Origin of the sequence: Herbaspirillum sp. 1130 (genome assembly GCF_017833835.1) — a bacterium.
In the GTDB taxonomy this organism is placed as follows: domain Bacteria; phylum Pseudomonadota; class Gammaproteobacteria; order Burkholderiales; family Burkholderiaceae_D; genus Herbaspirillum; species Herbaspirillum huttiense.
Window position 1 is genome coordinate 56,923 of the sequence record NZ_JAFICQ010000001.1, and the last position, 114,661, is coordinate 171,583.

The 114,661-nt window shown below is 61.7% G+C and carries 107 protein-coding genes, 9 tRNA genes and 1 riboswitch (2 of these 117 running past the window's edge); of the genes, 97 read left to right on the plus strand and 19 right to left on the minus strand.

Annotated elements, in window-relative coordinates; translation table 11 throughout:
• From JOD78_RS00270 to JOD78_RS00390, 25 genes are all read left to right on the plus strand, one after another.
• Positions 1–363: the 3' portion of a protein YgfX gene (locus JOD78_RS00270; RefSeq protein WP_134135360.1), read on the plus strand. The gene continues 135 nt to the left of window position 1, outside the view; 363 of the gene's 498 nt are visible here — the last part of the coding sequence; its start codon lies beyond the left edge, outside the window; the stop codon is at positions 361–363.
• 91 nt (positions 364–454) lie between these two features.
• Entirely contained in the window at positions 455–1,057 is a 603-nt protein-coding gene (gene rpoE, locus JOD78_RS00275; protein ID WP_006463502.1) for an RNA polymerase sigma factor RpoE, read from the plus strand.
• Between the two features lie 76 nt (positions 1,058–1,133).
• The gene (locus tag JOD78_RS00280; RefSeq protein WP_121039535.1) at positions 1,134–1,826 is read left to right on the plus strand and encodes a sigma-E factor negative regulatory protein; all 693 of its coding nucleotides are present in this window, start codon (positions 1,134–1,136) and stop codon (positions 1,824–1,826) included.
• 1 nt (position 1,827) lies between these two features.
• Positions 1,828–2,874: a MucB/RseB C-terminal domain-containing protein gene (locus tag JOD78_RS00285; protein ID WP_134135199.1), complete on the plus strand. Its 1,047-nt coding sequence runs from the start codon at positions 1,828–1,830 to the stop codon at positions 2,872–2,874.
• Between the two features lie 14 nt (positions 2,875–2,888).
• Positions 2,889–4,370 carry a DegQ family serine endoprotease gene (locus tag JOD78_RS00290; RefSeq protein ID WP_121039541.1) on the plus strand — a complete coding sequence of 494 codons (1,482 nt, stop codon included), beginning with the start codon at positions 2,889–2,891 and terminating at the stop codon, positions 4,368–4,370.
• A 121-nt stretch (positions 4,371–4,491) separates the two neighbouring features.
• Positions 4,492–4,785, plus strand: a complete 294-nt coding sequence (locus JOD78_RS00295) for a glutaredoxin family protein (protein ID WP_121039544.1) — start codon at positions 4,492–4,494, stop codon at positions 4,783–4,785.
• Positions 4,786–4,949: 164 nt separating this feature from the next.
• Positions 4,950–6,743 carry a translation elongation factor 4 gene (gene lepA / locus JOD78_RS00300; RefSeq protein ID WP_134135200.1) on the plus strand — a complete coding sequence of 598 codons (1,794 nt, stop codon included), beginning with the start codon at positions 4,950–4,952 and terminating at the stop codon, positions 6,741–6,743.
• Position 6,744: 1 nt separating this feature from the next.
• Entirely contained in the window at positions 6,745–7,659 is a 915-nt protein-coding gene (gene lepB / locus JOD78_RS00305) for a signal peptidase I (RefSeq protein WP_121039550.1), read from the plus strand.
• Positions 7,660–7,854: 195 nt separating this feature from the next.
• Positions 7,855–8,832 (plus strand): ribonuclease III, encoded by a 978-nt coding sequence (gene rnc, locus JOD78_RS00310; protein ID WP_121039553.1) that lies wholly within the window; start codon positions 7,855–7,857, stop codon positions 8,830–8,832.
• On the plus strand, positions 8,829–9,758 hold the full coding sequence (era, locus tag JOD78_RS00315) for a GTPase Era (protein WP_088753666.1): 930 nt from the start codon (positions 8,829–8,831) through the stop codon (positions 9,756–9,758). Before rnc ends, era begins: the two co-directional genes overlap by 4 nt.
• A 101-nt stretch (positions 9,759–9,859) precedes the next feature.
• Positions 9,860–10,711: a DNA repair protein RecO gene (gene recO / locus JOD78_RS00320; protein WP_134135201.1), complete on the plus strand. Its 852-nt coding sequence runs from the start codon at positions 9,860–9,862 to the stop codon at positions 10,709–10,711.
• Positions 10,712–10,873: 162 nt separating this feature from the next.
• Positions 10,874–11,647 carry a pyridoxine 5'-phosphate synthase gene (pdxJ, locus tag JOD78_RS00325; protein ID WP_121039559.1) on the plus strand — a complete coding sequence of 258 codons (774 nt, stop codon included), beginning with the start codon at positions 10,874–10,876 and terminating at the stop codon, positions 11,645–11,647.
• Positions 11,648–11,657: 10 nt separating this feature from the next.
• Positions 11,658–12,050, plus strand: a complete 393-nt coding sequence (gene acpS / locus JOD78_RS00330) for a holo-ACP synthase (RefSeq protein ID WP_088753669.1) — start codon at positions 11,658–11,660, stop codon at positions 12,048–12,050.
• The gene (gene nagZ / locus JOD78_RS00335; protein WP_204725368.1) at positions 12,047–13,075 is read left to right on the plus strand and encodes a beta-N-acetylhexosaminidase; all 1,029 of its coding nucleotides are present in this window, start codon (positions 12,047–12,049) and stop codon (positions 13,073–13,075) included. Before acpS ends, nagZ begins: the two co-directional genes overlap by 4 nt.
• A gap of 17 nt (positions 13,076–13,092) precedes the next feature.
• A complete protein-coding gene (gene uvrC / locus JOD78_RS00340; RefSeq protein ID WP_209569123.1) occupies positions 13,093–14,958 on the plus strand; it encodes an excinuclease ABC subunit UvrC in 1,866 nt (621 codons plus the stop codon).
• A 123-nt stretch (positions 14,959–15,081) separates the two neighbouring features.
• Positions 15,082–15,672, plus strand: a complete 591-nt coding sequence (gene pgsA / locus JOD78_RS00345; protein WP_039786370.1) for a CDP-diacylglycerol--glycerol-3-phosphate 3-phosphatidyltransferase — start codon at positions 15,082–15,084, stop codon at positions 15,670–15,672.
• Positions 15,673–15,738: 66 nt separating this feature from the next.
• Positions 15,739–15,814 (plus strand) — tRNA-Gly (locus JOD78_RS00350).
• Between the two features lie 152 nt (positions 15,815–15,966).
• Positions 15,967–16,040, plus strand: a tRNA-Cys gene (locus JOD78_RS00355).
• An 11-nt stretch (positions 16,041–16,051) separates the two neighbouring features.
• Positions 16,052–16,127 (plus strand) — tRNA-Gly (locus JOD78_RS00360).
• 53 nt (positions 16,128–16,180) lie between these two features.
• Positions 16,181–16,256 (plus strand) — tRNA-Gly (locus tag JOD78_RS00365).
• 53 nt (positions 16,257–16,309) lie between these two features.
• Positions 16,310–16,385: transfer RNA gene (locus JOD78_RS00370), tRNA-Gly, on the plus strand.
• A 327-nt stretch (positions 16,386–16,712) separates the two neighbouring features.
• Positions 16,713–17,687 (plus strand): chemotaxis protein, encoded by a 975-nt coding sequence (locus JOD78_RS00375; RefSeq protein WP_121039568.1) that lies wholly within the window; start codon positions 16,713–16,715, stop codon positions 17,685–17,687.
• Between the two features lie 151 nt (positions 17,688–17,838).
• Complete coding sequence (cobT, locus tag JOD78_RS00380) at positions 17,839–18,873, plus strand: nicotinate-nucleotide--dimethylbenzimidazole phosphoribosyltransferase (RefSeq protein WP_121039571.1); 1,035 nt, start codon at positions 17,839–17,841, stop codon at positions 18,871–18,873.
• The gene (locus JOD78_RS00385; RefSeq protein ID WP_121039574.1) at positions 18,866–19,696 is read left to right on the plus strand and encodes an adenosylcobinamide-GDP ribazoletransferase; all 831 of its coding nucleotides are present in this window, start codon (positions 18,866–18,868) and stop codon (positions 19,694–19,696) included. The genes cobT and JOD78_RS00385 overlap by 8 nt, the downstream gene beginning before the upstream one ends.
• Before the next feature lie 3 nt (positions 19,697–19,699).
• Positions 19,700–20,317: a histidine phosphatase family protein gene (locus JOD78_RS00390; RefSeq protein WP_134135206.1), complete on the plus strand. Its 618-nt coding sequence runs from the start codon at positions 19,700–19,702 to the stop codon at positions 20,315–20,317.
• Here the strand turns inward: JOD78_RS00390 and JOD78_RS00395 are convergent.
• Entirely contained in the window at positions 20,314–20,961 is a 648-nt protein-coding gene (locus JOD78_RS00395) for a response regulator transcription factor (RefSeq protein ID WP_034334115.1), read from the minus strand. The two genes, JOD78_RS00390 and JOD78_RS00395, sit on opposite strands and share 4 nt — an antisense overlap.
• Positions 20,954–22,345 (minus strand): cache domain-containing protein, encoded by a 1,392-nt coding sequence (locus JOD78_RS00400; protein ID WP_121039580.1) that lies wholly within the window; start codon positions 22,343–22,345, stop codon positions 20,954–20,956. The genes JOD78_RS00395 and JOD78_RS00400 overlap by 8 nt, the downstream gene beginning before the upstream one ends.
• Positions 22,346–22,623: 278 nt before the next feature.
• Here JOD78_RS00400 and JOD78_RS00405 point away from each other — a divergent pair, with 278 nt between their 5' ends.
• The 10 genes from JOD78_RS00405 (at position 22,624) to JOD78_RS00450 (ending at position 32,141) form a co-directional block, all read left to right on the plus strand.
• Positions 22,624–24,693 (plus strand): carbon starvation CstA family protein, encoded by a 2,070-nt coding sequence (locus JOD78_RS00405; RefSeq protein ID WP_209569122.1) that lies wholly within the window; start codon positions 22,624–22,626, stop codon positions 24,691–24,693.
• 25 nt (positions 24,694–24,718) lie between these two features.
• Complete coding sequence (locus tag JOD78_RS00410) at positions 24,719–24,934, plus strand: YbdD/YjiX family protein (protein WP_051057547.1); 216 nt, start codon at positions 24,719–24,721, stop codon at positions 24,932–24,934.
• 209 nt (positions 24,935–25,143) lie between these two features.
• Positions 25,144–25,527: a response regulator gene (locus JOD78_RS00415; protein WP_034334120.1), complete on the plus strand. Its 384-nt coding sequence runs from the start codon at positions 25,144–25,146 to the stop codon at positions 25,525–25,527.
• Positions 25,524–26,147 carry a chemotaxis protein CheC gene (locus JOD78_RS00420; protein WP_039786354.1) on the plus strand — a complete coding sequence of 208 codons (624 nt, stop codon included), beginning with the start codon at positions 25,524–25,526 and terminating at the stop codon, positions 26,145–26,147. The genes JOD78_RS00415 and JOD78_RS00420 overlap by 4 nt, the downstream gene beginning before the upstream one ends.
• Complete coding sequence (locus JOD78_RS00425) at positions 26,144–27,118, plus strand: GGDEF domain-containing protein (protein WP_209569120.1); 975 nt, start codon at positions 26,144–26,146, stop codon at positions 27,116–27,118. Before JOD78_RS00420 ends, JOD78_RS00425 begins: the two co-directional genes overlap by 4 nt.
• Positions 27,119–27,427: 309 nt before the next feature.
• Positions 27,428–27,853 carry a hypothetical protein gene (locus tag JOD78_RS00430; protein WP_134135213.1) on the plus strand — a complete coding sequence of 142 codons (426 nt, stop codon included), beginning with the start codon at positions 27,428–27,430 and terminating at the stop codon, positions 27,851–27,853.
• A gap of 145 nt (positions 27,854–27,998) precedes the next feature.
• On the plus strand, positions 27,999–28,877 hold the full coding sequence (gene htpX, locus JOD78_RS00435) for a protease HtpX (protein ID WP_204725375.1): 879 nt from the start codon (positions 27,999–28,001) through the stop codon (positions 28,875–28,877).
• A gap of 202 nt (positions 28,878–29,079) precedes the next feature.
• Positions 29,080–30,720, plus strand: coding sequence for a YbaL family putative K(+) efflux transporter (gene ybaL, locus JOD78_RS00440; protein WP_134135214.1), 1,641 nt, complete (start codon positions 29,080–29,082; stop codon positions 30,718–30,720).
• 100 nt (positions 30,721–30,820) lie between these two features.
• Positions 30,821–30,989, plus strand: a riboswitch (FMN riboswitch).
• Positions 30,990–31,074: 85 nt separating this feature from the next.
• A complete protein-coding gene (locus JOD78_RS00445; RefSeq protein WP_121039592.1) occupies positions 31,075–31,599 on the plus strand; it encodes a 6,7-dimethyl-8-ribityllumazine synthase in 525 nt (174 codons plus the stop codon).
• 224 nt (positions 31,600–31,823) lie between these two features.
• Complete coding sequence (locus JOD78_RS00450; RefSeq protein ID WP_134222112.1) at positions 31,824–32,141, plus strand: hypothetical protein; 318 nt, start codon at positions 31,824–31,826, stop codon at positions 32,139–32,141.
• Between the two features lie 111 nt (positions 32,142–32,252).
• On the opposite strand, the gene JOD78_RS00455 is transcribed toward JOD78_RS00450, so the two are convergent.
• Positions 32,253–32,813, minus strand: a complete 561-nt coding sequence (locus JOD78_RS00455) for a DUF2242 domain-containing protein (protein WP_121039598.1) — start codon at positions 32,811–32,813, stop codon at positions 32,253–32,255.
• Positions 32,814–33,141: 328 nt separating this feature from the next.
• Between JOD78_RS00455 and JOD78_RS00460 the strand changes: the two genes are divergently transcribed.
• Entirely contained in the window at positions 33,142–33,315 is a 174-nt protein-coding gene (locus JOD78_RS00460) for a hypothetical protein (protein ID WP_227022621.1), read from the plus strand.
• A gap of 105 nt (positions 33,316–33,420) precedes the next feature.
• Here JOD78_RS00460 and JOD78_RS00465 read toward each other — a convergent pair whose 3' ends face one another.
• The 3 genes from JOD78_RS00465 to JOD78_RS00475 form a co-directional block, all read right to left on the minus strand.
• The gene (locus JOD78_RS00465; protein ID WP_209569118.1) at positions 33,421–34,326 is read right to left on the minus strand and encodes a hypothetical protein; all 906 of its coding nucleotides are present in this window, start codon (positions 34,324–34,326) and stop codon (positions 33,421–33,423) included.
• A gap of 208 nt (positions 34,327–34,534) precedes the next feature.
• A tRNA-Leu gene (locus tag JOD78_RS00470) sits at positions 34,535–34,621 on the minus strand.
• Positions 34,622–34,750: 129 nt separating this feature from the next.
• A complete protein-coding gene (locus tag JOD78_RS00475) occupies positions 34,751–34,912 on the minus strand; it encodes a hypothetical protein (protein WP_209569116.1) in 162 nt (53 codons plus the stop codon).
• Between the two features lie 16 nt (positions 34,913–34,928).
• On the opposite strand from JOD78_RS00475, the gene JOD78_RS00480 reads away from it, so the two are divergent.
• The 16 genes from JOD78_RS00480 (at position 34,929) to JOD78_RS00555 (ending at position 50,091) form a co-directional block, all read left to right on the plus strand.
• Positions 34,929–35,795 (plus strand): alpha/beta hydrolase, encoded by an 867-nt coding sequence (locus JOD78_RS00480; protein ID WP_209569196.1) that lies wholly within the window; start codon positions 34,929–34,931, stop codon positions 35,793–35,795.
• Between the two features lie 73 nt (positions 35,796–35,868).
• The gene (locus JOD78_RS00485) at positions 35,869–36,219 is read left to right on the plus strand and encodes a RidA family protein (protein ID WP_008328017.1); all 351 of its coding nucleotides are present in this window, start codon (positions 35,869–35,871) and stop codon (positions 36,217–36,219) included.
• 3 nt (positions 36,220–36,222) lie between these two features.
• Positions 36,223–38,475 (plus strand): bifunctional (p)ppGpp synthetase/guanosine-3',5'-bis(diphosphate) 3'-pyrophosphohydrolase, encoded by a 2,253-nt coding sequence (locus tag JOD78_RS00490; protein ID WP_209569113.1) that lies wholly within the window; start codon positions 36,223–36,225, stop codon positions 38,473–38,475.
• Positions 38,476–38,613: 138 nt separating this feature from the next.
• Positions 38,614–38,690, plus strand: a tRNA-Val gene (locus tag JOD78_RS00495).
• 105 nt (positions 38,691–38,795) lie between these two features.
• Positions 38,796–38,872 (plus strand) — tRNA-Val (locus tag JOD78_RS00500).
• Positions 38,873–39,208: 336 nt separating this feature from the next.
• Positions 39,209–39,616: a response regulator gene (locus JOD78_RS00505; protein WP_204725377.1), complete on the plus strand. Its 408-nt coding sequence runs from the start codon at positions 39,209–39,211 to the stop codon at positions 39,614–39,616.
• A 478-nt stretch (positions 39,617–40,094) separates the two neighbouring features.
• Positions 40,095–42,002, plus strand: coding sequence for a threonine--tRNA ligase (gene thrS, locus JOD78_RS00510; protein ID WP_209569111.1), 1,908 nt, complete (start codon positions 40,095–40,097; stop codon positions 42,000–42,002).
• 73 nt (positions 42,003–42,075) lie between these two features.
• Entirely contained in the window at positions 42,076–42,597 is a 522-nt protein-coding gene (gene infC / locus JOD78_RS00515; protein WP_083859511.1) for a translation initiation factor IF-3, read from the plus strand.
• A 296-nt stretch (positions 42,598–42,893) separates the two neighbouring features.
• Positions 42,894–43,091, plus strand: a complete 198-nt coding sequence (gene rpmI, locus JOD78_RS00520) for a 50S ribosomal protein L35 (protein ID WP_006712688.1) — start codon at positions 42,894–42,896, stop codon at positions 43,089–43,091.
• Positions 43,092–43,116: 25 nt separating this feature from the next.
• The gene (rplT, locus tag JOD78_RS00525; protein WP_006712690.1) at positions 43,117–43,479 is read left to right on the plus strand and encodes a 50S ribosomal protein L20; all 363 of its coding nucleotides are present in this window, start codon (positions 43,117–43,119) and stop codon (positions 43,477–43,479) included.
• 209 nt (positions 43,480–43,688) lie between these two features.
• Positions 43,689–44,717 carry a phenylalanine--tRNA ligase subunit alpha gene (gene pheS / locus JOD78_RS00530; RefSeq protein ID WP_034331543.1) on the plus strand — a complete coding sequence of 343 codons (1,029 nt, stop codon included), beginning with the start codon at positions 43,689–43,691 and terminating at the stop codon, positions 44,715–44,717.
• 71 nt (positions 44,718–44,788) lie between these two features.
• Positions 44,789–47,215: a phenylalanine--tRNA ligase subunit beta gene (gene pheT, locus JOD78_RS00535; RefSeq protein ID WP_134135219.1), complete on the plus strand. Its 2,427-nt coding sequence runs from the start codon at positions 44,789–44,791 to the stop codon at positions 47,213–47,215.
• 64 nt (positions 47,216–47,279) lie between these two features.
• Positions 47,280–47,693 carry an integration host factor subunit alpha gene (locus tag JOD78_RS00540; RefSeq protein WP_051057415.1) on the plus strand — a complete coding sequence of 138 codons (414 nt, stop codon included), beginning with the start codon at positions 47,280–47,282 and terminating at the stop codon, positions 47,691–47,693.
• A gap of 3 nt (positions 47,694–47,696) precedes the next feature.
• Positions 47,697–48,098 carry a MerR family transcriptional regulator gene (locus tag JOD78_RS00545; protein WP_121039612.1) on the plus strand — a complete coding sequence of 134 codons (402 nt, stop codon included), beginning with the start codon at positions 47,697–47,699 and terminating at the stop codon, positions 48,096–48,098.
• A 159-nt stretch (positions 48,099–48,257) separates the two neighbouring features.
• Positions 48,258–48,782, plus strand: a complete 525-nt coding sequence (locus JOD78_RS00550) for a GNAT family N-acetyltransferase (protein WP_134135221.1) — start codon at positions 48,258–48,260, stop codon at positions 48,780–48,782.
• Between the two features lie 226 nt (positions 48,783–49,008).
• Complete coding sequence (locus JOD78_RS00555) at positions 49,009–50,091, plus strand: choice-of-anchor A family protein (protein ID WP_134135222.1); 1,083 nt, start codon at positions 49,009–49,011, stop codon at positions 50,089–50,091.
• A gap of 81 nt (positions 50,092–50,172) precedes the next feature.
• On the opposite strand, the gene JOD78_RS00560 is transcribed toward JOD78_RS00555, so the two are convergent.
• On the minus strand, positions 50,173–50,775 hold the full coding sequence (locus JOD78_RS00560) for a phosphatase PAP2 family protein (RefSeq protein WP_134135223.1): 603 nt from the start codon (positions 50,773–50,775) through the stop codon (positions 50,173–50,175).
• A 445-nt stretch (positions 50,776–51,220) separates the two neighbouring features.
• Here JOD78_RS00560 and epsL point away from each other — a divergent pair, with 445 nt between their 5' ends.
• The 8 genes from epsL (at position 51,221) to JOD78_RS00600 (ending at position 61,318) form a co-directional block, all read left to right on the plus strand.
• Positions 51,221–52,411, plus strand: a complete 1,191-nt coding sequence (gene epsL, locus JOD78_RS00565; protein ID WP_134135224.1) for an XrtB/PEP-CTERM-associated polysaccharide biosynthesis outer membrane protein EpsL — start codon at positions 51,221–51,223, stop codon at positions 52,409–52,411.
• Positions 52,412–52,421: 10 nt separating this feature from the next.
• Positions 52,422–53,831: an undecaprenyl-phosphate glucose phosphotransferase gene (locus tag JOD78_RS00570; RefSeq protein ID WP_051057491.1), complete on the plus strand. Its 1,410-nt coding sequence runs from the start codon at positions 52,422–52,424 to the stop codon at positions 53,829–53,831.
• Positions 53,832–53,921: 90 nt separating this feature from the next.
• On the plus strand, positions 53,922–54,890 hold the full coding sequence (locus JOD78_RS00575; RefSeq protein ID WP_134135226.1) for an EpsD family peptidyl-prolyl cis-trans isomerase: 969 nt from the start codon (positions 53,922–53,924) through the stop codon (positions 54,888–54,890).
• A gap of 77 nt (positions 54,891–54,967) precedes the next feature.
• Positions 54,968–55,753 (plus strand): polysaccharide export protein EpsE, encoded by a 786-nt coding sequence (epsE, locus tag JOD78_RS00580; RefSeq protein WP_039786590.1) that lies wholly within the window; start codon positions 54,968–54,970, stop codon positions 55,751–55,753.
• 72 nt (positions 55,754–55,825) lie between these two features.
• Positions 55,826–57,223 carry a chain length determinant protein EpsF gene (gene epsF, locus JOD78_RS00585; protein WP_121039630.1) on the plus strand — a complete coding sequence of 466 codons (1,398 nt, stop codon included), beginning with the start codon at positions 55,826–55,828 and terminating at the stop codon, positions 57,221–57,223.
• Positions 57,224–57,271: 48 nt separating this feature from the next.
• Positions 57,272–58,150, plus strand: coding sequence for a chain length determinant protein tyrosine kinase EpsG (gene epsG / locus JOD78_RS00590; RefSeq protein WP_051156604.1), 879 nt, complete (start codon positions 57,272–57,274; stop codon positions 58,148–58,150).
• A gap of 30 nt (positions 58,151–58,180) precedes the next feature.
• Positions 58,181–59,824: an exosortase B gene (gene xrtB, locus JOD78_RS00595; protein ID WP_121039632.1), complete on the plus strand. Its 1,644-nt coding sequence runs from the start codon at positions 58,181–58,183 to the stop codon at positions 59,822–59,824.
• 78 nt (positions 59,825–59,902) lie between these two features.
• Positions 59,903–61,318, plus strand: coding sequence for an O-antigen ligase family protein (locus JOD78_RS00600; RefSeq protein ID WP_134135227.1), 1,416 nt, complete (start codon positions 59,903–59,905; stop codon positions 61,316–61,318).
• Positions 61,319–61,376: 58 nt separating this feature from the next.
• Here JOD78_RS00600 and JOD78_RS00605 read toward each other — a convergent pair whose 3' ends face one another.
• Complete coding sequence (locus JOD78_RS00605) at positions 61,377–62,780, minus strand: Atrophin-1 multi-domain protein (protein ID WP_121039638.1); 1,404 nt, start codon at positions 62,778–62,780, stop codon at positions 61,377–61,379.
• 511 nt (positions 62,781–63,291) lie between these two features.
• Between JOD78_RS00605 and JOD78_RS00610 the strand changes: the two genes are divergently transcribed.
• The 5 genes from JOD78_RS00610 (at position 63,292) to JOD78_RS00630 (ending at position 70,395) form a co-directional block, all read left to right on the plus strand.
• Positions 63,292–64,482, plus strand: coding sequence for a glycosyltransferase family 2 protein (locus JOD78_RS00610; protein ID WP_121039641.1), 1,191 nt, complete (start codon positions 63,292–63,294; stop codon positions 64,480–64,482).
• A 10-nt stretch (positions 64,483–64,492) separates the two neighbouring features.
• Entirely contained in the window at positions 64,493–65,653 is a 1,161-nt protein-coding gene (locus JOD78_RS00615; protein ID WP_227022622.1) for a WecB/TagA/CpsF family glycosyltransferase, read from the plus strand.
• A 133-nt stretch (positions 65,654–65,786) separates the two neighbouring features.
• Positions 65,787–66,920, plus strand: a complete 1,134-nt coding sequence (locus JOD78_RS00620) for an NDP-sugar synthase (RefSeq protein WP_039788631.1) — start codon at positions 65,787–65,789, stop codon at positions 66,918–66,920.
• Positions 66,920–68,347, plus strand: coding sequence for a mannose-1-phosphate guanylyltransferase/mannose-6-phosphate isomerase (locus JOD78_RS00625; protein WP_121039644.1), 1,428 nt, complete (start codon positions 66,920–66,922; stop codon positions 68,345–68,347). Before JOD78_RS00620 ends, JOD78_RS00625 begins: the two co-directional genes overlap by 1 nt.
• A gap of 710 nt (positions 68,348–69,057) precedes the next feature.
• A complete protein-coding gene (locus JOD78_RS00630; RefSeq protein WP_134135228.1) occupies positions 69,058–70,395 on the plus strand; it encodes an oligosaccharide flippase family protein in 1,338 nt (445 codons plus the stop codon).
• Positions 70,396–70,515: 120 nt separating this feature from the next.
• On the opposite strand, the gene JOD78_RS00635 is transcribed toward JOD78_RS00630, so the two are convergent.
• The 3 genes from JOD78_RS00635 to JOD78_RS00645 are packed head-to-tail and all read right to left on the minus strand — an operon-like array spanning position 70,516 to position 73,843.
• On the minus strand, positions 70,516–71,445 hold the full coding sequence (locus JOD78_RS00635) for a beta-1,6-N-acetylglucosaminyltransferase (protein ID WP_158601240.1): 930 nt from the start codon (positions 71,443–71,445) through the stop codon (positions 70,516–70,518).
• Positions 71,442–72,392: a polysaccharide pyruvyl transferase family protein gene (locus JOD78_RS00640; protein ID WP_158601241.1), complete on the minus strand. Its 951-nt coding sequence runs from the start codon at positions 72,390–72,392 to the stop codon at positions 71,442–71,444. Before JOD78_RS00640 ends, JOD78_RS00635 begins: the two co-directional genes overlap by 4 nt.
• Before the next feature lie 44 nt (positions 72,393–72,436).
• Positions 72,437–73,843: an oligosaccharide flippase family protein gene (locus JOD78_RS00645; protein ID WP_134135231.1), complete on the minus strand. Its 1,407-nt coding sequence runs from the start codon at positions 73,841–73,843 to the stop codon at positions 72,437–72,439.
• Between the two features lie 301 nt (positions 73,844–74,144).
• On the opposite strand from JOD78_RS00645, the gene JOD78_RS00650 reads away from it, so the two are divergent.
• Both JOD78_RS00650 and galE read left to right on the plus strand, forming a co-directional pair.
• Positions 74,145–74,666, plus strand: coding sequence for a serine acetyltransferase (locus JOD78_RS00650; protein ID WP_121039659.1), 522 nt, complete (start codon positions 74,145–74,147; stop codon positions 74,664–74,666).
• Between the two features lie 92 nt (positions 74,667–74,758).
• Positions 74,759–75,784 carry a UDP-glucose 4-epimerase GalE gene (gene galE, locus JOD78_RS00655; RefSeq protein ID WP_134135232.1) on the plus strand — a complete coding sequence of 342 codons (1,026 nt, stop codon included), beginning with the start codon at positions 74,759–74,761 and terminating at the stop codon, positions 75,782–75,784.
• A gap of 120 nt (positions 75,785–75,904) precedes the next feature.
• Here galE and JOD78_RS00660 read toward each other — a convergent pair whose 3' ends face one another.
• Positions 75,905–76,462, minus strand: coding sequence for an FxDxF family PEP-CTERM protein (locus JOD78_RS00660; protein WP_121039665.1), 558 nt, complete (start codon positions 76,460–76,462; stop codon positions 75,905–75,907).
• Between the two features lie 1,189 nt (positions 76,463–77,651).
• On the opposite strand from JOD78_RS00660, the gene JOD78_RS00665 reads away from it, so the two are divergent.
• Positions 77,652–78,734: an acyltransferase gene (locus tag JOD78_RS00665; protein WP_134135234.1), complete on the plus strand. Its 1,083-nt coding sequence runs from the start codon at positions 77,652–77,654 to the stop codon at positions 78,732–78,734.
• Positions 78,735–78,763: 29 nt separating this feature from the next.
• On the opposite strand, the gene JOD78_RS00670 is transcribed toward JOD78_RS00665, so the two are convergent.
• Positions 78,764–79,921, minus strand: coding sequence for a glycerate kinase (locus JOD78_RS00670; protein ID WP_134135236.1), 1,158 nt, complete (start codon positions 79,919–79,921; stop codon positions 78,764–78,766).
• Positions 79,922–80,212: 291 nt separating this feature from the next.
• On the opposite strand from JOD78_RS00670, the gene JOD78_RS00675 reads away from it, so the two are divergent.
• The 4 genes from JOD78_RS00675 (at position 80,213) to JOD78_RS00690 (ending at position 83,186) form a co-directional block, all read left to right on the plus strand.
• Positions 80,213–80,467, plus strand: coding sequence for a hypothetical protein (locus tag JOD78_RS00675; protein ID WP_227022623.1), 255 nt, complete (start codon positions 80,213–80,215; stop codon positions 80,465–80,467).
• Between the two features lie 283 nt (positions 80,468–80,750).
• Positions 80,751–81,506 carry a hypothetical protein gene (locus tag JOD78_RS00680; RefSeq protein ID WP_227022624.1) on the plus strand — a complete coding sequence of 252 codons (756 nt, stop codon included), beginning with the start codon at positions 80,751–80,753 and terminating at the stop codon, positions 81,504–81,506.
• A 139-nt stretch (positions 81,507–81,645) separates the two neighbouring features.
• Positions 81,646–81,722, plus strand: a tRNA-Pro gene (locus JOD78_RS00685).
• Between the two features lie 306 nt (positions 81,723–82,028).
• Entirely contained in the window at positions 82,029–83,186 is a 1,158-nt protein-coding gene (locus JOD78_RS00690; protein ID WP_134135238.1) for an acyltransferase, read from the plus strand.
• Between the two features lie 33 nt (positions 83,187–83,219).
• Here JOD78_RS00690 and JOD78_RS00695 read toward each other — a convergent pair whose 3' ends face one another.
• Positions 83,220–84,170: a sialate O-acetylesterase gene (locus tag JOD78_RS00695; protein WP_209569109.1), complete on the minus strand. Its 951-nt coding sequence runs from the start codon at positions 84,168–84,170 to the stop codon at positions 83,220–83,222.
• 628 nt (positions 84,171–84,798) lie between these two features.
• On the opposite strand from JOD78_RS00695, the gene JOD78_RS00700 reads away from it, so the two are divergent.
• The 5 genes from JOD78_RS00700 (at position 84,799) to JOD78_RS00720 (ending at position 90,578) form a co-directional block, all read left to right on the plus strand.
• Positions 84,799–85,815, plus strand: coding sequence for an NAD-dependent epimerase/dehydratase family protein (locus JOD78_RS00700; RefSeq protein WP_166675542.1), 1,017 nt, complete (start codon positions 84,799–84,801; stop codon positions 85,813–85,815).
• A gap of 64 nt (positions 85,816–85,879) precedes the next feature.
• Positions 85,880–87,097 carry a glycosyltransferase gene (locus JOD78_RS00705; protein WP_121039686.1) on the plus strand — a complete coding sequence of 406 codons (1,218 nt, stop codon included), beginning with the start codon at positions 85,880–85,882 and terminating at the stop codon, positions 87,095–87,097.
• Positions 87,098–87,110: 13 nt separating this feature from the next.
• Positions 87,111–88,751: a GMC oxidoreductase gene (locus JOD78_RS00710; RefSeq protein WP_209569107.1), complete on the plus strand. Its 1,641-nt coding sequence runs from the start codon at positions 87,111–87,113 to the stop codon at positions 88,749–88,751.
• 170 nt (positions 88,752–88,921) lie between these two features.
• A complete protein-coding gene (locus JOD78_RS00715) occupies positions 88,922–90,217 on the plus strand; it encodes an acyltransferase (protein WP_209569105.1) in 1,296 nt (431 codons plus the stop codon).
• Between the two features lie 118 nt (positions 90,218–90,335).
• Entirely contained in the window at positions 90,336–90,578 is a 243-nt protein-coding gene (locus JOD78_RS00720; RefSeq protein ID WP_034330072.1) for a hypothetical protein, read from the plus strand.
• Positions 90,579–90,665: 87 nt separating this feature from the next.
• Here JOD78_RS00720 and dmeF read toward each other — a convergent pair whose 3' ends face one another.
• Both dmeF and JOD78_RS00730 read right to left on the minus strand, forming a co-directional pair.
• Positions 90,666–91,628: a CDF family Co(II)/Ni(II) efflux transporter DmeF gene (dmeF, locus tag JOD78_RS00725; protein WP_121039695.1), complete on the minus strand. Its 963-nt coding sequence runs from the start codon at positions 91,626–91,628 to the stop codon at positions 90,666–90,668.
• 16 nt (positions 91,629–91,644) lie between these two features.
• Positions 91,645–91,920, minus strand: a complete 276-nt coding sequence (locus JOD78_RS00730) for a metal/formaldehyde-sensitive transcriptional repressor (protein WP_034330055.1) — start codon at positions 91,918–91,920, stop codon at positions 91,645–91,647.
• 247 nt (positions 91,921–92,167) lie between these two features.
• Between JOD78_RS00730 and JOD78_RS00735 the strand changes: the two genes are divergently transcribed.
• The 12 genes from JOD78_RS00735 to JOD78_RS00790 all read left to right on the plus strand — a co-directional run bounded on the left by JOD78_RS00735 (position 92,168) and on the right by JOD78_RS00790 (position 106,163).
• Positions 92,168–93,838, plus strand: coding sequence for a methyl-accepting chemotaxis protein (locus JOD78_RS00735; protein ID WP_204725388.1), 1,671 nt, complete (start codon positions 92,168–92,170; stop codon positions 93,836–93,838).
• A 412-nt stretch (positions 93,839–94,250) separates the two neighbouring features.
• Positions 94,251–95,330: a glycosyltransferase family A protein gene (locus JOD78_RS00740; RefSeq protein WP_121039707.1), complete on the plus strand. Its 1,080-nt coding sequence runs from the start codon at positions 94,251–94,253 to the stop codon at positions 95,328–95,330.
• 262 nt (positions 95,331–95,592) lie between these two features.
• The gene (locus JOD78_RS00745) at positions 95,593–96,465 is read left to right on the plus strand and encodes a CheR family methyltransferase (RefSeq protein WP_034329518.1); all 873 of its coding nucleotides are present in this window, start codon (positions 95,593–95,595) and stop codon (positions 96,463–96,465) included.
• A complete protein-coding gene (gene cheD, locus JOD78_RS00750; RefSeq protein ID WP_039788508.1) occupies positions 96,462–97,067 on the plus strand; it encodes a chemoreceptor glutamine deamidase CheD in 606 nt (201 codons plus the stop codon). The genes JOD78_RS00745 and cheD overlap by 4 nt, the downstream gene beginning before the upstream one ends.
• 80 nt (positions 97,068–97,147) lie before the next feature.
• A complete protein-coding gene (locus JOD78_RS00755) occupies positions 97,148–98,224 on the plus strand; it encodes a chemotaxis response regulator protein-glutamate methylesterase (protein ID WP_121039710.1) in 1,077 nt (358 codons plus the stop codon).
• A 177-nt stretch (positions 98,225–98,401) separates the two neighbouring features.
• Complete coding sequence (cheY, locus tag JOD78_RS00760; protein ID WP_006712751.1) at positions 98,402–98,797, plus strand: chemotaxis response regulator CheY; 396 nt, start codon at positions 98,402–98,404, stop codon at positions 98,795–98,797.
• Positions 98,790–99,449 carry a protein phosphatase CheZ gene (cheZ, locus tag JOD78_RS00765; RefSeq protein ID WP_121039713.1) on the plus strand — a complete coding sequence of 220 codons (660 nt, stop codon included), beginning with the start codon at positions 98,790–98,792 and terminating at the stop codon, positions 99,447–99,449. Before cheY ends, cheZ begins: the two co-directional genes overlap by 8 nt.
• Positions 99,450–99,808: 359 nt before the next feature.
• Positions 99,809–100,984, plus strand: coding sequence for a flagellar biosynthesis protein FlhB (gene flhB / locus JOD78_RS00770; RefSeq protein WP_121039716.1), 1,176 nt, complete (start codon positions 99,809–99,811; stop codon positions 100,982–100,984).
• 2 nt (positions 100,985–100,986) lie between these two features.
• The gene (flhA, locus tag JOD78_RS00775) at positions 100,987–103,095 is read left to right on the plus strand and encodes a flagellar biosynthesis protein FlhA (RefSeq protein WP_039788504.1); all 2,109 of its coding nucleotides are present in this window, start codon (positions 100,987–100,989) and stop codon (positions 103,093–103,095) included.
• On the plus strand, positions 103,092–104,582 hold the full coding sequence (gene flhF / locus JOD78_RS00780) for a flagellar biosynthesis protein FlhF (protein WP_121039719.1): 1,491 nt from the start codon (positions 103,092–103,094) through the stop codon (positions 104,580–104,582). Before flhA ends, flhF begins: the two co-directional genes overlap by 4 nt.
• A gap of 34 nt (positions 104,583–104,616) precedes the next feature.
• A complete protein-coding gene (locus JOD78_RS00785) occupies positions 104,617–105,420 on the plus strand; it encodes an antiactivator of flagellar biosynthesis FleN protein (protein ID WP_039788501.1) in 804 nt (267 codons plus the stop codon).
• Between the two features lie 5 nt (positions 105,421–105,425).
• Entirely contained in the window at positions 105,426–106,163 is a 738-nt protein-coding gene (locus JOD78_RS00790) for an RNA polymerase sigma factor FliA (protein ID WP_121039722.1), read from the plus strand.
• 128 nt (positions 106,164–106,291) lie between these two features.
• Here JOD78_RS00790 and JOD78_RS00795 read toward each other — a convergent pair whose 3' ends face one another.
• The 3 genes from JOD78_RS00795 to flgA all read right to left on the minus strand — a co-directional run bounded on the left by JOD78_RS00795 (position 106,292) and on the right by flgA (position 108,047).
• Entirely contained in the window at positions 106,292–106,750 is a 459-nt protein-coding gene (locus tag JOD78_RS00795; RefSeq protein ID WP_134135250.1) for a flagellar protein FlgN, read from the minus strand.
• A 31-nt stretch (positions 106,751–106,781) separates the two neighbouring features.
• Positions 106,782–107,096, minus strand: coding sequence for a flagellar biosynthesis anti-sigma factor FlgM (gene flgM, locus JOD78_RS00800; RefSeq protein WP_039788497.1), 315 nt, complete (start codon positions 107,094–107,096; stop codon positions 106,782–106,784).
• Positions 107,097–107,309: 213 nt separating this feature from the next.
• Positions 107,310–108,047, minus strand: coding sequence for a flagellar basal body P-ring formation chaperone FlgA (gene flgA / locus JOD78_RS00805; RefSeq protein ID WP_245201941.1), 738 nt, complete (start codon positions 108,045–108,047; stop codon positions 107,310–107,312).
• Positions 108,048–108,275: 228 nt separating this feature from the next.
• Between flgA and flgB the strand changes: the two genes are divergently transcribed.
• The 8 genes from flgB to JOD78_RS00845 form a co-directional block, all read left to right on the plus strand.
• Positions 108,276–108,704 carry a flagellar basal body rod protein FlgB gene (gene flgB, locus JOD78_RS00810; protein WP_034329662.1) on the plus strand — a complete coding sequence of 143 codons (429 nt, stop codon included), beginning with the start codon at positions 108,276–108,278 and terminating at the stop codon, positions 108,702–108,704.
• A 5-nt stretch (positions 108,705–108,709) separates the two neighbouring features.
• Positions 108,710–109,114: a flagellar basal body rod protein FlgC gene (gene flgC, locus JOD78_RS00815; RefSeq protein WP_034329665.1), complete on the plus strand. Its 405-nt coding sequence runs from the start codon at positions 108,710–108,712 to the stop codon at positions 109,112–109,114.
• Positions 109,115–109,128: 14 nt separating this feature from the next.
• Positions 109,129–109,854 carry a flagellar hook assembly protein FlgD gene (locus JOD78_RS00820; protein WP_034329667.1) on the plus strand — a complete coding sequence of 242 codons (726 nt, stop codon included), beginning with the start codon at positions 109,129–109,131 and terminating at the stop codon, positions 109,852–109,854.
• Between the two features lie 39 nt (positions 109,855–109,893).
• Complete coding sequence (gene flgE / locus JOD78_RS00825) at positions 109,894–111,174, plus strand: flagellar hook protein FlgE (RefSeq protein ID WP_121039728.1); 1,281 nt, start codon at positions 109,894–109,896, stop codon at positions 111,172–111,174.
• A 110-nt stretch (positions 111,175–111,284) separates the two neighbouring features.
• Positions 111,285–112,022 (plus strand): flagellar basal-body rod protein FlgF, encoded by a 738-nt coding sequence (flgF, locus tag JOD78_RS00830; RefSeq protein ID WP_034331591.1) that lies wholly within the window; start codon positions 111,285–111,287, stop codon positions 112,020–112,022.
• Between the two features lie 65 nt (positions 112,023–112,087).
• Positions 112,088–112,870 (plus strand): flagellar basal-body rod protein FlgG, encoded by a 783-nt coding sequence (flgG, locus tag JOD78_RS00835; RefSeq protein ID WP_034331590.1) that lies wholly within the window; start codon positions 112,088–112,090, stop codon positions 112,868–112,870.
• 60 nt (positions 112,871–112,930) lie between these two features.
• On the plus strand, positions 112,931–113,590 hold the full coding sequence (locus tag JOD78_RS00840; protein ID WP_134135366.1) for a flagellar basal body L-ring protein FlgH: 660 nt from the start codon (positions 112,931–112,933) through the stop codon (positions 113,588–113,590).
• A gap of 38 nt (positions 113,591–113,628) precedes the next feature.
• Positions 113,629–114,661: the 5' portion of a flagellar basal body P-ring protein FlgI gene (locus JOD78_RS00845; protein WP_134135252.1), read on the plus strand. 98 nt of this gene lie beyond the right edge of the window; the window shows 1,033 of its 1,131 coding nt (coding positions 1–1,033); its start codon is at positions 113,629–113,631; its stop codon lies off the right edge, out of view.

A 114,661-nucleotide genomic window follows, 5' to 3' on the forward strand; every position in this document is an offset into this window, starting at 1 on the left:
CGCATCGCGCTGGCCATGGCCTGCGTCCTCGCTGCCACACTGGCCCTGGTGCTGGTGTTGCGTGATCGCAAAGTCATTTGGTTGCACATTTCCGGCACCGGGCAGATCCGCGTGGTGGAACACTTGCTGCCCTCGGCGCGCGCCAAGCCCCAGGTGATGAAGGCCGGACTGGCCCAGCTGCTGGCCGGCAGCACCATCTGGCCGGGCATGCTGTTCCTGCGCCTGCGGCTGGAAAACGGCAAGATACGTACCATCCCCATCCTCACGGATTCCGTCTCTGAAGATACATTCCGTGCACTTTCCGTGGCGTGCCGCTGGCTGATCAGTCACAATACGGCCAAGGCAAGACTGCTGGAAAAATGAGGCCGTCGGGCTTGAAAATTGCCGAGCTGGAAGCATCTGCCAAAGGCAATGACGATAAAACAACACGGCCATAAAAAACAAGGAATCCGGTTTGACGACAGAACGCGAAATAGACCAACAGCTTGTTGAGCGCGTCCAGCGTGGCGACAAGAAGGCGTTCGAGCTATTGGTAGTCAAGTATCAACGCAAGCTGATGCGCCTGGTGTCACGCCTGGTGCGTGACCAGGCCGAAGCCGAAGACGTGGTGCAGGAAGCCTTCATCAAGGCTTATCGCGCGCTGCCGCAATTCCGCGGCGATTCGGCCTTCTATACCTGGCTTTACCGCATCGGCATCAACACTGCCAAGAACTATTTGGTCACCATGGGGCGCAGGGCGCCAACTTCGACAGAAGCAGATGCAGAAGAAGCTGAAACTTTTGACGATGCAGACCATCTGAGGGACATCAACACTCCAGAGTCGATGTTGGCCACCAAGCAGATTGCTCAGACGGTCAACGTGGCGATGGAGGCATTGCCGGAAGAATTACGTACTGCCATCACGTTGCGCGAGATCGAGGGGTTGAGCTACGACGAGATTGCAGATGCGATGAATTGTCCGATCGGCACCGTGCGCAGCCGCATTTTCCGCGCCCGGGAAGCTATTGCCGAGAAGCTGCGTCCATTGCTGGATACGGCAGCGGACAAGCGCTGGTAATGAGGCCACAAGCCTGTTGTCAAAAAGAAAATAATAAAGCGGGTATGGAACTAAGATATTTGCCGGGTGACTGCACATGGATACCAAAGTAACGACCAAAGAACAGATCTCAGCCCTCGCCGATGGTGAGCTGAGCACTGAAGAAATGACCCTTGCCTTCGCGGCCCTGCGTTCTTCCAAGGACGCCCAGGACGCATGGGAGGATTACCATCGCATCGGCGAGGTGCTGCGTTCGGAGGAGATGGATGTCTCCCTGAGTGCCGGCTTCTCGGCCAAGATGAGCGCGCTGCTCGATGCCGAACCGACCATCGTTGCCCCGCAGGCCGCAGTGGCCGAGCCGGTCAAGGCAGCCGCGGCTGCTCCGGTGGTGCAAGCTGTGGCGGCTGCCAATGGCGACCATCGCGCGAGCCGTCCAGGCCGCCTGGTGCGTTTCCTGATGCCTAGCGCCGCAGCGGCTGCTGCTGCCGTGGCCGCCGTGTTCGTGGCCATGCCGCAGCAAGCGGTGGTGACGGCGGACGCCAAAGTGGCTGCACCGGTGGCCCAGGTGGCGTCGGCTCCGGTCAATGTGCCTTCGGCCATTGCTACCGTGGCTGACACCAACGGCAATCCGCAGAACGTGAATCAACTGAGCTCGCTGGCCCAGCAGGGTGAAGTCAAGCGCGATCCGCGCATCGACGACTACCTGTTCGCTCACCAGCGCTTCTCGCCTTCCTACAGTTCGGCGCAATACGCCCGTTCCGCAGCCTTCTCCTCGGACGCAGACAAGTAAGATGCATCTGACGGGGCGTCTGTACGGCGTACTGTGCTTGCTGGCCACGTTGTTAGGGTTCTCCTTGACGCCATCCGCTCAAGCGGCGGATGGCGTTTCTACAACTGCGGCCAGTGAAGCCACCACTTCTTCCGCATTGCTGGCGCAATTGCAAAAAATGCAATCTGCTGCTCAGCGTCTCAATTACTCAGGCAGTTTCGTCTACCAGCAGGCGGCGCAGATGCGCAGCTCGCGGGTCACCCATGTGGTAGCCGGCAAGAGCGAGCTGGAAAAGCTGGAGCTGCTCGATGGCAAGCCGCGCGAATTCGTGCGCGACAACGAGGATGTGGCCAGCTATGACCCCGACCAGCGCATCGTGCGCCGGGAAAAACGGGTCACGCGCGACACCTTCCCGGCCATCGTCGATGCACGCCCGGAGGATCTGGCGCGCTTCTACCGGCTGCAGTCCGATGGCGATGAACGTGTGGCCGGCCGCAGCTGCCAGGCCATCGTGCTGGCACCGCGCGACAAGCTGCGCTACGGCTACCGTTTCTGCGCCGACCAGGCCACCGGCCTGCTCTTGCGCGCGCAGACGCTGGATGGCCGCGGCGAGGTGATCGAACAGATCGCCTTTACCCAGATCGACATCGGGGGGATTGATCGTGCCCGGGTCAACCCCACTTACAAGGACACGCGCGGCTGGCGCATCGAGAAGGCGGCCTTGGTGCCGGCCGACCTGTCGGCCTGGCAAATCACGCCGCCACCGGGTTTCCGGAAGATCCAGCAGGTGCGGCGCGTGATTTCCGATAGTGGTGAAGCGGGCGCGGCACCGGCACAGAACCGTCCGGCTGAGCGCGAAGTCTCGCAGATCGTGTTTTCTGACGGGCTGGCGGCCATTTCGGTCTTCATCGAGCCGGGCAGCCAGGGCCGGGAAGAGGGTACGATACAACAGGGTGCCATGAACATCCTGGGCCGACGCCAGGGCGATTACTGGCTGACCGTCGTTGGAGAAGTGCCCGCCGCTGCAATCCGTCAGGTGGCCAATTCCATTGAACTGAAATCCAAATAAAAGAGACCGTTGCAATGACTCCCATGAAGAACACCCTTGCCGGCGCCTTGCTGGCCGCTTCCGTCTTCGCTGCAGCACCGGCCGTGCAGGCCGCGCCTCCCGTGGCTTCGCCCGCGGTGGCGGCCCTGCCTGACTTCGCTGACATCGTCGAGCGCACCGGTCCGGCGGTGGTGAATATTCGTACTACCGAGCGCGTACGCCAGAATGCCCAGGGGCAGGGTGGCGGCATGGATGATCCGGAAATGCAGGAATTCTTCCGCCGCTTCTTCGGTATTCCCATCCCGCGTCAGCAGCAGCCGGGTACCCCGCGCGGCAATGGCAAGCAGGGTGGCCAGGGCCAGCAGGAAGAAGTGCCGCGTGGCGTGGGCTCGGGCTTCATCATCTCGGCCGATGGTTTCATCATGACCAATGCGCACGTGGTGGATGGGGCCAGCGAGGTCTACGTGACCCTGACCGACAAACGTGAATTCAAGGCCAGGATCGTGGGTTCGGATACCCGCACCGACGTGGCCGTGCTCAAGATCGATGGCAGCAACCTGCCGCGCCTGAACATGGGCGACTCCGACAAGATCCGTGTCGGTGAGTGGGTGCTGGCCATCGGCTCGCCCTTCGGCCTGGAAAATACAGTGACCGCCGGCATCGTCTCGGCCAAGGCGCGCGACACCGGTGACTACCTGCCTCTGATCCAGACCGACGTGGCGGTCAACCCGGGCAACTCGGGTGGTCCGCTGATCAACCTCAAGGGTGAAGTGGTCGGCATCAACTCGCAGATCTACAGCCGCTCCGGCGGCTTCATGGGGATCTCCTTTGCGGTACCCATCGATGAGGCGCTGCGGGTAGCCGACCAGCTCAAGGCCAGCGGACGCGTCACGCGCGGCCGTATCGGCGTGCAGATCGGCGAAGTCACCAAGGATGTGGCCGAATCGCTGGGCCTGGCCCGCGCGCAAGGCGCGCTGGTGCAACGCGTGGAAGCCGGTGGCCCGGCTGACAAGGCGGGCCTGGAGGCAGGCGACATCATCCTGAAATACAACGGTGCAGCCATCGAGCGCCCCAGCGACCTGCCGCGCATGGTCGGTGCCACCAGGCCGGGTGCCAAGGCCACCGTCAATATCTGGCGCAAGGGCAGCGCCCGCGACGTCAGCGTGACCGTGGTCGAGCTGGAAGCCGACAAGCCCAAGCAGGCCGAGGAAAAGAAGGCCAAGCCCGACAACACCCCCAACTCCCTGGGACTGGTGGTGAGCGACCTGAGTGATGCGCAGAAGAAGGAGCTGAAGGTCGACAACGGCGTGCTGGTGGAAAACGTCAGCGGTGCCGCTGCCGCCGCTGGCATCCGTCCGGGCGATGTCATCCAGCGCCTCAACGAGGTCGATGTCAACGACAGCAAGCAGTTCGGCCAGCTGGTGGCCAAGCTCGATGCCAAGAAGCGGGCAGCGGTGCTGGTGCGCCGTGGCGACTCTTCGCAGTTCGTGCCGCTGCGTCCGAACGGCGGCAACTGAGGCCGGGCCATTTTTCCGTAAAATTGCCTGATACTTCAACATGAAGGCTGCGGCTCTCTGGGGCCGCAGCCTTTTTCCTTGGTTCGCGTCGGGCTGAGGGAAGAAACTTTCATATGAGCCTATGACCACCCCTTCTTCGCCCTCAGCCGCAGGGCAAGCCTTGCACTTCATCATCTATTCGCGCAGCTACTGCCACCTGTGCGAAGACCTGCGTGACGCCTTGCGCCAAGCACTGGGCGAGATCCCGGCCGACATCGAGATGGTCGATGTGGACGCCGATGAGGCGCTGGTGGCGCGTTACGACGAGCTGGTGCCGGTGTTGATGGGGCAGGGGCGCGATGGCCAATGGCAGGAGTTGTGTCATTACCATCTGGATAAGGCGCGCCTGCAGACGTTTGTTGTTGAAATGAAATAAGTTGTGTTGTCGCAGCCAGGTCCGGCTGCGCGGCCTGGCACCGGAAAGTCGGGCTTGTCCCTGTGAATTCCGGTAAAATGCCGGGTCGAATAAGCTGTTGCAAAGGCGCTCGGCTGGGCAAAGCCCGCTACAGAGCGCCTTTTTTCATCGTTTCCAGTCTGTTAATGAACAATATCCGTAATTTCTCGATCATCGCCCACATCGATCACGGCAAGTCCACGCTCGCCGACCGCATCATCCAGTTGTGCGGGGGCTTGTCCAACCGCGAGATGGAAGCCCAGGTGCTGGATTCGATGGATATCGAGCGCGAGCGCGGCATCACCATCAAGGCCCAGACCGCAGCCCTGGCCTACAAGGCCAAGGATGGCCAGATCTACAACCTCAACCTGATCGACACCCCGGGTCACGTCGACTTCAGCTATGAAGTCTCGCGCTCGCTGTCGGCCTGCGAAGGCGCGCTGCTGGTGGTCGACGCCTCCCAAGGCGTGGAAGCGCAGACGGTGGCCAACTGCTACACCGCCCTGGACCTGGGCGTGGAAGTGGTGCCGGTCTTGAACAAGATCGACCTGCCCTCCGCTGATCCTGACAACGCCAAGAGCGAGATCGAAGACGTGATCGGCATCGACGCCTCCGACGCCACTCCCTGCTCGGCCAAGACCGGCCTGGGCGTGGAAGACGTGCTCGAAGCCATCGTGGCCAAGGTGCCGGCCCCCAAGGGTGACCCGGATGCACCGCTGCAGGCGCTGATCATCGATTCCTGGTTCGACAACTACGTCGGCGTGGTCATGCTGGTGCGCATCGTCAATGGCACCTTGCGTCCCAAGGACAAGATCCTGCTGATGGCCACCGAGACCCAGTACCTGACCGAAAGCATTGGCGTGTTCACGCCCAAGTCGCAATCACGCGACTCCCTGACGGCAGGGCAGGTCGGTTTCGTCATCGCCGGCATCAAGGAACTGAAGTCCGCGCGCGTGGGCGACACCATCACCCTGGCCGGCAAGCCGGCCCCGGCGCCGCTGCCCGGCTTCAAGGAAGTGCAGCCGCAGGTGTTTGCGGGCCTGTTCCCGGTAGAAGCCAACCAGTACGACGCCCTGCGCGATTCGCTGGAAAAATTGAAGCTCAATGACGCCGCCCTGATGTATGAGCCGGAAGTCTCGCAGGCGCTGGGCTTCGGCTTCCGCTGCGGCTTCCTGGGCCTGCTGCACATGGAAATCGTGCAGGAACGGCTGGAGCGCGAGTTCGACATGGACCTCATCACCACCGCGCCGACGGTGGTGTACGAAGTGCAGCAGCGCGACGGCACCCTGCTGATGGTGGACAATCCGTCCAAGATGCCGGAAGTGTCCAAGATTGAGGAAATCCGCGAACCCATCGTCACCGTCAACCTGTACATGCCGCAGGAATACGTAGGCTCGGTCATCACCCTGTGCACGCAGAAGCGCGGCATCCAGATGAACATGAGCTATCACGGCAAGCAGGTGCAACTGACCTATGAAATGCCGATGGCCGAGATCGTGCTGGACTTCTTCGATCGCCTGAAGTCCACCTCGCGCGGCTATGCCTCCATGGACTACGAGTTCAAGGAATACCGTGCGGCAGACGTGGTCAAGGTCGACATGCTGATCAACAGCGAAAAGGTCGATGCGCTGGCCATCATCGTGCACCGTGCCGCAGCCCAGATCCGCGGTCGCCAGGTGGCGGCCAAGATGCGTGAGTTGATCCCGCGCCAGATGTTCGATGTGGCGATCCAGGCGGCCATTGGTGCGACCATCATCTCGCGCGAAAACGTCAAGGCCATGCGCAAGAACGTGCTGGCCAAGTGCTACGGCGGCGACATCTCCCGCAAGCGCAAGCTGCTTGAAAAGCAGAAGGCCGGCAAGAAGCGCATGAAGCAGGTGGGCTCGGTCGAAATTCCGCAGGAAGCATTCCTGGCAATCTTACAAGTGGACGATAAATAACATGCAGGCTTTGTTGGGCAACTTCGCACTCATTCTGTTCGTGCTGATGCTGGTGACCGGCGTGATCTGGTTTGCCGACACCTTCTTCCTCTCCAAGCAGCGCCGCGCTCGCGCCGACGCCGCCCTGGCCGAGTTCGACGCCGCTGTCGCGCGCGACCAGGCGCAAGGCGTCAAGCGTGACGGTACCGTCGCCACCGCCCGTGCCGACCTGCAGGCGCGCCACCTGAAGCAGCCGGCCTGGATCGAATATTCCGGCAGCTTCTTCCCGGTGATCGCGCTGGTGTTCTGCCTGCGCTCCTTCCTGTATGAACCGTTCAAGATCCCGTCCAGCTCGATGGTGCCGACGCTGCTGGTGGGCGACCTGATCCTGGTGAACAAATTCACCTACGGTATCCGCCTGCCCATCATCAACAAGAAGATCATCGAAGTGAACCAGCCGCAGCGCGGCGACGTCATGGTCTTCAAGTACCCGAAGGACATGTCGGTGGACTACATCAAGCGCGTGGTGGGCGTGCCTGGTGATAAAATAGTCTATAAAAACAAGCGCTTAACGGTTAATGGTGAACAAATTTCTTACAAAGCGCTGCCGGATTATCTGGATGACGAAAATCTGACGTACTATAAGCAATGGCAGGAAAACCTGACCGGCGTGGAGCACAAGATTCTCACTGATGAGCGTGCTCCCAACTTCGTGCCCAATCCCGATGCCTTCCCGCATCATGAGCTGTGCACCTACAACGCCGAAGGTTTCGCCTGCACGGTGCCGCCGGGTGAATATTTCATGATGGGCGACAACCGGGACAACAGCCTCGACAGTCGCTACTGGGGCTTCGTGCCGGACCAGAACATCGTCGGCAAGGCCTTCTTTGTCTGGATGAACCTGGGCGATATCAAGCGGATCGGCAGCTTCCACTAAGAGCGCGCCGCATCCTGGTCCAGCAGCTTGCGCAGTTTCTGCAGTTTCCAATTGGCAACTTTGCATTGTGGAGGCAGACCCGGAGCAGTTTTCAGCTTTGCTTTGAACCGATCCCGCTGACTGGTCAGGCTGGTAATCCCCGATCCACGCGCCACTGCGCGTATCGGGGCGGCAGACTGAATGACGGATGAAAAAATGGATCCTCAACTCTTGCAACAACGGCTAGGCCACCCATTCAAGGATGCTTCGCTCCTGCAGCAGGCCTTGACCCACCGTAGCCATAGCGCCTTGCATAACGAGCGGCTGGAATTCCTCGGCGATTCGGTGCTGAACTGCGTGGTGGCCTCGCTGCTCTTCGAACGCTACGACAAGATCGACGAAGGCGACCTCTCGCGCCTGCGCGCCAACCTGGTCAAGCAGCAATCCCTGTATGAAATCGCCCAGCGGCTGGAGCTCTCGCAGTTCCTGCGCCTGGGTGAAGGCGAACTCAAATCCGGCGGCTTCCGCCGTCCCTCGATCCTGGCCGATACGCTGGAGGCGCTCTTTGGCGCGATCTTCCTGGATTCCGGTTTCGAGGCAGCGCGTGCGGTGATTCGCTCGCTCTATGTCCCGGTACTGGAACACGTCGATCCCAAGACCCTGGGCAAGGATGCCAAGACCCTGCTGCAGGAGTTTTTGCAGGGCAAGAAGATCCCGCTGCCGCAGTACAACGTCATCGCCACCCATGGTGCGGCCCACAGTCAGGAATTCGAGATCGAATGCCTGGTGCCCAAGCTGGACATCCAGGTCTTCGGTACCGGCGGCAGCCGCCGCGCCGGCGAACAGGCCGCCGCCAAGCTGGCCCTGGAAGCGGTGCAACTGGCACTGGCCAAGACGCCGTCTGCCGGCCGCAAGCCGCGTGCTCGCACCACCCAGCTGAAACTGGCCGGCATTGCCACCATCCAGCCGGATGCCCCCGAACACGATGCGGGCAAGGGCAATCGTCCCGACGCCTCGACGGCCAATGGCAGCAAGCCTGCCAAGCCAGCCAAGGAGCAGAAGGAACCCAAGGAACAGAAGGGTGCGCCGGTTGCGGCGCGCAACGAAGGCAAGACCACCGGCGACCGCACTGAAACGGCCGCAGCAGAACCCATTTCGGCGGCTTCATCCGCCTCGCAATCCAGAACAGCATGACAGATTCCCCCATGGCCGATGACGCATCGGCGCAGACCCCCGAGAGCGATTACCGTTGCGGCTACATCGCCATCGTCGGTCGTCCCAACGTTGGCAAGTCGACCCTCATGAACGTGCTGGTCGGCGCCAAGGTCAGCATCACCTCGCGCAAGGCCCAGACCACGCGCCACCGCATCACCGGCATCCAGACCATCGAGAACACCCAGTATGTCTACGTCGACACGCCGGGCTTCCAGACGCGTCACAGCAATGCCCTGAACAAGACCCTGAACCGCACCGTCACCAATACCCTGACGGCGTCGGACGTGATCCTCTTCGTGATCGAAGCCGGTACCTTCGGCCCGGCCGACAAGCAGGTGCTCGATCTCCTGCCGGCCAACGTGCCCTGCATCCTGGTGCTGAACAAGGCCGATCGCAACAAGGACAAGACCACGCTCATGCCCTTCGCCCGCGAAGTGGCTTCGCACCATGATTTCGCCGCCGTGGTGCCGGTCTCGGCCAAGCAGCGCTTCCAGCTCGATCGCCTGCAGGAAGAAGTGCGCAAGCTGCTGCCGCAGAATCCGCCGATGTTCGACGAAGACGACATCACCGACCGCAGCGAGAAATTCCTGGCCTCCGAAATCGTGCGGGAGAAGGTGTTCCGCTTCGTCGGTGAAGAATTGCCCTACACCAGCACGGTCCTGATCGAGAAGTTCGAGCAGGAAGGCAACCTGCGCCGCATCTTCGCGGCCATCCTGGTCGAGCGCGACACCCACAAGGCCATGGTGATCGGCCAGAAGGGCGCCCGCCTGAAGGAAATTTCCACGCAGGCGCGCCTGGACATGGAGCGCCTCTTCGGTGGTCCGGTCTATCTGGAGATCTGGGTCAAGGTCAAATCGGGCTGGGCCGACAACGAAGCCGGCCTGCGCGCCTACGGCTACGAGTGAGCCCGCGTGCGGCCTTCTGCGGGCTGCGCGCAATCCCTGCATAATCATGGCATTACGCCGCGCCCCAACGACGTGGCTTCACGCATTCAGGACGGATATCCATGACCACCATGCTCAACGAACCCCAGCTCGACGGCCAGGTAGCTGATCAGGCCGCGCCGGTCGCGCCCCAGGCACCGGCCAAGGCCCCGGCGCGCAAGCCGGCTGCGCCCCGTGCGCGCAGCCGCACGGTGCCGGAGAAGGAGCACAAGGTCCTGGCGCAGCCGGGCTTCGTGCTGCACAGCTATCCCTACAAGGAAACCAGCCTGATCATCGACGTGTTCTCCCGGGATCACGGCCGTATCGCCTTGGTGGCCAAGGGGGCCAAGCGTCCGCATTCCAAACTGCGTGGAGCCTTGCAGACCTTCCAGCCGCTGTCGCTGTCGTGGAGCGGCAAGTCCGAAGTGCGCACGCTGACCGATGCCGAATGGGTAGGCGGTCTGCTGCCGCTGGAAAAATCAGCGCTGCTGTGCGGTTTCTACCTCAATGAATTGCTGGTCAAGCTGCTGGCGCGCGAAGATGCGCACCCGGCGCTGTTCGACCATTACGTGGCCACCCTCAACAAGCTGGCCCATGGCGAAAATGCTCCCATCGTGCTGCGCCAGTTCGAACGCATCCTGTTGAAGCAGACCGGCGTGGCCGGCAACTGGAGCCATTGCGTGACCAGCGGCAAGACCGTGCAGCCCGATGGCATCTACGTCGTCGATCCGGAGCAGGGCACGCGTCCTGAACGCATTTCCGATCGTGCCCCCAAGGTCTCCGGCAAGACGCTGCTGGACATGGAGCGCGAAGACTACAGCGACCCCACCACGCAATTGCAGAGCAAGTTCCTGATGCGCTACCTGCTGTCGCATCACCTGGGCGGTGCGCAGCTGAACACGCGCCAGATCCTGATCGACCTGATGCAGCTGTGATGCGCGGCGGCTCCTCTGCCGCGGGCCAGAACATGCTGCCAATTGATCCCGTCTGTTCCCGCGTGCGATCCCGAGCCGCTACAATCCGGAACTGGCTGCACGGTTCTTCACGTGCAGCCTTGAGCACATCCCGACATCATTCCAACGAAGCTTCCTGACACCATGAGTTTCCTGCAGCCTGCCGGCCCGGTCATCGACCTGGGCATCAACATCGATCACGTCGCCACCTTGCGCAATGCGCGCGGCACTCGTTACCCCGATCCCATCCGCGCCGCGCTGGAAGCCGAGGAAGCCGGTGCCGATGCGATCACCCTGCACCTGCGTGAAGACCGCCGCCACATCCGTGATGAGGACGTCAAGGCCATCCGCCCGCTGCTGCAGACGCGCATGAATCTGGAAGCCGCCGTCACCAAAGAAATGATCGATTTCGCCTGTGGCATCCAGCCGCAGGATGTCTGCCTGGTGCCGGAGAAGCGCACCGAAGTCACCACCGAAGGCGGCTTGGACGTGCGCGGCCATTTTGCCGACGTGCAGGCGGCGATCCGCCAGTTGCAGCAGGAGAGCATTCGCGTCTCTTTGTTCATTGATCCGGATGTGGAGCAGATCCAGGCCGCCGCAGAATCGGGCGCCCCTGTCATCGAACTTCATACAGGCCGTTATGCCGATGCCACCAGCGAGCGTGAACAGCAGGAAGAGCTGGAGCGCATCCGCATCGCCGTGCAGGCTGGCGTCAAGCTCGGCCTGAAGGTCAATGCCGGCCACGGGCTGCATTACACCAACGTCCAGGCCATCGCCGCCATTCCCGAGATCGCTGAGCTGAACATCGGCCACGCCGTTGTCGCGCATGCGGTCTTTGCCGGCTGGCGCAATGCGGTCTCCGAGATGAAGGCCATCATGGTCAAGGCCCGCCTGGACGTCCTGAAGGCCAAGGTTTGAGGCGCGCCGCATGATCTACGGCATCGGTACCGACATCCTCCAGATCTCGCGCCTGGAGGCGACCCTGGGACGTCACGGCGACCGCTTCGCCGCCAAGATCCTGGGCCCGCAGGAAATGGAAAAATATCTGCGCCGCAAAGCCAAGGTGGAAGCGCGCGGTGTGCGTTTCCTGGCCACCCGCTTCGCCGCCAAGGAAGCCTTTTCCAAGGCCATCGGCATGGGCATGCGCATGCCCATGACCTGGCGCGCCATGCAGGTATTGAACGCGCCCAGCGGCAAGCCGGTGGTGGTCTGCAGCGGCGCCTTGCAAGAATGGATGGAAGAGCAGGGGCTGAGCGCCCAGGTTTCCGTCACCGACGAAGTGGAATACGCCGTCGCCTTTGTCATCGTGGAGAAGTCATGAATCAAGCCGTCAAGCCGCTCGGTCCGGTGATGCTGGACGTGGTCGGCACCACGCTGGACGCCGCCGATATCGCGCGCCTCCAGCACCCGCTGACGGGCGGGGTCATCCTGTTTGCCCGCAACTATGAAAACCGTGCGCAGCTGGTTGCGCTGACCGATGCCATTCGCCAGGCGCGTCCCGGCATCCTGATCGCCGTGGACCACGAAGGCGGCCGCGTGCAGCGTTTCCGCACCGATGGTTTTACGCGTCTGCCGGCCATGGGCCAGCTCGGCCAGCTCTGGGATCGCGACGTGCTGCAAGCCACCAAGGTGGCCACGGCCACCGGCTTCGTGCTGGCCGCCGAACTGCGCGCCTGTGGCATCGACCTGTCGTTCACCCCGGTGCTCGATCTGGATTACGGCGTCTCCAGCGTCATCGGCGACCGTTCGTTTCATCGCGATCCGCGCGTGGTCACGCTCATGGCCAAGAGCCTCAATCACGGCCTGGCGCTGGCAGGCATGGCCAATTGCGGCAAGCATTTCCCCGGCCATGGTTTCGTCACGGCCGACTCTCACGTGGCCATTCCGGTCGATGAACGCGGCCTCGATGAGATCCTCGGCGACGATGCCACCCCTTATGATTGGCTGGGCATGAGCCTGGCCGCCGTGATGCCGGCGCACGTCATCTACCCCAAGGTGGATGCGCAACCGGCCGGTTTCTCCAAGGTCTGGCTGTCGATGCTGCGCGAGCGCTTCGGCTTCCAGGGGGTGATCTTCAGTGACGACCTCAGCATGCACGGTGCCAGTGTCGCCGGTGGTCCGCTGCAGGCGGCACAGGCGGCACTGGATGCAGGCTGCGATGTGGCGCTGATCTGCAATTCGCCGGACAAGGCCGATGCCATTCTCGCCGGTCTGCATGGTGGCACCGACGCTGCCTCTGCCGCGCGCCGCGCGACCTTGCTGCCCTGTGGCGAGGCGCTGGCCTGGGATGCGCTGCAAGCCGATCCGCGCTACCTGGCCGCCCGCGCGCTGGTGCAGTCGCTGTAAGTTCTTCGCTTTCGCTCATGTCCGAAATTCCTGCATCTCCGCTCCCCGACCCGCGTGAAGTCGTGCTGGAGACGGTTGCCCGGCTGCCGCACCTGCCGGGTGTCTATCGCTACTTCGACGCTGAAGACAACGTGCTCTACGTGGGCAAGGCGCGCGACCTCAAGAAGCGCGTCTCCAGCTATTTCCAGAAGACCCTGACCAGCCCGCGCATCGCCATGATGGTCGAGCGCATCGCGCGTCTGGAAACCACGGTCACCCGCAGCGAGGCCGAAGCGCTGCTGCTGGAAAACAATCTCATCAAGACGTTGCGTCCGCGCTTCAACATTCTCTTTCGCGACGACAAGTCCTATCCCTACCTGAAGATCACCGGCCACGCCTTCCCGCGCATGGCCTACTATCGCGGCGCGGTGGACAAACGCAGCCAGTATTTCGGCCCGTTCCCCAATGCCGGGGCCGTGAAGGAATCGATACAGATCCTGCAGAAGGTGTTCCTGCTGAGGACCTGCGAAGACACCGTCTTCACCAACCGCACGCGGCCCTGCCTGCTGCACCAGATCCACCGCTGCAGCGGTCCCTGCGTGAACCTGGTCAGTCGCGAGGATTACGCGCTCGACGTGGAGAATGCCTCCAAATTCCTGCGCGGCCGCCAGAGCGAAGTGATGGAAGCGCTGGAGCAGAAGATGCACGCCTTCGCCGCCGACCTGAAGTTCGAGCAGGCCGCTGCCGTGCGCGACCAGATCGGTTCACTCTCCAGCGTGCTGCACCAGCAGAGCATGGAGACGGTCAGCGATGCCGACATCGACATCATCGCCGTGACGGTGCAGGGCGGACGTGCCTGCGTGAATCTGGCGATGGTGCGCGGCGGCCGCCATCTCGGGGATCGCGCCTATTTCCCTACGCACGTGGATGATGCGATGGATACCGCCGAGGAGAGCATCGAGGTTGAAGTGCTCAAGGCCTTCCTGGCCCAGCACTACATCGACAAGTTCATTCCCGGCTCGCTCATCGTGGGTACCGAGTTCGATGATCCGGCGCTGATGATGGCCTTGATGGAGCAGTGCGGTCACCGCATCACGCTGACCTTCCAGCCGCAGGGCCAGCGCCGCCAGTGGCTTGAGATGGCCGCGAAGGGGGCCGAGATCGCACTGGCGCGCCTGCTGTCCGAGCAGGGCTCGCAACAGGCCCGCACGCGTGCACTGGCTGAAGTGCTGGAGCTGGAACGTGAAGATCTGGACGAACTGCGCGCCGAATGCTTCGACATCAGCCACACGCAAGGTGAAGCCACGCAAGCCTCGTGCGTCGTGTTCCATCACCATGCGATGCAGAACGGTGAATATCGCCGCTACAACATCAACGACATCACGCCCGGCGATGACTATGCCGCCATGCGCCAGGTACTTACGCGCCGCTACGAAAAGGTGGCCAATGGCGAAGGCGTGATGCCGGATATCGTCCTCATCGACGGCGGCAAAGGCCAGGTCGAGATGGCGCGTCAGGTGCTGACCGAACTGGGTCTGGACATCAGTCTCATCGTCGGCGTAGCCAAGGGGGAAGGGCGCAAGGTCGGCCTGGAAACCCTGGTCTTCGCCGATGGCCGCGCCCCCAAGGAACTGGGCAAGGAATCGGCTGCACTGATGCTGATCGCCCAGATCCGCGACGAAGCGCACCGCTTCGCCATCACCGGCATGCGCGCCAAGCGCGCCAAGGCACGCCAGACCTCGCGCCTGGAAGAGATCGAGGGCATCGGTGCCAAGCGCCGCCAGCGCCTGCTGGTGCGCTTCGGTGGCCTGCGCGGGGTGGTCGATGCCAGCGTGGATGACCTGGCTTCCGTCGAAGGCATCTCGCGCCAGCTGGCCGAAGAAATCTACCGCCAGTTGCACTGAGTTCGTTCACTCGGCTGACCCGTTGCTGCGCGCGCTGACGTAAAGGCGGGCGCAGCAGGGGACGACTCTGCTACTATTCGGTAAATTTTTTTTCGTGTACGCCGCTCCAACCCTCCAAGACGTATGCCTTTCAATATTCCGATTCTGCTGACCTGGTTGCGGGTGGCGCTCATTCCTCTGGTCGTCGGGGTCTACTACCTCCCTGAGATTGGCCTGAACCGCTACGAGCAAGGCATCGCCGCCACGGCCGTGTTCATCGTCGCGGCCGCCACCGACTGGTTCGATGGCTTCCTGGCGCGCCGCTGGAACCAGACCTCCGCCTTTGGTGCCTTCCTCGACCCGGTGGCCGACAAGCTCATGGTCACCGGTGCCTTGCTGGTGCTGGTGCATCTGGACCGCGTGCATCCGGTGATCGCCTTCATCATCATCGGCCGCGAGATCGCCATCTCGGCGCTGCGCGAATGGATGGCCCAGATCGGTGCCTCCAAGTCGGTGGCGGTCAGTTCGCTGGGCAAGATCAAGACCACCGCACAGATGATCGCCATCCCCATGCTGCTGTACTACGACAGCCTGTTCGGCTTCATCGATACGCGACTGTGGGGCAGCCTGCTGCTGCTGGTGGCAGCGGTGCTGACGGTATGGTCGATGCTGTACTACCTGCGCAGGGCGATGCCGATGATCAGGGAAGCCGATGCCGGGAACAGAAAAAAATAATTAAATAATTAAGATCGATAGTTGACAAATGCCAACGCTGCCTTATAATAGCGTTCTGTTTTCGATGCGGGAGTAGCTCAGTTGGTAGAGCGATACCTTGCCAAGGTATAGGTCGAGAGTTCGAGACTCTTCTCCCGCTCCAAGTTACTTGGAAAAAAGGAAGCCTGAACAAGCTTCCTTTTTTTATTGTGATAGGTGAGCGAGCATTGAAAGTTTGGCTGCGGCGCAAGTCGAAAAAAGTCAAAAAAGATGTTTGCAAACAACACGTGTTTTAGGTAGTATGCGTGTCCCCAAGGCGGGGTAGCAAAGTGGTTATGCAGCGGCCTGCAAAGCCGTCTACGCCGGTTCGATCCCGACCCCCGCCTCCAAAACGCTCCATGCGGGAGTAGCTCAGTTGGTAGAGCGATACCTTGCCAAGGTATAGGTCGAGAGTTCGAGACTCTTCTCCCGCTCCAGATTCAAGGCAGGCAGCTTCGGCTTCCTGTAGCAGTAAAGTGGTGGTTCCCATGCGGGAGTAGCTCAGTTGGTAGAGCGATACCTTGCCAAGGTATAGGTCGAGAGTTCGAGACTCTTCTCCCGCTCCAGTTTCAAACCAGGCAGCTTCGGCAGCCTGTGGCAGTAGATGTAAAAGTCCCATGCGGGAGTAGCTCAGTTGGTAGAGCGATACCTTGCCAAGGTATAGGTCGAGAGTTCGAGACTCTTCTCCCGCTCCAAATTGAAAGAGGAAGCCTTCGGGCTTCCTCTTTTCATTTCTGCGCCGCATTTCCTGCTTTTCTTGCAGGCACGTCGGCCATTCCTCCCGTCTGCTGCATATTGTTTACGCGCCTGTTTTTAGTCTCACCGTGCCGCCGTTTCGGCCCAGGCGGGACGGTGCGTCTCTCCTGGCGCGGCCAGCGTGGTATTTCGGTATACGCAGCATTGGCAAAAATCAAAAATGTCGGCTATAGGCGATTGCCTGATTGCCACGGCCATGTTTCCCCACTACATTGCTGAGTCAGGCTTTTCGCCTGTCACCATCATTTGCATCCGGGGGAGGGGGCATGGACAATTTTCAGAAAGAGATTGACGAAAGAACCAATCTCACCGCATCCAACAAGTTCGAGCTGCTGTTGTTCCGTCTGGGGGCGGATCCACATGGCGAGCGCTCCGAGCTGTTTGGCATCAACGTCTTCAAGATCCGCGAAATCGTGCCCATGCCGCCTGTGACCAAGGCGGCCGGTACGCAATCGCCGATGCTGGGCATGGTCAACATCCGCGGCCAGATCATTTCGGTGATCGACTTGCCGGCCGTGGTGGGCTGTGTGCCCAAGACCGGCCTCAACATCCTGCTGGTCACCGAATACGCGCGCAGCACGCAGGCCTTTGCGGTCGAGTCGGTGGACGAGATCGTGCGCCTGGAATGGAGCCAGGTCCTGTCGGCGGAAACCAGCAGTGGTGGCGCCTTCGTCACCAGCATCGCGCGCCTCGACCAGGACAAGGACACCAGCCGCCTGGCCCAGGTGCTGGACGTGGAGCAGATCCTGCACGAGATCATGCCCAGCGACCGCAACATGAAAATGGAAAACCTGGAAAAGAGCGCCGGCCATGGCATGCGCCCCGGTGCGGTGGCCATTGCCGCCGACGATTCCAAGGTGGCCCGTTCGCTCATCGAGCAGGGCTTGCGCGCCATGGAGATTCCCTTCGAGATGCATGTCACCGGCAAGGATGCCTGGGACAAGATCCAGAAACTGGCCAAGGAAGCACGCGCCGAGGGCAAGCCGATTTCCGACAAGATCTCCTTCGTGCTGACCGACCTCGAAATGCCGGAAATGGATGGTTTTACGCTCACCCGCAACATCAAGCGCGAGGATTTCCTGAAGAACATCCCGGTCATCATCCACTCCTCGCTGTCCGGCTCGGCCAACGAGGACCACGTCAAGAGCGTGGGCGGTGATGCCTACGTTGCCAAGTTCGAAGCCAATGAACTGGCCTCGACCATCTTCGGCGTGCTCGACCGCGCTGCAGCCAAGGCCTGAGGTATACACACGCTGCACTCATCATCAAGGGAGCCTCCGGGCTCCCTTTCTTTTTGTTCTCGCCGTTATCTGTCCTGCCGCAGCCAGCGGCGATCTCGTATACTGGCGCTCCCTTGATCCTGCCGCAGCCAGCGGCGCAGAGCCTTTTCTCATGCAGATTCCCGCCATTGCCTCCCCGTTCGATGCCAGCCTGGCCGCCCGGCTGGAAGCGCGCATCAATGACAAGACCAAGCCTCTCGGCAGCCTGGGTGCACTGGAACGCCTGGCGCGCCAGATCGGCCTGATCCAGGGCAGCGACCATCCGGTGCTGCGCCAGAGTGCCATCGTGGTCTGTGCCGGGGACCATGGCGTCACCGCAGAAGGCGTCTCGGCCTACCCGCAAAGCGTGACCTGGCAGATGGTGGAGAACTTCCTGGCCGGAGGTGCCGCGATCAACATCTTCGCGCGCCAGAATGAATGTGCGCTGTATATCGTCGATACCGGCGTCAATCACGATTTCGGCCCGCGCGATGGCCTGCTGGACCGCAAGATCGCCCCCGGTACCGCCAACTTCTGCCAAGGCCCGGCGATGACGGCGCAGCAATGCCAGGCTGCGCTGCAGGCCGGGTTCCAGTTCGCTGAATCGTTGCAGGCCGATGTACTGGGCTTTGGTGAAATGGGGATCGGCAATACCACTGCCGCCGCCGCATTGATGGCCGCCTTTACGGGCGTGCCGGTGCAAGAGTGCGTCGGGGCCGGCACCGGCCTCGATGCCCAAGGCGTCGCCCGCAAGGCCGATGCGGTGACGCGTGCGCTGCGCCTGCATGCGCAAGCGAGCGCACCGCTGGAGCGACTGGCGGCCCTGGGCGGCTTCGAGATCGCCTTCATGACGGGGGCCATGCTCGGTGCGGCACAGCGCCGCAAGGTAATACTGATCGATGGCTTCATCGTCACCTCGGCGCTGCTGGTGGCAGCCGCCTTGCAGCCGGCCGTGCTGGAGTACTGCGTGTTCTCGCATTGCTCGGATGAGGCCGGCCATCGCCGCATGCTGCAGTACTTGGGTGCCACGCCCCTGATGCAGCTGGACCTGCGCCTGGGCGAGGGCACCGGCGCCGCACTGGCCTTGCCGCTGCTGCGTGCGGCGGTCAATTTCCTGGAACGCATGGCGACCTTCTCCTCGGCCAGCGTCAGCGAAAAGCATGTCTGAAAAAGACTTCACATCACCGCCACCGCCCCGCAGCGACGGCCCGCTGTACCAGGTGCGCCTGTTCTTCACGGCGCTGCAATTCTTCACACGGCTTCCTATCCCGCGCTGGGTGGGCTTCCAGCCGCACTGGCTGCAACATGCCACGCGCTATTTCCCGCTGGTCGGCTGGATCGTGGCTTGGGCCTGCGCCCTGGTCTACCTGCTGGCCGTGCAGTTCTGGCCGCAGATGGTGGCGGTGCTGCTGTCCACTGTAGCCGGGATCTGGCTCACCGGCGCCTTCCACGAGGATGGTTTTGCCGACGTCTGCGATGGCCTCGGTGGTGCAGTCAGCCGTGAACGTGCGCTGGAGATCATGCGGGATTCGCGCCTGGGCAGTTATGGCGTGATCGGTATCGTCGCGCTGTTGCTGGCCAAACTGGCGGCCTTGCAGGCGTTGCTGCCGTTGCAGGTGCTGGCCGTGCTGGGGATGGCCCATCCGCTGTCGCGCTGGCTGGCCACTTGTCTCATCTGGCGCATGGAATACGTGCGCGAAGAGGGCAAGGTCAAGCCGCTGGCGCAGCAGATGGGGCAGGGCGAATTCCTGCTGGCGACCTTGTTTGCGGTGCTGCCGGTGATCGGGGTGATCGCGCTGGGCATGATGTCCTGGCAGCGCATTGCCGCCGGCGTGGTGCTGGCAGCCGTGGCGACGCTCTGGCTGGCCGCGCGTTTCCGGCGTCGCCTCGGCGGCTATACCGGGGATTGCCTGGGCGCGGTTCAACAGTTGAGCGAGACCGCCTTTTATCTCGGTGCGCTTGCCTCGCTGCCGTCCTGGTGGAATCCCTGAGCCATGCTGCTGAATCTGATTCGCCATCCCCAGCCGCTGGTGGACAAGAGCACCTGTTACGGACGCAGCGATATCGCGGTCGCGCCCGAGATGCTGGCGCAGAGTGTGGCGCAACTATTGCCCCAGTTGCAGGCGCTGCCACCTGAATGGCCGCTGGTAAGCAGTCCGCTGCAGCGCTGCGCGCAGCTGGCGCAGTCCCTTGCGCAGGCCATGCATCGACCCGCACCGGACGTGGATCCGCGGCTGCAGGAAATGGATTTCGGAAAGTGGGAGCTGCGCCCCTGGGATGACATTCCCTGGGCCGAAGTCGAGGCTTGGAATGCCGATCTTGCGCATTACGCACCCGGCGGCGGCGAGACATTGACCGAGGTGGCAAGCCGCATGTGGCAAGCCTTCAACGACCTGCTGGCCACGTCCGCCGAAGGCGCCATCGTGATTTGTCATGCCGGCACCATCCGCATGCTGCACGCCTGCGCCGCATGGCGTGCAGGGCAGGGGGAGACTGCCCGGCCCGATGCCGCAGCCCTCAGTGACATCGCCCTGCGTGCCGCAGCCCATCGCGCCGAGATCCCCCATGCCCGCCTGCTCGCACTGGACGTCTCCGTCAGTCCGAAGCGCTAGCCTGCCCCGCGCGACTCCACCGCAAATTTGATCAGTTCAGCCTGGCCATCGATATTGAGCTTGCGCTTGATGTTGAGCCGATGGGTTTCCACCGTGCGTACGCTCAGGTCCAGTTCGCGGGCAATCTGCTTGTTGGATTCGCCATTGGCGATGTGCTGCAGCACTTCGCGTTCACGCTGCGTGAGCAACTCGCGCACCGGCAGCGGCTGGGTCAGCTGGCGCGCCAGTGCGGCGCTGTAGTAGATCCCGCCCGAACGCACCGTTTCGATGGCATGCACGATGTCCTGGCTGGGTGCGTCCTTGAGCACATAGCCGCGCGCACCGGCCTGGATCGATTGCATCACGTATTCGGCCTTGTCATGCATGCTCAGGATCAGCACCGCAATCTCCGGATGCAGCGCATGAAAGCGCGCCGTCAGCTCGATGCCGTTGATGCCGCGCATGTTGATGTCCATCAGCGTGAGATCGATTGGATGGCGGGCAGCGGCGGCCAATGCTTCCTCCGCATTGCCGGCCTCGGCCACCACTTCCAGTCCGGGCACGGTTTCCAGTCGTGCGCGCAAGCCGTCGCGCACCAGCGGATGATCGTCGATGAGCATGATGCGCGTCGTGGCAGGGGCGATGGGCGGGGCGGTATCAGACATGGGGTGAAGGCAAAAGAGAAGAGCGGGGAATGATGGCGCTGATGCTGGTGCCGGCAGCCGATGAATCGATACCCAGTTCGCCACCTACGGCTTCCATGCGCTCGCGCATGTTGCGCAGGCCGATACCATGGCGCGAATGATCGTCGACTTGGCCGGGATCGAAGCCGCTGCCGTTGTCCTGCACCTGCAGCATCAGCAGGTTGTGGCCGTCATAGAGACGCATGCTGATCTGGCTGGCGTTGGCATGGCGCGCGATGTTGGTCAGCGCTTCTTGCGCCACGCGGAACAGCACGGTGTTGACCACGTCCGGGAGCGCAGCGCCGTCCTCACGCTGGCGCTCGTGCTCGAAGACGATCTGTGTCTGCGGGCTGCTTTCGCGCCACTCACCGCACAGGTGTTCCAGTGCCGCCGCCAGTCCGAGATCATCGAGGATGGCCGGCCGCAAATCATGCGAGATGCGGCGCACTTCGGCCAGCACGCCGTTGATCTGGGTGGCGGTCTTTTCAAAGCCGGCGCGGGCTGCCGCCGCCTGTTCGGGCGTACCGCGCAGGCGTTCCAGCGCGGCTTCGATCTGCAGTTTGATGGAGACCAGCCACTGGCTGATGCCGTCGTGCAGGTCGCGCGAGAGGCGCGCGCGTTCTTCTTCCTGCGAACGCACCACGCGCTGGGCCAGCTGGCGCAGCTTGGCATCGGCCACGCGATGCTCGCTCAGGTTCAGCAGCAGGCCGGCCAGTCCCACCGCCAGCGCGCTGGACAACGCGATGATTGCAATGAGCAGCATGGTCTGGTGCAGGTAGCCGGAATTCTGGTGATCGACCTGGGCCAGTGCCGCTTCCACATCATCCAGATAGATGCCGGTACCGATCACCCAGCCCCAGCGCGGCAGGGCGATCACGTAGCCCAATTTGGGTGCCACCGTCTTGCTGGAAGGCTTGCGCCACAGATAGCGTTCGAAACCACCACCCTGATGGGCGCGTTCGATCAGATGCCGGATGGTCGGGCTGCCGGAGTCATCGCGCCAGTCCCACATCTCGCGTCCCACCAGTTCCGGCTGGCGCGGATGCATGATGCTGCGGCCCTGGTCGTCGTAGACGAAGAAATAGCCATCATCCCCGAAGGCCAGGTCGGACAGGATGCGCCGGGCTTCTTCCTTGATGGCGTCATCGGTGCGTCCGGTGTCGTAGAGATGGGCCAGCGCATGCTGGGCCAGATCCACATAGTGGCGCAGCTCGGTATTCTTGCTGGCCAGGTAGGCGGCCTCGATGGTGGAACGCTGCTGGCGCGCCAGTTCCACCGCCTGGTAACGCACCACCAGCGCGATGGCCGCAAAGGCCAGGCACAGCGGGACGATGGCGAGGAAGATGATTTTCTGGCGCAGTTTCATGCCCGCGATTCTACCCAAAGCCTCTGGGTGCCCGCGTAAATCTTCATATCGTTTTCCCGCCGCTTATCACCCCGAAAGAAAATCCCTTCACCCTGCGTAATTCTACGTAGCGGCTCTGCGTAGTGCTGCGCTTGTGGGGCAGGAGGGGCATGCCGATACTGGCGGGCATCCTGCGCAGTGCGTCCGTTCAATCGGTTTCATTCACGTGGACCCGGACGGGGACGCACTGACGACAACAAGATTTCCCACAACAATTCATATCCGCAAGGAGGAGAACAATGAACCGCTTGGTTTCCAGACTGGGCTGGCTGGCTGTCGCCCTGGGCGGCGCCGGGGCCTGCGCCTACGTCGCATTGCAGCGCGGCGAATCGATCAATGCCGTCTGGCTGGTCGTGGCCTCGGTGTGCGTCTACCTGATCGCCTATCGCTTCTACAGCAAATTCATCGCCGAGCGCGTGCTGGGCCTGGATGGCGCACGCATGACGCCGGCCTACAAGTTCAACGATGGCCTGGACTACGTGCCCACCAACAAGTACGTGCTGTTCGGCCACCACTTCGCCGCCATCGCCGGCGCCGGTCCGCTGGTGGGCCCGGTGCTGGCCGCGCAGATGGGTTATCTGCCGGGCATGCTGTGGATCCTGGCCGGCGTGGTCTTTGCCGGTGCCGTGCAGGACTTCATGGTGCTGTTCATCTCCACCCGCCGCGACGGCCGCTCGCTGGGCGACCTGATCAAGTCCGAACTGGGCCAGGTGCCGGGCGTGATTGCGCTCTTCGGTGCCTTCATGATCATGGTCATCATCCTGGCGGTGCTGGCGCTGATCGTGGTCAAGGCCCTGGCCGAGTCGCCGTGGGGCACCTTCACCGTGGCCGCGACCATTCCCATTGCGCTCTTCATGGGCGTGTATTCACGCTACATCCGCCCGGGCCGCATCGGCGAAGTCTCGTGGATCGGCTTCGTGCTGCTGATGCTGGCCATCGTCGGTGGCCAGTATGTGCAGGAACATGCCGTGCTGGGGCAGATGTTCACCTTCAACGGCAAGCAGCTGACCTGGATGCTGATCGGCTACGGCTTTGTCGCCTCGGTGCTGCCCGTGTGGCTGCTGCTGGCGCCGCGCGATTACCTGTCCACCTTCCTGAAGATCGGCACCATCGTGGCGCTGGCGCTGGGCATCATCTTCATCGCCCCGCACCTGAAGATGCATGCGGTGACCCGCTTCATCGACGGCAGTGGTCCGGTGTGGTCGGGTTCGCTGTTCCCGTTCCTGTTCATCACCATCGCCTGCGGTGCGGTCTCGGGCTTCCATGCGCTGATTTCGTCTGGCACTACCCCCAAGCTGCTGGAAAACGAGAAGCACGCCCGCTTCATCGGCTATGGCGCGATGCTGATGGAATCCTTCGTGGCCATCATGGCGCTGATTGCGGCGTCCTGCATCGAGCCGGGCATCTACTTCGCCATGAACAGTCCCGCTGCGCTGATCGGCACCACGCCCGAGAACGTGGCCCAGGTGATCTCGCAATGGGGCTTCCACATCACCCCCGAGATGCTGACCCACACCGCCCAGGCCGTGGGTGAACATACCATCATCTCGCGCGCCGGCGGCGCGCCTACCCTGGCCGTGGGCATGGCCCAGATTCTCTCCGGCGTGACGGGAGAAGCGATGATGGCCTTCTGGTACCACTTCGCCATCCTGTTCGAAGCACTGTTCATCCTGACGGCCGTGGATGCCGGTACCCGTGCCGGCCGCTTCATGCTGCAGGACCTGCTGGGCGCGTTCATCCCGCCGATGAAGCGTACCGATTCCTGGGCGGCCAGCCTGATCGCCACCGGCCTGTGCGTGACCGGCTGGGGCTACTTCCTGTACCAGGGCGTGGTCGATCCGCTGGGTGGCATCAATACCCTGTGGCCGCTGTTCGGCATCTCCAACCAGATGCTGGCCGGTATCGCCCTGATCCTGGCGACCTGCGTGCTGTTCAAGATGAAGCGCGACCGCTTCGCCTGGGTCACCGTGGTGCCCACCACCTGGCTGCTGATCTGCACCCTGACCGCCGGCTGGCAGAAGGTGTTCGATGCCAATCCGCGCGTGGGCTTCCTGGCGCATGCGCAGAAGTACCAGGCAGCGCTGGATGAAGGCAAGCTGCTGGCCCCGGCCAAGTCCATCGAGCAGATGCGCCAGGTGATCTTCAACGACTACGTCGATGCCGGTCTGGCTGCAATGTTCATGCTGGTGGTGGTGAGCGTGCTGGTGTTCGGCATCCGTACCGTGCTCAAGGCACGTGCGGCGCACCAGCCCAGCGTCAAGGAATCGGCCTACGAAGCATTGCCCTCCAGTGCCGTAGCTCCGCAATGAAGCTTTTTGCAGCAAGGAGAACAGCATGAGCAAACCTGGCGCCCTGGCGCAACTGATGGCCTGGCGGCGCCAGGTCGGCCGCACGCTGAACCTGATGGTTGGCATGCCCGAATACGACACCTATGTGGCGCACATGAAAGCGGCTCACCCGGATCACTGCGTGATGACCTATGAAGAGTTCTTCCGCGAGCGGCAGGAAGCGCGCTATGGCGGCAAGGGGCGGGTGGGGCGGTGCTGTTGAAATACGCCGTTTTCCCGCTGGCCAGAACTGCCACCGAGGCCAATGAGAAAGAGATCTTCGGGTCTCTTTTTTTATGGCGTTTCCATGACGCAGGTTATTTCTTATCAGGAATTCCCTCATACGAAGGATGTTGCTTTTGACTTATCATTTTTGAACGCATGACAAGACGTCAGCATTCTTCAGTTTTTTGATGTTCAAGGTGATTCAAGATGGCAAGCAACGATAGCGGCAAGACCCTTCTCATTGTCGACGACAGCAAGGTCTCGCGCATGGTGATCAAGGCCAACGTGCTGGCCGTCCACCCGGACTGGCAAGTGATGGAAGCCGGCACCGGCGAAGAGGCCATTGCCCTGGTCGGGCAATCCGTGCCCGACTACTGCACGATGGACATCAACATGCCCGGCATGCTGGGCACCGATGCCGCCGCGCAGATTCTGCAGGCGCATCCGTCGGTACGCATCGCCATCTTCTCGGCCAACATCCAGGAAGCCGTGCAGACCCGCGCGCAGCAACTGGGGGCACTGTTCGTCGCCAAGCCGGTCACGGAAAAATCGATCGGGCAGGCCCTGCTGCATTTCCGGGGCCCGCTGTGAGCATCCTCAACGAGATCGAACGCGACGCCCTCACTGAAATCTTCAACGTGGGTGCCGGACGTGCAGCGCAGAGCCTGTCCGAGATCGTGGGCGACGAGGTAAGACTGTCGGTGCCCTCAGTGGAAGTGCTGCGTTCGGGTGCCATTGACGAACAGGTGCTGCCGCGCACGCGCGGGCGCTTTGCCACGGTGAGCCAGAATTTCGATGGCCCGTTCGATGCGGAAGCGGTGCTGCTGTTCACCGAGGATCGTGCGCTGTCCATCGTGCGTGACATGATGGGCTCGCAGATGAGCCTGGACGAGCTCGCCGAGTTCGAGCGCGAAGCCATGTGCGAATTGGGCAACATCATCCTCAATGCCTGCCTCTCGGCCATGGCCGACATGCTGGAAATCACCCTCAACAGTTCGCTCCCGCAGTATCTGGTGTCGTCGCCCGACGATATCTCGGCGCGGCTGGCGAGCGCGCAGGGCGATGAGAGCTATGTGCTGGTGCTGCACATCGACCTGGTGATCGAGAAGCATCAGACTGACGGCCATCTTATTTTCCTGCTCAGTTCCTCCTCGCTGCATGCGCTGGTGGAGCACGTGCAGCGTTACCTGGGCAAGATCGGTCTGGCATGAGCACTGCCGTGGTACCCCGCTTTCGCGCCGAGGACGTGCTGGACCAGCTGCATGGCGGGCTCATCCTGCTGGACGCCGGACTGCACATTCTGCTCTGGAATGCCTGGGTGGCGCGTTACAGCCGCGTGCCGACGGACCAGGCGCTGGGCGCACGCTTCGAACAAGTGTTTGACGAGCGCGTCTCGCCGGCGCTGCTGCGGGCCATCGACAACACCCTGGGCTACGGCTTGCCGGCCGTTCTCTCCAGCGCGCTGCACCGGGCCCCGTTGCCGCTTTATCCGGATCATGGGGCAGCCCCGGCGGCAGGCCCGCTGGCCGCACCGGCCCGCATGGTGCAGTCGGTGGTGCTCACGCCCCTCGACAGCCCCGAGGGCGAGCGCCTGTGCCTGATCCAGATCAGCGATGCCAGCAACTCGGTACGCCGCGAGAAGATGCTGCAGTCGCATTCCGATGTGCTCAAGCGCCAGGTCGGCACCGATGGCCTCACCGGCATTCACAATCGCCGGCATTTCGATGAACATTACGCCCAGACCTTGCACCGCGTGGGACAGTCGGGCGGGACGCTGTCGCTGTTCATGGTCGACGTCGATTTCTTCAAGCAGTACAACGACCACTATGGCCATGGACCTGGCGACCAGGTCCTCAAGCGTGTGGCAGCGGCCCTGCAGGGGCAGTTGCAGCGGCCCGGTGATCTGCTGGCGCGCTATGGCGGTGAAGAATTCATCCTGCTGATGGAAGGCCTGTCGCCTCGTCAGGCCGCCGAGGTCGCCGAAGCCCTGCGCGAGACCGTGTACGGCCTCGCCGAGCCCCATGCCAAGTCGCTGGTGGCACACCGCGTGACCATCAGTGTCGGGGTGTGCACACGTGCAGTGCCGGAGGGGATGGATGGACGTCTGCTCATGTCGGCGGCCGACGCCGCGCTGTACCGCGCCAAGCTGGGCGGGCGCAACAAGGTGGTGGCGACCGACTGATTCGGCGTGTGGGCATGCCTTGTGGAAATTTCTTCACTTTTGTGTAAAACAAGGGCAATTTATAGGAAACCCTTGCTGAGCAAGCATGTCAGAAATGGTCAGTGTGCTTATCAACAGGCTTGTTCACAGTTTTTGTGGATAACTTGCCGGAGGGCTTGGTTTTCCGGGGGGAACAAGCGGGCAGGGCGGGCTGGCAATTTTGCGTATAATGCGCATCCGTTCATGCTGACAATGGCCTGACAAAAGGCCGCAGCCTGATTTCCGTGGCACACACGGGTTTTCTCCACTTTTTCATTCATCAAGGGTTTGATGCGCCGACTGCTGCTCCTGCTGCTGACTCTGCTGATCCCGCTGCAATTGCTGGCAGCCACGGGAGAGGTACAGCTGCGTGAACAGTTGCGCGAGCAGTTGCAGGTCGCCGCGCCGATGCAGCTGCATGCGCATGCGCAGGACCCGGCGGCTGCGCATCATTGCGCGGCTTCTGCAGCTGTTTCTGCAGCCCTGCATCTGCCTGCCGACCTTCTCGCATCGGGCAGCCTGTCCGGCGATGACCAACCCGCTGGCATCGATGACGATGACCAGCCCAGCGCCCAGGGCGAGTTGGAAGATCCGGCCTTGCCGGCGGCCATCGCCACGCCCGGACTGCACTGGTTTCCGTTTCCCCACGCCTTTCCGGCAAGCCTGAGCTGGTCGTCCTACCTGCGCGACCAGCTGCGTCCTCCTCCGTTGGCATAAGCCCCGCCAAATGCGCACCTGCCGCGGGGCAGGGCGCAAGCGCGGTGGCCGCTTCGTGCGCCAGCGCGCTGCTCTGTACTGAACCCATCGTTTGACCCGCCGTGGCGCTGTGCGCACGGCACACTTTTGTCCATCAGGAAAAACCATGAAACGCATCGTTCTGTTCCTCGTCACCAACCTGGCCGTGATGCTGGTCTTGAGCTTCACCGCCAGCCTGCTCGGCGTGAACCGTTACCTCACTGCCAACGGCCTCAACTTCGGCATGCTGCTGGTGTTCTGCGGCCTGATGGGGTTTGGCGGCTCCTTCATTTCGCTGTTCATGTCCAAGGCCATCGCCAAGTGGTCCACGGGGGCGCGCGTGATCGAGCAGCCGCAGAATTCCACCGAACTGTGGCTGTTGCAAACCGTCCAGACCCTGGCCACCCGTGCCCAGCTGCCCATGCCGGAAGTGGCGGTCTATGACGGCCCGCCCAACGCCTTTGCCACCGGTGCCAGCAAGAGCAATTCGCTGGTGGCGGTCTCCACCGGCCTGCTGCAAGGCATGACCAAGGAAGAAGTGGAGGCCGTGCTGGCCCACGAAGTGGCCCACATCGCCAACGGCGACATGGTCACGCTGACCCTGATCCAGGGCGTGGTCAACACCTTCGTGATGTTCTTCGCGCGCATCGTCGGCTACTTCGTCGACTCTTTCCTGCGCAGGAACAACGAAGAAAACAGCGGTCCCGGCATCGGCTACATGGTGACCGTGTTCGTCTGTGAAATTGTCTTCGGCATCCTGGCCAGCATCATCGTCATGTACTTCTCGCGCCAGCGCGAATACCGCGCCGACGCCGGTGCCGCAGCCCTGATGGGTTCCAAGGTGCCGATGATGAATGCGCTGCGCCGCCTGGGCGGCTTGCAGTCCGACGGCCTGCCGCAGAATCTGCAGGCTTCCGGCATCTCCGGCCGTGAATCCTGGCTGGGCCTGTTCTCCAGCCACCCGCCGCTGGAGTCGCGCATCGCCGCCCTGCAGGCCGCACGCTGATGCCCGGGTGGCGGGCCGTACCGCGCCAAGTGCGGCCCGCCATCGACGGCGCCTGCGTGGCTGTCATGCCCGCGTATTCATGCGCGTGTTAGTCTTTGTGAAGGTTCGTGCCTGCGTTTGCGCGCAGGCATGCAGCCGGCCGACAGCCAGTGACACAGTCATCTCCAACAAATTCATCCACCTTAGAAAGGAACCCTGACTGATGCCCCATCACACTCCCCTGATCGCCACCATTGTCGGAGGCCTGGTCCTGGCCTTCATCTTCGGGACCCTGGCCCATCGCCTGAAAATGCCGCCGCTGATCGGCTACCTGGTGGCTGGTATCGCCATCGGCCCGTTCACGCCCGGCTTCGTCGGCGATGCCGACCTGGCCCAGGAACTGGCCGAGATCGGGGTGATCCTGCTGATGTTCGGTGTCGGTCTGCACTTCTCCCTGAAGGACCTGCTGTCGGTCAAGAACATCGCCATCCCCGGCGCCGTGGCCCAGATCGCCATTGCCACCTTGCTCGGCATGGGCCTGGGCTGGCTGCTGGGCTGGCCATTCGGCGAGGGCTTCCTGTTCGGCCTGGCGCTGTCGGTGGCCAGTACCGTGGTGCTGTTGAAGGCGCTGCAGGAACGCCGTCTGGTGGAAACCCAGCGCGGGCGCATCGCCGTGGGCTGGCTCATCGTCGAGGATATCGCCATGGTGCTGGCGCTGGTGCTCATTCCGGCGCTCTCCGGCATCCTGGGTGGCAAGGGCGAGGCGCTCTCCGGCAATGCCGTGCTGCTGACCCTGGGGCTGACGCTGGGCAAGGTGGTGGCCTTCGTGGCCGTGATGCTCATCGTCGGGCGCCGCGTCATTCCGTGGATCCTGGAGCGCATCGCCGATACCGGCTCGCGTGAACTGTTCCGCCTGGCCGTGCTGGCCATCGCGCTGGGCTTTGCGCTGGGGTCGGCTTATGTGTTCGGGGTGTCCTTCGCGCTGGGGGCCTTCTTCGCCGGCATGATCCTGTCCGAATCCGAACTGAGCCACCGTGCCGCCGAAGAATCGCTGCCGCTGCGCGATGCCTTCTCCGTGCTGTTCTTCGTCTCCGTGGGCATGCTGTTCGATCCGTCGATCCTGGTACGCGAACCGCTGCTGGTGGTGGCCACCGTGCTCATCATCGTGGTCGGCAAGTCGCTGGCCGCCTGGCTGATCGTGCGCGCATTCGGTCACCCGAATTCGACGGCGCTGACCATTTCCGCCAGCCTGGCGCAGATTGGTGAATTTTCTTTCATCCTCGCCACACTCGGCCTGTCGCTGGACCTGCTCTCGCCGATGGCGCGCGACCTGATCCTGGGCGGTGCCATCCTGTCGATCCTGATCAATCCCTTGCTGTTCTCGCTGCTCGATCGCTACGAAGCGCGTCACGCCGAACCTGCCGACGTGCAGGATGTACCGCCCACGGTCGACCTGCAGGATCACGTGGTGCTGGTCGGCTACGGCCGGGTCGGCCGGGGCATCGGCGAGCAGTTGCGTGCGCAGGGCAAGCCTTTCGTGGTGATCGAGGCGCAGCGCGAACATCTGGATGCATTGCGCCAGGATGGTGTGCCGGCGCTATACGGCAATGCCGCCCAGAGCGAGCTGCTCAAGGCCGCCGCTGTGGAGCGCGCACGTTGGCTGCTGGTGGCGATACCGGAAGTGTTCGAGGCCGGGCAGGTGATCGAAAATGCGCTGGAGCTCAATGCCGGCTTGAAGGTAGTGGCACGCGCCCATTCCGATGCCGAGATCGAGCACCTGGAAAAGCATGGTGCCCAGCGCGTCATCATGGGCGAGCGCGAGATTGCGCGCGGCATGCTGGAGTCGGTGGGGCAGGGTGCCTGACGCCGGCCGAGCGGATTTGCGCTGCGCGCCTGCAGCATTTTTGTTCACGTGCTAAAGTCGCGGCTGCTGTTGCGGCGGACTCTTTGTCCGCTGCGCGGCAACAAGTTCTCGGGGCGGGGTGAAACTCCCCACCGGCGGTAATCAGGCGGCACCTGGCGGTGTTGCGTGTAGCCCGCGAGCGCCCGGCCTGTCGCCACGACGAGCCGGGGTCAGCAGACCCGGTGTGATTCCGGGGCCGACGGTCATAGTCCGGATGAAAGAGAACGGGATGTCCGGTGTCGTGCCGCTTTTTTGCGGTGCGCGCGGCCGCGCATTCCCACGCCCTGTTTATTCATCGAACAGGAGTCCTGAACCATGTCGCAATCGCATCAATCGCATCTGTCTGCCGTCCCTTCCCACCACGGTCAACGTATCGCCTTCGTCCAGGCCAGCTGGCACAAGGACATCGTCGACCAGTGCCGCATCGCCTTCACCGAGGAAATGGCCAAGCTGGGCTGGCCCACCTCCAGCATCGATTTCTTCGAACTGCCCGGTGCCTTCGAAATCCCCCTGCACGCCAAGGTGCTGGCCAAGACCGGCAAGTATGCCGGCATCGTCGCCAGCGGCCTGGTGGTCGATGGCGGCATCTACCGTCATGACTTCGTGGCGCAATCGGTCATCTCGGCGCTGATGCAGGTGCAGCTGGAGACCGAAGTGCCGGTCTTCTCGGCCGTGCTGACCCCGCATCACTTCCACTCGCACAGCGAGCATCACGATTACTTCCACCAGCATTTCCTGGTCAAGGGACGTGAAGCCGCGCACGCTTGCGCCACCACGGTCGCCAAGCTGGCGGAAGTCCGCGCAGCCGATGCTGCGCAGCGCAGCCTGAACGCGGCCTGAGGCCCGGCCCCGGCCGTCTGCGCTTCTGATGCAGGCGGCTGAAGCAGCGATTTCGGGCGATCCGTCGGTAACGCCCGCCAGGCGCGGAAGTGGGCAAATTTTGCTTCACATTGTGATTAACATTTGTGAAGCATTTGCTTACAACCCTTACGGCTTTCGCCTAGAGTTGTCAGGATTCGGGGGATATAGTCACGCTACGTCATTCAGAACAACGAGGAGCTATCGTGAAAAAGTCGATTTCCCTGATTGCCGGCATGGCTGTCTTTGCCGCCGTCGCCGGTCTGTCCGCAGCACCGGCCATGGCCGGGCATGTCTCCATCGGCGTCAATATCGGCGTCCCGGCCTACGTGGCTCCGCAGCCTGTGTACGTGCAGCCGGCCCCGGTCTATGCCCCGCCGCCGCCGGTGTATGTGCGCCCGGCACCGGTCTATTACGCACCGGCCCCGGTGTATGTGGAGCGCGAGTATTACCATCGCGGCCATCATCGTCACTGGCACCGTCCGCCGCCGCCGCCTCCGGGCTACGGCTACTGGGGGCGTTGATCTCCAGGCAGCAGGCAAGAAAAATGGCGGCTTGAAGGCCGCCATTTTTTCGTTCCTACAACGCGTTCATTCAACGCTGTGCCATCGTGCATTGCTGAAATCAGGCATCCCTCATTTCTTCGCCGGTGCGGTGTCGTCATCGACATCCACCAGGAGATAGCGCTCGGCCGCGCCGAAAAAGCGATCGTAGAAGTCCGGCGAGCGGATGGTTTCGCTGGAGACGCGCACCATTGAATCATCGCTGGCGGCAAAGGGCATCGACACCGACCCCAACACGCTCACGCCCAGGCTGGCCGAGCTGTTGCTCTTCTTGATGCCGTAGCCATCCTGGGTGGCACTGGCGAACATGGTCGAGCTTTTGCCGTTGCCATTGGACGCGCAGACCACGTGGAAGGCGATTTCCATGTGTTTGTCGCTGGCGGGTTGGAAGCTCTTGTTGCCATCCAGGGTGTTGTCGGTGGACTTGCTGATGACGTAGCCCTGGCCCAGCAAGGCGCGGCGGGCGGCTTCGCAGACGGCTTTTTCACTGCCGGGGAAGCTGCGCGAGAAGGCGCTGGTATCGTTGAATTCCTCCTGATGATAGAAGGCGGTCTTGCCGGTGGTGCAGGCGGTCAGGCCCAGCGTGGCGGCAGTGATGACGAAAAACGGGACAGAAAAACGCGGGCGCGGCATGCAGCGGATCTCCAGCAACAGTGAGGGGTGGCGTGAATTGTAAAGGATTCAGCTGGTACAGAGTTTGGGCGGATGGTAAAGATCCGTAACAGATGAAGTATCACCTGATGAGAACAGTCCATGAAGACGCGCGCAGGGCGGCGCCATGAAGGTAAAATCACTTGTCGAATTGCCTGACTGAAAGTAATGTTAGGAAATTCTAGGGAGTGGTCTTCCATCGGGACGATCATGAATCTGCGCGGCAAGCCGTGCACATTCGCAAACGGCCTCGTCAAGGAACATGGATAAAAATCAAAAAGCGGAATTGGAGCGCATCCAGAAGGAGCTGGTGGACGCACACAATAAGGCTGCGTGGCAGATGGCCGCAACGATCATCAAGGCCTCACTGGTCAAGAACGGCATGGACCAGCCGCCCACCCCGGCCGAGCTGGCCGACCTCAATGCCACCATCACCAATCTGCGCAGCGTGGCGGAGGATGCGCTGGAGTTGCTCAAGCGTTGAGCGCCTTGCGCGCATGCGCCATGCCTGCGCCCTCAAAGGCAGGCCTCTCGCCTGCTTCATCGGGTCTGAACGCAGCGCTTCTGCTGCCGCGTTTCCTGTGTTTTCCTAACTTTTCTTGCCTTTTTCGGTGCGTCGCTTCAGGTAGAACAGGGCTGCTGTTGCGATGCTCAGTCCAAAGGCCCAATTGACCAATTGCGAGTGGGTCTGCGTCAGCCGGCCAGGGGAGCTCATGAAAACGGCAAACGCCGTGGGCACGAGCAGCCACGCGAAGCTGCTGCACAGGTTGAACAGCCGCTTGATGGCACCGCACGGTCCACCCAGTACCTCGGCCAGCAGCAGGATGGGCAGAGCGATGAACCCCAGCTTGTCACGCTGGTAGGTCGCCGGGTAGATGCGGGGCAGATCCAGTATCAGTGCGTTGAAGGTCCAGACCAGATAGATGGCAACCAGGACATAGAGGATGCTGCGACTCTTGCGTCGCAGACGCACGGTCCACGGTAGTGTCTCCGGTACCGGCAAGCCTTCGCGAAAATACTGATTGGATGGTGCGCGCGTCAACAGGTAGAGCCCGTAGACCCAGACGGCGATGTTCAGCAGATGTGCGCTACCCGCAATTCTCAAGGAAGGCGGGGTGGAAAACCAGATCGCCAGAGAGGGAATGACACGTAGGCAGAGCAAAGGGCGGGCCCATCGCTTCGCCTTGAGCAAGGCATACGCTTCCAAGGGAGAGATGAGCACGTAATACCAGCAACTCGCCCAAAACACCTTCAGATAAAAAAGGACCTCCGGCTGCGCCAAGGCGACCTGGTAACTTTTGCCGTAGACCACCAGCAAGCACGAGAGCGTGCCGGCACTTATCAGCATCGTGTAAGCGAAGATGGCGACCACGGCAGGGCGTTCCCTGATGGGCTGGTGCGCCGGAACCGGCGCTTGAGCACCATCGGGGTTCAGCAGGTTCTCATCGGGAACGGGCGTACTGACCGATCGGGTGGAATCTTGGGTGGTCATCATGGCTGGGCAGTCATATTGCGGAGAAACGTCATGCCATCGCGCGCATTTTCTTTTCGGCTGAGCGCGACAATGGAACATTACTGCCTATAGTACCGAAATTTCCGGAGGGAAACTGATTCATTTGTTAGCGCGTTGACGGAAAGGATTGCGCCGAATTCGATGGCGCCAATCGCCAGAGCTGGCTGTTTTGTGTTGCTGAGAACACTGGTGGTGGGGGTAGTCGGAATCGAACCGACACGGCCTTGCGGCCGAGGGATTTTAAGTCCCTTGTGTCTACCAATTTCACCATACCCCCGGTCTTGCAGTCGTCGCCATGCCGCACGCAGGTGGGCTGGCTGAACTGTCTTGGTCATCGCCTGTGCTGCCGCGATGCCGGCGAGGGCCGCCGGAAAAGGGACGCATTATAGCAGCGACTTGCGCCGCATCATTTGTTTTTTCCTGTGGAAATTTCTGAATTTTTCTTGCGACGGAGGCCGGCGCGTCCGTTGCCTCGTTTACCTTCGGCAGACAGCATTCCCTCCTGTTCCAGGGTGCCATTTCCGGCCGACAAGCTGTCTTGAAAGAGTAGAATGACGACTTCTTTCATCTGGAAGGCCCTCACCATGACTGAAGCGGTAGTCAAGACAGTGCAGTGCATTTCGCCCGCCGGCCTGCATACCATGGCCTACAAGGAGTGGGGCGATGCGCGCAATCCCAATGTGCTGGTGTGCGTGCACGGCGTCACCCGGGTCTCCGACGATTTCGACCGCATGGCCCGCGAGCTCTGCGATACCTATCGCGTGATCTGCCCGGATGTGGTCGGACGCGGCCGTTCCGGACGACTGGCCAATCCGCAGTTTTACACGGTCCCGCAATACGTGAGCGACATGGTGACCCTGCTGGCACGCGCCGATGCCGAGATCGTCGACTGGTTCGGTACCTCCATGGGTGGCCTGATCGGCATGGGGCTGGCCTCGCTGAAGGGCAATCCCATCCGCCGCCTGGTACTCAACGACATCGGCCCTTCGATCAACGGTGCCGCCCTGGCGCGCATCGGCGACTACATCGGCCAGGACGTGCGCTTCGATACCTTCGAGGAGGCCGCCCAGTTCATCCGTACCATTTCCGTCAGTTTCGGTCAGCACAGCGATGAAGAATGGCACAAGCTGGCCAAGGATGTGCTGCGCCAGAATGAAGAGGGCAAGTGGGTGCGCCATTACGACCTGGACCTGGCGGTCCCCTTCAAGCTGACCACGCCGGAAGCCGCCAGCGCGGCCGAACAGATGCTGTGGGCAGCTTATGACGCCATCCGCTGTCCGACCCTGGTGGTACGCGGCGCCCAGTCCGACCTGCTGCTGCCGGAAGTGGCACAGGAGATGACCCGTCGCGGCCCCAAGGCCAAACTGGTGGAACTGCCCGACGTGGGGCACGCTCCCACCTTCATGCATGCCCCGCAGATCGAGGTGGCGCGCCAGTTCCTGCTGGGCTGAGCGGCTCCCGATCCGATTACGTTTTTCATCACCGGCGCGCATTGCCGCCGGGTTTTACTAGGAAGGAAATTTCATGTCCGTACAACGTCTGCACGTCGGCAAGCGTCTCTCCGAAGTCGCCATTCACAACGGTACCGTCTACCTGGCCGGCCAGATCGCCGAAGACGCCACCCAGAACATCGAAGGCCAGACCCGCGAAGTGCTGGGTCACATCGACCGCCTGCTGGCTGAAGCCGGCAGCGACAAGACCAAGATCCTGTCGTGCCAGATTTTCCTCTCTGATGTGAAGGATTTTGCTGGCATGAACGCCGTCTGGGACGAGTGGGTCGCCCCCGGCAATGCGCCCCCGCGCGCCACCGTCGAAGCCAAGCTGGCCCGTCCCGAACTGCTGGTGGAAATCATCATCGTCGCTGCACAGAAGTAATTTATGGTTTCGGTTGCAAGTACCCAGGGCGAAGGCCTGGCGGCCATTACCGCCGGCCTCGGTCCTGACGATGTCGCACGGGTCGAGCAGGCGCTGGCCGAACTCGAGCCGCTGTATGCCGACAGGCAGATCCTGTCCGGGCAGAATGCACTGCAATTCGCGGTCTCGGTGGCCACCGTGCTGACGGCGCTCAATGTCGATGCCGCCACCCGCATCGCCGGGCTGGCCTTCGAGGCCCAGATGCTGCATCCCGAGCTGGAAGAAAAGCTGGAAGAACGCTTCGGCAAGGAAATCGCCGAGCTGGTGGGCAATGTGCGCCAGCTGATGCGCTTTCACAGCCTGAGCTTCCAGCCGCAGAACCAGGAAGTTTTGCGCGGCAAGAACGCTGCCCAGCAGGCCGCCGCCCAGGTGGAAACCCTGCGCAAGATGCTGCTGGCCATGGCCACCGACATGCGCGCGGTGCTGGTGCGCCTGGCCTCGCGCGTGGCCACGCTGCGCTACTTCGCCGAGACCAAGCAGGAGAACGAAGCCAGCGCCCAGTATGCGCGCCAGACCTTCGATCTCTACGCGCCGCTGGCCAACCGGCTGGGCATCTGGCAACTGAAGTGGGAACTGGAAGACCTGTCCTTCCGTTTCCTGGAGCCGGTGACCTACAAGCGCATCGCCAAGATGCTGGAAGAAAAGCGGCTGGAGCGCGAAGCCTTCGTGGCCAACGCGATCACGCGCCTGCGCACCGAGATGGCGGCGCAGGATATCCGCGCCGAGGTCAGCGGCCGGCCCAAGCACATCTACAGCATCTGGAACAAGATGCGTGGCAAGTCCATCGATTTCTCCGAGCTCTACGATGTGCGAGCCTTCCGCGTCATCGTTGATGATGTGAAGACTTGTTATTCAGTGCTGGGCATCGTGCACAACATCTGGACGCCGATTCCCGAAGAGTTCGACGACTACATCTCGCGTCCCAAACAGAACGGTTACCAGTCCCTGCACACGGTGGTCATGGCCGAAGATGGCCGGGCGCTGGAAGTGCAGATCCGTACGCACGAAATGCACCACTTCGCCGAATACGGCGTGGCGGCGCACTGGCGCTACAAGGAAAGCGGCGGCTCCAATTTCTCGGCGCAGAAATATGACGAGAAGATCGCCTGGCTGCGTCAGCTGCTGGCCTGGAAGAACGAAGTCACCGATGCCGTGGTGGACCAGGAAGAAGTACGCCGCGATTGGGTGCAGAAGCTCAAGTCGGCCACGCTGGACGAGCGCATTTATGTACTGACACCGCAGGCGCGCGTGATCGAATTGCCCAGCGGCGCCACGCCGATCGACTTTGCCTATCACCTGCACAGCGATGTCGGCCACCGCTGCCGCGGGGCGCGGGTGGATGGCGTGATGGTGCCGCTGAACACCACGCTCAAGAACGGCCAGACAGTCGAGATCATCACGGCCAAGAGCGGTCCCGGTGTGGGGCCGTCGCGCGACTGGCTCAGTGCCGATTACACCGCCAGTTCGCGTACGCGCTCCAAGATCCGCGCTTGGTTCAATGCCATTGAGCAGCAGGAGACGCTTTCCGTCGGGCGCGGCTTGCTGGAAAAGACCTTGCAGCGCGAAGGCAAGACCGCCGTCAACCTCGAAGAGCTGGCCCAGAAGCTGGGCTTCGCCAAGGTCGATGACCTGTGCCTGGCGCTGGCCAAGGAAGAATTCAGCCTGCGGCACGTGGAGCAGGCGCTGCATCAGGGCGAGGAAAAGAAGCCCGAGATCGATGACGAAGCCCTCATCACGCGCAAAAGCCGTGCATCGAGCATCGTGCAGGGAGCCAAGTCGGGCGTGCTGGTGGTCGGTACCGATGGCCTGCTGACCCAGCTGGCGCGCTGCTGCAAGCCGGCACCGCCGGATGTGATCGCCGGCTTTGTCACGCGCGGCAAGGGGGTGTCCATCCATCGGGTCAACTGCAAGAACTTCGCCGAGATGAGCTTGCATGCGCCGGAACGGGTGATCCAGACCACTTGGGGCGCACCGGCCCGCGATACCGTGTATCCGGTCGACATCTTCGTGCTGGCCAGCGATCGCCAGGGTTTGCTGCGCGATATCTCCGATATCTTCCTGCGCGACAAGATCAACGTGATCGGGGTGAGCACGCAAAGCGTGAAGGGGCATGCGCGCATGGCCTTTACCGCCGAGATCGGCTCGACCGAGCAACTGCAGAAAGCGCTTACGGTAATTCGCGAGGTCAAGGGCGTGATCGAGGCCAAGCGACAGTAATGCCCAGTTGTTTGGTGGTACAGGCGGGAGAGGGCGGGGAGGCTGGAGACTTGGCGAAATACGCTAACTATTTTTAATTTTTCATCATTTACCCCTTGGCAAATTTTGAAAAGCCTCCTATACTCTCGCTTCTTCGTTAGGCGCGTAGCTCAGCTGGTTAGAGCACTACCTTGACATGGTAGGGGTCGTTGGTTCGAGTCCAATCGTGCCTACCAATTCTTCTGGTTCCATTCGGAGCGGGTGAGTTGGGGCGAAGCAAACAAAAGGAGGCGCGTTCTCGGCTTCCTTTTTTGTTTTATCAAGTTCTTGCAGTCTTCGATAGGCGCGTAGCTCAGCTGGTTAGAGCACTACCTTGACATGGTAGGGGTCGTTGGTTCGAGTCCAATCGTGCCTACCAATTCGTTTGCTTCCTGATGGGGTAAAGGGGTTGGTTGAAGAAAACTGCAGAAATCAACAAAAGGAAGCGCATTGGCGGCTTCCTTTTTGTTTTTCTGCCTCCCTTTTATTTCACTTCATTCCGCCTTTCCTGTGTTCTGACTGCAGCTGACGCTGATCTCGCTCCGGCTGCGCGCCTGGCTTTGCGAAGGGTCAATCGCAGGTGTAAAAAAGCCCATCGCATGAAGGAATGTGCCAGATGTTTCGCGGAAGCATCTAAAAATGCTTTACACTTGCGTCGAATTTTTTCGGCAACAACATCTCCAATCCTCATTTTCACGGTTCAGCGAATTTTCCTATGGCAGCAGATGATCAGTATTTCCTCGTGGTTGATGACTTTTCGACGATGCGTCGCATTGTCAGCGGCCTGCTGAAGGAGCTCGAATACACCAAGATGGTGGAGGCCGATGATGGCTCTTCCGCACTGAAGATCCTGGAGGCGGGTGCCTTGCCGGTGACCTTCGTGCTGACCGACTGGAACATGCCGGGCATGGATGGCCTGACGCTGCTCAAGAAGATCCGCGCAACGCCTTCTCTGGCGCACTTGCCGGTGCTCATGATCACGGCCGAAGCCAAGAAGGAAAACATCGTCATGGCGGCGCAGTCCGGCGCGGATGGCTATATCGTCAAGCCCTTTACGGCGGCAACCTTGAAGGAAAAGATCGAAAAGATCCTGGCGCGGCGCGCTACGATGGTCGGCGCGTAATCGGCGGCTGAATCCGGATTTGGGTGCAGCTGGTCCGGGACGTAACAACGGCATCCTCGGATGCCGTTTTGCGTTTTGGGGTCAAGCTTCAGTTTCCGGTTGTCGAAAATGACGGAGTTTGCTTGTCATCGCTGTTTCCGGGAGGTCGCGGCGACCTGCAGGGCCGTGGTGACGGCGGTCCCCGGCGGTGCCATGCGGGAGTGGTGACGATGCCCGTGCAAAGTTTGCTATAATGCGCGGCCACGGTCTGATCTGCCCTTTTCGGCAGCGGCCTCCAGAATTCATCCCCTCATCTGTAAGAGCGAGAAAGGCAAACCGGTTATGACACCGCGAACTACCACCGAGGTTTTCACGCGACGCTAGTCGGGTTCTTTTTCGTCTTTTGAAAAAGCGCGGCTGGTCCGCGTTTTTTTTCGTCCTTCTTTTCGACATTACCCTCAACAGGCAAGGCAGCAAGGCTGCCGACATGGAGTGCACAATGGTTTCAGTTCGTCTTCCCGATGGTTCGCAACGCCAGTTCGACAACCCGGTCACTGTGGCGCAGGTCGCCGCCAACATCGGCACTGGCCTGGCCAAGGCGGCCCTGGCTGGCCGCGTCGATGGCAAGCTGGTCGATACGTCTTATCTGATCGACAAGGATGCCGACCTGGCCATCATCACCGACAAGGATCCGGACGGTCTGGAGGTGATTCGCCATTCCACCGCTCACTTGCTGGCTTATGCGGTCAAGGAGCTGTTCCCTGAGGCGCAAGTGACCATTGGTCCGGTCATCGACAACGGTTTCTATTACGACTTCTCGTACAAGCGTCCCTTCACGCCGGAAGATCTGCAAGCCATCGAAAAGAAAATGGCCGAGCTGGCCAAGAAGGATGAGCCGGTCACCCGCAAGGTGCTGCCGCGTGATGAGGCCGTGGCTTACTTCAAGTCCATCGGCGAAGCTTACAAGGCCGAGATCATTGCTTCGATTCCGCAGAATGAAGACGTGTCGCTGTACACCGAAGGCAGCTTCACCGACCTGTGCCGCGGCCCGCACGTGCCCTCCACCGGCAAGCTGAAGGTGTTCAAGCTGATGAAGCTGGCTGGTGCTTACTGGCGTGGCGATTCCAACAACGAGATGCTGCAGCGTGTCTACGGCACCGCCTGGGCCAAGAAGGAAGACCAGGAAGCCTACCTGCACATGCTGGAAGAGGCGGAAAAGCGCGACCACCGCAAGCTGGGCCGCGCGCTGGACCTGTTCCACTTCCAGGATGAGGCTCCGGGCCTGATTTTCTGGCATCCCAAGGGCTGGACCATCTGGCAGCAAGTGGAGCAGTACATGCGCCGCGTCTACCAGGACAACGGCTATCAGGAAGTGAAGGCGCCGCAGATCCTGGACCGCTCGCTGTGGGAAAAGACCGGCCACTGGGAGAACTATCGTGAAAACATGTTCACGACCGAGTCGGAAAACCGCGCCTATGCCCTGAAGCCCATGAACTGCCCGGGCCACATCCAGATTTTCAATTCGGGTCTGCACAGCTACCGCGACCTGCCGCTGCGCTACGGCGAATTCGGCCAGTGCCACCGCAACGAGCCTTCCGGCGCGCTGCACGGCATGATGCGCGTGCGCGGCTTTACCCAGGATGACGGTCACATCTTCTGTACCGAAGACCAGATCCAGGAAGAAGTGGCTGCCTTCAACCGCGTGGTGCGTGAAGTTTACGACTGCTTCGGTTTCAAGGAAGTGGCCGTGAAGCTGGCCCTGCGTCCGGAAAAGCGCATCGGCGCGGAAGAAGTCTGGGACAAGGCCGAGAACGCCCTGCGTGAAGCCATCCGCGCCTCCGGTTCGGAGTGGGAAGAGCTGCCGGGCGAAGGGGCTTTCTATGGTCCCAAGATCGAGTACCACCTGAAGGATTCGATCGGCCGTTCCTGGCAGTGCGGCACCATGCAGGTGGACTTCTCCATGCCGGCGCGCCTGGGGGCGGAATATGTCACCGAAGACAACAACCGCAAGGTGCCCGTGATGTTGCACCGGGCCATCGTTGGCTCGCTGGAGCGCTTCATCGCCATCCTGATCGAAAACCACGCCGGTGCCTTGCCCTTGTGGCTGGCGCCAACGCAGGTTGTCATCCTGAATATTTCCGATGCGCAGGCGGATTATGTGCAGAACGTTGCACAAACGCTGAAAAAACAAGGGTTTAGGGTCGAGACCGATTTGCGCAACGAGAAGATTACCTATAAAATACGGCAGCATTCCATTCAGAAGCCGCCCTATATCCTGGTTGTCGGCGATAAAGAACGGGATGCAAACACTGTGGCCGTGCGAGCGCGGGGCAATGTCGATCTGGGCGTGATGTCCATCGACACCTTGGTGGAGCGCCTCAAGGATGAGGTGGCCGCCAAAGCCTGAGACGGGGAAGCCTAGGGCTTCCTCCCAGCGCAAGAGCACGGCTTAATTCATTGGATTTTAAAAGGAAACTGCAATAGCTACTGACAAGTCGCATCGCCTCAACCGCGAGATCACTGCACCGGAAGTGCGCCTTTCGGGTGTCGACAACGAGCCTCTGGGCATCGTCAGCCTGGCCGAAGCCTTACGGCTTTCCGAAGAGGCTGAAGTCGATCTGGTCGAGATTGCGCCCACTGCGCAACCTCCGGTCTGCCGTCTGATGGACTACGGCAAGTTCAAGTACCAGGAGCAGAAGAAGGCACACGAGGCCAAGCTCAAGCAGAAGGTCATCCAGGTCAAGGAAGTCAAGTTCCGCCCGGGTACCGATGATGGCGATTACAACATCAAGCTGCGCAACCTGACCAAGTTCCTGGAAGAGGGTGACAAGACCAAGATCACGCTGCGTTTCCGCGGCCGTGAAATGGCTCACCAGGAAATCGGCATGCGCGTGCTGGAGCGTCTGAAGGCTGATCTGGAGCCGTATGGCCAGGTCGAGCAGTTTCCCAAGATGGAAGGCCGCCAGATGATCATGGTGCTGGCGCCCAAGAAAAAGAAATAAATCGTTTATAACGTTTATATATTTTTCGTTTTTCCAGGTTGTACGTCGCAGTTTCAGTCTAGCCGTATCAGGACGACATCCCTCCGGTGTCGTCCATGCCGCAGCAGCCAGGGCAATCCAGGCGGTGGCGGCAGTGTAGGGCCGACAAAGGATTTGCTGGGCGCAGGCAACTGCGTCAGGCAAAAGCAGCGGGTTCACCCGCTGTCAAATAAGTGAGAGCAGGCATCCAAGAGCAGCGAGCGTGCTGCCACCTGCAATCATCAAAAAATGGAGCTGTCCGAAAGGACAGAGTTGCTATGCCTAAGATGAAATCGAAGAGCAGCGCGAAGAAGCGTTTTCGCGTCCGCCCGGGCGGTACCGTCAAGCGCGGTCAAGCCTTCAAGCGTCACATCCTGACCAAGAAGACCACCAAGAACAAGCGTCAACTGCGCGGTACCGAGGGCGTCCATGAGACGAACCTGAATTCCGTTCGCGCGATGCTGCCGTTCGCTTAACCTCACCATACACTAAGGAGCTACTATGCCTAGAGTCAAACGTGGGGTAACAGCACGTGCCCGCCACAAGAAAGTCCTCGCACTCGCCAAGGGTTACCGCGGCCGTCGCAAAAACGTCTACCGTATCGCCAAGCAAGCAGTCATGCGCGCTGGTCAGTACGCGTACCGTGACCGTCGTAACAAGAAGCGCGTGTTCCGCGCACTGTGGATCGCCCGTATCAACGCCGCTGCGCGTTCGCACGGCGTGACCTACAGCGTGTTCATGAACGGCCTGAAGAAGGCTGCGATCGAACTGGATCGTAAGGTCCTGGCCGATATGGCTGTCACCGACAAGGCTGCTTTCGCTGCCATCGTCAACCAGGTGAAGGCCAACATCGCTGCCGCCTAAATCGACAGCGTGTTTGCGGTAGCCGGCCGCAACATCGGACGCAAGTCAGACGAGCAGCCGGCGCTGCAAAATCCTGCGGGGCAGAGGTGATACACCGATGCCCCGTATGTTTTTGATCCACGGTTTCGTGGATTTTTTTGATTCACCTTCCGTGAATCCCTTCTTTTCGACTTCGTCGTCGGATTTTCGATTGGAGCGAGACTTACCGCATGAATCCCCTAGACCAACTCCTGGGCCAACTGGTCACGCAGGCGCAGGCTGATTTCGCCGCCGCGCCCGACGCCGCCGCACTGGAAAACGCCAAGGCCAAGTACCTCGGCAAGACCGGCCAGATCACCGAGCAGATGAAGGGACTGGGCAAGCTGGCGCCGGAAGAGCGCAAGGTACAAGGGGCGATCATCAACGTCGCCAAGGAACAGATCGAAACCGCGCTGACCGCACGCCGCGATGCACTGGCCAATGCCCAGATGCAGGCGCGCCTGAATGCGGAAGCCATCGATGTCACCTTGCCGGGCCGTGGCCGTGGCGTGGGCGGCATCCACCCCGTGATGCGCTCCTGGCAGCGCGTCGAGGAAATCTTCCGCTCCATCGGTTTTGATGTCGCCGACGGTCCCGAGATCGAGACCGACTGGACCAATTTCACCGCATTGAACAGCCCCGAGAACCACCCGGCGCGCTCGATGCAGGACACCTTCTACATCGAAGGCAACGACACCCAGGGCAAGCCGCTGCTGCTGCGTACCCATACCAGCCCGATGCAGGTGCGCTACGCCCGCATGAACAAGCCGCCCATCAAGGTCATCGCACCGGGCCGCACCTATCGCGTCGACAGCGATGCCACCCACTCGCCGATGTTCCATCAGGTCGAAGGCCTGTGGATCGCCGAGGACATCAGCTTCGCCGACCTGAAGGGCGTGTACCTCAACTTCGTCAAGGCCTTCTTCGAGACCGACGACCTGCAGGTGCGCTTCCGTCCCTCGTATTTCCCCTTCACCGAGCCTTCGGCCGAGATCGACATCGCCTTCGGCAGCGGTCCCCTGAAGGGCCGCTGGCTGGAAGTCTCCGGCGCTGGCCAGGTGCACCCGACGGTGGTGCGCAACATGGGTCTGGATCCTGAACAGTACATCGGTTTCGCGTTCGGCTCGGGCCTGGAGCGCCTGACCATGCTGCGTTACGGGATCAACGACCTGCGCCTGTTCTACGAAGGCGACCTGCGCTTCCTGAAGCAATTCAATTAATTCGATCACGCAGGACGCCGCGCTGTCGCGGCGTGCCTCCGGCTCATAGCCGATAGCTGAAAGTCTGAATCATGCAATTCTCTGAAAACTGGCTGCGTACCATGGTCAATCCGACCATGACCTCGGATGAACTGTCGCACCTGCTGACCATGTCCGGTCTGGAAGTTGAGGAAGTCGAACCGGTTGCGCCTCCCTTCACCAATGTGGTCGTGGGCGAAGTGCTGGAAGTCTCCAAGCACCCGGATGCGGATCGCCTGAACGTGTGCCGCGTGAATGTTCATACCGGCACCATCCTCAACATCGTCTGTGGCGCGCCCAACGTGCGCGCCGGTCTGAAGGTGCCTTGTGCCATGGTCGGTGCCGTGTTGCCGCCGGGTGCCGATGGCAAGCCCTTCGAGATCAAGGTCGGCAAGCTGCGCGGCGTGGAGTCGCAAGGCATGCTGTGCTCGGCCCGCGAATTGAAGCTGTCGGAAGATCACGGCGGCCTGCTGGAGCTGCCCGACGATGCACCGGTCGGCCAGAATTTCCGCGACTACCTGCAACTGAACGATCTGAAGTTCACCATCAAGCTGACCCCCAACAAGGCGGATTGCCTGTCGGTGCTGGGTGTGGCACGTGAAGTTTCGGCCCTGACCGGTACGCCCCTGAAGGCCCCGGCCTATCAGGCCGCCGCCGTCAACCTGGACGAGAAGCTGCCGGTGCGCATTTCCGCGCCCGACCTGTGCGGCCGTTTTGCCGGCCGCGTGATCCGTGGCCTCAATGCCAAGGCCGCCACCCCGCAGTGGATGAAGCAGCGCCTGGAGCGCAGCGGCCAGCGGCCGATCTCGGCGCTGGTGGACATCTCCAATTACGTGATGCTGGAGCTGGGCCGTCCCTCGCACGTGTTCGACCTCGACAAGATCCATGGCGGCCTGGACGTGCGCTGGGGCCGCAAGGGCGAATCCCTGAAGCTCCTCAACGGCAATACCGTGGAAGTCGATGAGTGGGTCGGCGTGATCTCCGACGACAAGGAAATCGAATCCCTGGCCGGCATCATGGGGGGCGATGCCACTGCGGTTTCGCTGGACACCACCAGCATCTACCTGGAAGCCGCATTCTGGTTCCCGCAGGCGATCCAGGGCCGTGCGCGCCGCTACAACTTCTCGACCGATGCCGCGCATCGCTTCGAGCGTGGCGTGGACTTCGCCACCGTGGTCGATCACATCGAGCGCATCACGGCGCTGCTGCTGGAAATCTGCGGTACGCCCGATACCCGCGTAGGCCCGGTCGACGACCAGATCGTCAATCTGCCCAAGCGTGAACCGGTCGCGCTGCGCACCGCGCGTGCGGCCAAGGTGATCGGCGTGGAGATCACTGACGAGATGGTGTCGGATATCTTCAAGCGTCTGGGCCTGTCCTTCGACTACCAGCCTGGCCTGTTCTCGGTGACACCGCCGTCCTATCGCTTCGACATCGAGATCGAGGAAGACCTGATCGAGGAAGTCGCCCGCGTCTACGGTTTCGAGAACATCCCGGCGCTGCCGCCGGTGGCCGCCAATGCCATGCGCATCGCGCCCGAGAACACCCGTTCGCTGTTTGCCATCCGTCGCCTGCTGGCCGATCAGGACTATCAGGAAGTGGTCAACTTCAGCTTCGTGGAAAGCGCCTGGGAAGCCGACTTCGCCGGCAACACCGATCCCATCAAGCTGTTGAACCCGATCGCCAGCCAGATGAGCGTGATGCGTTCTTCGCTCATCGCCGGACTGGTGGCCAATGCACGCTACAACGTCAACCGCAAGGCAGCGCGTATCCGCGTCTTCGAAGCGGGTGCCGTGTTCCACAAGAACGCCGCCATCACCGATGGTCCGCTGGCTGTCGCCGGTTTCGAGCAACCCAAGCGCGTGGCCGCATTGGCCTATGGTCCGGTGGCCGAGGAGCAGTGGGGCCAGCCGACCCGCAACGTCGATTACTTCGACGTCAAGGCTGACCTGGAAGCGCTGTTCGCGCCGCGTGCACTGCGTTTCGTCAAGGCCGAACATCCGGCGCTGCATCCGGGGCGCACGGCGCATGTACTGCTGGGTGACAAGGTGGTCGGCGTGATCGGAGAATTGCATCCCAAGTGGCAGCAGAAGTACGACCTGCCGCTGGCCCCCGTGGTCTTCGAGGTGGATGCCGAGGCGCTGCAGGAGCGTGACCTGCCGTCCTACTCGGAAATTTCCAAGTTCCCGGCGGTCAGCCGCGACATCGCGCTGGTGGTCAAACACACGGTCGGCGCCCAGCAACTGCTGGACGTCTTTGCCGCTGAAAAGCAGGCCAATCCGGATTGCAGCATCTTGCAAGCCCTTGTTTTATTTGATGAATATCATGGCAAGGGTCTCGAAGCGGACGAAAAAAGCCTTGCGTTCCGCTGCACCTTGCAAGATACTCAAAACACCCTTCAGGATGACAAGGTTGACCTTGCGGTGAATGCACTGGTGGCCGCGGCGAGCGCCAAGCTCGGTGCCAGGTTGCGTGCCTGATGTGATGTCCGAGAGCGAAAATAATTACAGACCGGAATCGGTTGAGGCCCAGTCATTCATCGCCATGAACAACGTGAATTCGAACGAATTTCAATCCGTGCTGGACGCCGACCTGCATCGTGCCGTACTGGAATCCCAGGCACGTTCGCAGGCCGACAAGAACTTGCCGACGCTGACCAAGGCCGAGCTGGCCGAACTTTTGTTCGAGCAGGTCGGTCTGAACAAGCGCGAAGCCAAGGACATGGTGGAAACCTTCTTCGACGAGATCCGCAACGCTCTCGAACGTGGCGAGGCCGTCAAGCTGTCCGGCTTCGGTAATTTCCAGCTGCGCGACAAGCCGCAACGGCCTGGCCGCAATCCCAAGACTGGCGAGGAAATCCCCATCACTGCGCGCCGCGTCGTGACCTTCCACGCCAGCCAGAAATTGAAGGAAATGGTGGAACTCTCCAGCGGCGATGCCGTTGAAATGTCCGTCTAATCTATGAACGATCGTGTCAACAAACCGGCGGCCATCGTCTTGCCGCCCATCCCGGCCAAGCGTTATTTCACGATAGGCGAGGTCAGCGAACTGTGCGGTGTGAAGCCGCACGTGTTGCGCTACTGGGAACAGGAATTCACCCAGCTGAAACCGGTGAAGCGCCGCGGCAACCGGCGTTATTACCAGCACCACGAAGTGCTGTTGATCCGCCGCATCCGTGAACTGCTGTATGAACAAGGCTTCACCATCAGCGGTGCCCGCAACAAGCTCGATGGCACGCACGAGGCCGAGCAGCCGCAACAGCCGCAGCGTCCCGTCATCAGCCTGGACGAGGCGGCCATCGATGCCTTGCGGACGGAGTTGCAAGCCGTGCTGGAAACCCTGAAGCCCGGGGCTGCAGCCTGATTTACGTGCCAGGGTTGTTGCGCCGGAGATCTTGCCGACCAACATAAGCTTTGTCGCTTCCCGGTTTTTATTTTTACGCGCCACACGCTGGTCCTCATCGGCCACCGTGTGGCGTGTTCATTTCCGGGGTGCTCCCGGCCAACAGACGGAGATCTCACCATGAGTCCTTATCAATGGCGTCCGATGCGGGCGGCTGACTTGCCGCACGTGATGGCGATCGCTGACTTGGTTCACGCTGGCTATTTCGAAGCAGAAGAAGTCTTCGCAGAACGTCTGGCCTTGTTTGCGCCTGGCTGCCGGATCGCCGTGCGCAGCGGGCAAGCGGACGGCACCGAGGAGGTCATCGGTTACGCCTTCATGCATCCCGCTCGTCTCGGCGTGCCGCCATCCCTCAACAGCTTGCTGAACGGACTGGATACTGCGGCCGATTGCCTGCATCTGCATGATGTCGCGCTGCTGCCGGCGGCACGCGGCTCCGGGCTCGGGCGGGAGTTGGTGGACGATCTGTGCCGGGTGGCTGAGCAGGCGGGGCTGCCGATGGCGACCTTGGTGGCGGTGCATGCATCAAGTGCCTACTGGCGGGCCGCGGGATTTGCCGAGGATGGGCAGGCGCTGGCAGGGAAGGGCGGGAGTCTGGCCAGCTATGGCGAGGGCGCGCTCTACATGTCCAGGCGGTTACGCTAGTGCCGGTGCTTGCTTTGGCGGAAGATTGATTGTTGTCAATGTGGCAAAAAGTTAACACTCACGCGTTAACGAGTTTTTCACTTGATTGATCGACAACTGTTGTCTTAAAATTAATGAAAAATTTACAACAGTTTGCTTGGATTTGCGTCTTCCAAGCGCGATCAATTCACTTCCGCCACCTGGTCTGACAAGCGAAGGCGGCATCCGTTATAAGGGGTAACGTTCCATGTCGCGTCTTTCCAGGTCGGTGCTGGCCGGTGTTGCTGTCTTGCCTTTCCTTTCCCTCGGTGTGAGTGCCGCTGCGCAGGCCGCCGTAGTCCCGCTGACTGGCGCTGAAGCGCTGCAGCAGTTCAACCTGGTGGTGCTGGGTAATGCCACCTCCAATTCGCACGTCGATGGCCGGGCCTGGATTGGCGGTTCGGTGACGGGCGGTGACTACGTGCAGCACTCCGGCAGCACGCCCGCATCGAACTATGCCGGTCTGACCGTGATGGGGACGGCGAGCGGTCTGCATGTCAACGGACTGGGCTCCTATATTGGAGGCTCCTTCGTCGGCTCCACCGTCAACAGCGGTTCCAGCTATATCGCCGGTTCGGCGAGCGGCAGCAATCTGAATGGCCCTGCCTATGTGGCGGGCAGCACCAGCGGGGTCAACTTCAATGGCGGCCGCTCGTCGTCGCCGAGCACGCTGATGCAGACCAATGCCGATGCTGCCGGCTCGACCAATTTCAGCAACACGCTGACCAGCCTGTCCAATAGCCTCAAGACGGCCACTGCCAACAGCACGGTCTCCGTCGCGAACAACAAGGCCACCTTCAATGCCGTGGCCAACAACCAGGGTGTCGCGGTCTTCAATCTGGATAACACCACCAGCGCGTCGGTGTTCTCGGTAGGTGAATTTTCCTTCGCCGCCAATGGTGCCAGCACCATCATCATCAATTCCAGCGTGAGCTCGGCGGTCATCGGTGCCAACTTCCTGGGTGGACAAGCGCAGTCGTTGGGCAAGTCCATCGTCTGGAACTTCTACAATGCGACCAGCCTGATCATCAACAATCAGTTCGGCGGATCGATCCTGGCTACTCACGCCAGCCTGACCAACAACCAGAACATCGAAGGCGGGGTGTTCGTCAACAGCTTGACGCAGAATGCCGAGCTGCACCTGCAATCCTTCACCGGCAACCTGGCGGCAGTGGCCCCGGTCCCCGAGCCTGAGCAATATGTGATGATGCTGGGCGGCCTGGCCATCGTGATCGGTGTGGCGGCGCTGCGGCGTCGGCGCGTGGCGCTGCCCGGCCTGCGGCTCGCCTGATCGCGGCCCGGGGGGCGTATCAGCGGAAAGGCCGTTCAGTATGGACTGAGCGGCCTTTTTCTCGTAGAGCCGTTCAAAATGTCAGAGGGGGTCGTGGCGAACATAGACCTCGGTGCGGCCAGAGAGATTCTTGGCCAGTTCCTGCAGGAAACTTTGTGTCGGTGCCGGCTTGTCGAAGCCGGTCATCAGGAGGCCTGCAGCGAGGGCGAATGGAAGCAGAAAATGGCGCAAAGCCGGTGCCGGCTCGCGCAGCGACAGGCCAAAGGTCCAGGCCGCGCTGGCGCCGACCAGTAGTCCCAGCAGCACTTCCGATTCCGAATGCACCTTGATCATCAGCCGGGACAGCCCGACTGCCGTCACGAGGAGCGCGGTGATGGCCAGGATGGTGGTACGCCAAGCCGGCGTGCTGCGTCGGGTCAGCAACAGAGCGACGGACAGATAGAGTGCGCAGGAGGAAGCAGTATGACCGCTGAAACCGGTGAAATTGAGCAAAGGTGGCCGGATATCCCAGCCCATGAAGAGCAGCTTGCTGATCACCACGATCAACATCGCGCCACCAAATGCAATGAGCCAGGCCAGCATCGGCCGCCACAGTCGGTTGACGGCCAGCCAGAGTGCCAGGATGCATGCACCGGGAACGGTGATGGCGCTGTCGCCAAGAAAAGTGATGGTGTGCCAGTTCATGAAAAGGGGGATCAGCGGAGCGATTGCGTCAGCGATCTTACTCGCTTGCGCGGTGCGGAGAAAGCGCTAGGACTATTGTTCTCCTATAAACGTTCAGTTTTTGTTGCGGTGCGATATATATCGTTTACGAATTTTCATGAGTTTGTTGCCAATCTTTACATTTACCGTTTCTCCTACAAAGTCACGCTACCTTGTCTGATTGCCGCTTTTGGACGGGCGCGTATCCTTGTTGGTCTGCTTTCTGACCGGCAATGTTTTGCATAAATTTTTGCCTAAATTTCGAAAATGATGCATGATTACTTCTAATTTTTTTCGTGTTGCACTGCAGCAATACGGACTCCAAATATTGCCATTGTTTTAAAAGTAAAACTAGAAAAAGAAAGGGCTCTGATTCGTGAAGCCATGGCAGTTTCGCATTAGCAGCGGGCGCAGGACTCAAGTGCAGATGTGCGCTCTGCTGGTGTCCGTGACATGCCCGCTGGCGTACGCAGCCGACCCGGGCCAAGTGGTCGTGCCGTATGTGCAGTACAGCTACTTGCATGATGACAACGTGCTGCGCCTGAGCGGACCCGACGCCGCCGTGTCGGCGCTCGGTGCGCCAAAGTTGTCCGATTCGGTGCAGAGCCGGACTGCCGGCCTGAAGCTGGACCGTGAGCTGAGTCGCCAGCACGTGACGCTGGACGCCAGCGCGACAAAGAATACGTACGATTATTTCTCGCAGTTTGACAATGATGCGCGCGATCTGAAAACCAACTGGAGCTGGTTTTTGGGGGAACGCTTTTCGGGCGACATCGGCTATGTGTATTCCAAGTCGCTCACGCCCTTCCAGAACTTCCGGATATTGGGTCTGAACATTCGCACCATGCAGACCAAATATGCAACGCTGGCATGGCAATTGCACCCGGACTGGACAGTGCGCAGCCAGGTCTCGCATTTCGCGCTGGGCTACGACCTGAATACGCAGCAGGCCAACAACTTCAGTCAGAACCTGGCTGAACTGGGTCTGGATTACAACCCGCGCAGCGGCAGCGTGGTCGGCGTGCAGGTGCGCAAGACCGACGGGCGGTATCCGAATGACGTGCTGGTGGGTACCGAGTCCATCAACAACTCATTTACTCAGGAAGACTACAAGCTCAAGGTGATCTGGCTGTATAGCGCCAAGACCAAGCTGCAGTTCCTGGGCGGCCTGACCCAGCGGGATCGCAAGTCGCCCACGGGTGGCGGCGGTTACCGCGGTTTCAATGCGCGTCTGGTCGGCGACTGGGCCGTCACCGGCAAGACCGGTTTCGTGGCCAACCTGTGGCGTGAAATTGGCGGCGTCAACGACGTCGATGCGAATTTCGCACTGACCACCGGTGCCAGCCTCGGTGCGACCTATCTGCCGACGGCCAAACTGCGGGTGGAAGGTCTGGTGGATGTCGAACGGCGCAACTACAACGGTGCCTCCATCGTCACCGGCGTGACGCCATCGAGCCGCCGGGACAGCTACGAGAAGGCCAGTTTGAGCTTGACGTATGCGCCGACGACCTCCTTGTCGATCTTGTTGGCGGTCTATCGTGAGAACTTGCAATCGAACATCAGCAACTTTGGCTATGTGTCCAACGGCGTATCACTGACTTCGCGCTATGAATTCTGAGGCTCCAAAAATGAGTGACCTGCATGACGGTCTGCCGTTGGCCAATGTCAAGGCCAATACCATCACGATGGTATTCAAGCGCTTTGTCGAACCAGCCCTGATCGTGGCTTACCTGTGGGTGCTGGTGCGCCTGCACGGTCATGCATTCAACGGGGATTATTGGGTGCTGGCCATCATGGCGTTTTTCCTCTCCTCCTATTTCTTCACCGAATTCCACGAGCGGCGTCTGCGCCGCAACCCCAAGGGGCCGTCGATCATTTCGCCCGTCCTGGACTGGCTGGCGGTGGCAGCGGTGCTGGTCGTGGTGGCGTATATCTGTGAGTTCTATCAGCAGTTTTCGCTGCGCGCGATTTTCTTCTGGGTGGTCACCACGCCGGTGGGCCTGATCATCTCCCAGCAATTGCAGTCGCGCGTGATGCGCGACTTGCACAGCAAGGGAGAAGTGCGCAAGGCCATCATCATCGGTGTCAATCCGGCCGCGCTGAAGCTGGCTGATCGCGTCGAGAAATATCCTTCGCTGATGATCAAGCTGATGGGATTCTTCGACGACCGCGAGCTCAATCGCCAGCCGGCAGGTACCTTCACGCCGCTGCACGGCAAGATGTCGGACGTGGCTGCGTACGTGCGCGAGAACAACATCAACATGGTCTACATCAGCATGCCGATCTCGGCGCAGCCGCGCGTGCTGCAGATGATCGACGAGTTGCAGGACACCACGGCCTCGATCTACTTCATTCCCGACATCTACATCTTCAACCTGATCCAGGCGCGCTTCGATTATGTCGGCGGGATGGCGGTGATGGCCATCTGCGAGACGCCCTTTACCGGTACCAACAACATCGTCAAGCGCATCAGCGACCTGGTGCTGGCCTCAGGCATCCTGCTCATGCTGCTGCCGGTGATGATGGTCATTGCCCTGTGCGTCAAGCTGACCTCGCCTGGCCCCATCATCTTCAAGCAACGCCGCTACGGGCTGGATGGGGAAGAGATCGTGGTCTACAAATTCCGCTCCATGACGGTCATGGAGGACGGCGGCAAGGTCACCCAGGCCACCAAGGGCGACATGCGCCTGACCAAGATCGGCGGCTTCCTTCGCTCCAGTTCGCTGGATGAATTGCCGCAGTTCTTCAACGTGCTGCAGGGACGCATGAGCATCGTCGGTCCGCGCCCGCACGCAGTGGCCCACAACGAGTTGTACCGCAAGCAGATCAAGGGTTACATGCTGCGCCACAAGGTCAAGCCGGGCATCACCGGCTGGGCCCAGGTCAACGGCCTGCGCGGCGAGACCGAGACGCTGGACAAGATGAAAGCGCGTATTGAATTCGACCTGGAATACCTGCGCCGCTGGTCGCTGATGTTTGACCTGTGGATCATCTTCCAGACCGTGCGCATGGTGATCAAGCGCGATAACGCTTATTGATGGACAAGGCCTTCTCGCAGGGGAGGGGCAGCAAGCACCGGCCGCGGTGGCCGGCAACAAGTGACACAGAAAAGAAGAGAGCTTGGTCAAATGAAAATCGGGAAGGCAACAGTTTCATGGCAGCACAATGTCGCGGCGAAGGCGCTGGTCTCCGCGATGCTTCTGGTGGCATTGGCCGCCTGCGGCGAGAAGAAGGCCGCGTCAGGTTCCAGCCAGGTGGTGGCCATTGTGGACGGTCAGGAAATCACCATTCACCAGGTCAATAATGAGCTGGCCAAGACCGGCGGCACGCAGGTCACCAAGCAGCTGCTTGACGGACTGGTGGCGCGTCAGCTGATGATCAACGCCGCCAGGAAGGACAAGCTCGACAACGATCCGGCCGTTGTGGCCGACATGGAGCGGGCACGCAACCTGGTGCTGGCGCAGAGCTACGTGGCCGGCAAGCTGAAAGCCCCGGTTCGCCCGTCGGATCAGGAGATCGAGGATTTCTATCGCAAGAATCCCGATTGGTTTGCCCAGCGCAAACAATATGAATTTGCCCAGTTGATCATCGCGGGGACCAGCCTCACCCCCGAACTCAACGCCCTGATGGACCAGCCCGGCAAGCGCCTGGACGATGTGGTCGGCTGGCTGGATTCGCACCGGGTGCAGTATGCGCGCCAGCAGGTGGTCAAGACTTCGGCCGATCTGCCGCAGCAGATGAATGCCAGCCTCAAGACCATGGAGCGCGGCACCATGTTCGTGGTGATCGAAGGACCGACGGCCATCCTGACCTCCTTGCAGGACGTCAAGAATGTGCCCATGACGCTGGCGGTGGCCTCGCCCCAGATCGCCCAGTATCTGGTGACCCTGCAGCAGAATCAGGCATCCGAGCAGTTGGTGGAACGATTGAAGAAGGACGCCAAGATTGAGCTCACCGAGCAGGCCAAGTCGTTCAAGGATCTGAGCGCGGCGGCCCCGGCGGACAAGGATGGCGCAGCCGCGCAGGGTAGCCCTGGCAAGGATGCTGCTTCAGCGGACAGCGAGGCGATCAAGCGCGGCGTCGCCGGTTTCAAGTAAGCATGGATCAACAACGGGCGTGCAGCGCCTGAATCAAGAACCTCAAGAACCTGATGTATTGCGGAGTAATGACGATGATGAGAAAAATAGTATTCCTGCTGATCGGTCTGATGCTGTCCAGCGTGAGCCTGCTTGCGCAGGCCGACGATATCCTGCTCGGGCCGGGCGACGTGATTCGCGTCAAGGTCTATGGCAGCGATGACCTCAGCCTGGAGACCCGCATCAGCGAAGCCGGCGTGATCAGCTTCCCGCTGGTGGGCGAAGTGAAGATTGGTGGCCTGTCCACCGCCCAGGCCGAGACCAAGATCGCCGGTCTGCTCAAGAAGGGCGGCTATCTGGTCAACCCGCAGGTGAACATTCTGGTCACCGTTCCCCAGAGCCAGATGGTGTCTGTGCTGGGACAGGTGTCCAAGCCGGGACGCTACCCGCTGGATGGCAAGCGCAACGTGGCGGACGTCATCGCGCTGGCCGGTGGCGTGACGCCTGATGGCGGCGACGCCGTGACCATCGTACGCAAGAACGGCGGTGCGGTCAGCAAGCAGCTGGTGGACATCTACAGCATCACGCACAGCGGCGACACCTCGGAACTGCCGGAGGTGCAAGCCAATGACGTGATCTATGTGGAGCGTTCGCTGCGTTTCTACATTTACGGTGAAGTGCAGCGTCCGGGCATGTACAAGCTGGAACGCGGCACCACGCTGCTGCAGGCGCTCTCCGTGGGGGGCGGCCTGACCCAGCGCGGTACCGAACGCGGGCTGGTGGTCAAGCGCCAGGTGGATGGCAAGCTGGAGGAGCTGCACTTGAACAAGGACGACCCGCTGCAGGCCGACGACGTCGTCTATGTCAAGGAAAGCTGGTTCTGATCCGGCACCCGGCTGCAACGCACATGATTTCCCATTTTGCTATCGCAAACGCCAACCAGGAGGCGTGATCCCATGAATCTTTCTCAATTTGTTCTGATCCTGCAGGCCCACCTGCGGGTGATCCTGCTGATCCTGTCGATCACCGTTCTGGTGGCGCTCGGTATCAGCCTGACCCAGTCCAAGCAATACAAGGCGACCTCGTCGGTGGTACTGAACTACAAGGCCTCCGATCCGGTGACCGGCCTGGTGGTCGCGCCCCAGGCCTTGCCCGGCTTCATGCCGACCCAGGTAGCCATCATCAACAGCCCGTCGGTGGCACTGGCTGTCGTGGACAACCTGAAACTGGCGCAACAGCCTGCGGTCAAGGCTGCCTTCGACGCCCAGAATCATGGCGATATGGATATCCGCAACTGGCTGGCCGGCGTGCTGCTGGCAAAACTGGATGCGGTGGCCTCCAAGGAAAGCAGCGTGATCGACATCACCTTCCGCGCTGATGATCCGCAGTTTGCGGCACTGGTGGCCAATGCCTTCGCGGCCGCCTACCAGCAGGTCAGCATGCAGCTGAAACTGGACCCGACCCGCAAGGCGTCGTCCTACTTCAACGACCAGACCAAGCTGTTGCGCGATGCCTATGAGCAGGCGCAAGCCAAGCTGTCGAAGTACCAGGAAGAGCATGGCATCACCAATCTGGACACCCGTACCGATGTCGAAAACAACCGCCTCAACGACCTGTCGACCCAGCTGGTGATGGCCCAGTCGGCCCTGGCCGAGGCGCAGTCTCGCAGCCGCCAGGCCAAGGCCGGTGGCGCTGCCGAATCGCCGGACGTCAATGCCAGCGGCCTGATCCAGACCCTGAAGTCCAACCTGGCCATCTCGGAAGCCCGTTTCGAGCAAGCCTCCAAGCGTCTGGGCGTGAACCACCCGGACTATCTGGCGGCCAAGGCCGAGCGTGATGGATTGCGCGCGCAGCTGGCTAATGCGAGCGCCGCCATTTCCGCCTCGGTGGGCGGCAATGCCACCATCCTGGCCAAGCGCGAAGCCGAGATCCGCGCCGATTTCGAAGCGCAAAAACGCAAGGTGCTGGAGATGAACCGCACCCGTGACGAACTCGCCGTGCTCAGCCGTGAACTGGAAAGCGCCCAGCGCGCCTACGAGATGACCTCGCAGCGCTTCGCCCAGACCAGCCTGGAAGGCCAGTCCAACCAGTCGGATATCTCGTTGTTGTCGGCCGCCGTCCCGCCGGTCAATCCGTCGAGCCCGCGCATCCTCATCAACCTGATCCTGGCCGTGTTCGTCGGCGGCATCCTTGGCGTGATGACTGCGCTGGGCCTGGAGCTGACCAATCGCCGGGTACGTTCCGAGCAGGACCTGGTGGAAGAGCTGGGGCTGCCGGTGCTGGGTTCGATCACTCGCCCGGTGACAAGCTCGTCTCGCCGCCGCTTCGGATTTGGACGCGGCAAGCCTGCCTGATCCGGGCCCGTTTTCATCGCCAATAAAAACAGATACCGCGGGAATAACATGACTACAGCAACGTTGACATTCACTGAAGGCACCTCGCTGCCGAACCGCTCCATCGGCGCCATCCTGGTCGACAGCGGCAAGCTGACTCCCGAGAATGCGGAACGCATTCTGCGTCTGCAGCGCGAGCGCGGCATGCGCTTCGGTGACGCCGCCATCCAGCTCGGCTTGCTGACGCAGTCCGATATCGATCAGGCCTTGTCGCGCCAGTTCGACTATCCCTATCTTCTCAAAGGCGAAAGCAAGGTCAGCGAGAAGGTGGTGGCGGCCTACAATCCGTTCAGCAAACAGGTGGAAGCCCTGCGTGCCTTGCGCAGCCAGCTCATGGTCCGCTGGTTCGACATCGACGGCAAGCACAAGGCGCTGTCCATCGTCAGCCCGGCCAGCGGGGAAGGGCGCAGCTTCATCGCCTCCAATCTGGCCGTGGTGTTCTCGCAGCTGGGCGAGCGTACCTTGCTGATCGATGCCGACATGCGCCAGCCCTGCCAGCACGAGCTGTTTGGCCTGGATAACCGCAACGGCCTGTCGGGCGTGATCGCCGGCCGCTGCAGCGCGGCCGATGCGCTCCAGCGCGTGCCGGATCTGCTGGACCTGTCGGTCTTGCCCGCCGGTCCGACCCCACCGAATCCGCAGGAATTGCTGGGCCGTCCCAACTTCACGCAGTTGCTGGGCGACCTGGTACAGGACTTCGATGTGATTCTGGTCGATACCCCGTCTGGCGGCCAGTATGCCGACGGCAACATGATCTCGGCACGCACCGGTGCCAGCCTGGTGGTAGTGCGCACCAACATGACCCACATCTCGGCCGTCCGTACGCTCACCGACAACCTGACCAGCGCACACGTGGCCGTCGTCGGCAGCGTCGTCAACGAGTTCTGATCTCCCGACCCTCCTGACGAGAACTGCAAGATGACTGCCCAGACCCTGCGCCCCATGCGTCAACAGCCATTCTCCGGCCTGCCCTGGCTGGTGGTGGCGGCGGGCCTGGCGGCCATGTACGTCCCCAGTTTCATTGACCTGTTCCATGGCGTGTGGGGCACCGAGCGCAATGCGCACGGCCCGATCGTGCTGGCCGTCGCGTGTTGCTATCTGTTCGTGCGGGTGCGCCAGCTGCATCAGGACGGGCTCATCGAGCGCCGTCCGGCACCCATCGCCGGCATGGTGTTCCTGTTGCTGGGCTTGCTGTGTTTCGTGCTGGGCCGCTCGCAGACCGTGCTCTTCATGGAAGCGGGATCGCTGATCCCGATCCTGATCGGCATCGTGTTGCTGCAGTTCGGGATCCGTACCTGCCGCCGCCTGTGGTTTGCCTTTTTCTTCATGTTGTTCATGGTGCCGCTACCGGCCTCGGTCGTGGACCTGCTCACCCAGCCGCTCAAGATCGGCGTCTCCTACGCCTCCGAACTGATCCTGCGTCAGTTCGGTTATCCGATCGCGCGCAGCGGCGTGATTCTCTACATCGGCCCCTACCAGTTGCTGGTCGCCGATGCCTGCGCCGGGCTGAACTCGCTGTTCACCCTGGAAGCGCTCGGCTTGCTGTACATGAACCTGGTGCGTCACCAGTCGCTGTTCCGCAATCTGGTGCTGGCGGTCCTGATCGTTCCGATTTCCTTCACGGCCAATACGGTGCGCGTCATGGTGCTGGCCCTGATCACCTATTACCTTGGCGATGCCGCCGGCCAGGGCTTCCTGCACGGGTTCGCCGGGATGCTGCTGTTCTTCGTGGCACTGGGCCTGATCATCGCGCTGGATAGCCTCTTGCGCTGGATTGCCGTGCGCCATGCGGCCTGGCGCGGGCTGCCGGCGCCCGAGGCCGTGCCGCGCCAGCGCGCCGCTGCGGCCGCGCAGGACACCACGCAGTTTTCCATGAACCTGCGGCTCTCCATTGCCGTGGTGATCGCCATGGTGGTCTCGGTGGGCCTGGTGCAGTTGCTGGTGCCGCGTGAGGTCAACGTCGTCAAGAAGGGCAACTTTGCTACCGTCATTCCCACCCAGTTCGGGCAGTGGAAGGAAGTGCCGTCGCCGTTCCTGCAAGTCAACGTGGGTCTGGAGGATGGGACTGACCGCAGCACCGACCAGCCCTACGACGACGTGCTTGGACGCACCTACGTCAACAGCCAGGGACAGATGGTCATGCTGGCGCTGGCCTACGCCAAGGAGCAGACCCAGGACGTGAAGATCCACCTGCCCGAAGTCTGTTATGTGGCACAAGGATTCGTGTTGAGCGGCAAGGAGCGGGTCGCCATCCCGGTGCGGGCGGGCAGCCAGCCCGTCATGGGCTCGCGCTTCGTTGCATCCCGCCAGAACCGGGTCGAGGCGGTCACCTACTGGGTGCGCATCGGCGATGGATTCCCCAACGGTGGCCTGGCCGCACGACTGAAGATATTTGAAGACGGCATGGCCGGCCGGATCTCCGATGGCATCCTGGTGCGCGCCTCCACCCTGGTGCAAGAGGGAGCATCGCAGGCCGACGAGTTCGCCTTGCAACAGCGTTTCCTGGAAGACCTGCAGTCAGCCGTGGGTGCGGCCAACCCCGGCCTGCTGGTGCCGGCGTGAGCGCCTGGGTGATGACCGGCGTGGAATGTTCAGCAGTCGCGCAACGGGCAAGCTCGGCTTGCAGCGAAGGACAATGAAATGAGAAAAATCAATCTGGACTTGACCCAGCTGCTCATCCTGGCAGCCGGCGTCATGGTGGCCGTGCTGGTCGGCATGGTGCTGCCGGTGGCGGCAACCTTGCTGGGCGACAGCGTCGGACGTCTGGCGGCAGTGCCGGCGCTGTTCCTGCTGGGCGCCATCTTCGTCTTCAACAAGCGCTTGCTGCTGTTGCTGATCCTGCTGCTGCGCGCCTCCGGCGACGTCGTGCTGGAGTCCACGCGGGTAGGGGCCGGCGGCGGCGGTGCCGGCCTCGGCGGGGCCATCAATGCCCTGATCATTCTGATCGCGCTGCTCTTCTTCATCGAGCGGCCGCGCCTGCTGCCGCGCAAGGCGGCCGTGGCCTGGCTGATCTTCCTGGCATGGGAGGCGGTGTGCGTAGTGGTCTCGCCCAATGCTGCCGTTGGCCTGAAAACCGCGCTCTCGCTGTGCTCCTACTTTGCCGTGTTCGTCTGCGCGTTTTATATCGTGCGCACCGAGGATGACTTCCGCTTCATGGTGCGCCTGATGATCGGCTCGTCGGTCATTCCCGCCATCTACGGGCTGGTCAGCGTGGCGATGGCCGGTGGCGTGTCCGGCGGCTTCCGCCTGCAGAGTACTTTTACGCACCCGAACATCCTGGCCTTCTACCTGACCCTGATCATTTCTCTGGGTCTGTACGTCCTGAAAAGCCCGACCTTCAAGCTGAGCCAGCTGCAGCGCTTTGCCTTCACGGGCTATCTGGGCGTGCTGATGGTCTTGCTGCTGCTGACTCAGACGCGCAGTGCATGGGCGGCGGTTCTGGTGCTGTTCGTTCTGTACGGGCTGATGTTCGAACGGCGCTACCTGATCTACCTGCTGGTGCTGTGCTGCCTGTCCTTGCTGATCCCCAGCGTGCAACAGCGGATCATGGATCTGGACGGAGGCGGTACGGTGGTAGGCAACTACGCCAAGCTCAATTCGTTCGCCTGGCGCGTGCTGCTGTGGGAGAGCGCGCTGAACTGGATGTCGCCCAGCCGCTACCTGACGGGCTATGGCGTGGAAGCCTTCGGTTACTACTCGAACGTGTTCTTCCCGCTGTCAGGCAACTTCGAGTGGAAGGCACACAATGTGTTCGTCCAGCTGATTTTCGATATTGGCGTCATCGGGCTGGTCGCCTACTTGGTGCTGTTCTATCAGGCCTTCCGGGCGCTGCTGCGGCTCTATCCCAGGGATCGGCTGGGTGCGGGCATCCTGATTTGCGCACTGGTTCAATATCTGGTCGTGTCGGCCTCCGACAACATGCTCAGCTATCTGGCGTTCAACTGGTATTTCTGGATGGCGATGGGCATGGGCTGGTCGCTCTATCTGAATGGACGGCCGGCTGATAAGGAAAGGGCGGGTCAAGCGTCGCGCCTGCCCGCAGCCCCTGCTGCCTGAGGGGCCATGATGGGTGGGCTGCGCCGTGCAGGTGCAGCCCACCGCAGCGGCCTGGCCGTTATTCGGCCTTGATCAGCTCCGCTCCGACGGTCGAAGAAGCGCCGCCGCTCTGCGCGTAAATGATCAGTTGCGGGGTGTTGGCATTCCAGACGAAGGTCGTGCTCTGGCCATTGGCCAGGTAACCGGAGTCGGTGACCACCTTGCCGACCAGCTTGTCATAGATGGTCAAGCGCAGCTTGCCGCCACCTGTGGCACGCGCTGTCAGTTTGTACTTGGCACCCATGACCGGCTTGGCCCAATCGACCGGCTGCATGCCGCGATTGGAGTAATTGACGGCAATCGTGGAAGCACTGGCGCCGGAGATCACCACCGATTGCTGCCACGAGTCGAAGGTGGCCTGGCCGCTGCCGGCTTGCAGGGTCCAGGCACCGCGCATGGAGAGCAGGTTGAGATTCTGGTTGGGCGTGAAGGCCTTGCCGTTGCCATCGATCCAGCCGCTGGCCCCGGTCACGCGGCGCAGGGCGGCACGGATGGTTTGCAGTTCGTTGGAGACGGTGGCATTCCAGCCGCCCGGGGAAGGATTGGCGCTCGATCCGATCTCGGCAAAGATGGCGAAGGGCGTGCCGTCGTTGGCGTCGATGACGTAGGCACCGTAGCGCTTGAGCGTTTCAGCGATGCGGCGCACTTCTTCGTTGGTGATCTTGGATGTGTCAAAGGAAGGCGGCAGCATCATCAGCGCGCCTTCCGGGAATGGACCGCTGTTGACCTTCGCCGCATTGACGTCGGCCGAGGTGGCCGGGAAAACGTAGGTAGGCTTGGCGCTCAGGCCGTTGTAGGTCATCGTCATGGCCAGCGCGTGCGGATAGTACTCCGGCTTGGCGGCAGCTTCGTGGATGCGGATCAGCCCGGCCGAAGCAGGAACGCCCGCCGCACGCGCGCCCTGGTAGTAATGCGCAGGATCAGGCCAGCCGGTGCCGTTCATCTTGGTCCATGCGTAGAGTCGTGCAGTCCATTTGCCGTCCTGCTGTTTCAGGCCCCAGAAGGAATGGATGATGCCGGTGGACGGGTCCGCGATATCGGCGTGAGCATCGCCGCCCGGGCCCGGCTTGGTCGCGGCCGGCCAGTGGGGAATGGTGATGTCGCGGAAGACCTCTTCGTCAGCGATCTTGAGGCTGTTGCTGCCGGTTGGCCCGGTCACGGTGACCGCCGGATCATTCGGGCTGGCGAGGAACACGCCGGTCGAGTAATCGCCGTTGGTGATCAGCGGCGAATAGGTCGATGTAGGGATGACGTCGTTGGAAAAAGTGGGATTGACCGGCCGGCTGTTCCACAGTGAATCCGCAGCGAAGGGTTTGAGGTAGCTGCCCCATTCCTGAGCCCAGACCGGTGCACTGGCCAGGGCTGTGCATCCAAGCGCCAGACATAACTGGGCTTGGCGTAGCTTGCTGAATTTTCGTTGCATGAGCATTTCCTATGAAGTAGTGGTGGTGCCGCAGGGCAAGATGCTGCCTTGGGAATCAGTCTGACGCACAAAGCGCCCAACGGTTCGGTGCCCCTGAAAAGTATAGCGAGCCTGTCGCTGTTCATGGCGTAAAAAAAGCTGAAAGCTCAGGCCAGGTTGAATGCGAACTTTTCATTTGATGGGCTCTCGAAGCGCAGCAACAAAATGTGTGCAAGTGCAGCAAATTTGTGCGGAGGATGCCGCATAATGTGAAAGATAAGGTGAGCTTTCACTCTTGATGAGACCGGTTTGGTGCCATGTGGAAATGCACATTCTGACCAAGTCGTTGACTGCCGGTTGCGTGCCACTGGCCAAACTCATCAGGAGAGCGCGGCGCCAGGGCCAGTGGCTTCTGCTGCAGGTGAAAATGCGAGCCGGGTGGTTGCGGCGAAGCCTTCGGACAGCGCCCGGCGGCACGCTGGTGGCGCAGGGCGCATGAAGGATTTTGAATCGGAAGAGACGGAAAGAGACGATGTTGATAGGACTATTGCAAACGATACTGCTGCTGTTCCTGGTGCTGCTGGCCATTCCGGTGACGGTATTGCTGGTGCAGGTGCTGGCGGCGCGGTTCGCGCGCCCCCGGTCGACGGTGCTGAGTCCGCTGCGTCCGCGCATCGCGGTGCTGGTGCCGGCCCACAATGAGGCGGGCGGGATTGCCGAGGTCATCGCCGGCATCCGTGCCCAGCTGGTGCAAGGCGACCGTGTGCTGGTGGTGGCGGACAACTGCTCCGATGACACCGCTGCCATTGCCCGCGCGAGCGGTGCCGAGGTCACGGAACGCTTTCATGATGTCTTGCGCGGCAAGGGTTATGCGCTCGACCATGGCATCCGGCAGCTGTCGCAGGATCCGCCCGACGTGGTGATCATCGTGGATGCGGACTGCTTCCTGGGTCCCGATGCGCTGGACACGGTCAGCCGCGCCGCGGTGCAGTCGGGCCGTCCGGTGCAGGCCTTGTACCTGATGCATGTGCCGCAGGAATCCGGCCCGATGCGCAAGATCGCCGAGTTTGCGTGGGTGGTGAAGAATCATGTGCGGCCCCTGGGTTTCCAGCGCCTCGGCCAACCCTGCCAGCTGATGGGCACCGGGATGGCATTTGGCTGGCAGCAGATCGGACGGGTCGATCTGGCCACCGGTCACATCGTCGAAGACATGAAGCTGGGTGTCGACCTGGCCACCGTGGGACAGCCGCCGCTGTTCTGTCCGGACGCGCTGGTCTACAGCTACTTCCCGGTCAGCGAAAGCGGTGTCAGCACCCAGCGCACGCGCTGGGAGCACGGCCATCTGAGCGTGATCCAGACCTATGTGCCCAAGCTGCTGCGGCAGTCGCTGCGCCTGCGCAATGGTGCGCTGGCGGCGCTGGCGCTGGACCTGAGCGTACCGCCGCTGGCCTTGCTGGTCATGCTCACCGGCGTGGCGTGGCTGCTGGCCTTGCTGGCCGCGCTGGTCCTGGGCGGTACGGCGGCCCTTGGGCTGGCCAGCCTGATGCTGGCCGCGCTGGTGTCGTCGGTGCTGCTGGCCTGGTCCGGGTTTGCGCGCGATGTGATCAATCTGCGCCAGTTGCTCAGCGCCGTGGGCTATGTAGCACGCAAGGTGCCGTTGTATGTGAAGTTTCTTTTCAATCGTCAGGTAGAGTGGGTGAGGTCCAAACGTGACTCTGAATGAGCCTATTGCAGTGGCGTCCGCGCCAGTGGCTGCGCAGCCCGGTGCAGTGATCGATCCGGGGCCGGATTTCTCGCGCGAGGTGTATTGCATCCTCGGTTTGCCGTTCGACCTGGTCGATGTGCAGCAAGCCTGCGCGCGCATGCATCTGGCCAGCAAGGAACGCCGCCGCTGCTTCTTGTCCACGCCCAATCTGAACTTCGTGATCGCCTGCCTGCAAGACCTGCAGTTCCGCGAAACCGTCCTGCAGAGCAACCTGTCGGTGATCGACGGCATGCCCATCGTGTGGATCGCCCGCGCCCTGGGATTGCCCTTCACCGAACGCGTCTCCGGCTCGACCTTGTTCGACGCCCTGCGCAGCACGGCTGGCCGCAATGGCGTCGATCCCATGCGCATCTATTTCTTCGGCGGCTTGCCCGGCGTTGCCAAGCTGGCCTGCGAGAAGATCAACGCCGACCGCAGCGGCATGCAGGCGGTCGGCTATGAAACCCCCGGCTTCGGCACGGTCGAGGAAATGAGCAGCCCCGAGACCATCGCGGCGATCAACCAGAGCGGTGCCGATTTCCTCGTTGTGGCACTGGCCGCCCGCAAGGGCCAGCAATGGGTGCAACGCAATCGCGATGCCCTGCAGGTGCCGCTGATGGGCCACCTGGGGGCCGTGATCAATTTCGTGGCCGGAACCGTGTCGCGTGCTCCGGTCTGGGTCCAGAAGACCGGACTGGAATGGGCCTGGCGCATCAAGGAAGAGCCGGCGCTGTGGCGGCGCTACTGGAATGATGGCCGCACCCTGCTGAAGCTGCTGTGGAGCGTCGTGATCCCGGCCGCGCGGGCGGCGCGCCGTCCGGCGCCTGCCGTCGCGCAATTTGATGCGGCCGGCATGGAACTGAAGCTGGATCATGGCACCAGTGAATTGCTGCTGAGCGGTGCCATCGGCCAGCCCAACATCGGGCGCTGGCGCTCGCTGCTGGCCCAGGCTGCGCAAGGGCCGGGGCCGGTGGTGCTGGATTGCGCGCAACTGACCTGGATCGACAGCGCCGCCGTCGGTTCCCTGATCCTGCTGTATGCAGCCTGCATGGCTGCCAAGCGTCCCTGGGCGATCATCAACCCGTCGGCGTCGCTGCGGCGGCAGTTCGAGCTGATGTGCGCACAGTATTTGCTTGAGCCCTTGCGGTGACGCCGTCCCCGCTGTCCTTATTCCTGTCCTGGACAGAGGGACTGCGGCATGAGGGATCTTCGTGCCGCGACCTGTGCCGGGCAACCGTTTTTCGATTCAACTCCATAGAGCAAGAAAGGCAAACATGAAAGCGATGATTCTCGCAGCGGGCAAGGGGACCCGCGTTCGGCCGCTGACCTACGCGCTGCCCAAACCGATGATTCCCATTCTGGGCAAGCCCGTGATGGAGTATCTGATCGAGCACCTGGTGAAATTCGGCATCCAGGACATCATGGTCAACGTCAGCTACCTGCATGACCGCATCGAGAATTATTTTGGCGAAGGCCAGCGTTTCGGCGCGCGCATCGGCTATTCCTTCGAAGGCTATGTGGATGACGACGGCCAGGTCTTCCCGGATCCCATCGGTTCGGCAGGCGGCATGAAGAAGATTCAGGAGTTCGGCGGCTTCTTTGATGAAACCACGCTGGTCATCTGCGGCGATGCGCTGATCGATCTGGACATCCATTCGGCCCTGTTCGAGCACCGCCGCAAGGGCGCGCTGGTCAGCGTGATCACCAAGGAGGTGCCGATGGAGCAGGTCTCCAGCTACGGCATCGTGGTGACCGAGCCCGACGGCAAGGTGAAGTCCTTCCAGGAAAAGCCGAAGCAGGAAGAAGCCCTGTCCAATCTGGCCAGCACCGGTATCTACATCATGGAGCCGGAAGCCCTGGAGCTCATCCCCAAGGACAAGTTCTTCGACATCGGCTCCGACCTGTTCCCGCTGCTGGTGGAAAAGCAGTTGCCGTTCTATGCCCAGAAGCGCTTCTTCAACTGGATCGACATCGGCAACGTCACCGATTTCTGGTCGGTGCTGCAGAGCGTGCTGAAGGGGGAAGTGGCGCAGATGTACGTGCCCGGTACCCAGATCCAGGAAGGTGTGTGGGTCGGACTCAACACCCGCATCGAGTGGGAAGGCACCACCATCGAAGGGCCGGTCTACATCGGAGCCGGTTCTCATATCGCAGCCGGCTCGACCATCATCGGACCGGCCTGGATCGGCCATGGCAGCCATATCTGCAGCGGCGCGAAGGTCATTCGCAGCGTGCTGTTCGAGTATACTCGCGTAGCCAGTGGCACCACCTTTGAAGACAGCGTGGTCTATGGTGCCTACAGCGTCACCCATGATGGCGCAATGAAGCATACGTCCGATCAGCCGGACGAGCAGTGGAACGACGCGCGCGACCGCCGTCTCAAACCACGGACTGGCGTGGATAACAGGAGCACCTAATGTCAATCACCAAAATCTATCCCGTCATCTTGTCCGGCGGTTCGGGAACCCGCCTGTGGCCGCTCTCGCGTGCCGCCTATCCGAAGCAGTTCCTGCCGCTCGTGAGCGAACAGACCATGCTGCAGGAGACGGTCTCGCGTGTCGGTTCCTGGCCGGAAGTCCAGGCCCCGCTGATCGTCTGCGGCAATGAGCACCGTTTCATGATCGCCGAGCAGATGCGTGAAATCGGCGTGCGCCCGCTGGGCATCATGCTCGAGCCGCAGGGCCGCAATACCGCGCCGGCCGTCGCCGCCGCCGCCTTGCACCTGCAGCGCCTCGATCCGGAGGCGGTGATGCTGGTGCTGCCGGCCGACCACGTGATCAAGGACGTGCTGTCCTTCCATGAGGCAGTCCGCCGCGCCATGGCTTCGGTGCAGCAGGGTGCGCTGGCCACCTTCGGTATCGAGCCCACGCAGCCGGAAACCGGCTACGGATACATCCTGCGCGGTGGCGCCCACGGTGCCGATACCGGCAACTTCCTGGTGGATCGCTTCGTCGAGAAGCCGGATCTGGAGACTGCCACCGGTTTCCTGAAGCAGGGCGGCTATTACTGGAACAGCGGCATGTTCCTGTTCAAGGCGCGCGATTTCCTCGCCGAACTGGAATCCCATCGTCCGCTGATCGGTGCGGCCGTCAAGGAGGCGGTGAGCAAAGCCTACAACGACCTCGATTTCTGTCGCCTGGATGAGGCCGCCTTCGCCGCGTCCCCCTCCGAGTCGATCGACTACGCCGTGATGGAAAACACCTCGCGCGCGGTCGTGGTGCCCGCCAGCATAGGCTGGAGCGATGTCGGTTCCTGGAGTGCGCTGCACGAAGTGCTGCCGGCGGATGCCGAGGGCAACGTGGTGCGCGGAGACGTTCACCTCAACCAGGTCAAAAATACCCTGGTGCGCGCGGAAAGCCGCATGGTGGCGGTGCTCGGCGTGGAAGACCTGATCGTGGTGGAAACCGACGATGCCGTGCTGGTCGCCAATCGTGAGAAGGTGCAGGAAGTGAAGGCCTTCGTCGACAAGCTCAAGAATGCCAAGCGCACCGAGCACGTCCATCACAAGCGCGTCTTCCGTCCTTGGGGCAGCTACGAGAGCGTCGATTCCGGCGAGCGCTTCCAGGTCAAGCGCATCATCGTCAAACCGGGCGAGAAGCTGTCGCTGCAGATGCATTACCATCGCGCCGAACACTGGGTCGTGGTCAGCGGCTCGGCCCTCGTCACACGCGGCGAGGAAGTCACCCTGCTCAGCGAGAACGAGTCCATCTACCTGCCTATCGGCGTGACCCATCGCCTGGAAAATCCGGGCAAGCTGCCGCTGCACCTCATTGAGGTGCAATCGGGCAGTTACCTGGGCGAAGACGACATCGTCCGTTTCGACGACGTCTACAAGCGCGCCTGAGGTCGCCGGACCGTTACCAGGGCCTGTTCACCTTAAATCTCGCAGATTCAAGGTGAACAGGCCCTGATTCTTTTGCCTTGCAGCCGGCTTCTCCGGCAGTGGCATCAGGAAACTGCATCACGCCCGATGGCTGCCATCGGGCGTTTTCTTTTGTGCTCCCGCCAACTTTCTTCTGCTTGACGCCCCCACAGCCGCCAGATTGGTGGCGATCACCGCTTGCGCATATCCTTACATGTTGCACTGCAATATGTAAATGAGGGTTTGTCAGTCTTTTGTCAGCAAATACGTACTTGGAAAACGCGAGTTTTATTAATTTGCGCGTTACTGGCTGCGGCGTCAGTGGCACGTCAGTGCGCTGTCAGTGCTTTGTCAGGAAGGGTGTTTCAAGAGGTAACAGTGCGTATAAAAACCGATCCAAGTGATTTTTTATTTGTTTCTGGACCGTTTTTTATGCGAGCATAACAATGCGTCAAGTTTGTTTTTATGACCACGAATTCTTTACTGTGCGCCGCAGCATTATGGTAAATTCCTTACCGCTCTTTACAGATGAGCTGCCGCCGTTCACAGGACTCCTGGCGTCGATGTCCGTTGCGTGCCACGCGCTTCGTGGCTCTGCCGGCTTCGTTGCCGACCTTGCGCAGCAGCTGAAGGCTTCTGCTTGTTTCTGACGCCGCTGCACGCGGTCTTCGATCCCATCAAATCCATACCCGATGTCCTTCAAAGAGATAGTCAAGTCTTCCGGAAGAACCCTGCTGACCACGGTCGGCGTGACGGTGCTCGGTTTTGCCATTTCTGTGTTGACCACGCGCATGCTGGGTCCGGAGGGGCGCGGACTGCTGTCGGGCTCATTGCTCATCATCGGCCTGTCGACGGCGCTGGGGCGCTGGGATCTGGCGTACAGCTACATCTACTTCCGCGGTACCGGGCTGTACTTCCATCAGCGGCGCTTCGTGTATCTGTCGGCGCTGGTGATCGGCGTCGGGACACTGCTGCTGGCCGCAGTAGGTGTCCGAATCAACGACAACGCCATCTTGCACCAGCACATCGCGCTCATTACCGCCTTTGCAGTGGTCACGGGCCTGCAGAATTACCTGTTCAACCTGTCGCAGCTGGAAACCTCGCTGGCCTTCCTGAACCTGACGCGCATTTCCGGAGCGATCTTCAACCTGGCTGCGCTGGGTGTGCTGTATTGGCTGTGCCGACCAGTGCAATTCGAATACATCCTGATCGGGCAAATGGTGTGTGCGCTGGTGCTCATCGCCATGTGCCTGCAGTGGTGCCGCCTCTACCTGTTCAGCGCCCGCCCGGCACCGGCCGAGCTGGCCAGCCTGCCGCGGGCGCGCACCTCCGACATGGTTAAATACGCCTTGAACCAGCACGGCACCGGGCTGGTGGCGCTGGCCATGACCTATTTCGACAAGGTCTACCTGCTCAAGGTCGGTACCATCGAGGAGTTCGGCTACTACACGCTGGCCTTCACCACCTCGCGCCTGATCGGTGCGATCCACGAGGCGATGAATACGGCCCTCTATTCGCGCTATGCCGGCAAGGAGGAGGGGGAATTGAATTCCAGCATCAACACGGCTTTCCGCTTCACGCTCGTGCCCATGCTGGTGCTGGCAGGGATTGGCTCGGTGCTGGCCCCGTGGCTGATTCGCCTGGCTTACGGCCCCAAGTTCGACTCGGTGACGCCGAGCTTCATCATCCTGATGTTTGAATGCGTGCTGTCGGGAGCTGCCTGGACCCTGGCCCAGCGTTTCAATGCCGGCGGCAAGCCTGGCCTGATTTTGCGACGCCATGTGCTGTCGCTCATCCCGCTGGTCCTGATGCTGCCCTTCCTGCCGAAGGAGAACATCTCCGTCTATCTGGCCCTGCTGATGCTGCTGGGTGCGGTGCTGCGGATGATCATCACGCTGGCGATGTATCCCTACGTGCTCAAGCAACCGGTTCCGCGCCTGGTCCCGACCATGGCCGAGATTCGCAAGCTGGTCGGCATGATCAAGGCCCGATGGGAGCGTCGCCGCCTGGGCGGCAATGAGTCTGCCTGAGCCAGTTCCCGGGCGGGTTGCGTGCCTGTCCCGGGAGAGTCACTGCAACTGGCGGACATGAAAAAACAGCCCTCGGCGCAGTGGCGGAGGGCTGAGATCGGCTGTCTGGCTGTCTGGTGTTCAGTGAGGGGAGAGGGTAGTCTGCGCCTTGCGCTGGTTGTTCTCCAGCAGGGTTTCGACGACCTGCCATGGCTCTTCGTTGAACTTGCGTGCAAACAGCACTTCGCCACCCGGCAACGGACAGTTGTGCCGCTCCGAAGCCATCACGACGGGCTGCGCGAAATGCGCCAGGTAGGATTGCGTCAAGGTTTCCGGGCTATCCCGTTTCGGCTGCCAGTCGGTATAGGTGATGCTTGGCTGCAGATCCTTGCCATGCTCCGAATTGCCCAGGATGGTCTGGAAAAAGAATTCATCAGGGCAGTCGACATGCTTGCAGAACGACGCCAGCCGGGGGTGCCGCCGGTGGTAGTCCAGCATGTAGCGGCAAGCCTCGCCCGTCACTGCCCACCATTGGGAGCCGGCCATGGGCTGCAGTTCGCCCAGCGCCTTGCGGTAATCGCGCAGCGGCGCGTAGCGGATGATCAGGTCCTGCAACTTCCAGCGGTAACGCATGAGCGGTCTGGCCCGGCGCACCCAGTAATGGGCCAGCCGGCCAATGCGCTTGCCATATTCTTCATTGGGCATCGGGTAGGCTTCCATGAAGTTCGCATCCGCCTGGCGCTGGAAGAAATCTTCGATGTACGACCTTGGCTGGATCGGCAGGGTGCTGCCGCTGAGCAGAACTACGCGGCCGGTTTGCGGCTCGTGCTGCAGGGCCAGTTCCATCATGTTCAGGGTGGCCTGCACCAGCGAAAAATCACCCCATGCCCCGTTGATGCGCTTGTCGCAGAACAGGACCCGCGGCATCGCGCGCAGCCGTTCGAACTGCGTGATATCGGCCTTGCTGTCGATGTGCAGAACGAAAGTGGCACGCTCGCTGGAGAGTTCGGCAATCAGCCGTTCCAGTAGCCTGGGGTTGTTGTGCGCGAGGATGAGGTAGGCGATTTTCACGTGCTCTCCCGCACCAGCGTGGTCAGCGGGCTTTCGATGGTCCACTGGTTCATGTAGGTGGAGTTCTTGCCGTAGCTGTTGTCGATGACGACGTGTTTCTTGTCCATGAGGCAGGCCAGGATGTGGCCGTGCAACCGGTCGGTGACCACGCTTTCATGGTCGGCGAACACCTTGATTGCCTTCTTCACGTAGCGCCGCGAAACCGGAGCCCAGTACCACTTGGCCAGGGCGGTCAGGCCGGAATGCCAGCCGTGATGATTGAGTCGCCACTCGAGCTTCTCGAAGAGATTGATCAGCTTGCGATCTTCCCCGATGACTTCGATCCAATCGGTCGTGGTCCGGATCGACAGCTGGCGCAGGCTTTCAGGAGTGTTGGGCTTTTCCTTGTCCACACGTTGAATGCGCACGATGCCCTGGCCTTGCTTGTCCGGGGTGGCGACAGGGTAAAGCTGATGCGCCATGTCCGGAACGAGATAGACGTGGGGGGTGAACTCGTAGGCCATCTTCTGGGAAACCAGGTCACGCACGAAAAGATGCAGATCCGGGTGCCTGGAGAGATTGGCTGCCGATTGTGCCCGTGCCGCGTCGGACGAGAAGAACAGCGTCTGCGGCATCAGGATGATCTGGTTGCCGGGGAAGGCCATGATCACTTTTTCACGATCCTGGTGGATGTGGCCATAGAGGTCACCGAAGTTGCCACCCCCGTGGAATACGAGGACATCGCCAGGTTTGACCCACTCGTGCTTGAAGGAATGCGTGGTCGAGATGGTAGCGGGCTTCAGGTGATTGGTCTCGAAGAACCGCAGGGTCCCCAGCATGATGAGCAAGTCCCCGATGTTGTCGTGAATCGGGATGTCGATGTAATGGAATCGCTTCCCCTTGAGCATCCCGGCGATGATTGCGTGATGTGCCTTGAGGCCTTCCATGACTTCAGAATGCTTGTTCATTACTTGACTTTCTTGTGACGAGATCGAGAGGGGGAATGAGCGGTTCATGCGGATTCTCCTTTATGCATACGGCGTTGCCATTGTGCGCGTGCCATGGCGATGACCTTGCGGACTTCATCGGCCGAGGGGAACAGGCGTGGAATGGGTTCGCGCAGGACGTAGGGATAGATCACCAGGGTGATGGCCATGCGCAGCGACGCGCCCAGCAACATCAGCAACGCCAGGTAGACCGCGATGTTTTCGCTCGGCAGGAAGGGCAGCAGGGCGACTACCGGAACGATCGAGATGAGCTGGCGCACCAGCACCAGTCCGGGCCGGCCTGCCGCATTGAAGCGCTGGGCCAGCGTCCAGCCGGCACCCGAGATCACGCATTCGAACATCAGGATGATGAAGGTCGGCGTCACCGAGGCGAACTTGGGGCCATAGACCAGGTGGATCAGCCACGGTGCCAGTACCGCACCGAACGCGGCCAGCAGCAGCATGGGCAGCAGCGTGAAGCGGAAGGCCATGTTGATGCTGCGGCTGAGTTCTCCTTCTTCCTTGCCGGCATAGCGCGAATAAAGTGCGGTGTTCATGGCGTCGTAGAGCACCCCGATCAGACGCGAGGTGGTAAAGGCCAGCGAGTAGTAGCCGAACTCGACGATGGTCGCCACCTTGAGCAGATAGACCTTGTCGAAATTGGTCAGCGCCAGCCCGACCAGCACCGTGCCGTGCTGGTTGAAGGCGTACTTGAGCATCTGGCTGGTCTTTGCCTGCGGCGCGGCCGCTTGCTGCGGGTTCGGCGCAGCAGTGCTGAACACGTTGCTGCGTGCCCAGTTCAGGCACAGGCCGATCAGCAGCAGGGCGCATACCAGTTGCCCGATCAGGATCTGGACGAAATCGACCGGGCGCAGCAGCAGGTACAGCAAGCCCAGCGCCGTCACGTTGAGCAGCACACCGGCGATGCGGGTGACGTTGAGGAAACTCAGGCTCGGTTGCATCTGCGTCAGGTTGATCAGGTAATTTTGCAGCGCCGTGATGAGGGCGAAGCCGATGATCAGCGGCAGGTGCTCGCGCAGTTCGACGTTGTGGTTGAACATCAGTCCGACGAGGGCCAGCAGCGCGGCCAGCAGGCCGATGAACAGCGCCGACAGGAACACGAAACGTTTCTGGGCGAATTGTTGCCCGGCACCGCGATGGTAGATGTAGGTATAAGCCAGTCCGCAAGTGGCGATGGAGCTGGACAGGCTGATGATGAGCAGGGCACCGGAGAGCAGGCCGCGGCCTTCAGGGCCAAGGATGCGTGCCGTCAGTACGGAGATGATGAAGCCGATCGCGGTGACGCCGACCGTGGTGAGGAGTGTTTTGCCTGAGGATTTGACTATCTCTTTGAAGGACATCGGTCTGGACGAGTTGTAATGGTCTGGTCGCAAATACAAGAGCAGCGCGCACAGCACGCTGTTCTTGGACATTGCGTCGGGGGAGTTACCGGTGAAGAGGGTTCATGCCCTCCGTTATATTTTCACGTTGTCCGGATGAGCTTTCCGCCCGGAAACGCACGTGTGGCCTGTGTCCTGCCCCTAGCCAGCGCGTCGAATTTATCATATTGTTGCGGCGCACAGATAATATTGTGATGTGTAAATGGCGCTGATTTCAACCAGATTATTTTAAAAAATTGCTGCACTGAAAGAGAACTTTCTTTCATTTGAAGGCTCGGTGCAGCAGACAAAACAACATGCAGCTTTGCCAAGCGCTATATGAAAGGATTTTCCGATGAGCAAGGATCCTGACTGGGATGCCGACCTTCGTCGCTACAACATGCGCCGTCCTTTCCTGAAAGAGCAATCGATCTGGGCAATCTGGGTCTACCGCTGGGGCCGCCGCATCGAAGCCGCCCCGCCCGGGCTCAAGAGAAAGCTCAGCAATGTGTTCTACTGGGCGGCCTTCCGTTTCGTGGAAACCGCCTTTGGTATCAGCCTGCCCCGCACTGCCCGCATCGGACCAGGACTGCGCATCTGGCACTTTGGCAACATCTTCCTGCACGCCGACGTGGTGCTTGGCGCGGGCTGCACGTTGCGCCAGGGCGTGACCATCGGCAACCGCAGGGAAGATGGTCCGGTTCCGGTCATCGGCGACAACGTCGAGTTTGGTGCCTATGCGCAGGTCTTCGGCGGCGTTCACGTCGGCGATGGCAGCAAGATCGGTGCCATGTCGGTGGTGCTGCATGACGTGCCGGCCGGTGCCACCGTCGTGGGCGCGCCCGCGAAGGTCGTTGCGCGCGAGCCGGCGGCTTGACCTGCCGCTGCGTTTCAGGCATCGCTGCCGGGTGCGGATGTGCCCGGTCAGGGATGCTTCACAGACTTCTTCACTGAACTACAAGGAACAAGATGGCCAAGCAAACGATCCTGGTGACCGGCGGTGCCGGCTACATCGGCTCTCATACCTGCGTGGAGCTGCTGCATGCGGGCTACGACGTGGTGGTGCTGGACAACCTCTGCAACAGCCGCCGCAGCGTCATCGATCGGGTGGCGCAGATCTCGGGCAGGACGCCGGTATTCATCGAAGGCGATATCCGCGATGCGACCCTGCTGGACCAGGTCTTCAGCACGCATGCCATCGATGCGGTGATTCACTTCGCCGGTCTCAAGGCAGTCGGCGAATCGGTGCAGCAGCCGGTGCGCTACTACGACAACAACGTCAACGGCAGCAACCTGCTGTTTGCCGCGATGGCACGGCACGGCGTCAAGAAGCTGGTGTTCAGTTCGTCGGCCACGGTCTATGGTGATCCTGCCTCGGTGCCGATCACGGAAGATTTTCCCCTGTCGGCCACCAACCCCTATGGCCGCAGCAAGCTGATGGTGGAGCAGATTCTGGGCGATATTCATGTCTCGGACCCCGATTGGCACATTGCCTTGCTGCGTTATTTCAATCCGGTCGGCGCGCATGAGAGCGGGCTGATCGGCGAGGATCCGAGCGGCATTCCCAACAACCTGCTGCCTTTCATCGCGCAGGTGGCCGATGGCCGCCGCGCCAGCCTGGCTGTCTATGGCAGCGACTATCCCACGGTGGACGGCACCGGCGTGCGCGACTACATCCACGTCGTGGACCTGGCGCTGGGCCATCTCAAGACACTGGTCAAGCTGGGCGAGGGCCCGGGCGTGCGCATCTACAATCTCGGTACCGGACGCGGCAACAGCGTGCTGGAAATGCTGGCTGCCTTCGAGAAGGCCTGTGGCAAGAAACTGCCCCATCAGCTGACCGCACGCCGTCCCGGCGACATCGCCATGTGCTATGCGGCCACCGATCGCGCCGAGCGTGAGCTCGGGTGGCGTGCCGTGCGTGACGTGGATGCCATGTGTGCCGATACCTGGCGCTGGCAGTCATTGGCCAAGAAGCTGGCTACGGAAGAGTAGGAAGCGGGGAGGCAGCGTCCTTCCCGGCGCTGTCTTTAAGCAGCGTTGCTCCATACAAAAAAACGCCCGATATGAATCGGGCGTTTTCTTTTGGCAGTTCTGGCAGGCCAGTCTTGCAGGTCAGGCAGCGGTCATCTGCGAGGCTGCGAAGGACTTGCTGTCTTCGTTGCGACGGCGACGCAGGGCCACGAAGCCCACCAGTGCCAGGCCACCCAGCATCATGGCGGTGGTCGAGGCTTCCGGCACGGCTGCAACGTTCAGGCCGCCGGCGTAGAAGCCACCGCTGATGCCGGACACGCTACCAGCGATGTTGAGCTTGTACGAACCACCGGTCAGCAGCGTGACGGGAATCGAGTAGTTGGTGCCGGTCGACGAGCTGCTCGAATTGAGCACGGCGTTGAACACGGTATTGGTCGTGGTGTTGGTCAGGGTGACGCTGTTGATGGCCAGACCCAGCAGTTGACCCAGGGTGATGGTGGTCAGCGAGCCCGATGCGCTGCTGTTGCCCGGCAGCGAGAAGGTGTAGTTGTCGCTGAAGGTCGAGCCAGCACCGGTCGTGATGACGTTGCTGAACGTGGCTACGCCATTGGACGAGAAAGTCAGGGGGGCAGCTTGCGCGGCGGTACCGGCAAAGCTCAGGGCCATTGCGATGGCCGAGGCAGCGAGAAGTTTTTTCATGGGATCAATCCTTAGGGATGCGGCAATTAATGAAGAGGATTGCGCGTGGCGCTTTCCATTCAAACAAATCAACTCACTTGATGCTGGATTGCCCGTGACTCTTGTGTCGCAGTCAATCTTCTAATTGTCAGATATGCAATTTCTGCTGACAACCTCTGACACTTGTAACAAAACATGCGTTGATGTCGGAACTATAACATTTGCTTTCTCGCGCAAGCAATAAAAAAACGACAAAAAACACAAACTTCCCGGTTTTTTTAATCGGCCGGAAAGCCGCGCCAGTAAAGGATTTCCACTGTTTCCGCAGCGCACTACTGATGAGTAGTGCACTGCGGAAATGAACTGATCCGTACGGCAATAAAATTATCTTTTGAATAACAAAAAATGACCAATTTTATTGTTTAAAAATCAATGATTTAGCGCTGTTTGTTCGTGAATTTTCACGGGGTGGGGAAATGATGCTTACATTTTCCTGACAGAATTTAATTACTTATTTGCAATCTTTTTCGTTCAGATTTGGCATGGGTCAGAGTTCATTGCAAAACTGTCGTAAAAAATCACATGCGGAGCTCGATACTGAGTTCAGGAGGCTGCGTTGCTTGCTTGCGGATCAGGTTGAAGGGGAAGTTGGGATGAGATATTGATGCCGGGCAGCTATCGGCATTCACCCGCCACCGTTCGGAACGGCGGTTTTATGTTGTTGTAAAATAATTATGCTGTATTGCATAAAATGAAATCGACAAATGCTGCTCTGCGCAATATAGTAGACAGACGAAGAAGGTGTTTTGCGCGTTGTTGATGGTTAATAATTGCCGCTTATCTACATTTTCGAAAAATAAAGGAATGCATTACACCGCAGCAAAGTCTGCCTGATCGCCGTTGTTGACTGGTAGCGCACGCTGGCCCGACACCCCTGGGGAGGAGTGGCGGACATTCAAAGTGCGAGCCACTACCTCTGGAAACCCCTGAAACGCATCGTCGCAAGGATCTGCCCGACAGGCCCTTGCAGACCTCGCTCGTCCCTCCACGCTGAATCGGGTGCGGGGCTGGCGAGCGGTGGGGGTGTTACGGCAACCGCATCCGGGCGGCCGCTTGCTGCGGGAAGGCATCAGGGGGCGTTCACGCAGCCGGTTCAGATCATGCAACCGGGGCGTGAACGTTGACGGCTTGACTTCAATCGGGGAAAAACATGCTGACAACATCGGGCAATCATCTGTTGACGGTGCAATTCCTGCGCTGTGTGGCCGCCGCACTGGTGGTGGCGCAGCACGCGGCGCTGGAACTGCGGGCGCGCAGCGGGCAGGGCGACTTGCTGTCCTACTGGCACGAGTTTGGCGGGGTGGGGGTAGACATCTTTTTCGTCATCAGCGGGCTGGTCATGTACCTGTCTACCCGCCGCAGGCCAGCGCCAGCGGATGCGGTTGCTACGGCCAGCATGTTCTTTCGCCGGCGGCTGATCCGTATTGTGCCGATGTACTGGTTCTATACCTTGTCCAAGGCGGCCATCGTGCTGACCATCGGGTCCAGGGCCTTTGCGGAGGGATTGCCGTTCCTGTATCTGTTGGGCTCCTTGCTGTTTTACCCGATGGTCTCACCGGCCAGTGGCGAGCTCCTGCCACTGGTGGAGTCCGGCTGGACCCTCAGTTTCGAGATGCTGTTTTACGCCGTGCTGGCCGGCGTGATCGCATTGCGGCTGCCACGCCTGAAGACGGCGACCGTGATCCTCGGCTTGCTCTTCATCGTGGCCCACGCCTGGGGTGCCGGCGTCCTGGCGCAGTTCTTCGGACGCTCGGTCCTCTTCGAATTCCTGCTGGGCATGGCGGTGGCACGCGTGTGGATGCAGTTCAGGCAGCCGCCAGTGTGGGTGCCTGCCGCGCTGATTGCGGTGGCAGTATTTGCGCTGTTTGTCCATCGGCTGCAGGTGGACCGCTTCATCGCTCTGGGTGTGCCGTCCGCCATGCTGGTACTGGGCCTGGCCTGGATGGAGCGTTTTGAATGGGTGCGCCGGCAGGCCGGCCGCCTGGCCTTGCTGGGCGATGCCTCCTATTCCACCTATCTCGCCCACGGCTTTATCATGCCCGCCGTCGTGATCGTCGGCCTGAAATGGATGCCGCATGCCTACGGCCTGATCTGCCTGGCCGCCGTGCTCACGGCCACGGCCGTAGGTTGCCTGTCTTATCTGCTGCTGGAAAAGCCCCTGACACGCCGCCTGATGGCCCGCTTCGGCGGGGCGCGGACGGTTGCCTCCGGCGAGAATGCGGCCCCGGTCTGAGTGTGGCCCGCTGATGCGTCAGCCCCCGCTCAACGCGGGGCCGCGGCCTGCCACAAGCGTGCCAGCTGTTCGCCGCTGTCCTTGAGCAAGCCCGGTGCCTGAGCGATGGCGTCCTGCAGGCTCATCGGTCCGAAGGTGATGGAGAAGCACCCGGAGAAGCTGGTCTGCAGCTTTTCCAGCGACTTGCGATCGATTCCGCCCGAGAGCAGGGTGGTCGGCACCCCGGCGCGACGCGCGCGCTGGCTGGCGATGAAGGGGGCCTTGCCGTGCAGGGTTTGTGCATCGCTGCGGCCTTCGCCGGTAATGAGCCAGTCCGCGCCCGCCAGCGCCTCATCGAGTCCGATATGGTCGGCCACGGTCTCGGCACCCGAGCGGAATTGCGCGCCCAGCATCAGCAGTGCGTAGCCGAGTCCGCCGGCGGCACCTGCGCCGGGCTGGCCGGCGGCATGGCGGCCGAGCGCCTGTTCCAGCACGCCAGCGAAGTGTGCCAGTGCGCCGTCCAGCAAGGCCACCTGCTCGGGCCGCACGCCTTTCTGCGGACCAAACACGGCGGTCGCTCCTTCTTCGCCGCACAAGGGATTGTCGACGTCCGACATCGCCACGAAATGGGCCTCCTTGACCCGTGCATCCAGCCCCGAGGCATCCACCTGCGTCACGCGCTGCAGTTGTGCCGGCACCGGCGGCACGATCGCGCCGGAGGCGTCAAGAAACTTCACGCCCAGCGCTGCCAGCAGCCCGGCGCCACCATCGTTGGTGCTGCTGCCGCCAAGCGCCACCAGGAAATGACGGGCACCACGGTCCAGCAGTTGGCCGATGGCATCGCCGACGCCCAGCGTGGTGCGCTGGTTGACCGCGACGGCCATGCCGGCGGCATCAGTGATGCCGACGATGGCGGCTGATTCCACGACGGCGCTGCCGTCCTTGAGGATGCCCACCGGAGCCGAGGCTGGCTGGCCGGCGGCATTGCGGCAGTCGACGGTCAGACGCTCGCCGCCGGCGTGCATGAGGGCGTCGAGCGTGCCTTCGCCGCCATCGGCAATCGGGCACAGCCGGACCTGAGCTTCGGGAAGTGCTGCCTGGATCCCGGCACCGATGGCCGCAGCCACTTCCTCGGCGGAGAGTGAACCTTTGAAGGAGTCGGGAGCGATGACGACGATGGGGGCACGACGGGAGGCAGGGGTGGTCATGATGATCGGCTTGTCCTGATGCAGGCGCGCTGCAGGGCAGGGCGCGCCGGAGGGTCTCGTTTTGATTGTGGTGCCGGAGGGTGGCCCGGCTCGGCTTGTTGCCGCGACATTATATAAGCAGCGCTGCGCTTCATTATGGCCACACTGGTATAGGCAGTAATAACGCTTGGTGAAGATTGCTGCATCCTCGCGTCGACATGAATGAAGCGAGTAACAAATGGTAAGGAGATTGGCGGGCACGGCGACGCCGGGCCATAGTGTCATGTTGGTGCCGTTGCGCCGCTGGAGTTCATGATGAAGCCCTTACCGCGTTCTGCCTTGCTGATGGCCGTGCTGCCCGCCGCATTGCTGCTGGGCGGCTGTGTGGCCGTCCCTGCCAGTCCCTACAATGGCGCGGCGGTCTACCCGGCGCAGCCGGTGTATTCACCGTATTACGCCTATCCTGCTTATCCGGCGTATCCCGCCTATCCGGCTTATAGCTATCCGTCGTCGTCCTTCTATTTCGGATACAGCAGCGGATGGGGTGGCCGCGGGCGCTGGCGCTGAGAGTTATGCAGAGAAACTGGGCGCTATCAGGCCGGTGAGCAGTTCAAAACCGGCTAAAATGTCGCCTTTGTTGATGGGTTAGCATGGCAGGGCTGGAGCGGACAAGCGCATGAGTGGCCTGGTCCGGGGCGCGCGGGCATGGACCGCAGTCGCTTATTCGCCGCTGTCTTCACACCGTATGAGTTTTATCGTTTCGTCGACCCGAACAGACATCCTTGCCCGCTCCCGGCGCAGAACTGCGCTGGGTATTGCTTCGTCCATACTGGTGCATGCGGTGTTGTTCATGTTCGTGCGCGCAAAACTGACCGAAACGCCTCCGAGGCTGGAGTCTCCCGGCCGTCCCGATGCGCCCTTGCAGGTCAGCTTCATCCGTCCTGCGGCACCCGTGGTGCAACCGGAACCGCCCAAGCCCGCCCCGGAGCCCAAGAAGCCGGAGCTGGTCCAGAAGAAGCCGGTCGCCAAGCCGGCGCCTCGCCGTAGCGCTCCGGTGGCGCGTCCTTCGGTTCCCCAGCGGACCCCGTTGCCGGTGACCGAGGCACCCAGCCGCAATGCTGCGGCCGCTGCACCGGCCGCTCCTGCGGAAGATTTCATGGCGTCGTTGAAGCGCAATCAACAGAAGCGAGAAGATGCCGAGCAGGCTGCGGCCCAGGAAAATGCTGCGGCACGTGCCGCGGAAAATCCCTCTGCCAACGACATTGCCCGCGCCAATATCGCCTTTCAGGAACGGCGTGGCCGTGGCACCAATGGCGTATTTCAGATCATCAGCATGGGGCCGCGCGTGGCGCAGTACAGCTTCCGTGGCTGGACTACCGACCAGCGCCGCAGCCAGAACCAGCTGATCGAAGTCGACGCAGGGTTTGGGGGCAATGTGCAGCTGGCCGTGGTCAACAGCATGATTGCGCTGATCCGCCGCTACTACCAGGGCGACTTCAATTTCGATTCACAGAAGCTGGGCCGCGTGGTGACCTTGTCGGCGCGGCAGGAAGATACCAAGGGGCTGCAGAATTTCCTGCTCAATGAATTCTTTTCCGGGCGGTGATGGATCGTGAGGTCGCTGCGGCGATGGCGGTTGAATTGTCAGGGAAGGGCGGGCCAGGGCGTTTCGCGAAATGATGAAAAATGTTTTGCAGAAACAGTTGATTTAATAACATAAGCGCTCTATAATCTTTGTCTTCAGTCGGGGCGTAGCGCAGCCTGGTAGCGTACTTGCATGGGGTGCAAGGGGTCGTGTGTTCGAATCACACCGTCCCGACCAATAGAATCAAGCAGTTGCGGCAAAAGCTGCATGAACAACGGCAGTGATATCGGATTTCTGATATCACTGCCGTTTTGCTTTGGGGCCTTGGATAAGGGCAGCTCTGCATTCGCGCATGTATTGCTTCTTCGCTGATTTTTCGGCGTCTGCGGTGTGGCTCGGCCGCCAGGCGCGCCTCCCTCTTCCTTCTCCTCTCCCGTATTGCCGCACTCGCGCCTTCAGCAAACAAGAAGAAAAGCAGAACTTTAGCTGTTCCGTTTTCTCAAAGCCCGACCTTCATCAGCGCGCTTCAAAGCGGGGTCGACCATGGAAAACACGGCAATGTCAAACCATTCGAGAATCGATTTCCTCGATGGCATGCGCGGGCTGGCAATCCTGCTGGTAATCGGATTCCACGCCTATGCGCGGTATCCGGATGTGATGCCATTCGGGGATCATTTTGCGACGGTCCCCGTTTTTCAGTATGGGTGGCTGGGGGTTCAGCTTTTCTTCCTGATCTCGGGGTTTGTCATTTTCATGACCTTGGAGAAGTGCAGGGGCTTTGTGGATTTCATGCTCCGTCGTTGGTTGCGACTCTTTCCCGCAATGCTGATCTGCAGCGTGATCGTCTATGTGACCTTTACCTTTCTCATGCCGGGAGTCCGGGAGGTTTCTTTGCGGGCGATGCTTCCCGGCCTGACCTTCATTGAACCTAAAACCTGGTCGAAACTGTTGGGCTCGGCGCAGCCTGTCCTGGAGGGCTCTTTCTGGTCCCTTTACGTCGAAGTTCGCTTCTACGCGTTTGCCGGACTCCTGTTCTTTGCCTTTGGTGAAATCGCTGCTATCGCCGGCATTACCTTGATGTTCTTCATCGCGGTTTCCTATGAGCTGTTCCCGCTGGTGGCACCGGGGATTTCCCTGCATTTGCTTGAGATCTTCCGTAGCTGGACTTCTGCGGAATATTTCGGATGGTTCGCCGCGGGCGCGCTGTATTACCGGTTTTTCCAGACGCGCGCCATGTCGCTTTTCCTCGCCGCGTCAATGCTTGTTGTTCCTGCCGCGCTGACTACGCATCAGGTGAGCATGTCGCTGAGCATTCCGACGGTCCTGGCCGCACTTCTGATCGCCGCTTTCTTTGCGATTTCGGTGTACGGAGAATGGCTCAGGCCAATCTTGAGGAGCCGCCTGCTGCTGTTCATCGGTTACATCAGCTATCCCTTGTATCTCGTGCATGAAAATATCATGGTCCAGTTGACGCTCAAGCTTGCCAACGTGGCTCATTGGATTCCGCCGGGGCTGCTTCCCGTGCTGCCGATCTGTGCGGTCGTCGGCCTGGGGTGGTTGATCGCCCGCTACGCGGAGCCAGCGCTATCTTCCGTGATCAAGCCCCTTTATCTGCGAGCGCGTGCATTCGCCCGGATCGATAAGCCTGTTTTGCGGGCGGGATCTGTGGCTAAAGCCCCATTGCCCGGTGCGGGGGCGTGAGGCAAACCGACGGGGTCTGCGGCGATCGGCTGTCTAGCTTTGCGTCGCACTTCCCACCGCCTTCTGCGGATGACGAATCAGCTCCACCCATTCCGCCGCCGCCTTCTCCGCCCCGCGGCCGGAAAGGTGGCAGCCATCCGACCTGTCTTCCGGCCCGATGAGGTCCGTATTGGGGCCCAGATACACATTCTTGAGTCGTGTCACCGCGCGCTGGCTGTCCAGGATCTCGCGCGAGGAGGGCAGCGGGCAGAATGCCGATGCCTGCGCCACGAAGAAACGGGCATTCGGGAAGTAGCGCTGGGTCAGCTGGATGATCTCGGTCAGTCCTGCCTCGTAGTCCCGATAAGCATTGTTGTTGTCGATCTCGCCCTGATGCCAGAAGAAGTGGGTCACGTTCAGCCCCTGTTTCTGCGCGTCCTGCAGCCGCGCTTCCAACATGCCATTGAGGTTGCCGCCTTTGCGCCACTGTGCCACCGAACTGCCGCCGACCCCCGCTGACATCAGGACGACCTGGTCGGCCATCTCCTGGCTGATGAGCTTGTTGGCCAGGGTGGTCCACAGGCTGCCGCCTCTGCCAGTCGCGCCCAGCAGCGGATCGGCGGCCTTGTAATAGCGGCCTTCGAAATAGTTGAACACCTTGCCGGTAGCAGCCTGCTGGCGCTCGCCGATGCTGTTGGCCGAATTGCTCTGGCCAAAGGCGAACGCGACCATGCTCCTGTCAGTGAGAACAGGCGCAGGGACGGGCACTTTGGAGGAGTCGCTGACCAATTGGTCCAGCGCATTGCTCTGGGTGTGGGTATAGCCGAAGGACAAGGTCTGCGGCGGCACGAAATGGCGCTTGATCTTCACCGCCAGGTTGAACAGCTGGTTCTGGCTCAGGGCCGATTGGATGCCCAGGGCCAGCATCGTCAGGCACGCCAGTCCAAGCAAGGTGGCCAAACCTGCATATTTGAGCGCTCTCGCGCCCGCTTGTGTTTTCTCCATCTGCCCCCCCCCCCCGGGTCGTCGGATACGGCGGCCGACCCCTCGCGGGACCTGCCAGGTCCTTCATCAAGCGCCTTCTGTTCGCATTGCCACTGCACCGAGCAGAAGATGTCGAAACTCTAACATTCGCTTTGTGCGTCTGCAATAAAAACTCTCGAAGTCAGGGCTTTTGTCAATCGCATTGTCAAGCGGAAAGTCTTTATGGGTATGGACTTATGGAAATATTGATGCGAGGAATTTTAAATGATGCGGCGCAATATAAAATTCTGCATCCTGCGGAGCTTGAGTACTGAAGGCAGGCCGCATGCGGTAGATCAGTTTGCCTCGTGTCCAATATTGCTCACAGATTGTCAGCCGTGTAATATTGGCAACTCAAAATGATGCGGCGCAAAAAACCTTGTCCGTTGGTGCGTCTCATACGGAGGGCTGCAGGCCGGTAGCGGCCCATGGCCGCATCATGGCTGTCGGAAAGAATCAAGAACAAGCGTCATGGCCTCGACCGCGTGCCTCGGCGTCATCGGGCCTGGCGGCACCTGCAGCAACAGGCTGGCCTGAATACGCTGACTATGCAGGCAACTACAACGCAACAACCCCTCATTCATTTTTGAAAAAGTCAACGGGAGCCCATGTGAAAGTGCTAGTGCTCGGAGCAACCGGATTCATCGGACAGCGGCTGGTTACGCGCCTGCGCGACAGTGGCTGGGCCACGCCGGTATTGGCGGGGCGTCGCGCGCCTGCCGCGCGCGCCGATGGTCTGGTGTTTCGCCAGGTTGATACCCTCGATGCCGCCAGCCTGCGCCAGGCGCTGGGCGATATCGACGCAGTCGTCAATTGCGTGGCCGGCCACGGCGATGCCATTGGCCGTGGCGCACAGTTGCTGGTCGAGGCCGCCTTGCAGACCTCTCGCCCGCGCATCGTGCACATGAGTTCCATGGCGGTCTATGGCAATCAGGAAGGGTGTCTGAACGAAGACAGCCAGCTGGACCCCGCAGCCAGCTGGTACGCCCAGGCCAAATGCGAGGCCGAAGAACATATGAAGGTTTATGCAGCGGCGGGGCATCCGTTGGTCATGTTGCGCCCTGGCTGCGTGTACGGGCCCGGCAGCGACATGTGGGTGGAGCAGATGGCCCGTCTGGTGGCCGCCGGCAGGCTGGGTGATCTGGGGGGGAGCGGCGAGGGCTGGTCCAATCTGGTCCACGTCGATGACGTCTGCGCGGCCGTGCTGCTGTCGCTGCAATACACATCCCGGTCTCCTGATACAAGCCCGGTGCCGGCACCCGTCTTCAACCTCACCGGCGATGACAGTCCGCGCTGGAACCGTTATTTCGTCGATCTGGCCCAGGCCCTGGGTGTTGGCGCAGCAGCCAGGATTTCGCCGCTTCGCCTCAAGCTCGATGCCAGGCTCGGTACGCTCTTCATCCGTGTGCTGCAGCGGCTCGCGCGCGCGGCGGGAAAGTCCGGCCGGGGCCTGCCGGTGGCGCTGTCGCCGTCCTTCCTGCGCTTGTGGCAGCAGCAGTTGCGCCTTGATGGCCAGCGTGCGCGCTCCGACCTCGGGTTTGCCCCGCGTCCCTATGCCCAAGGGTTGGCGGAGTCGGCGCAATGGGCGCGGAGTGAAGGAATTGGAACCGCACGGGCGCCCGGATGATCCATGCATGCAACGCTCGTTTGCGTCCCCTGATGCCCCCTCAACCTGCCTGCAACACTGAAAAATGAGAATAGCCTACCTGACCAGCATCTACGCGCGCGCCAGCGACACTTTCATCCGCAACGAAGTTCTGGAACTGCGCCGCCGCGGTCACGAGGTGCATACCTTCTCGATCCGCCGTGAAGCCGGTGACGCCGCCGTGAGTGCCGACGTCAAGAGCGAGCAGGCCAGCACCGACTACATCCTGGAAAACGGCCTGCCGCGTCTGCTCGGTGCAGCCCTGTCGACCTTGCTGCAATCGCCGGGCCGCGTGCTGGAGGTATTGAAGCTGGCCCGCCGCACGCGCGCAGCCGGTCTGCGTCCTGCCTTGCTGCACGTGCTGTACCTGATCGAAGCCTGCTACCTGGCACGGCGACTGCGCGAGCAGAAGATCGAGATCCTGCACAATCACATCGCCGAGAATTCGGCCACGGTGGCGATGTATGCCTCCATGCTCTCCGGCATTCCCTACAGCATGACGGTGCACGGACCGGGCATCTTCTTTCATCCGGTGGCCTGGGCGCTGGGCGAGAAGGTGCAGCGCTCGGCCTTCACGGCCACCATCACGCATTTCTGCAAGAGCCAGTGCATGCTGTTTTCCGAGGTCGAGGCCTGGCCGCGTCTGAACGTGGTGCGCTGTGGCGTCGGCCCCGCGTTTGAGGATGCGCCGGCCTTGCCGATTCCGGAAGTGCCGCGGCTGGTCTTCGTCGGCCGCCTGTGTGCAGAGAAGGGCGTGCCGCTGCTGATTGAAGCGGTCACCCGGCACGTCAAGGCCGGCAAGCCCTGCGAGCTGGTGCTGGTCGGTGACGGCCCGCTGCGGCCCTTCATCGAGAAAGCCATGGCGGGCGGTCCGCTGGGCAATGTGATCCGTATTCTTGGCTGGAAGAGCAGTGCCGAAGTGCGTGCCGAAATCGAGCGCAGCCGGGCGCTGGTCTTGCCCAGTTTTGCTGAAGGCCTGCCGGTGGTGGTGATGGAGGCGCTGGCCTTGTCGCGCCCGGTCATCAGCACGCGCATCGCCGGTATTCCCGAACTGGTTGAAGACGGCGTCAATGGCTGGGTGGTGGCACCCGGCTCGGTCGATGCGCTGGTCACGGCCATCGACGAGGTGACCTCGGCATCGGTGGAGCAGCTGCAAGCGATGGGCCAGCACGGTGCCCGGGCAGTCCGCCAGAAGCATCATCTGGGTACCGAAGTGGGCAAGCTGGAACAGCTGTTTGCCGCGCACGGTCGCCCGCAGGCCTGAAGGGAGAGGCAGCTTGATCCGATATCTCTCCGATTGCGACAGCGCAAGCCTGCAGGATTACCCGGTCTGTGTGGTCGGCAGCGGCCCCGGTGGCCTCAGCCTGGCGGTGGCCTTGTCGCGCCAGGGCCAGCGGGTGTTGCTGGTCGATGGCGGCGACTGGCGTGAAGAGCAGGTCGACGACGACGCCTACCAGGGCAGCGCCGCTGCGCCACACCCGGCGACCACCGAATACCGCCGTCAGCGTTTTGGCGGCACCACGCATTTGTGGGGTGGCCGCTGCGTGCCGCTGGATCCGGCGGACTTTGCGGCGCGCCCGCACGTCCCGCTCAGCGGCTGGCCGATTTCCTATGAAGAATACGCACGCTATCTTCCGGAAGCGATGCAGTACTGCGATGCGGGCGCGGCTGACTTTACGCCGGCCAGCCTGGCCGGGGGCAATGGTCCGATGTTTTCCGAGCTGCCCCAGCTGCAGGAGGCTCTCACCGAATACATCGAGCGCTACAGTCTGCCGACCGATTTTGCGGCGAAGTTCGCCGATGAACTGAAAGCCTCCGATCGGGTGACCGTGGTACTGCGCGCCCGCTGCACACGGCTGGTGGCCAGCGCCGACGGTTCGCACATCGAGTCCATCGTGCTGCACGATGGCCAGCAGCAGGTCCCGGTGCGGGCAGGACAGTTCGTGCTGGCGGGAGGTGCCATCGAGGCGACCCGCCTGCTGTTGTGTACGCGCGAGGAGCTGCCTGCCTGGCAGCGCTTCGACGGCAGCCTGGGTCGTTATTACGCCTGCCACTTCGACCTGATCTTCGGCGAGATGCGTCTCACCGGCGAGAAGCCGCGTTTCAGTTTCCAGAAGACGCAGGATGGCGTCTATGCGCGCCGCAAGCTGCAGTTCACGCCGCAATGGCAAAACCAGCTGGGTTTGCTCAATTCGACCTTGCGGCTGCATTTTCCTTCCTATGGCGATCCGCGCCATGGCAGTGGCGTGCTGTCGGCGATTTATCTCGCCAAGTCGGTTCTGCCTTCCGAACATCAGGACATTCTCAATCACGGCAGCCAGAGCGCAGCCGCTGATCCACGTCGGCTGGCGCATCTGCGCAACGTGATATTCGATGCGGGTTCGGTGTTCGGCTTTGCCTACGACATGGTGGTCAAGCGCAAGCTGGCCAAGCGCAAGCTGCCTTACACGCTGATCCCCAACCGCAACGGCACCTATCCGCTGGAATTCAACAGCGAGCAGGTGGGCGATGCCGGCAACTGCATCCGCCTGCTCGATGCGACCGACCGCTACGGCATGCGGCGGGTGGATGTTCACTGGCGGCTGACCGCGCAGGATATCGAGTCCGCTATCCAATCCTTCACGACCATGCAGTCGCTGCTGGCCAAGACCCGGCACTGCCGCCTGGACTTTGATCCGGGTGAGCTCCGGGAGCAGGTGACACGCGCCTTGCCCGTGGGCGGGCATCACATCGGCAGCACGCGCATGGGAACGTCGGTGCGTGACAGTGTGGTCGATACCGATTGCCGCCTGCATGGCGTGGACAACCTGCTGGTGCTCAGTTCCTCGGTATTCCCCACCAACGGGCATGCCAATCCGACCCTGAGCATCGTGGCGATGGCCTTGCGGATGGCGGAGCATTTGCGTAGCGGCCAGTGAGCATGCCGGTCTGGATGCCATGTCCGCAAGCGCGAGGACATGCATCCCGGCCGGGTGGAAATGCAGTGAGGAGCAGTGAATCAGTCGGACCAGAGAGGGGACCATAAAACAAGCCGGAGGCTTAGTCACAAGATCTGCAAAAAGCTTCATGTATCCGTTTCCGACAGCGCTTGTCCGGCTGGCGGCAGGGATATCGGGGGGAGGGGCAAAGCAGTCTGAACACCGTAGTGCAACGTTGGCCAGAGAAGTTCATACACGTAATTCCAGCCGGCACGCAAGGGTGCAAGCTGGACTTCACCCCGGGGGGAGTCATGAACAAGGCAGTCCAGACGCTGTATCAGGGGCAGGCGAAGATCGAAGAGCTGGAAAGCATCCGCGGCATGGCCGCCTTATTGGTGGTGTTCTACCACATCCCCAACTGGAACCCGCTGTTTGACATCGGCATCGTCCGCAGCGGCTACCTGATGGTTCACCTGTTTTTCGTGCTGTCGGGCTTCGTGATCTACAACGCTTATGCTGCCAGGATCGGCAGTGCGCAGGATCTGATGCGCTTCCAGTTCCTGCGCTTCGGTCGGCTGTATCCGGTGCACCTGCTCTTCCTGCTGGTCTATGTGCTGTTCGAGGTCGCCAAGTACGTCGGCCAGGCCAGGCTGGGGATCGTCAGTCCCAACTCCCAGCCGTTCCGCGAAAACAGTTTGACGGCCCTGGTGCAGCAGATCTTTCTGGTCCAGGCCATCGGGCCGGCTGGCCATCCCACCAGTTTCAACACGCCGGCCTGGTCCATCAGCGTGGAGTTCTATACCTATCTGATCTTCGGCGCGATCGTGCTGTGCCTGCCACGGATCAAGAACCTGCTGTTTTCCCTGCTTGCCATGGCTTCCTTGCTGATGCTGGTGACCAACGCCACGTTCGGGTTTGGTGATCTGCTGAAGTGTCTGGCGGGTTTCTTCATCGGCTGCCTGACAGCCTTTACCGTTCAACGGTTGCCGCTGGCTTTCCCGCGGGCGCTTTCCCTGATCCTCTTTGCCGCCATCGTCGCGTTTCTTCACTGGAAGACGTCTGAGCGATACGATGCGGTGATCTACCTGCTCAGTGCCTTGCTCATCGCCAGCGTGGTCGCCGTCAAGGATGGTTACCTGAATCGCCTGCTCAACCTCAAGGCGCTGACCTGGCTGGGTGCAGTCTCCTACGCTGTTTACATGTCGCACGTGGCAGTGATCTGGGTACTGAGCCAGGTCATGCGGGTGGTGCTGAAAAAACCGGAAGCCATGATCGGCGAACGAAGCACGCCGCAACTGTCGGTCGTGGAAGTGATCATTGCGTGGGGGCTGCTGATCGCGATCGTGCTGGTCATTTCCGCCCTGGTCCAGCGTTTCGTGGAAACTCCATTGCGCGCCAGATCGCGGCGTCTCGCGGAAAGATGGTGGCGTGCAGAAATACATCCCGCCTCCCGGCAGGTTACATAAACACACAATTTCAGGTCCGCCCGCTTCTGATTTGGCTCGTTATCTGTTCACCACCATCGTGGTCAACGGCGTCTGCTCACGCCGTCACATTCCGCCAAACAAGATCAGGAGCAAGACCATGAAATCCCTACTATTGATCCCGGCACTGGCCGCGGCCTTCGGCCTGAGCGGCTGCGTGGTGACCCCGCCCACGGTACGCCCGGCCTATGTGGCCCAGCCGGCCTACGTTGCGCCGCCGGGGGTGGTGTACGTGCAGCCCACCTATGCTTCGCCCGGTCCGGGCTGGGTCTGGGAATATCACTCCTACTATGGCTGGGGCTGGCATCATCCGCACTACGGCTGGCATCGCGGCTGGCGCTGAGCCAGCACGCTGCACCCGGCAGATGTAAAGACAGCGGCCTCGGCCGCTGTCTTTTTGTTCATCGTTTCACGCCAGCCTGCCGCTCACTCATCCGGCCTGATGCAGTTCCAGCGTCAGATGGCGCAGCTCGCTCACCGCCGCCAGTTTTTCCCGCAAGCGAGCTTCCGTGACGGACTGGCCGCCGGACACGCTCACGATCGCCGCGCGCGCCGCAGGACCGATGCGCCAGACGTGCAGGTCCTCGATGTGCACCGCTTCGTCCGCCAGCGCCTGCTCGATGCGTGCCGCGACCTGTGCATCGGTCACATCCAGCAGCACCGCAGCGCTGCTTTGCAACAGGCTCCACGACCAGCGCGCAATCACCACCGCACCCACCACGCCCATCAGTGGATCCAGCCAGGTCCAGCCCAGGTAGAGGCCGGCCAGCAGGGCGGCAATGGCCAGCACCGAGGTGAGGGCGTCGGCCACCACGTGCAGGTAGGCAGAGCGCAGATTGTTGTCGTGGCCGTCATGGTGATGGCCATGATGGCCGTGATGGTCATGGTGTTCTTGGTGCGCATGCCCGTGCGGATGATCGTGGGCATGCTCGTGTCCATGATGTCCTTCCATGAGCAGCAAGGCGCTGGCGATGTTGACGATCAGTCCGACGATGGCAATCGGGATCGCTTCGCCAAAATCCACCGTGCTCGGACTGGCCAGCCGCCACACTGATTCGCCGCCAATGCCGATGGCGATCACCGCCAGCACCAGCGCCGATGCAAAACCGGCCAGGTCGCCGACCTTGCCGGTGCCGAAGCTGAAACGGCCATCATGCGCGTGGCGGCGTGCAAACACGTAAGCGCCGGCAGCAATGGCCAGCGCGCCGGTATGGGTGGCCATGTGGAAACCGTCGGCCAGCAAGGCCATGGACCCCGTAAAGTAGCCGGCGGCGATCTCGGCCACCATCATCACGGCGGTCAAGGCCACCACCCACAGCGTGCGTCGGGTGTTGCGGTCATGGTTGGCACCCAGATACATGTGCTCGTGGCGGTAAGTGGCGGGACTGGTCATGGCGTCTCCTTCGACTTCATTTGGCATAGCGCCGAATTGCCTCCAGGACTTCTTCCAGTCCCTGTTGGCGTTGTTCATCGGTCAGGCCGGGGGCGGCCACGTGTTCCCGCGCATGCGCCTCGATCAGCTCGTCCATCAGGCCATGCACGGCGCCACGGATGGCTGCCGCCAGATGCAAGGTCTTGGCACAGTCGGCTTCGCCTTCCAGTGCGCGTTCCAGTGCCTGCACCTGGCCGCCGATGCGACGCACGCGCTTGAGCAGGGCATCCGTCTGTTGTGTGAGATGGGCCATATACCATACCCCCCTATCCTATTAAAGGAGGGGATTATAGCGTCATTGCGCTGGACAAGTGCAATTGGCCTTGGAGCAGGGGTACCGGCGCTCTTGTGCTGTGGCAATATGGCTATATGAAGCTTTGTTCATTCAGTTACGCGTAAGCTGGCCGCTATAGCCTCTGGACAATGCGGTGTGTTTCGTCCGCAATCAAACCTGTAGTGGATCAGGTGAAGAAAAGCGGAAAATCCGCGAGGAGACAAGGATGGGGAAGAACAAGGGAGCCGGTGCATCCGCCCGGGCATGGACTGGTGGATTGCCCTGGGTGGCGGGCTTGGTGCTGGGCGGGGCAGGGGCCTTGGCCTTGCATGCGGCCGGTGCCGCGCAATGGCTGAGTGCGCCAGGCTGCAGCGGTGTGGCCGTGGTGCTGGGGCTGGCCGGGTTTGCCCTGGCGCAGCGGCGTGCACAGCCCGGAGAAGGACAACTGGTCGACAAGATCAGCGGCGAGATCGATCACATCATGATCGGGGCGGCGGAGACCTCCTTCTTTGTCGATACCATCAAGACCAAGATCAGCAAGGACGTGGTCGCCGCCGACCGCATCGCGGCCAGTGCCGAGCAGAACGCCGCTACCACTGAACAGATTGCCGCCAATGCCGAGCGCGCCTCGGCCATCGCGGCGGAGGTGCGTACCGAGAGTGTCAGCGGCCGCTCTGAAGTGGATCGCGGACTGCAGCAGATCGGGCAGGCCCGCACGGATGCCTTGTCAGCCTCTTCGATGATGGCGCAGCTGCAGGAAAAGTCGCGCCGCATCCACGGCATCACCGAAGTCATCAGCGAGATCGCGGCCCGCACCAACCTGCTGGCCCTGAACGCCGCCATCGAGGCGGCGCGCGCTGGTGAGCAGGGGCGCGGGTTTGCCGTGGTGGCGGGCGAAGTGCGCCAGCTGGCCCAGCGGACCAAGGAAGCCACGGATGATATCGGCGTGATGGTGCGGGCCATCACCGAAGAAGCCGAGCGCGCGGCGACCGGCATGAATTCGCTCAGCAGCCGGGTGCTGGAGGCGGCCCAGAATGTGGAGAAGGTACACGGCCTGCTCAACAGCATCGAACGCTCTTCCAGCCAGTCGCAGGAGCAGATCGAGGAGATCGCGGTGGCCTCGCGCGAACACGTGCAGACCACGCAGGAGATCGCCGAGGCCATCACCGACATCCGCAACGGCATGCTGCACACCGATCAGGAACTGCCGCGCGTGGCGGCGTCCGCCATGTTGTTGTCAGAGCGTGCCGAAGCGGTGTTCGAAGCCATCATCGATGGCGGCGCCCGCAGCGGACACGACGATATCCGTGTCGCCGCCACGGGTGCGGCGCAGGCCGTAGGCAAGCTGTTCGAGACCGCGATCCGTTCCGGCCAGATCAGTGAGGCGGCCCTGTTCGACCGTACTTACAAGCCTATCCCCAACACCTCGCCGCAGAAGCATTCCAGCCAGTTCGACGGCTTTACCGATCGGGTGCTGCCAGCGATCCAGGAAGCGCTGCTGGCCAGCATGCCGCAACTGGCCTACGCGGGTGCAGTGGACAACAACGGCTACTTCCCGACCCACAACAAGAAGTTCTCTCAGCCCCTGACCGGCGACTACGACACCGATCTGGTCAACAACCGCACCAAACGCATCTTCAGCGACCGCACCGGCAAGCGCTGCGGAGCCAATACCAGGCCCTTCCTCCTGCAGACCTACAAGCGCGACACTGGCGAGGTCATGCACGACCTGTCGGTGCCGATCTACGTGAACGGCAAGCACTGGGGCGGCTTCCGGGTGGGGTATCGCTCCAGCCACGCACCGGCCTCCGGCGACACGGTGCCGGCCAAAACGCCGGTGCCTGCCGCAGCCGCACCCCGGCTGGCGTCCGCGGGCACGCGCGCGCTGCGGCGCTGAGGGCGGGACCTGGCGGGGCCATGCCTCACCCCGTCAGATTTGCTTGACACTCCGTAGAGCTTGATAGACTATTCGACAAGTATTTGCAGTGCAGCATAAACCGCCCGCCAGAAGGCCGCGTTGCTTGTTGCACCATCGCAATGAGGTCAACGTGGCTGTCTTTTTGCGTCTGCGGCCTGCTGTTCAGCCTCGGGGCCGAGGTGCAGCGCGCTTCGCTCCAGCGGGGTGATGACGGCGATGCCTCCGGTTGCCGCATGATGGCTTGCGCTGGTCAGCTCATCCCTGAACTGTTGGCCAGGTGGCTCGTCCAAGCCTCTCATTGCAAGGATGACTGGCGGGGCAATGCGCCGACTGTCCCGCGCCAGGTCTTGTGCGCGGATGAATCTCAATCATTTGATTATGGAGTGTGACGATGGCCACCATCGACGTCTTGTTGCCGGTGAAGAATGGCGTGGATTTCCTGGCAGAGTCCCTGGACAGCCTCAAGGCACAGAGTTTCAAGGACTGGCGTGTCCTGGTGCTGGATCACGGCTCGGATGACGGCAGCGCCGAAATGGCCGCGCGCTATCACGAGGCCGATCCGCGTATCGAACTGCATTCCTTCCCCGAGGCGGATGGCTTGTCCGGCCTGCTCAACAAGGGCCTGGAGATCAGCGATTGCCGCTATGTCATGCGGCATGATGCCGATGATGTCTGCTACCCGGAACGCATGGCGCTATCGCTGGCAGCCTTCGAGCAGGACCGCCAGTGCGTGGCCATCGGTGGCCAGGCCGACGTGATCAATGCCGCCGGCGCGCCGATCGGCGACATGTCGATGCCCATCGGCCGCTTGCGCGTCGGTGCCGCCAGCCTGTTCCGCAATCCGATTGCACACCCCACGGCGATGCTGGATTTCGCCCAGGTGCAGAAGGCCGGCATCCGTTACGGCAGCGATTTCATGGGCGTGTTCGCGCCCGAACAGCAGATGGTCGTCAAGAACCTGGCGGAAGATTACTTCTTGTTCGGGCAGTTGGCCGTGCAGGGCAAGTGCAACAACGTGCCGCACAAGCTGATCAAATATCGTTGGCACGGTAACAACGTCAGTGCGCGTCGCTTCGATGATCAAATGAAAGTCTCGCTGCAGATCTCGCGGTATCTGTCCCGCGCTTTTGCGCAGATGAAGCAGCAGCCTTATTTCGATCCCGCGCCTTTCTGCAATCATGGCGGGATCCTGTTCGAGCTGGAAGGGCGCAGCGATTTCTCGGCGGAATTCGAACGCATGGCAGCCAGCGTACGTGCCGGGTTCGAGGGATCGCCGGAGGTCGAGCGTGAACTGCGTTTCCGCAAGATCGCCGACACCCGCAACAGTGCCTTGCTGCTGTGGCGTTACTTCCTGTTCCAGTCGCGCGAAGTGCCGGAGACCGGCGAGTGGAACGCGATCCGTTCCTGGCTGATTCGCCGCCTGCCCGGCAAGCGCCGCATGAGTGTCCTGCCGGAAGGTGTTCCGGCCTGATGTTGCACCGGGCGGGGCCGCTCCCGCCCGCTCCGTCCCACGCTTCCCGTGAGGATTTCCAAGGATTGAGAAGTCTATGCACGGCTGCCCCCGATTGACTTGTCGCAATAGGGGGGTAAAACCGTTTCATTTCCAAGGCTGATTCGCTTGACCCCGCCAGGCGGCTGATAGATTATGCGCCAAGGGGATGTCCGCCCAGATGGGGCGGGCGACAGATAGCAAGCAGCGCCGCGACGTGCGCTGCGCCAGGGAAGGGAAGACAGTGAAGCCGACGGTACCAGGCAAGGGCGAATCATCCGGCAAGGAGTTCGATTTCAACAGCCGTGATTTCGAGCGAGTGCGTGGCCTGATCTACCAGCGGGCCGGCATCGCATTGGCCGACAGCAAGCAGGAAATGGTTTACAGTCGCCTCGCGCGACGCCTGCGCGCCACCGGCATCACTTCCTTCCAGCAATACCTGGACATGCTGGAGCGCACCCACGACTCCGAAGAGTGGGAAGCCTTCACCAATGCGCTGACCACCAACCTCACCTCGTTCTTCCGCGAGGCGCACCATTTCCCCATCCTCGCCGACTTCCTCAAGACCCTGAAGGAACCCGCGACCATCTGGTGTTCGGCTGCCTCCACCGGAGAAGAACCCTACACCATCGCCATGACCGCCTGTGAAGCCTATGGCTCGATGACGCCGCCCGTACAGATCGTGGCCACCGACATCGATACCAACGTGCTCGCTACCGGTGCCAATGGCGTCTATCCCATGGAGCGCATCGAGAAGATGTCGCCCGAGCGCGTCAAGAAGTTCTTCCTGCGCGGCAAGGGCAGCCATGAAGGCTACGTGCGCGTGCGTCCCGAATTGCGCAAGCTGATCACCTTCAAGCAACTGAACCTGCTGGGCGATGGCTGGCCTCTCAGCGGCCAGTTCGACGTGATCTTCTGCCGCAACGTGATGATCTATTTCGACAAACCTACCCAGAGCAAGATCCTGTCCCGATTCGTACCCTTGATGAAGCCTCACGCCTTGCTGTTCGCCGGCCACTCGGAGAACTTCCTGTATGTCTCCGACGCCCTCAAGCTCAAGGGCAAGACGGTCTATGAGCTCAATGCCAACCAGCGCGTCGCGAGGGCCAAGCCATGAGCCACGCCTCGGAGCAGATTGCCACCAATCTCTACTACGACCGCACTTTCGATTGCGATGCGGCCAAGATCCTGCCGGGCGAGTTCTACTTCACCAGCAAGGACATGATGATCGTCACCGTGCTGGGCTCCTGCGTCTCGGCCTGCATCCGTGACCGCGTCTCCGGCATCGGCGGCATGAATCACTTCATGCTGCCCGATGGCGGCGGCGACGATGGCAGCCCGGTGTCGGCCTCGGCGCGCTACGGCACCTATGCCATGGAAGTGCTGATCAACGAAGTGCTCAAGTCCGGCGCGCGGCGCGAGAACCTGGAGGCCAAGGTGTTCGGCGGCGGCAACGTGCTGCGCGGCTTCTCGGCCATCAACGTGGGCGAGCGCAATGCCGAATTCGTGCGGCGCTATCTGAAGGCCGAAGGCATCCGCGTGGTTGCCGAAGACCTCAATGACATTTATCCGCGCAAGGTGTACTTCTTCCCGCGTACCGGCAAGGTGCTGGTCAAGAAGCTGAAACAGATGCACAACGACACCCTGGTGAACCGCGAAAAAGCCTACGCCAGCAAGCTGGTCACCAAGCCGGTCGGCGGCGAGGTGGATCTGTTCTGATGGGGCAGGGTGGACAACGACACCCGAGGCATCTCAGGGCAACCTGCAACATTGAGTTTGAGTGATTGAGTGATTGAGTGATGAAAATTAAAGTTCTTATCGTCGACGATTCGGCACTGATCCGCAGCGTGATGCGCGAGATCATCGGCAGCCAGCCGGACATGGAAGTGGTCGGCGTGGCGCCGGACCCGATCATTGCCCGCGAGCTGATCAAGCAGACCAATCCGGACGTGCTGACGCTGGACGTGGAAATGCCGCGCATGGATGGCCTGGATTTCCTGGAAAAGCTGATGCGCCTGCGCCCCATGCCGGTGGTGATGGTGTCCTCGCTGACCGAGCGCGGCTCCGAAATCACCCTGCGTGCGCTGGAACTGGGCGCGATCGACTTCGTGACCAAGCCCAAGATCTCGATCCAGAGCGGCATGCAGGAATATGCCGACATGATCGCCGACAAGATCCGCGCCGCCGCCAAGGCGCGCGTGCGCGCCCGTCCGTCGCGCGCCGCCGAGCAGGCGACCACGCCCGGCGAGGTCTTGCCGCAGATCCGCAATCCGCTCACCAGTAGCGAAAAACTGATCATCATCGGGGCCTCCACCGGCGGCACCGAAGCCATCAAGGAATTCCTGATCCGCATGCCCTCGGATTGCCCGGGCATCCTGATCACCCAGCACATGCCGGAGGGCTTTACGCGCTCCTTCGCCCAGCGCCTCAACAACCTGTGCAAGATCTCGGTGGTGGAGTCGGCCGGCAACGAACGCGTGCTGCCGGGCCATGCCTACATCGCGCCGGGCCACTCGCACCTGAAACTGGTGCGCAGCGGTGCCAACTACATGACCCAGCTCGACCAGGGCCCGCCGGTGAACCGGCATCGCCCTTCGGTGGATGTCCTGTTCCAGTCGGCCGCTACCTGTGCCGGCAAGAACGCGGTCGGCGTGATCCTGACCGGCATGGGCAAGGATGGTGCCCAGGGCATGCTGGAGATGCGCAATGCCGGGGCCTACAACTTTGCCCAGGATGAAGCATCCTGCGTGGTCTTCGGCATGCCGCGCGAAGCGATTGCCATCGGGGCCGCGCACGAAGTGCTGTCGCTGCAATCCATGCCGGGCCGGGTGCTGGCGTGGCTGGCAGAACACGGAAGCCGCGCATTGCGCGTATGAAGCATTTTTCAGCGCTTATTGTTCTGCCAATTTTGTTTTGCTGCACTACAATGCGTTGCAGATAAGAGGCAGCATGGGCTCTCCCGCCCGTGCTGAGGTAAAAAAGAGAGGTCGGTTCAAGTTCGCTGCGCAACTTGCCGATAATCAAGAATTCAATTGTTCAGATGGAGTCTTAGCATGTCGGGTCCCAATACCAAGTTCTTAGTCGTCGATGACTTTTCGACCATGCGCCGCATCGTGCGCAACCTGCTCAAGGAATTGGGCTACACCAACGTGGACGAGGCCGAAGACGGCGTGCAGGCGCTGCAGAAACTGCGCAGCGACCAGTTCGACTTCGTCGTCTCCGACTGGAACATGCCCAACATGGATGGCCTGACCATGCTGCAGGAAATCCGCAAGGATCCGGCCCTGTCCAAGCTGCCCGTGCTGATGGTGACGGCCGAAGCCAAGAAGGAAAATATCGTCGCCGCCGCCCAGGCCGGTGCCAATGGCTACGTGGTCAAGCCTTTCACCGCGGCGACGCTGGATGAAAAGCTGGGCAAGATCTTCGAAAAAATGGCCGCAGGTGGCTGAGGTGGACAACGCCGCTCATCCTGCTCGCACGCCCTCCGCCGAGGGCACCGGGGTCAACGACGAGGTGCTGGTCCGTATCGGCCACATGACGCGCAACCTGCACGACAGCTTGCGCGGCCTGGGCTTCGACCGGCTGCTGGAAAAAGCCGCCAGCGACATGCCGGACGCGCGTGACCGCCTGGAATACGTGGCCCGCATGACCGAACAGGCCGCCCAGCGCGTGCTCAACGCTACCGAACTGGCGAGCCCGCTGCAGGAGCGCATCAATGAAGGTGCCAGCGAGCTCAAGGCGCAATGGGATGCGGCTGCTACCGGCAGTTTTGCCGAAGCCGATGTCCGCGCGCTGGCGGCGAAGACCTCCGCCTTCCTGGCCCAGGCCAGCGAAGACAGCAGCGTCACCAAGCAGCAACTGCTGGACATCATGATGGCGCAGGACTTCCAGGATCTGACCGGCCAGGTCATCAAGCGCGTCACCAAGCTGGCGCACGACCTGGAATCGCAACTGGTGCAGCTGCTGGTGGACTACGCGCCCACCGAGACCAAGCGCGAGGATACGGGACTGCTCAACGGTCCCCAGATCGATCCTGCCGGCAAGGATGTCATCGCCAACCAGGGGCAGGTGGACGACCTGTTGGAGAGTCTGGGCTTCTGAAGCCGGTTTCTCCGCATCTCCCGACCCGGATAGACGCTTCGGCACTTGCCAATCAGGCAAGTCCGGAGCGTTTTGTCTTGATGTGGCCGCTACGCCACGCCGGGCGGGCTTTTCAGGCCGGGCAGGTGGCCGCAAGTGCCCGTCCAGCTTGACTTTCTTCACATTTTGACGGCCCGATACGTAGCGTTTTGTCCAAGGCAGACCCTTGCGGTTTTGCCTAGTCCGAAATGGGGGACCTTTTCGCCCCTATTCCCCTGATGATCCGGGCGGCCGCTCGCCAATAATCCTAGCCTATTGTTCTACAAATCCGTCCAGCGCCGGCGCTGGCGGAAAAGCGGTTTAGCAGGGGGATACGGCGGATGGCCGAAGACAGCGACATGGAGCGGACCGAACCCGCCACGGGCAAACGCATTGAGCGTGCCCGTGAGCAGGGGGATGTGCCGCGTTCGCGCGAATTGGCCACGACCTTGATGCTGCTGGTCGGCGGCAGCTGTGTCTGGCTTTTCAGCGGCCCCGTAGTGACCGCCCTGGATCGCATCATGGTGGCGACCCTGACCTTCGAACGGGCGGCCGCCTTCGACCCGGCGCTGCTGTTCGACATGCTCAGTGCCCATATGCTGGATGTGGCCGTTTCCATGATCCCGCTGGCCTTCCTGATGACACTGGCCGCCATGGCTGCGCCGCTGATGCTGGGCGGCTGGCTGTTCAACGTCGATTCGCTGGCGCCCAAATTCAGCAAGCTCAATCCCATCAGCGGCTTCGCCAACATGTTCTCGATCAATTCCCTGGTCGAATTGGGCAAGGCGGTGCTCAAGACGCTGCTGGTCGGTACCGTGGCCTGGATCGCCATCCGCAGCCAGCTGGATGCCGTCATGGGCCTGGGCGTGGAATCGCTCAAGACCGCCGGTTCACATGCCGCGCAGCTGCTGTGGATCAGCTTCATCACCATGGTCTCGGCGCTGATCCTGATCGCGGCGCTGGACGTGCCTTACCAGATCTGGAATTACGGCCGCAAGCTGCGCATGACGCGCGAAGAGGTCAAGCAGGAACACAAGGAATCCGAAGGCGATCCGCACATCAAGGGCAAGATTCGCGCGATGCAGCGCGCCATGGCCCGCCGCCGCATGATGGCCGAAGTGCCGACCGCCGATGTGGTGGTGACCAACCCGACCCACTTCGCGGTCGCCCTGAAGTACACCGAAGGCAAGATGGGCGCGCCCAAGGTGGTGGCCAAGGGCGCCGACGACGTCGCCGCCAAGATTCGCGAACTGGCACGCGAGCACAAGGTGCCGTTGCTGGAAGCGCCGCCGCTGGCACGTGCGCTGCACGCCCATACCGAGATCGGCGACGAGATTCCCGAAGCGCTCTACACCGCCGTGGCCGAAGTGCTGGCCTACGTGTTCCAGTTGCGTACCTTCGGTCAGTTCGGCGGCAACCGTCCGGTGGAACCGACCGAACTGAACGTGCCCAAGGACCTTGATCCGGCCACTGCGCCCAAGAAGCCTCGCGGCCCCAAGAATAGAAACAGGCAGTAACGATGGCAACCAAACTCAATACCATGAAAATCCCGGCCTGGGTCCCGCTCAAGAGCGGCCGGGCGCTGGCGGCCCCGATCCTGATCGTCATGATGCTGGCGATGATGGTGCTGCCGCTGCCGGCTTTCATGCTGGATCTGCTGTTCAGCTTCAACATCTCGCTGTCGGTGATCGTGCTGATGACTGCGCTGTACACCGTCAAGCCGCTGGACTTCATCGCCTTCCCGGCGGTTCTGCTGGTGTCGACCATGCTGCGCCTGTCACTGAACGTGGCCTCCACCCGGGTGGTGCTGACCGAAGGCCACACCGGTCCGGATGCGGCCGGCAAGGTGATCGAAGCCTTCGGCCACTTCCTGATCGGCGGCAACTACACCGTTGGTATCGTGGTGTTCGTGATCCTGACCATCATCAACTTCATGGTGGTGACCAAGGGTGCCGGCCGTATTGCCGAAGTGGGCGCGCGCTTCACCCTGGACGCCATGCCCGGCAAGCAGATGGCGATCGACGCCGACCTCAACGCCGGCATGATCGGTGAACCCGAAGCCCGCGCCCGCCGCAAGGAAGTGGCGCAGGAATCCGAGTTCTACGGGGCCATGGACGGTGCCTCCAAGTACGTGCGCGGCGATGCCGTGGCCGGCATCATCGTGACGGTGGTCAACATCGTCGGCGGCCTGGTGGTGGGCATGGTGCAGCACGACCTGGCCTTCGACGCCGCGTTGAAGAACTATACGCTGCTGGCCATCGGTGACGGCCTGGTGGCGCAGATCCCTTCGCTGATCATCTCGACCGCCGCCGGTGTGGTGGTCTCGCGCGTGGCCAACGACCAGGACGTCGGCGGGCAACTGATCAACCAGCTCTTCGCCAAGCCGGAAGTGCTCTACATTACCGCCGTCATCATCGGCGGCATGGGCCTGATCCCGGGCATGCCGCACATCGCCTTCCTGCTGCTGGCTGCGGCCATGGCCGGCGGTGCCTACGCCATCAGCAAGCGGGTGCAAACGGCCAAGGCCGAAGCCGCCGCGGCCACTCCGCAGGCCGCTGCCGCCGCAGCTGCGCCCTCGGAAGCGGAAGAGGCGACCTGGAACGACGTCATGCCGGTCGATACCCTGGGCCTGGAAGTCGGCTATCGCCTCATCCCGCTGGTGGACAAGGGGCAGGGTGGCGAACTGCTCAAGCGCATCAAGGGCATCCGCAAGAAATTCGCCCAGGAAGTCGGTTTCCTGTCGCCGCCGATTCACATCCGCGACAACCTGGAACTGAAGCCGTCGGCCTACCGCATCACCCTGAAGGGTGTGGAAGTGGGCAACGGCGAGGCGCATGCCGGCCAGTACCTGGCCATCAATCCGGGCATGGTGACTGGTCCGCTGCCAGGGATGATGACCTCCGATCCCGCTTTCGGCCTGCCGGCCGTGTGGATCGACAGCAGCCTGCGCGAACAGGCTTCCACCATGGGTTACACCGTGGTCGATGCCGGTACCGTGGTGGCGACGCACCTGAATCACCTCATCACCACGCATGCGGCCGAACTGCTGGGCCGCCAGGAAGTGCAGAGCCTGCTGGATCACCTGGCCAAGGAAGCCCCCAAGCTGGTTGAGGACCTGGTGCCCAAGATGCTGCCGCTGGGCACGCTGCAGAAGGTCTTGCAGAACCTCTTGCTGGAAGGCGTGCATATCCGCGATATGCGCACTATCATCGAAACATTGGCCGAACACGCCGCCCGCATTCAGGATCCGACCGACCTGACGGCGATTGTACGGATTGCGCTGGGACGCGCCATCGTGCAACAGATTTTCCCGGGCGAGAGCGAGCTGGCCGTCATGGCCCTCGATTCCAAGCTCGAACGCCTGCTCATGCAGGCACTGCAGGCCAGTGGCGACACCGGCGGCATCGAGCCGGGCCTGGCCGATTCGCTGGTGCAGCAGACCGAAATGGCGGCGCAGCGCCAGGAGCAGATGGGCCTGTCGCCCGTGTTGCTGGTCGGCGCACCGCTGCGGACCTTGCTGGCGCGCTTCCTGCGCCGCGCCATGCCGCAGTTGCGCGTGCTGTCGCACGCTGAAGTACCCGAGTCGAAAACGATTAAAGTTACCAGCCTAGTTGGAGGGCAAGCATGAACGTCAAGAAATTTATCGCCAATTCTTCTCGCGAGGCCTGGCGTCAGGTGCGCGAGGCGCTTGGCCCGGATGCCGTCATTCTCTCCAACCGCAATATTCCTGACGGGGTGGAGATCCTGGCCATGGCCAACGAGGACATGACCACCCTGGTGGCCCCGACCGGCGCGCGCGACCCCAATGCTCGCCCGCAGGCGGCCTCGCTGCAGCAGCAGTCCGGTGCGCCGAACGCACAGCAGGCCAAGCGTCCGGCGCTGCTGTCGTCGCCGCTGGCCCAGCAGCCGCCCCGCGCCGCGCGTCCCGAGCATGCGCCATTGCTGGACCAGCCGGCCCACGGCCGCGCGCCTGCGCGCCCGGTGGAAGCCGCTCCGGCCAGCGATGCCCGCGTCTGGCGCAGCCGCCGCGCGGAGCAGGCGGCCGGTGGCCGTCCGGCCTCGGCCCAGCAGGCGCAGGAATCCGGAGAACACGACCAGCGTCCACGTTCGGCCCTGCCTGAATTCGATGGCAAGGACTACGACGAAATCCTCTCCGAAGTCATGAGCGAGATCCGCTCCATGCGCGGCGTGCTGGAAACCCAGCTGGCGGAGATTTCCTGGGGCGGTACGCAGAAACGCGATCCGCTCAAGGGCGTGGTACTGAAGGAAATGCTGGCGGCCGGCTTCTCGGCCAGCCTGTCGCGCCTGATCACCGAAAACCTGCCTGCCAACTCCAAGTCGCAGGACATCATGTTCTGGGTCAAGTCGGTGCTGGCGCGCAATCTCAATACCCTGGCCAACGAAAACGAACTGCTGGAAAACGGCGGCGTCTTCGCGCTGGTCGGCCCCACTGGCGTTGGCAAGACCACCACCACCGCCAAGCTGGCGGCGCGCTGCGTGATGCGCCACGGCTCCGGCAAGCTGGCCCTGATCACGACCGACGGCTACCGTATCGGTGGTTACGAACAACTGCGCATCTACGGCAAGATCCTTGGCGTGATGGTGCACTCGGTCAAGGATGAGACCGACTTGCGCATCGCCCTGGAAGAACTCAAAGGCAAGCACACCGTACTGATCGACACCGCCGGTGTCGGCCAGCGCGACCAGATGGTGGCCGAGCAGGACGCCATGCTGGCCGGTGCCGGCGTGGACATCAAGCGCCTGCTGTGCCTGAATGCCACCGCCACCGGCGGTACGCTCAATGAAGTGGTACATGCCTATTCCAGCTCCGGGCTGGCCGGCTGCATCATCACCAAGCTGGACGAAGCCGCCACCATCGGCAACGTGCTGGATGTGGTGATCCGCCACAAGCTCAACCTGCATTACGTGGCCAATGGCCAGCGCGTGCCCGAAGACCTGCATGTGGCCAACAAGCTCTACCTGGCCGACCGTGCCTTCAAGCAGAAGCGTGAAACCGCCCCTTTCGAATTCCAGGAAGGTGAGTTGCCGGGCGTGATCGGTCCTACTGCCATGTCCATGAATGACCGGGGACTGCGTGAGGTGAGCTTTGGCTAGTTACGATATCGACCAGGCAGCAGGGCTGCGCCGGATGCTGGAGCGTCCGGTGCCCAGGCTGTTCACCTTCTTCTCGGTGCTGGGTGAGGAAGAGAAGAGTGCCATGCTCATCAATCTGGCGGCGTCCCTGTCGCAGGCCAAGCACAGCGTGCTGGTGGTGGATGGCGACGTTGCCACGACCGGTCTGCTGACCCGCATCGGCCTGCGTCACGACGTGGCGACGCTGCAGGAAGTGGCGCGGATGGAGCGTCCCATGGCGGAAGCCACACGGCTCCTGCCGGAAGGTTTTTCGATGGCGCGCATCGCCCGCCGCAGCGTGCCCTCGGCGACCGATCCGCATGCCGGCCGTCTGGCGGAGATCTTCGACAGCCTCATCGAGCAGGCCGAGATTACGCTCGTCAATGGCGTGCTGGCGCGCGACCTGTCGCTGCCGGTGCCGACCATGGAAATGGGCGAGATCGTGATCCAGGTCTCGACCACGGCGTCTTCCATCAAGGCGGCCTATGTGCTGCTGAAGAGCTTGAGCGACCGCATCGGCCGCCGTCCCTTCAGTCTCATCGTCAACGATGCCACCGAAGCCGAAGCCCGTACCGTCTACGCCAACATGGCCCAGGCGGCCAGCCGCTACCTGGCGGCGCAGCTCAATTTCATCGGCGCGATTCCGGCGGATGACCATATTCGCCGCGCCACCGGACAGGGGCGGGCGGTGATGGACGTGTTTCCCTTCGCCGGTGCCGCGCTGGCTTTCCAGCGCCTGTCCAAGCGCTTCACGGCCGGTCCGGATGCGGCTCGCAGCAGCTACGGGATGGCCACCGACGGTGCCAGTCTGGGAGTGTGACGTGCATGTATAACGTCAAGGGAAAAAAGGGCAAGAACGACGTACTGGAGCAGCATGCGCCGCTGGTCAAGAAACTGGCGCATCAGCTCAAGGCCAAGCTGCCCCCCAGCGTAGAGGTGGACGACCTGATCCAGGCCGGCATGATGGGCTTGCTCGACGCCGTCAACCGCTACGAGGAAACCCATGGCGCGCAGTTCGAGACCTACGCCGTGCAGCGCATCCGTGGTGCCATGCTGGATGAGCTGCGCAGCAGCGACTGGCTGCCGCGCAGCATCCGCCAGAATGCGCGCAAGGTGGAAGAAGCCATGCAGTCCCTGCTGCAGCAACTGGGCCGTCAGCCGCAAGAAGCAGAAGTGGCGCAGCACATGAAGATCAGCCTGGCCGAGTATCAGTCGCTGCTGACCGACTGCGGCGGCCACCAGTTGATCTATTACGAAGATTTTCACGACGACGATGGCGGCCACGAACACTTCCTGGACCGCTACCAGACCGGTGACGGCGATGATGATCCGCTGCAGAGCCTGATCAATGGCGGTTTCCGTGAAGCCGTGGTGGATTCCATCAAGGCCTTGCCCGAGCGTGAGCAGATCCTGATGGCGCTGTACTACGAGCAGGAAATGAACCTCAAGGAAATCGGCGCCGTCATGGGCGTTTCCGAATCGCGCGTGTGCCAGTTGCACAGCCAGGCGATCTCGCGCATGCGTTCGTATCTGCGCGAGCATTCCTGGAGCGGGGTGGCCTGAGGCTGCCTGCCTTCAGGGCGCAGATCCGAGAGAGGACGCAGGACGCGTTAACGACAAAGCCCGGCAAATGCCGGGCTTTTTGTTGATGCGATCTTGCTGTGCTTCCGTGAGCGGGAGGCGGCTGAAACTTATACCACGCCCAGACGGCGTCCCGAGGACCGGATGCTGTTCTGGCCGTCCGGGCCATAGAAATTGCCGGTGCCGGTCTTGCCCTGCAGGATGGTCAGGGCGCTCTGATTGATGGACAGCTTCTTGCCGATCAGCAGGCCATTGACGCGGTTCAGTTCCTTGGCGTCCTGCGCCAGTTCGAACAGGCTGGCCCAGATCTCGCGGTCAGCGTCGCCGGCTTGCTCATTCATCCACTGTTGCATGCCGCTTTCATCTGCACTGTAGCCGAGGCTGCCCAGCAGCGCATGGCGATTGCCGGCCAGCGTGGACATTTCAGCAACGATGGCGGCCTTTTCGGTAATGATGTCGGTCAGGCCTTCGGCGGTGGCTTCCGCCAGCAGTGCCTGTTCCTGGCTCAGTTTTTCCACCAGGCGCGACAGCGCGGCGTGTTCCAGGGACAGGTTGCTGGCCGGATTCATGCGAAAGATCCTCTGAGCGGTAAAACGGGAATCAGGCCGGGCGGGCGCTGATGAGATTCTTGACGGTATCGATCACGCCGTCGGCGATCTTGTCGGCATCGATCTGGAAAGTGCCGTTGGCGATGGCCGCTTTCAGCTTTTCCACTTTTTCGGCATTGAAACCGCCGTTTTTGGTGTCCTTGGTTTCCAGCGCCTGATAGGTGCTGGACAAGCGCACGCTGTCCGAAGCCGCTTTGGTGGCGGCCGGGTCGGTGCCCGCAGGATTGGCGGCAGTCGTGTTGCGGGTCTGCGTTTGCGTCTGCTCGGTGTTGAGGGCAGCAGATTTGAGGGCGTCGTTAACGTTCACGGCAGTATTCCTTGTAGGGTGGGGGCGCTTCGCACCCGCCTGTCGTATGGATTATCGACCAGTTCTGGGCAAACTTTAACATTCCCGCACCTGAATTAAGCTGAATTCGGGTACTTTTCTTCACATTCCTGTCCGGGCGATCCGCTGCGTTTCGCGCGGGACTTGCCCTGCGGGAAATTGCTTCATATCAATAGAGAAACCGGGGCCACCGGCTCAATAGTTGATTTCCAGAATCCCGCCCGCTTTGGCAATACCGCTCACCACTTGGCCGGCCGCCGTCCGGGCCTGGGCCATCTGGCCTTCGTTGGCAGTGGTCAGGGCGCGCGCTTCGGTGGAAATCTGGAAGCCCGGGCCGATCGATACGACCCGTACCGCCTGGCCTTGCTGCACCACGCGCTGGTTGCGGATGGTGTCGAGGCGCAGCGGCGTACCGGCGCGCAGCGACATGTTGGCGACGCGGCCGATGACCTGTGATTCTTCGGTGATCACGCCGCTGGGCAGCGCCGACATGTCGCCGCGAATGCGTGTGATGTCGCTGGCGCTGATGGTCTGGCCCTGGGCCAGCGGGACCGCGGCGACCAGGTAATCCGAGATCACCTGCACGTTGGCGCGCAGGTAGATGGTCCAGGGGGAGGGGGCCACGCACTTGATGCCGACCGTGGTGCGGCCGAACAGGCGGCCACCATTGGGCATGAAGGCTTGCGGTTCAAGGCAGGCCGCCAGCGTCAGGCGTGCATCGGCGGGATCGATGGTGACCGTGACGCTGCCGGGCAAGCCCGAGGTCTGGCTTTTCAGGAATTGCTCCGCCACGTGTTGCAAGGCTTGCAAGTCCTGCTTTTGGGGGGAGTTGGGGTCGTTCTGGGCGAGCGCAGGCGCAGTCGCCCCCAGGCCGGCTGCCAGCAAGGACAGGACGGCGAAAGTGCGGCGCAGGGCGCGGAAAGCGTGTTTCATTTTGTGCAACTTGCCCGCAGGGCATAGGCGAATCTTGGCACTCATGGTACGTCGCGCGCGCGAGGTCAAAAGGGCAAACAGGGGAGGCTTTTCTCTCTTTATCGCCCCTTAGAGTTCGGGGTGCGAACGTATGATCAAGCCTACGTAATTCCATCATCGGCGCAGTCCGCAAGCGGCCCGGCAACAGGCCGGGCAGGACAGGGGGCGCTGGTACTTCCGGAGGACCTGATGGTCTCTAAGCTCGACGATTATTTCCGTTTCAACGAGATGGCGCTGAACCTGCGGTCCCAGCGCCAGCAGGTGCTGGCGTCCAACATCGCCAACGCGGACACGCCCAACTACAAGGCGCGTGACGTCAACTTTGCCGACGCGCTCAAGAATGCGCTGGACAACAAGTCCAACACGATCCCGCCGCTGCAGCTGGAGCGCACTGCTGCCACGCACGTGGCCGGCACCGCGCCCGACAACGGTCCGGGCAGCATCGGCGGCACCGCCTTGCAGTACCGCACGCCGGCCCAGGGCAGCGTGGACGGCAATACGGTCGATATGGATGTGGAGCGCAATGAATTCCTGGACAACGGCATCCGCTACGAAGCCGGCGTCACCTCCGTGAACGGCCAGATCAAGGCCATGCTGAACGCTATCCAACCGGGCTGATAAACATGTCTCTTTCCAACATCTTCAACGTCGCCGGCTCGGCCATGAGCGCCCAGGCACAGCGCCTCAACGCCACGGCCAGCAACATCGCCAACGCCGACAGCGCGACCAGCCCCGATGGCACGCCCTACAAGGCCAAGCAGGTGGTGTTCGAAGCCATTCCGGTGGGCAGCGTCAAGGACAGCGGCGTGAAAGTGGCGGCCGTGGTCGAGAATCAGGCCCCGCCCAAGCTGGTCTACGACCCCAAGCATCCCATGGCCGATGGCAATGGCTACGTCGCCATGCCCAACGTCAATCCGGTCGAGGAAATGGTCAACATGATCTCGGCCTCCCGCTCTTACCAGACCAATGTGGAAACGATGAACACGGCCAAGGCCATGCTCGTCAAGACCCTCACCATCGGCCAATAACCAGGACCTGAACCATGGCAATCGTCTCCAGTGACCTGCTCACCGCAATGAATGGCACGAGCAGTAGCTCGTCCACTACCACCAGCTCTTCCAGTCTGGACAACAACAGCCCGGACGCGATCCAGAACCGCTTCCTGACGCTCTTGATTGCGCAGATGAAGAACCAGGATCCCAGCAACCCGATGGACAACTCGCAGCTGACCACCCAGATGGCACAGTTGTCGACGGTCACGGGCATCAGCCAGCTGAACAATTCGCTGTCCACGCTGATGAGCAACCTCAATTCCTCGCAGGCGCTGTCGACCGCCAACATGATCGGCCACAGCGTGCTGGCCCCGGGCAACAGCATCCAGCTGACCAGCGATACCACCAAGGATGCCAGCGGTACGGAAACCACCAGCCAGAAGGCGGTGTTCGGCGTGAACCTGTCCGGTACCGCCTCCTCCGTAGTGGTCACCATCAAGGATTCCTCGGGCGCCGTGGTGCACACCACCGACCTGGGCACCCAGGCCGCCGGCGTGGTGCCGGTGATCTGGGACGGCTCCAACGATACCGGCGGCAAGGTGGCCGACGGCAATTACACCTTCACCGTCAGTGCCTCCAACAATGGCACTGCAGTCACCGCTTCGACCCTGTCGTTCGGTACCGTTTCCAGCGTCTCGACTGCGTCGGACGGCGTCAAGCTCAACGTCACCAATGTCGGCACCATCAAGCCGACCGACGTCGTGCAAATTCTTTAATCGTCATTACCGACAACATTCGGAACAAGGGGATATCTCATGAGTTTTCAGCAAGGTCTGAGCGGACTGAACGGCGCAGCCAAGAGCCTGGACGTCATCGGTAATAACGTGGCCAACGCCAGCACGGTGGGTTTCAAGCAGTCGCAGACGCAGTTTGCCGACATGTACGCCAATTCCATGAACCGTTCCGGCAATTCGCCGGTGGGTATCGGTGTGACGGTCGCCAATGTGGCGCAACAGTTCACCCAGGGCAATATCACGTCGTCCAACAACCCGCTGGATATCGCCATCAATGGTGACGGTTTCTTCCAGTTGGCCGCCAGCTCCAGCGACCTGTCGCCGATGTACGGCCGCAATGGCCAGTTCCAGCTCGACAAGAACGGCTACATCGTCAACCCCAGCATGAACGGGGCCTTCCTGATGGGTTATGCAGCCGGCGTGACCGGTGGCGACCCGGTGCGCCTGCAGATTGATACGTCCTCGATCCCGGCGACCACCACCACCACCATCAATACCAAGGTCAACCTGGATTCGCGCGTGACCGTGCCGACCACGACCACCTTCAGCGCCACCGACCCGACCTCGTACAACAACTCGACCGGCGTGACCATCTATGACAGCTTGGGCAATCCGTACAGCGTCCAGACTTTCTATGTGAAGAACACGCCGACCGGCACGCCGCCGACCACTACCTGGGACGTCTACGCCACCGTCGACGGCAAGACCCTGACCACCACCTCGGGCGGCACGGTCCCCCTGAAGCTGGGTTCGATGGTGTTCGATTCGACCGGTACCCTGACCTCGGGCGGTGCCATGACCATCGACCTGCGTTCGACCGGCACCAACCCCGGCATCGCCAAGGCCGGCGGCAACTTCGCCAGCACCATTGCGCTGAGCTACACCGGCTCGACCCAGACCGGTTCGGCCTTCGTCAACCTGGCGCAGAGCCAGAACGGCATGCCGCCGGGCACCCTGTCGAGCTTCTCGATCGACAAGGACGGCACCATCGTCGGTTCCTACAGCAACCAGCAGACCAAGAATCTGGGCAGCGTGGTGCTGGTCAATTTCGCCAACCCCAACGGCCTGCAGCCGCTGGGCAACAACCTGTACTCCGCCACCGCCGCCGCCGGCAGCCCGCTGGTGGGCAAGCCGACCACCGGTACCTTCGGTACCCTGCAGGCACGTGCGGTGGAAGACTCCAACGTCGACCTGACCGCCGAGCTGGTCAACATGATCGTGGCGCAGCGTGTCTACCAGGCCAACTCGCAGACCATCAAGGTGCAGGATACCGTGTTGCAGACGCTGGTCAGCCTGCGTTAACAGGGTGATCCGGCGCGCCTTGCGGCGCGCCTGCTTCAAGGCTGCCGGCGTCGCCGGTGGCCGGTTTCAACCGGTGGTGCCAGGGATGGGTGCCACCACTAAGGGGTGATATGGATCGTCTGGTCTATACAGCGATGTCGGGCGCCAAGCACACGCTTGAGCAGCAAGCCAGCGCCAGCAACAACCTGGCCAATGCCACGACCACGGGCTTTCGTGCCCAATTGAATACCTTCCGTTCGGCACCGGTGGTGGGGCAGGGCTTGCCGACGCGTGCTTTCGTGGTGGACTCCACCGCAGGCAATGATTTTTCGCAGGGTCCGATCCAGGACACCGGCCGTGCGTTGGATGTGGCCATTCAGGGCCGTGGCTGGATCGCGGTGCAGACTGCCGATGGCGGCGAAGCCTACACCCGCAACGGCAGCTTCAAGATCAACGAGAACGGCATCCTGCAGACCCAGAACGGCCAGTCCGTGCAGGGTGACGGCGGTCCGATCACGATTCCGCCCGATACCACCGTGGCCATCGCGGCTGACGGCACGGTGTCGTCGATCCCGACCAACGGCATTCCCAATGCGGTCAACGTGCTGGGCCGCATCAAGCTGGTCAACCCGGACGAGAAGAACCTGAAACGCGGCGACGACGGCCTGTTCCGCACCATCACCGGTGCCGCCCAGCCCGACGCCAACGTGCGCCTGGCCAGCGGTGCGGTCGAAGGCAGCAACGTGAACGTGGTGGAAGCGATGGTCAACATGATCAACCTGTCGCGCCAGTTCGAAATGAACATGAAAGTGATCCAGACCGCCGAAAGTGATTCCACCAAGGCGACCACGATCCTGTCGCTGTCTTGATGCTGCCTACGCACCTGACCTCACCGATGCACCCGCAGCGCAAGCGCTGATTACCGGAGAAACAAATGATTCGTTCCCTGTGGATTTCCAAGACCGGCCTGGATGCGCAACAGACGCAACTGGACGTGATCTCCAACAACCTGGCCAACGTCAGCACCAACGGTTTCAAGCGTTCGCGCGCCGTGTTCGAAGACCTGCTGTACCAGACCGTGCGCCAGCCCGGTGCCCAGTCCTCGCAGCAGACGCAATTGCCCTCGGGCCTGCAGATCGGTACCGGCGTGCGTCCGGTCGCCACCGAACGTATCTTCACCCAAGGCAACGTCAACCAGACCAACAATGACAAGGATCTGGCGATTCAGGGCAACGGCTTCTTCCAGATCCTGCTGCCGGACGGCACCACCGCCTATACCCGCGACGGTTCCTTCCAGACCGACAGCCAGGGCCAGATGGTGACCTCCAGCGGCTATACGCTGCAGCCGCCGATCACCATTCCGCTCAACACCACCAAGCTGACCGTGGGCCGTGACGGTACCGTCTCGATCATGCAGGCCGGTTCGACCGCCACCACCCAGATCGGCACCATCCAGGTCGCCACCTTCATCAACCCGGCCGGTCTGGAAAGCCGTGGCGAGAACCTGTACGTGGAAACCGCCGCTTCCGGTACCCCGAACCCGAACACCCCGGGCACCAACGGTGCCGGTGCCCTGTGGCAGGGTTACGTGGAAACCTCCAACGTGAACGTGGTGGAAGAACTGGTCAACATGATCCAGACCCAGCGCGCCTACGAAATCAACAGCAAGGCCATCACCACTTCCGACCAGATGCTGGCCAAGATTTCGCAGCTGTAATGCAGTCGTGCAGTGGTTTTTGAACAAGGCAGTCGGTAGCAGAAGAAGGACGAGGCAATGATGAAAAGCATGCTGAAATTGGCCACCATCGCGGGCGTGTTGGGCGTGAGCGCCTGCACCACCGTGCCGGACAGTATCGTGACCGGGCCCAAGACGGCGCGTCCGCAACCGGCATCCTACGCACCGCCGACCTCCGGCGCGATCTTCCAGTCGGCGGTCTACCGCCCCTTGCTGGAAGACCGCCGCGCGCGCCTGGTGGGTGACACCATCACCATCGTCATCAACGAAAAGACCAGTGCCGTCAAGTCAGCCGGGAGTTCGGCCAGCAAGACAGGCACGGTAGCCTCGCCGGCACCGACCATCTTCGGCACATCCATCAAGGAGTTGTCCGCCTCCGGTACCTCGTCCTCCAAATTCGAGGACAAGGGCGCCACCAGCTCCAGCAACACCTTCACCGGCACCATCGGCGTGACCGTGGTGGAAGTGCTCCCCAACGGCAACCTGGTGGTCTCGGGTGAAAAGCAGGTGGCGCTGGACAAGGGCGTGGAATATGTCCGCTTCTCCGGCACCGTCAGCCCCGACAACATCCAGACCGGCAACACCGTTTCGTCTACCCTGGTGGCTGACGCCAAGGTCGAATACCGTACCAATACCCGCGTCGACATGGCTGACTTCATGTCCTCGCTGGGCCGTTTCTTCTTCAGCGTTTCTCCTTTCTGATGTGGAGCAGTGCAATGACCCGGAAAGGATTTTTCGCCATGGACATGATCAGGATGGGCAGCAAGCTCCTGTCGGCTGCTGCCGTGGCCGCACTGTGCGTGGCCGCTGCCGCGCCGGCCCACGCCGAGCGCCTCAAGGACCTGGCCAGCATCCAGGGCGTGCGTCAGAACCAGCTGGTAGGTTACGGGCTGGTGGTAGGTCTTGACGGCAGCGGTGACCAGACCACACAGACACCCTTTACGGTGCAGAGCGTGGTGAGCATGCTGCAGCAACTGGGCGTGAACGTGCCCAGCGGCACCAGCAGCAACATGCAGCTGAAGAACGTGGCGGCAGCGATGGTGACGGCTACCTTGCCGGCCTTCGCGCAGCCGGGCCAGCTGATCGACGTGACGGTTTCTTCCATCGGCAACGCCAAGAGCATTCGCGGCGGCACGCTGCTGATGGCTCCCCTGAAGGGTGCGGACGGCCAGATCTATGCCATCGCCCAGGGCAACATCGTGGTCGGTGGTGCCGGCGGTTCGGCTGCCGGCAGCAGCACCGTCATCAACCAGCTGTCGGCAGGCCGCATCTCGGGCGGTGCGACCGTGGAACGGGCGGTGCCCAGTTCCCTCGGTGGCGGCGACATGGTGATGCTGGAACTGAACGACAATGATTTCTCGACCGCCAGCCGGGTGGTCGATGCACTGAACAAGCGTTTTGGCAGTGATACCGCCGTGGCCCAGGATGGCCGCGTGATCCGGGTGCGCGCACCGATCTCCAGCGGCGACCGCGTGGCCTTCCTCGGCGCGCTCGAAAACGTCGATGTCACCCCCGGCAAGCTGGCCGCCAAGGTGATCCTGAATGCACGTACCGGCTCGGTGGTGATGAACCAGAGCGTGATGCTCGATACCTGCGCGGTCTCGCACGGCAACCTGTCGGTGGTGATCCAGGCCGACAATGCGGTCAGCCAGCCCAATGCCCTGGCCGGTGGCCAGACCGCGGGCGTGCAGAATGCCCAGGTCTCGATCAACAAGGAGCCGGGCAAGGTCATGCTGTTGAAGGGCGGGGCCTCGCTGTCCGATGTGGTCAAGG

Coding starts and splice junctions, on each gene's coding strand:
- galE (WP_134135232.1), top strand. CDS start 74,759: ATGGCCAAGCAAACGATCCTGGTGACCGGCGGTGCCGGCTACATCGGC.
- JOD78_RS00560 (WP_134135223.1), bottom strand. CDS start 50,775: ATGAACTGGCACACCATCACTTTTCTTGGCGACAGCGCCATCACCGTT.
- JOD78_RS00730 (WP_034330055.1), bottom strand. CDS start 91,920: ATGGCCCATCTCACACAACAGACGGATGCCCTGCTCAAGCGCGTGCGT.
- JOD78_RS00790 (WP_121039722.1), top strand. CDS start 105,426: ATGTATAACGTCAAGGGAAAAAAGGGCAAGAACGACGTACTGGAGCAG.
- JOD78_RS00675 (WP_227022623.1), top strand. CDS start 80,213: ATGATGAAGCCCTTACCGCGTTCTGCCTTGCTGATGGCCGTGCTGCCC.
- JOD78_RS00720 (WP_034330072.1), top strand. CDS start 90,336: ATGAAATCCCTACTATTGATCCCGGCACTGGCCGCGGCCTTCGGCCTG.
- JOD78_RS00395 (WP_034334115.1), bottom strand. CDS start 20,961: ATGTCTGATACCGCCCCGCCCATCGCCCCTGCCACGACGCGCATCATG.
- acpS (WP_088753669.1), top strand. CDS start 11,658: ATGATCTACGGCATCGGTACCGACATCCTCCAGATCTCGCGCCTGGAG.
- JOD78_RS00695 (WP_209569109.1), bottom strand. CDS start 84,170: ATGGAGAAAACACAAGCGGGCGCGAGAGCGCTCAAATATGCAGGTTTG.
- JOD78_RS00600 (WP_134135227.1), top strand. CDS start 59,903: ATGAGAAAAATCAATCTGGACTTGACCCAGCTGCTCATCCTGGCAGCC.
- rnc (WP_121039553.1), top strand. CDS start 7,855: ATGGATCCTCAACTCTTGCAACAACGGCTAGGCCACCCATTCAAGGAT.
- JOD78_RS00385 (WP_121039574.1), top strand. CDS start 18,866: ATGTCTGAAAAAGACTTCACATCACCGCCACCGCCCCGCAGCGACGGC.
- JOD78_RS00680 (WP_227022624.1), top strand. CDS start 80,751: ATGTTCGTGCGCGCAAAACTGACCGAAACGCCTCCGAGGCTGGAGTCT.
- JOD78_RS00465 (WP_209569118.1), bottom strand. CDS start 34,326: ATGATGACCACCCAAGATTCCACCCGATCGGTCAGTACGCCCGTTCCC.
- JOD78_RS00280 (WP_121039535.1), top strand. CDS start 1,134: ATGGATACCAAAGTAACGACCAAAGAACAGATCTCAGCCCTCGCCGAT.
- JOD78_RS00665 (WP_134135234.1), top strand. CDS start 77,652: ATGCTGACAACATCGGGCAATCATCTGTTGACGGTGCAATTCCTGCGC.
- JOD78_RS00415 (WP_034334120.1), top strand. CDS start 25,144: ATGGCAAGCAACGATAGCGGCAAGACCCTTCTCATTGTCGACGACAGC.
- JOD78_RS00425 (WP_209569120.1), top strand. CDS start 26,144: ATGAGCACTGCCGTGGTACCCCGCTTTCGCGCCGAGGACGTGCTGGAC.
- JOD78_RS00660 (WP_121039665.1), bottom strand. CDS start 76,462: ATGAAAAAACTTCTCGCTGCCTCGGCCATCGCAATGGCCCTGAGCTTT.
- xrtB (WP_121039632.1), top strand. CDS start 58,181: ATGACTGCCCAGACCCTGCGCCCCATGCGTCAACAGCCATTCTCCGGC.
- flgF (WP_034331591.1), top strand. CDS start 111,285: ATGGATCGTCTGGTCTATACAGCGATGTCGGGCGCCAAGCACACGCTT.
- JOD78_RS00430 (WP_134135213.1), top strand. CDS start 27,428: ATGCGCCGACTGCTGCTCCTGCTGCTGACTCTGCTGATCCCGCTGCAA.
- JOD78_RS00490 (WP_209569113.1), top strand. CDS start 36,223: ATGGTTTCGGTTGCAAGTACCCAGGGCGAAGGCCTGGCGGCCATTACC.
- cobT (WP_121039571.1), top strand. CDS start 17,839: ATGCAGATTCCCGCCATTGCCTCCCCGTTCGATGCCAGCCTGGCCGCC.
- JOD78_RS00505 (WP_204725377.1), top strand. CDS start 39,209: ATGGCAGCAGATGATCAGTATTTCCTCGTGGTTGATGACTTTTCGACG.
- cheD (WP_039788508.1), top strand. CDS start 96,462: ATGAGCCACGCCTCGGAGCAGATTGCCACCAATCTCTACTACGACCGC.
- cheY (WP_006712751.1), top strand. CDS start 98,402: ATGTCGGGTCCCAATACCAAGTTCTTAGTCGTCGATGACTTTTCGACC.
- flgE (WP_121039728.1), top strand. CDS start 109,894: ATGAGTTTTCAGCAAGGTCTGAGCGGACTGAACGGCGCAGCCAAGAGC.
- flgC (WP_034329665.1), top strand. CDS start 108,710: ATGTCTCTTTCCAACATCTTCAACGTCGCCGGCTCGGCCATGAGCGCC.
- JOD78_RS00740 (WP_121039707.1), top strand. CDS start 94,251: ATGGCCACCATCGACGTCTTGTTGCCGGTGAAGAATGGCGTGGATTTC.
- JOD78_RS00795 (WP_134135250.1), bottom strand. CDS start 106,750: ATGAATCCGGCCAGCAACCTGTCCCTGGAACACGCCGCGCTGTCGCGC.
- ybaL (WP_134135214.1), top strand. CDS start 29,080: ATGCCCCATCACACTCCCCTGATCGCCACCATTGTCGGAGGCCTGGTC.
- JOD78_RS00575 (WP_134135226.1), top strand. CDS start 53,922: ATGAAAATCGGGAAGGCAACAGTTTCATGGCAGCACAATGTCGCGGCG.
- JOD78_RS00400 (WP_121039580.1), bottom strand. CDS start 22,345: ATGAAACTGCGCCAGAAAATCATCTTCCTCGCCATCGTCCCGCTGTGC.
- epsG (WP_051156604.1), top strand. CDS start 57,272: ATGACTACAGCAACGTTGACATTCACTGAAGGCACCTCGCTGCCGAAC.
- JOD78_RS00755 (WP_121039710.1), top strand. CDS start 97,148: ATGAAAATTAAAGTTCTTATCGTCGACGATTCGGCACTGATCCGCAGC.
- JOD78_RS00410 (WP_051057547.1), top strand. CDS start 24,719: ATGAGCAAACCTGGCGCCCTGGCGCAACTGATGGCCTGGCGGCGCCAG.
- htpX (WP_204725375.1), top strand. CDS start 27,999: ATGAAACGCATCGTTCTGTTCCTCGTCACCAACCTGGCCGTGATGCTG.
- JOD78_RS00620 (WP_039788631.1), top strand. CDS start 65,787: ATGATTCTCGCAGCGGGCAAGGGGACCCGCGTTCGGCCGCTGACCTAC.
- JOD78_RS00630 (WP_134135228.1), top strand. CDS start 69,058: ATGTCCTTCAAAGAGATAGTCAAGTCTTCCGGAAGAACCCTGCTGACC.
- pheT (WP_134135219.1), top strand. CDS start 44,789: ATGCAATTCTCTGAAAACTGGCTGCGTACCATGGTCAATCCGACCATG.
- flgB (WP_034329662.1), top strand. CDS start 108,276: ATGGTCTCTAAGCTCGACGATTATTTCCGTTTCAACGAGATGGCGCTG.
- lepA (WP_134135200.1), top strand. CDS start 4,950: ATGAACAATATCCGTAATTTCTCGATCATCGCCCACATCGATCACGGC.
- epsL (WP_134135224.1), top strand. CDS start 51,221: ATGTGCGCTCTGCTGGTGTCCGTGACATGCCCGCTGGCGTACGCAGCC.
- JOD78_RS00645 (WP_134135231.1), bottom strand. CDS start 73,843: ATGTCCAAGAACAGCGTGCTGTGCGCGCTGCTCTTGTATTTGCGACCA.
- rpmI (WP_006712688.1), top strand. CDS start 42,894: ATGCCTAAGATGAAATCGAAGAGCAGCGCGAAGAAGCGTTTTCGCGTC.
- JOD78_RS00405 (WP_209569122.1), top strand. CDS start 22,624: ATGAACCGCTTGGTTTCCAGACTGGGCTGGCTGGCTGTCGCCCTGGGC.
- JOD78_RS00285 (WP_134135199.1), top strand. CDS start 1,828: ATGCATCTGACGGGGCGTCTGTACGGCGTACTGTGCTTGCTGGCCACG.
- JOD78_RS00480 (WP_209569196.1), top strand. CDS start 34,929: ATGACTGAAGCGGTAGTCAAGACAGTGCAGTGCATTTCGCCCGCCGGC.
- recO (WP_134135201.1), top strand. CDS start 9,860: ATGACCACCATGCTCAACGAACCCCAGCTCGACGGCCAGGTAGCTGAT.
- JOD78_RS00485 (WP_008328017.1), top strand. CDS start 35,869: ATGTCCGTACAACGTCTGCACGTCGGCAAGCGTCTCTCCGAAGTCGCC.
- JOD78_RS00445 (WP_121039592.1), top strand. CDS start 31,075: ATGTCGCAATCGCATCAATCGCATCTGTCTGCCGTCCCTTCCCACCAC.
- JOD78_RS00605 (WP_121039638.1), bottom strand. CDS start 62,780: ATGCAACGAAAATTCAGCAAGCTACGCCAAGCCCAGTTATGTCTGGCG.
- JOD78_RS00820 (WP_034329667.1), top strand. CDS start 109,129: ATGGCAATCGTCTCCAGTGACCTGCTCACCGCAATGAATGGCACGAGC.
- flhB (WP_121039716.1), top strand. CDS start 99,809: ATGGCCGAAGACAGCGACATGGAGCGGACCGAACCCGCCACGGGCAAA.
- epsE (WP_039786590.1), top strand. CDS start 54,968: ATGAGAAAAATAGTATTCCTGCTGATCGGTCTGATGCTGTCCAGCGTG.
- JOD78_RS00375 (WP_121039568.1), top strand. CDS start 16,713: ATGGACAATTTTCAGAAAGAGATTGACGAAAGAACCAATCTCACCGCA.
- JOD78_RS00650 (WP_121039659.1), top strand. CDS start 74,145: ATGAGCAAGGATCCTGACTGGGATGCCGACCTTCGTCGCTACAACATG.
- JOD78_RS00610 (WP_121039641.1), top strand. CDS start 63,292: ATGTTGATAGGACTATTGCAAACGATACTGCTGCTGTTCCTGGTGCTG.
- JOD78_RS00455 (WP_121039598.1), bottom strand. CDS start 32,813: ATGCCGCGCCCGCGTTTTTCTGTCCCGTTTTTCGTCATCACTGCCGCC.
- JOD78_RS00705 (WP_121039686.1), top strand. CDS start 85,880: ATGAGAATAGCCTACCTGACCAGCATCTACGCGCGCGCCAGCGACACT.
- rplT (WP_006712690.1), top strand. CDS start 43,117: ATGCCTAGAGTCAAACGTGGGGTAACAGCACGTGCCCGCCACAAGAAA.
- pheS (WP_034331543.1), top strand. CDS start 43,689: ATGAATCCCCTAGACCAACTCCTGGGCCAACTGGTCACGCAGGCGCAG.
- flgA (WP_245201941.1), bottom strand. CDS start 108,047: ATGAAACACGCTTTCCGCGCCCTGCGCCGCACTTTCGCCGTCCTGTCC.
- JOD78_RS00840 (WP_134135366.1), top strand. CDS start 112,931: ATGAAAAGCATGCTGAAATTGGCCACCATCGCGGGCGTGTTGGGCGTG.
- JOD78_RS00475 (WP_209569116.1), bottom strand. CDS start 34,912: ATGAAAGAAGTCGTCATTCTACTCTTTCAAGACAGCTTGTCGGCCGGA.
- JOD78_RS00555 (WP_134135222.1), top strand. CDS start 49,009: ATGTCGCGTCTTTCCAGGTCGGTGCTGGCCGGTGTTGCTGTCTTGCCT.
- era (WP_088753666.1), top strand. CDS start 8,829: ATGACAGATTCCCCCATGGCCGATGACGCATCGGCGCAGACCCCCGAG.
- JOD78_RS00625 (WP_121039644.1), top strand. CDS start 66,920: ATGTCAATCACCAAAATCTATCCCGTCATCTTGTCCGGCGGTTCGGGA.
- JOD78_RS00570 (WP_051057491.1), top strand. CDS start 52,422: ATGAGTGACCTGCATGACGGTCTGCCGTTGGCCAATGTCAAGGCCAAT.
- JOD78_RS00640 (WP_158601241.1), bottom strand. CDS start 72,392: ATGAACAAGCATTCTGAAGTCATGGAAGGCCTCAAGGCACATCACGCA.
- thrS (WP_209569111.1), top strand. CDS start 40,095: ATGGTTTCAGTTCGTCTTCCCGATGGTTCGCAACGCCAGTTCGACAAC.
- JOD78_RS00290 (WP_121039541.1), top strand. CDS start 2,889: ATGACTCCCATGAAGAACACCCTTGCCGGCGCCTTGCTGGCCGCTTCC.
- JOD78_RS00550 (WP_134135221.1), top strand. CDS start 48,258: ATGAGTCCTTATCAATGGCGTCCGATGCGGGCGGCTGACTTGCCGCAC.
- JOD78_RS00670 (WP_134135236.1), bottom strand. CDS start 79,921: ATGACCACCCCTGCCTCCCGTCGTGCCCCCATCGTCGTCATCGCTCCC.
- uvrC (WP_209569123.1), top strand. CDS start 13,093: ATGTCCGAAATTCCTGCATCTCCGCTCCCCGACCCGCGTGAAGTCGTG.
- JOD78_RS00690 (WP_134135238.1), top strand. CDS start 82,029: ATGGAAAACACGGCAATGTCAAACCATTCGAGAATCGATTTCCTCGAT.
- JOD78_RS00540 (WP_051057415.1), top strand. CDS start 47,280: ATGAACAACGTGAATTCGAACGAATTTCAATCCGTGCTGGACGCCGAC.
- JOD78_RS00295 (WP_121039544.1), top strand. CDS start 4,492: ATGACCACCCCTTCTTCGCCCTCAGCCGCAGGGCAAGCCTTGCACTTC.
- dmeF (WP_121039695.1), bottom strand. CDS start 91,628: ATGACCAGTCCCGCCACTTACCGCCACGAGCACATGTATCTGGGTGCC.
- JOD78_RS00545 (WP_121039612.1), top strand. CDS start 47,697: ATGAACGATCGTGTCAACAAACCGGCGGCCATCGTCTTGCCGCCCATC.
- flgG (WP_034331590.1), top strand. CDS start 112,088: ATGATTCGTTCCCTGTGGATTTCCAAGACCGGCCTGGATGCGCAACAG.
- JOD78_RS00785 (WP_039788501.1), top strand. CDS start 104,617: ATGCTGGAGCGTCCGGTGCCCAGGCTGTTCACCTTCTTCTCGGTGCTG.
- pdxJ (WP_121039559.1), top strand. CDS start 10,874: ATGAGTTTCCTGCAGCCTGCCGGCCCGGTCATCGACCTGGGCATCAAC.
- flhA (WP_039788504.1), top strand. CDS start 100,987: ATGGCAACCAAACTCAATACCATGAAAATCCCGGCCTGGGTCCCGCTC.
- JOD78_RS00735 (WP_204725388.1), top strand. CDS start 92,168: ATGGGGAAGAACAAGGGAGCCGGTGCATCCGCCCGGGCATGGACTGGT.
- epsF (WP_121039630.1), top strand. CDS start 55,826: ATGAATCTTTCTCAATTTGTTCTGATCCTGCAGGCCCACCTGCGGGTG.
- flhF (WP_121039719.1), top strand. CDS start 103,092: ATGAACGTCAAGAAATTTATCGCCAATTCTTCTCGCGAGGCCTGGCGT.
- pgsA (WP_039786370.1), top strand. CDS start 15,082: ATGCCTTTCAATATTCCGATTCTGCTGACCTGGTTGCGGGTGGCGCTC.
- JOD78_RS00390 (WP_134135206.1), top strand. CDS start 19,700: ATGCTGCTGAATCTGATTCGCCATCCCCAGCCGCTGGTGGACAAGAGC.
- lepB (WP_121039550.1), top strand. CDS start 6,745: ATGCAGGCTTTGTTGGGCAACTTCGCACTCATTCTGTTCGTGCTGATG.
- nagZ (WP_204725368.1), top strand. CDS start 12,047: ATGAATCAAGCCGTCAAGCCGCTCGGTCCGGTGATGCTGGACGTGGTC.